This window comes from Gemmata obscuriglobus (genome assembly GCF_008065095.1).
GTDB lineage: Bacteria > Planctomycetota > Planctomycetia > Gemmatales > Gemmataceae > Gemmata > Gemmata obscuriglobus.
This window is the reverse complement of record NZ_CP042911.1, coordinates 8,740,700-8,853,997: the sequence shown is the minus strand read 5'-3', so window position 1 is coordinate 8,853,997 and position 113,298 is coordinate 8,740,700. Positions and strand designations below refer to the sequence as shown.

General features: G+C 68.2%; 102 protein-coding genes, 1 tRNA gene, 1 other RNA gene and 3 pseudogenes (1 of these 107 running past the window's edge). 56 read left to right on the top strand and 51 right to left on the bottom strand.

The features are described 5' to 3' along the window. The 6 genes from GobsT_RS36745 to GobsT_RS36720 form a co-directional block, all read left to right on the top strand. Positions 1 to 910: the end of a type I polyketide synthase gene (locus tag GobsT_RS36745; protein WP_010041911.1), read on the top strand. The gene continues 5,807 nt to the left of window position 1, outside the view; 910 of the gene's 6,717 nt are visible here — the last part of the coding sequence; the start codon falls outside the window, past its left edge; its stop codon occupies positions 908 to 910. A 107-nt stretch (positions 911 to 1,017) separates the two neighbouring features. Further along, entirely contained in the window at positions 1,018 to 7,869 is a 6,852-nt protein-coding gene (locus GobsT_RS36740) for a beta-ketoacyl synthase N-terminal-like domain-containing protein (protein WP_010041913.1), read from the top strand. A gap of 46 nt (positions 7,870 to 7,915) precedes the next feature. Continuing rightward, positions 7,916 to 9,073, top strand: coding sequence for a 3-oxoacyl-ACP synthase III (locus GobsT_RS36735; protein WP_010041915.1), 1,158 nt, complete (start codon positions 7,916 to 7,918; stop codon positions 9,071 to 9,073). Between the two features lie 286 nt (positions 9,074 to 9,359). Next, on the top strand, positions 9,360 to 10,325 hold the full coding sequence (locus tag GobsT_RS36730; protein WP_010041917.1) for an alpha/beta fold hydrolase: 966 nt from the start codon (positions 9,360 to 9,362) through the stop codon (positions 10,323 to 10,325). 13 nt (positions 10,326 to 10,338) lie between these two features. Further along, entirely contained in the window at positions 10,339 to 12,117 is a 1,779-nt protein-coding gene (locus GobsT_RS36725; RefSeq protein ID WP_109571377.1) for a fatty acid CoA ligase family protein, read from the top strand. Further along, positions 12,114 to 13,103 carry an NAD-dependent epimerase/dehydratase family protein gene (locus GobsT_RS36720; RefSeq protein ID WP_010051428.1) on the top strand — a complete coding sequence of 330 codons (990 nt, stop codon included), beginning with the start codon at positions 12,114 to 12,116 and terminating at the stop codon, positions 13,101 to 13,103. The genes GobsT_RS36725 and GobsT_RS36720 overlap by 4 nt, the downstream gene beginning before the upstream one ends. Positions 13,104 to 13,196: 93 nt before the next feature. Here GobsT_RS36720 and GobsT_RS36715 read toward each other — a convergent pair whose 3' ends face one another. The 3 genes from GobsT_RS36715 to GobsT_RS36705 all read right to left on the bottom strand — a co-directional run bounded on the left by GobsT_RS36715 (position 13,197) and on the right by GobsT_RS36705 (position 14,553). Next, on the bottom strand, positions 13,197 to 13,646 hold the full coding sequence (locus GobsT_RS36715) for a hypothetical protein (RefSeq protein ID WP_033200174.1): 450 nt from the start codon (positions 13,644 to 13,646) through the stop codon (positions 13,197 to 13,199). 5 nt (positions 13,647 to 13,651) lie between these two features. Beyond that, entirely contained in the window at positions 13,652 to 14,380 is a 729-nt protein-coding gene (locus tag GobsT_RS39185; protein WP_197905172.1) for a hypothetical protein, read from the bottom strand. Between the two features lie 100 nt (positions 14,381 to 14,480). Further along, positions 14,481 to 14,553, bottom strand: a tRNA-Glu gene (locus tag GobsT_RS36705). Positions 14,554 to 14,781: 228 nt separating this feature from the next. On the opposite strand from GobsT_RS36705, the gene GobsT_RS36700 reads away from it, so the two are divergent. Beyond that, positions 14,782 to 15,111 (top strand): thioredoxin family protein, encoded by a 330-nt coding sequence (locus tag GobsT_RS36700; protein WP_010051420.1) that lies wholly within the window; start codon positions 14,782 to 14,784, stop codon positions 15,109 to 15,111. 167 nt (positions 15,112 to 15,278) lie between these two features. Then, positions 15,279 to 16,538, top strand: coding sequence for a coiled-coil domain-containing protein (locus GobsT_RS36695; RefSeq protein ID WP_010041103.1), 1,260 nt, complete (start codon positions 15,279 to 15,281; stop codon positions 16,536 to 16,538). A gap of 287 nt (positions 16,539 to 16,825) precedes the next feature. Here GobsT_RS36695 and GobsT_RS36690 read toward each other — a convergent pair whose 3' ends face one another. Together GobsT_RS36690 and GobsT_RS36685 are read right to left on the bottom strand one after the other, a co-directional pair. Beyond that, entirely contained in the window at positions 16,826 to 17,191 is a 366-nt protein-coding gene (locus GobsT_RS36690; protein WP_010041105.1) for a hypothetical protein, read from the bottom strand. Beyond that, the gene (locus GobsT_RS36685; protein ID WP_010041107.1) at positions 17,188 to 17,811 is read right to left on the bottom strand and encodes a hypothetical protein; all 624 of its coding nucleotides are present in this window, start codon (positions 17,809 to 17,811) and stop codon (positions 17,188 to 17,190) included. Before GobsT_RS36685 ends, GobsT_RS36690 begins: the two co-directional genes overlap by 4 nt. Before the next feature lie 120 nt (positions 17,812 to 17,931). Here GobsT_RS36685 and GobsT_RS40765 point away from each other — a divergent pair, with 120 nt between their 5' ends. From GobsT_RS40765 to GobsT_RS36675, 3 genes are all read left to right on the top strand, one after another. Beyond that, positions 17,932 to 18,141, top strand: a complete 210-nt coding sequence (locus GobsT_RS40765) for an SDR family NAD(P)-dependent oxidoreductase (RefSeq protein WP_029600942.1) — start codon at positions 17,932 to 17,934, stop codon at positions 18,139 to 18,141. Beyond that, positions 18,120 to 18,815 (top strand): SDR family oxidoreductase, encoded by a 696-nt coding sequence (locus GobsT_RS41395; protein WP_071529288.1) that lies wholly within the window; start codon positions 18,120 to 18,122, stop codon positions 18,813 to 18,815. Before GobsT_RS40765 ends, GobsT_RS41395 begins: the two co-directional genes overlap by 22 nt. Positions 18,816 to 18,959: 144 nt before the next feature. Further along, positions 18,960 to 19,685: a hypothetical protein gene (locus tag GobsT_RS36675; RefSeq protein ID WP_148088002.1), complete on the top strand. Its 726-nt coding sequence runs from the start codon at positions 18,960 to 18,962 to the stop codon at positions 19,683 to 19,685. A gap of 192 nt (positions 19,686 to 19,877) precedes the next feature. Here GobsT_RS36675 and GobsT_RS36670 read toward each other — a convergent pair whose 3' ends face one another. After that, on the bottom strand, positions 19,878 to 21,056 hold the full coding sequence (locus GobsT_RS36670) for a prenyltransferase/squalene oxidase repeat-containing protein (RefSeq protein WP_010041112.1): 1,179 nt from the start codon (positions 21,054 to 21,056) through the stop codon (positions 19,878 to 19,880). 401 nt (positions 21,057 to 21,457) lie between these two features. After that, positions 21,458 to 22,093, bottom strand: a complete 636-nt coding sequence (locus GobsT_RS36665) for an RNA polymerase sigma factor (RefSeq protein WP_148088001.1) — start codon at positions 22,091 to 22,093, stop codon at positions 21,458 to 21,460. A gap of 418 nt (positions 22,094 to 22,511) precedes the next feature. On the opposite strand from GobsT_RS36665, the gene GobsT_RS36660 reads away from it, so the two are divergent. Next, complete coding sequence (locus tag GobsT_RS36660; RefSeq protein ID WP_010041118.1) at positions 22,512 to 23,087, top strand: TetR/AcrR family transcriptional regulator; 576 nt, start codon at positions 22,512 to 22,514, stop codon at positions 23,085 to 23,087. Between the two features lie 84 nt (positions 23,088 to 23,171). On the opposite strand, the gene GobsT_RS36655 is transcribed toward GobsT_RS36660, so the two are convergent. Together GobsT_RS36655 and panB are read right to left on the bottom strand one after the other, a co-directional pair. After that, positions 23,172 to 24,113 (bottom strand): WD40 repeat domain-containing protein, encoded by a 942-nt coding sequence (locus GobsT_RS36655; RefSeq protein WP_010041121.1) that lies wholly within the window; start codon positions 24,111 to 24,113, stop codon positions 23,172 to 23,174. 9 nt (positions 24,114 to 24,122) lie between these two features. Next, a complete protein-coding gene (panB, locus tag GobsT_RS36650; RefSeq protein WP_010041123.1) occupies positions 24,123 to 24,929 on the bottom strand; it encodes a 3-methyl-2-oxobutanoate hydroxymethyltransferase in 807 nt (268 codons plus the stop codon). Between the two features lie 257 nt (positions 24,930 to 25,186). On the opposite strand from panB, the gene GobsT_RS36645 reads away from it, so the two are divergent. The 4 genes from GobsT_RS36645 (at position 25,187) to pyrF (ending at position 30,446) form a co-directional block, all read left to right on the top strand. Further along, positions 25,187 to 26,191, top strand: a complete 1,005-nt coding sequence (locus GobsT_RS36645) for a 3'-5' exoribonuclease YhaM family protein (RefSeq protein WP_010041125.1) — start codon at positions 25,187 to 25,189, stop codon at positions 26,189 to 26,191. A gap of 79 nt (positions 26,192 to 26,270) precedes the next feature. After that, positions 26,271 to 28,598 (top strand): ribonuclease R family protein, encoded by a 2,328-nt coding sequence (locus GobsT_RS36640; RefSeq protein ID WP_148088000.1) that lies wholly within the window; start codon positions 26,271 to 26,273, stop codon positions 28,596 to 28,598. A 21-nt stretch (positions 28,599 to 28,619) separates the two neighbouring features. Beyond that, positions 28,620 to 29,417 (top strand): alpha/beta fold hydrolase, encoded by a 798-nt coding sequence (locus tag GobsT_RS36635; RefSeq protein ID WP_010041133.1) that lies wholly within the window; start codon positions 28,620 to 28,622, stop codon positions 29,415 to 29,417. 126 nt (positions 29,418 to 29,543) lie between these two features. Next, the gene (gene pyrF, locus GobsT_RS36630) at positions 29,544 to 30,446 is read left to right on the top strand and encodes an orotidine-5'-phosphate decarboxylase (RefSeq protein ID WP_010041143.1); all 903 of its coding nucleotides are present in this window, start codon (positions 29,544 to 29,546) and stop codon (positions 30,444 to 30,446) included. Between the two features lie 876 nt (positions 30,447 to 31,322). On the opposite strand, the gene GobsT_RS36625 is transcribed toward pyrF, so the two are convergent. Beyond that, positions 31,323 to 31,646, bottom strand: coding sequence for a hypothetical protein (locus tag GobsT_RS36625; RefSeq protein ID WP_010041149.1), 324 nt, complete (start codon positions 31,644 to 31,646; stop codon positions 31,323 to 31,325). Between the two features lie 566 nt (positions 31,647 to 32,212). Between GobsT_RS36625 and GobsT_RS36620 the strand changes: the two are divergent. After that, positions 32,213 to 32,455: pseudogene (locus tag GobsT_RS36620) on the top strand (ISAs1 family transposase); the annotation flags it as partial. Positions 32,456 to 32,475: 20 nt separating this feature from the next. On the opposite strand, the pseudogene GobsT_RS36615 reads toward GobsT_RS36620, so the two are convergent. Both GobsT_RS36615 and GobsT_RS36610 read right to left on the bottom strand, forming a co-directional pair. After that, a pseudogene (locus GobsT_RS36615) lies at positions 32,476 to 32,640 on the bottom strand (IS3 family transposase); the annotation flags it as partial. A 107-nt stretch (positions 32,641 to 32,747) separates the two neighbouring features. Further along, on the bottom strand, positions 32,748 to 33,494 hold the full coding sequence (locus tag GobsT_RS36610) for an IS1595 family transposase (protein WP_109571379.1): 747 nt from the start codon (positions 33,492 to 33,494) through the stop codon (positions 32,748 to 32,750). A gap of 337 nt (positions 33,495 to 33,831) precedes the next feature. Here GobsT_RS36610 and GobsT_RS36605 point away from each other — a divergent pair, with 337 nt between their 5' ends. Further along, positions 33,832 to 36,219 (top strand): carbon starvation CstA family protein, encoded by a 2,388-nt coding sequence (locus tag GobsT_RS36605; protein WP_010041159.1) that lies wholly within the window; start codon positions 33,832 to 33,834, stop codon positions 36,217 to 36,219. After that, the gene (locus GobsT_RS36600) at positions 36,216 to 36,620 is read left to right on the top strand and encodes a hypothetical protein (protein ID WP_010041162.1); all 405 of its coding nucleotides are present in this window, start codon (positions 36,216 to 36,218) and stop codon (positions 36,618 to 36,620) included. Before GobsT_RS36605 ends, GobsT_RS36600 begins: the two co-directional genes overlap by 4 nt. A 14-nt stretch (positions 36,621 to 36,634) precedes the next feature. Here the strand turns inward: GobsT_RS36600 and GobsT_RS36595 are convergent, their stop codons facing one another. Then, positions 36,635 to 36,901: a hypothetical protein gene (locus GobsT_RS36595; RefSeq protein ID WP_010041164.1), complete on the bottom strand. Its 267-nt coding sequence runs from the start codon at positions 36,899 to 36,901 to the stop codon at positions 36,635 to 36,637. Positions 36,902 to 37,148: 247 nt separating this feature from the next. Here GobsT_RS36595 and GobsT_RS36590 point away from each other — a divergent pair, with 247 nt between their 5' ends. From GobsT_RS36590 to GobsT_RS36540, 11 genes and pseudogenes are all read left to right on the top strand, one after another. Then, positions 37,149 to 37,880, top strand: a complete 732-nt coding sequence (locus GobsT_RS36590; RefSeq protein WP_010041166.1) for an RNA polymerase sigma factor — start codon at positions 37,149 to 37,151, stop codon at positions 37,878 to 37,880. A gap of 167 nt (positions 37,881 to 38,047) precedes the next feature. Then, on the top strand, positions 38,048 to 38,881 hold the full coding sequence (locus tag GobsT_RS36585) for an enoyl-CoA hydratase/isomerase family protein (RefSeq protein ID WP_010041167.1): 834 nt from the start codon (positions 38,048 to 38,050) through the stop codon (positions 38,879 to 38,881). A 1-nt stretch (position 38,882) separates the two neighbouring features. Next, positions 38,883 to 39,635 carry an endonuclease III gene (gene nth / locus GobsT_RS36580; protein ID WP_010041168.1) on the top strand — a complete coding sequence of 251 codons (753 nt, stop codon included), beginning with the start codon at positions 38,883 to 38,885 and terminating at the stop codon, positions 39,633 to 39,635. A 47-nt stretch (positions 39,636 to 39,682) separates the two neighbouring features. Continuing rightward, positions 39,683 to 40,921 carry a peptidase T gene (gene pepT, locus GobsT_RS36575; protein ID WP_010041170.1) on the top strand — a complete coding sequence of 413 codons (1,239 nt, stop codon included), beginning with the start codon at positions 39,683 to 39,685 and terminating at the stop codon, positions 40,919 to 40,921. 115 nt (positions 40,922 to 41,036) lie between these two features. Then, positions 41,037 to 42,194, top strand: coding sequence for a transposase (locus GobsT_RS36570; RefSeq protein ID WP_010033207.1), 1,158 nt, complete (start codon positions 41,037 to 41,039; stop codon positions 42,192 to 42,194). Positions 42,195 to 42,334: 140 nt separating this feature from the next. Then, positions 42,335 to 43,015 (top strand): annotated as a pseudogene (locus GobsT_RS41390) (IS66 family transposase zinc-finger binding domain-containing protein); the annotation flags it as partial. A gap of 302 nt (positions 43,016 to 43,317) precedes the next feature. Next, positions 43,318 to 44,205 carry an exosortase/archaeosortase family protein gene (locus GobsT_RS36560; RefSeq protein WP_010050624.1) on the top strand — a complete coding sequence of 296 codons (888 nt, stop codon included), beginning with the start codon at positions 43,318 to 43,320 and terminating at the stop codon, positions 44,203 to 44,205. Between the two features lie 132 nt (positions 44,206 to 44,337). Continuing rightward, a complete protein-coding gene (locus GobsT_RS36555; RefSeq protein ID WP_010050623.1) occupies positions 44,338 to 46,587 on the top strand; it encodes a tyrosine-protein kinase domain-containing protein in 2,250 nt (749 codons plus the stop codon). Between the two features lie 169 nt (positions 46,588 to 46,756). Then, positions 46,757 to 47,404, top strand: coding sequence for a hypothetical protein (locus GobsT_RS36550; RefSeq protein ID WP_010050314.1), 648 nt, complete (start codon positions 46,757 to 46,759; stop codon positions 47,402 to 47,404). 53 nt (positions 47,405 to 47,457) lie between these two features. Continuing rightward, positions 47,458 to 48,177, top strand: a complete 720-nt coding sequence (locus GobsT_RS36545) for a sugar transferase (protein ID WP_109571381.1) — start codon at positions 47,458 to 47,460, stop codon at positions 48,175 to 48,177. Between the two features lie 178 nt (positions 48,178 to 48,355). Beyond that, positions 48,356 to 49,393, top strand: coding sequence for a glycosyltransferase (locus GobsT_RS36540; RefSeq protein WP_010050317.1), 1,038 nt, complete (start codon positions 48,356 to 48,358; stop codon positions 49,391 to 49,393). Between the two features lie 3 nt (positions 49,394 to 49,396). Here the strand turns inward: GobsT_RS36540 and GobsT_RS36535 are convergent, their stop codons facing one another. From GobsT_RS36535 to rnpB, 7 genes are all read right to left on the bottom strand, one after another. Then, the gene (locus GobsT_RS36535) at positions 49,397 to 49,627 is read right to left on the bottom strand and encodes a transposase (RefSeq protein ID WP_010050319.1); all 231 of its coding nucleotides are present in this window, start codon (positions 49,625 to 49,627) and stop codon (positions 49,397 to 49,399) included. Between the two features lie 302 nt (positions 49,628 to 49,929). Beyond that, the gene (locus GobsT_RS36530) at positions 49,930 to 50,256 is read right to left on the bottom strand and encodes a transposase (RefSeq protein ID WP_162683627.1); all 327 of its coding nucleotides are present in this window, start codon (positions 50,254 to 50,256) and stop codon (positions 49,930 to 49,932) included. A 125-nt stretch (positions 50,257 to 50,381) separates the two neighbouring features. Beyond that, positions 50,382 to 51,104: an ISAs1 family transposase gene (locus GobsT_RS36525; RefSeq protein WP_261340075.1), complete on the bottom strand. Its 723-nt coding sequence runs from the start codon at positions 51,102 to 51,104 to the stop codon at positions 50,382 to 50,384. A gap of 166 nt (positions 51,105 to 51,270) precedes the next feature. Next, positions 51,271 to 51,945 carry a hypothetical protein gene (locus GobsT_RS36520; protein ID WP_010050328.1) on the bottom strand — a complete coding sequence of 225 codons (675 nt, stop codon included), beginning with the start codon at positions 51,943 to 51,945 and terminating at the stop codon, positions 51,271 to 51,273. A 221-nt stretch (positions 51,946 to 52,166) separates the two neighbouring features. Beyond that, positions 52,167 to 52,514 (bottom strand): hypothetical protein, encoded by a 348-nt coding sequence (locus GobsT_RS36515; RefSeq protein WP_010035930.1) that lies wholly within the window; start codon positions 52,512 to 52,514, stop codon positions 52,167 to 52,169. 137 nt (positions 52,515 to 52,651) lie between these two features. Next, positions 52,652 to 52,951, bottom strand: a complete 300-nt coding sequence (locus GobsT_RS36510; protein WP_071529246.1) for an ATP-dependent Clp protease adaptor ClpS — start codon at positions 52,949 to 52,951, stop codon at positions 52,652 to 52,654. A gap of 198 nt (positions 52,952 to 53,149) precedes the next feature. Next, an RNA gene (gene rnpB, locus GobsT_RS36505) (RNase P RNA component class A) lies at positions 53,150 to 53,640 on the bottom strand. 107 nt (positions 53,641 to 53,747) lie between these two features. Between rnpB and GobsT_RS36500 the strand changes: the two genes are divergently transcribed. Genes GobsT_RS36500 through GobsT_RS36490 form a run of 3 tightly spaced genes read left to right on the top strand, consistent with a single transcriptional unit; the run spans position 53,748 to position 55,767 of the window. Then, a complete protein-coding gene (locus GobsT_RS36500) occupies positions 53,748 to 54,686 on the top strand; it encodes a bifunctional riboflavin kinase/FAD synthetase (RefSeq protein WP_010035934.1) in 939 nt (312 codons plus the stop codon). Beyond that, positions 54,683 to 54,913, top strand: a complete 231-nt coding sequence (locus GobsT_RS36495) for a NifU family protein (protein ID WP_010035936.1) — start codon at positions 54,683 to 54,685, stop codon at positions 54,911 to 54,913. Before GobsT_RS36500 ends, GobsT_RS36495 begins: the two co-directional genes overlap by 4 nt. Positions 54,914 to 54,924: 11 nt before the next feature. Beyond that, positions 54,925 to 55,767 (top strand): sugar phosphate isomerase/epimerase family protein, encoded by an 843-nt coding sequence (locus tag GobsT_RS36490; RefSeq protein ID WP_010035939.1) that lies wholly within the window; start codon positions 54,925 to 54,927, stop codon positions 55,765 to 55,767. 30 nt (positions 55,768 to 55,797) lie between these two features. Here GobsT_RS36490 and GobsT_RS36485 read toward each other — a convergent pair whose 3' ends face one another. Further along, a complete protein-coding gene (locus GobsT_RS36485; protein ID WP_010035941.1) occupies positions 55,798 to 57,027 on the bottom strand; it encodes an outer membrane protein assembly factor BamB family protein in 1,230 nt (409 codons plus the stop codon). 203 nt (positions 57,028 to 57,230) lie between these two features. Here GobsT_RS36485 and GobsT_RS36480 point away from each other — a divergent pair, with 203 nt between their 5' ends. The 4 genes from GobsT_RS36480 to GobsT_RS36465 all read left to right on the top strand — a co-directional run bounded on the left by GobsT_RS36480 (position 57,231) and on the right by GobsT_RS36465 (position 61,608). After that, the gene (locus tag GobsT_RS36480; RefSeq protein WP_010035943.1) at positions 57,231 to 58,091 is read left to right on the top strand and encodes a TIGR03000 domain-containing protein; all 861 of its coding nucleotides are present in this window, start codon (positions 57,231 to 57,233) and stop codon (positions 58,089 to 58,091) included. A 134-nt stretch (positions 58,092 to 58,225) separates the two neighbouring features. Continuing rightward, positions 58,226 to 58,783, top strand: coding sequence for a hypothetical protein (locus tag GobsT_RS36475; RefSeq protein WP_010035945.1), 558 nt, complete (start codon positions 58,226 to 58,228; stop codon positions 58,781 to 58,783). 145 nt (positions 58,784 to 58,928) lie between these two features. Beyond that, complete coding sequence (locus GobsT_RS36470; protein ID WP_010035947.1) at positions 58,929 to 60,152, top strand: cofactor-independent phosphoglycerate mutase; 1,224 nt, start codon at positions 58,929 to 58,931, stop codon at positions 60,150 to 60,152. A 241-nt stretch (positions 60,153 to 60,393) separates the two neighbouring features. Next, a complete protein-coding gene (locus GobsT_RS36465; protein WP_010035950.1) occupies positions 60,394 to 61,608 on the top strand; it encodes a BBP7 family outer membrane beta-barrel protein in 1,215 nt (404 codons plus the stop codon). 419 nt (positions 61,609 to 62,027) lie between these two features. Here the strand turns inward: GobsT_RS36465 and GobsT_RS36460 are convergent, their stop codons facing one another. Continuing rightward, positions 62,028 to 64,175: a protein kinase domain-containing protein gene (locus tag GobsT_RS36460; RefSeq protein ID WP_157506577.1), complete on the bottom strand. Its 2,148-nt coding sequence runs from the start codon at positions 64,173 to 64,175 to the stop codon at positions 62,028 to 62,030. A 206-nt stretch (positions 64,176 to 64,381) separates the two neighbouring features. Between GobsT_RS36460 and GobsT_RS36455 the strand changes: the two genes are divergently transcribed. Continuing rightward, positions 64,382 to 65,296, top strand: coding sequence for a ThuA domain-containing protein (locus GobsT_RS36455; protein WP_010035952.1), 915 nt, complete (start codon positions 64,382 to 64,384; stop codon positions 65,294 to 65,296). Positions 65,297 to 65,303: 7 nt separating this feature from the next. On the opposite strand, the gene yidD is transcribed toward GobsT_RS36455, so the two are convergent. The 3 genes from yidD to GobsT_RS36440 are packed head-to-tail and all read right to left on the bottom strand — an operon-like array spanning position 65,304 to position 67,031. Next, on the bottom strand, positions 65,304 to 65,552 hold the full coding sequence (gene yidD, locus GobsT_RS36450) for a membrane protein insertion efficiency factor YidD (RefSeq protein WP_010035954.1): 249 nt from the start codon (positions 65,550 to 65,552) through the stop codon (positions 65,304 to 65,306). Further along, positions 65,549 to 66,040: a ribonuclease P protein component gene (rnpA, locus tag GobsT_RS36445; RefSeq protein ID WP_010035956.1), complete on the bottom strand. Its 492-nt coding sequence runs from the start codon at positions 66,038 to 66,040 to the stop codon at positions 65,549 to 65,551. Before rnpA ends, yidD begins: the two co-directional genes overlap by 4 nt. A 58-nt stretch (positions 66,041 to 66,098) precedes the next feature. After that, positions 66,099 to 67,031: a DnaJ C-terminal domain-containing protein gene (locus tag GobsT_RS36440; RefSeq protein ID WP_010035958.1), complete on the bottom strand. Its 933-nt coding sequence runs from the start codon at positions 67,029 to 67,031 to the stop codon at positions 66,099 to 66,101. A 249-nt stretch (positions 67,032 to 67,280) separates the two neighbouring features. Here GobsT_RS36440 and GobsT_RS36435 point away from each other — a divergent pair, with 249 nt between their 5' ends. Continuing rightward, positions 67,281 to 68,222, top strand: coding sequence for a DUF1559 domain-containing protein (locus GobsT_RS36435; protein WP_010035960.1), 942 nt, complete (start codon positions 67,281 to 67,283; stop codon positions 68,220 to 68,222). Between the two features lie 405 nt (positions 68,223 to 68,627). Continuing rightward, a complete protein-coding gene (locus GobsT_RS36430) occupies positions 68,628 to 69,512 on the top strand; it encodes a WD40 repeat domain-containing protein (protein ID WP_010035963.1) in 885 nt (294 codons plus the stop codon). 95 nt (positions 69,513 to 69,607) lie between these two features. Here the strand turns inward: GobsT_RS36430 and GobsT_RS36425 are convergent, their stop codons facing one another. From GobsT_RS36425 to GobsT_RS36410, 4 genes are all read right to left on the bottom strand, one after another. Continuing rightward, positions 69,608 to 70,879 carry a YkgJ family cysteine cluster protein gene (locus GobsT_RS36425; RefSeq protein ID WP_010035966.1) on the bottom strand — a complete coding sequence of 424 codons (1,272 nt, stop codon included), beginning with the start codon at positions 70,877 to 70,879 and terminating at the stop codon, positions 69,608 to 69,610. Between the two features lie 34 nt (positions 70,880 to 70,913). Continuing rightward, complete coding sequence (locus GobsT_RS36420) at positions 70,914 to 72,026, bottom strand: hypothetical protein (RefSeq protein ID WP_010035969.1); 1,113 nt, start codon at positions 72,024 to 72,026, stop codon at positions 70,914 to 70,916. A 147-nt stretch (positions 72,027 to 72,173) separates the two neighbouring features. After that, on the bottom strand, positions 72,174 to 73,145 hold the full coding sequence (locus GobsT_RS36415; protein ID WP_010035971.1) for an isoaspartyl peptidase/L-asparaginase: 972 nt from the start codon (positions 73,143 to 73,145) through the stop codon (positions 72,174 to 72,176). A 258-nt stretch (positions 73,146 to 73,403) separates the two neighbouring features. After that, a complete protein-coding gene (locus tag GobsT_RS36410) occupies positions 73,404 to 74,153 on the bottom strand; it encodes a DUF4058 family protein (RefSeq protein WP_010035972.1) in 750 nt (249 codons plus the stop codon). A 74-nt stretch (positions 74,154 to 74,227) separates the two neighbouring features. Here GobsT_RS36410 and GobsT_RS36405 point away from each other — a divergent pair, with 74 nt between their 5' ends. Both GobsT_RS36405 and GobsT_RS36400 read left to right on the top strand, forming a co-directional pair. Next, the gene (locus GobsT_RS36405) at positions 74,228 to 74,761 is read left to right on the top strand and encodes an NADH-quinone oxidoreductase subunit C (RefSeq protein WP_010035973.1); all 534 of its coding nucleotides are present in this window, start codon (positions 74,228 to 74,230) and stop codon (positions 74,759 to 74,761) included. Between the two features lie 167 nt (positions 74,762 to 74,928). After that, a complete protein-coding gene (locus GobsT_RS36400; protein WP_010035975.1) occupies positions 74,929 to 75,330 on the top strand; it encodes a response regulator in 402 nt (133 codons plus the stop codon). 67 nt (positions 75,331 to 75,397) lie between these two features. Here the strand turns inward: GobsT_RS36400 and GobsT_RS36395 are convergent, their stop codons facing one another. Further along, positions 75,398 to 76,732 (bottom strand): right-handed parallel beta-helix repeat-containing protein, encoded by a 1,335-nt coding sequence (locus GobsT_RS36395; protein ID WP_010035976.1) that lies wholly within the window; start codon positions 76,730 to 76,732, stop codon positions 75,398 to 75,400. 587 nt (positions 76,733 to 77,319) lie between these two features. Beyond that, a complete protein-coding gene (locus tag GobsT_RS36390) occupies positions 77,320 to 78,018 on the bottom strand; it encodes a GDSL-type esterase/lipase family protein (RefSeq protein ID WP_232068449.1) in 699 nt (232 codons plus the stop codon). A 60-nt stretch (positions 78,019 to 78,078) separates the two neighbouring features. Here GobsT_RS36390 and GobsT_RS36385 point away from each other — a divergent pair, with 60 nt between their 5' ends. From GobsT_RS36385 to GobsT_RS36375, 3 genes are all read left to right on the top strand, one after another. Beyond that, positions 78,079 to 78,918: an FkbM family methyltransferase gene (locus GobsT_RS36385; RefSeq protein ID WP_010035978.1), complete on the top strand. Its 840-nt coding sequence runs from the start codon at positions 78,079 to 78,081 to the stop codon at positions 78,916 to 78,918. Between the two features lie 24 nt (positions 78,919 to 78,942). Continuing rightward, on the top strand, positions 78,943 to 80,232 hold the full coding sequence (locus tag GobsT_RS36380; protein ID WP_010035979.1) for an NADH-quinone oxidoreductase subunit D: 1,290 nt from the start codon (positions 78,943 to 78,945) through the stop codon (positions 80,230 to 80,232). Between the two features lie 212 nt (positions 80,233 to 80,444). Beyond that, the gene (locus GobsT_RS36375) at positions 80,445 to 81,086 is read left to right on the top strand and encodes a hypothetical protein (protein ID WP_010035982.1); all 642 of its coding nucleotides are present in this window, start codon (positions 80,445 to 80,447) and stop codon (positions 81,084 to 81,086) included. An 87-nt stretch (positions 81,087 to 81,173) separates the two neighbouring features. On the opposite strand, the gene GobsT_RS36370 is transcribed toward GobsT_RS36375, so the two are convergent. From GobsT_RS36370 to GobsT_RS36360, 3 genes are all read right to left on the bottom strand, one after another. After that, a complete protein-coding gene (locus tag GobsT_RS36370; protein WP_010035984.1) occupies positions 81,174 to 82,490 on the bottom strand; it encodes a DUF1501 domain-containing protein in 1,317 nt (438 codons plus the stop codon). A 275-nt stretch (positions 82,491 to 82,765) separates the two neighbouring features. Further along, entirely contained in the window at positions 82,766 to 83,134 is a 369-nt protein-coding gene (locus GobsT_RS36365) for a DUF5684 domain-containing protein (protein WP_148087998.1), read from the bottom strand. An 819-nt stretch (positions 83,135 to 83,953) separates the two neighbouring features. Beyond that, positions 83,954 to 84,868, bottom strand: coding sequence for an alpha/beta hydrolase (locus tag GobsT_RS36360; RefSeq protein ID WP_010035989.1), 915 nt, complete (start codon positions 84,866 to 84,868; stop codon positions 83,954 to 83,956). 147 nt (positions 84,869 to 85,015) lie between these two features. Here GobsT_RS36360 and GobsT_RS36355 point away from each other — a divergent pair, with 147 nt between their 5' ends. From GobsT_RS36355 to arsB, 3 genes are all read left to right on the top strand, one after another. After that, positions 85,016 to 85,423, top strand: coding sequence for an ArsR/SmtB family transcription factor (locus GobsT_RS36355; RefSeq protein WP_063744565.1), 408 nt, complete (start codon positions 85,016 to 85,018; stop codon positions 85,421 to 85,423). A gap of 159 nt (positions 85,424 to 85,582) precedes the next feature. Continuing rightward, complete coding sequence (locus tag GobsT_RS36350) at positions 85,583 to 85,978, top strand: arsenate reductase ArsC (protein WP_010035992.1); 396 nt, start codon at positions 85,583 to 85,585, stop codon at positions 85,976 to 85,978. 74 nt (positions 85,979 to 86,052) lie between these two features. Next, positions 86,053 to 87,159: an ACR3 family arsenite efflux transporter gene (gene arsB / locus GobsT_RS36345; protein WP_010035994.1), complete on the top strand. Its 1,107-nt coding sequence runs from the start codon at positions 86,053 to 86,055 to the stop codon at positions 87,157 to 87,159. A gap of 157 nt (positions 87,160 to 87,316) precedes the next feature. On the opposite strand, the gene GobsT_RS36340 is transcribed toward arsB, so the two are convergent. After that, positions 87,317 to 88,534: a pyridoxal phosphate-dependent aminotransferase gene (locus GobsT_RS36340; RefSeq protein WP_010035996.1), complete on the bottom strand. Its 1,218-nt coding sequence runs from the start codon at positions 88,532 to 88,534 to the stop codon at positions 87,317 to 87,319. A 218-nt stretch (positions 88,535 to 88,752) separates the two neighbouring features. Further along, positions 88,753 to 90,117, bottom strand: a complete 1,365-nt coding sequence (locus GobsT_RS36335) for a sensor histidine kinase (RefSeq protein ID WP_109571384.1) — start codon at positions 90,115 to 90,117, stop codon at positions 88,753 to 88,755. 200 nt (positions 90,118 to 90,317) lie between these two features. Between GobsT_RS36335 and GobsT_RS36330 the strand changes: the two genes are divergently transcribed. Next, positions 90,318 to 94,223 (top strand): hypothetical protein, encoded by a 3,906-nt coding sequence (locus tag GobsT_RS36330; protein WP_010036000.1) that lies wholly within the window; start codon positions 90,318 to 90,320, stop codon positions 94,221 to 94,223. 691 nt (positions 94,224 to 94,914) lie between these two features. Here GobsT_RS36330 and GobsT_RS36325 read toward each other — a convergent pair. Beyond that, the gene (locus GobsT_RS36325) at positions 94,915 to 95,130 is read right to left on the bottom strand and encodes a hypothetical protein (protein WP_232068448.1); all 216 of its coding nucleotides are present in this window, start codon (positions 95,128 to 95,130) and stop codon (positions 94,915 to 94,917) included. A 565-nt stretch (positions 95,131 to 95,695) separates the two neighbouring features. On the opposite strand from GobsT_RS36325, the gene GobsT_RS36320 reads away from it, so the two are divergent. Then, positions 95,696 to 96,046 carry an HPF/RaiA family ribosome-associated protein gene (locus tag GobsT_RS36320; RefSeq protein ID WP_010036007.1) on the top strand — a complete coding sequence of 117 codons (351 nt, stop codon included), beginning with the start codon at positions 95,696 to 95,698 and terminating at the stop codon, positions 96,044 to 96,046. Positions 96,047 to 96,070: 24 nt separating this feature from the next. Further along, a complete protein-coding gene (locus tag GobsT_RS36315; protein WP_010036009.1) occupies positions 96,071 to 96,526 on the top strand; it encodes a hypothetical protein in 456 nt (151 codons plus the stop codon). A 200-nt stretch (positions 96,527 to 96,726) separates the two neighbouring features. Here GobsT_RS36315 and GobsT_RS36310 read toward each other — a convergent pair whose 3' ends face one another. Next, a complete protein-coding gene (locus GobsT_RS36310) occupies positions 96,727 to 97,599 on the bottom strand; it encodes an SDR family oxidoreductase (RefSeq protein WP_010036015.1) in 873 nt (290 codons plus the stop codon). A 320-nt stretch (positions 97,600 to 97,919) separates the two neighbouring features. Continuing rightward, positions 97,920 to 98,408, bottom strand: coding sequence for a coiled-coil domain-containing protein (locus tag GobsT_RS36305; RefSeq protein ID WP_010036016.1), 489 nt, complete (start codon positions 98,406 to 98,408; stop codon positions 97,920 to 97,922). A gap of 209 nt (positions 98,409 to 98,617) precedes the next feature. On the opposite strand from GobsT_RS36305, the gene GobsT_RS36300 reads away from it, so the two are divergent. Beyond that, positions 98,618 to 99,307: a Crp/Fnr family transcriptional regulator gene (locus GobsT_RS36300; protein ID WP_010036018.1), complete on the top strand. Its 690-nt coding sequence runs from the start codon at positions 98,618 to 98,620 to the stop codon at positions 99,305 to 99,307. Between the two features lie 336 nt (positions 99,308 to 99,643). Here the strand turns inward: GobsT_RS36300 and GobsT_RS36295 are convergent, their stop codons facing one another. The 5 genes from GobsT_RS36295 to GobsT_RS36275 form a co-directional block, all read right to left on the bottom strand. Further along, complete coding sequence (locus GobsT_RS36295; RefSeq protein WP_010036021.1) at positions 99,644 to 100,225, bottom strand: ferritin-like domain-containing protein; 582 nt, start codon at positions 100,223 to 100,225, stop codon at positions 99,644 to 99,646. Between the two features lie 79 nt (positions 100,226 to 100,304). Next, on the bottom strand, positions 100,305 to 100,907 hold the full coding sequence (locus GobsT_RS36290) for a cysteine hydrolase family protein (protein WP_010036023.1): 603 nt from the start codon (positions 100,905 to 100,907) through the stop codon (positions 100,305 to 100,307). 14 nt (positions 100,908 to 100,921) lie between these two features. Further along, entirely contained in the window at positions 100,922 to 101,428 is a 507-nt protein-coding gene (locus tag GobsT_RS36285) for a DUF2231 domain-containing protein (RefSeq protein ID WP_010036028.1), read from the bottom strand. A 103-nt stretch (positions 101,429 to 101,531) separates the two neighbouring features. Then, positions 101,532 to 102,029: a DUF4142 domain-containing protein gene (locus GobsT_RS36280; protein ID WP_010036030.1), complete on the bottom strand. Its 498-nt coding sequence runs from the start codon at positions 102,027 to 102,029 to the stop codon at positions 101,532 to 101,534. Positions 102,030 to 102,167: 138 nt separating this feature from the next. Further along, positions 102,168 to 102,563, bottom strand: a complete 396-nt coding sequence (locus GobsT_RS36275; protein ID WP_010036032.1) for a hypothetical protein — start codon at positions 102,561 to 102,563, stop codon at positions 102,168 to 102,170. 330 nt (positions 102,564 to 102,893) lie between these two features. Between GobsT_RS36275 and GobsT_RS36270 the strand changes: the two genes are divergently transcribed. Together GobsT_RS36270 and GobsT_RS36265 are read left to right on the top strand one after the other, a co-directional pair. Continuing rightward, on the top strand, positions 102,894 to 103,088 hold the full coding sequence (locus tag GobsT_RS36270) for a dehydrogenase (protein ID WP_010036033.1): 195 nt from the start codon (positions 102,894 to 102,896) through the stop codon (positions 103,086 to 103,088). Continuing rightward, positions 103,043 to 103,261: a hypothetical protein gene (locus GobsT_RS36265; protein WP_010036035.1), complete on the top strand. Its 219-nt coding sequence runs from the start codon at positions 103,043 to 103,045 to the stop codon at positions 103,259 to 103,261. Before GobsT_RS36270 ends, GobsT_RS36265 begins: the two co-directional genes overlap by 46 nt. Before the next feature lie 190 nt (positions 103,262 to 103,451). Here the strand turns inward: GobsT_RS36265 and GobsT_RS39180 are convergent, their stop codons facing one another. Next, positions 103,452 to 104,078: a hypothetical protein gene (locus tag GobsT_RS39180; protein ID WP_010036037.1), complete on the bottom strand. Its 627-nt coding sequence runs from the start codon at positions 104,076 to 104,078 to the stop codon at positions 103,452 to 103,454. Positions 104,079 to 104,204: 126 nt separating this feature from the next. Between GobsT_RS39180 and GobsT_RS36255 the strand changes: the two genes are divergently transcribed. Next, positions 104,205 to 105,923 carry an ATP-binding protein gene (locus GobsT_RS36255; RefSeq protein WP_010036038.1) on the top strand — a complete coding sequence of 573 codons (1,719 nt, stop codon included), beginning with the start codon at positions 104,205 to 104,207 and terminating at the stop codon, positions 105,921 to 105,923. A 431-nt stretch (positions 105,924 to 106,354) separates the two neighbouring features. Continuing rightward, positions 106,355 to 107,209, top strand: a complete 855-nt coding sequence (locus GobsT_RS36250) for a BON domain-containing protein (protein ID WP_010053245.1) — start codon at positions 106,355 to 106,357, stop codon at positions 107,207 to 107,209. 506 nt (positions 107,210 to 107,715) lie between these two features. Here the strand turns inward: GobsT_RS36250 and GobsT_RS36245 are convergent. The 6 genes from GobsT_RS36245 to GobsT_RS36220 form a co-directional block, all read right to left on the bottom strand. After that, the gene (locus GobsT_RS36245; protein ID WP_010051155.1) at positions 107,716 to 108,879 is read right to left on the bottom strand and encodes a heparan-alpha-glucosaminide N-acetyltransferase domain-containing protein; all 1,164 of its coding nucleotides are present in this window, start codon (positions 108,877 to 108,879) and stop codon (positions 107,716 to 107,718) included. Between the two features lie 6 nt (positions 108,880 to 108,885). Next, positions 108,886 to 109,323 carry a transthyretin-like family protein gene (locus GobsT_RS36240; protein ID WP_010051158.1) on the bottom strand — a complete coding sequence of 146 codons (438 nt, stop codon included), beginning with the start codon at positions 109,321 to 109,323 and terminating at the stop codon, positions 108,886 to 108,888. Positions 109,324 to 109,390: 67 nt separating this feature from the next. Continuing rightward, positions 109,391 to 110,362, bottom strand: coding sequence for a DUF1559 domain-containing protein (locus GobsT_RS36235; RefSeq protein WP_063744646.1), 972 nt, complete (start codon positions 110,360 to 110,362; stop codon positions 109,391 to 109,393). A 380-nt stretch (positions 110,363 to 110,742) separates the two neighbouring features. After that, entirely contained in the window at positions 110,743 to 111,246 is a 504-nt protein-coding gene (locus tag GobsT_RS36230; protein WP_010051163.1) for a GNAT family N-acetyltransferase, read from the bottom strand. A 270-nt stretch (positions 111,247 to 111,516) separates the two neighbouring features. Then, positions 111,517 to 111,696, bottom strand: a complete 180-nt coding sequence (locus GobsT_RS36225) for a type II toxin-antitoxin system HicB family antitoxin (RefSeq protein ID WP_010035457.1) — start codon at positions 111,694 to 111,696, stop codon at positions 111,517 to 111,519. A 36-nt stretch (positions 111,697 to 111,732) separates the two neighbouring features. After that, a complete protein-coding gene (locus GobsT_RS36220; protein WP_010035460.1) occupies positions 111,733 to 112,650 on the bottom strand; it encodes an aldo/keto reductase in 918 nt (305 codons plus the stop codon). Positions 112,651 to 113,298 lie beyond the last annotated feature (648 nt).

Below are 113,298 nucleotides of genomic sequence, written 5' to 3'. Positions count from 1 at the left end.
CCCGGCCTCCAACGCGCCGGTCATGTCCCCGCCGAACCCGCTGCCGTCGGCCGATATGACGGTGGCGTTCGAGCGCGGGGTGGACGTTGCCACCCACCCGGTGCTCAAATCGCACGTGCTCGACGGGCTCGCGGTGCTGCCGGTCGCCCTGCACCTGGAGTGGCTCGCGCACGCGGCGCTGCACGGCAACCCGGGGTTCCAGTTCCACGGGTTCAACGACCTGCGGGTGACCAGCGGGGTGAAGGTCGAGGTCGGCGCGCAGGTGCCGGTGCGGGCGCTGGCCGGTAAGGCGGTGAAGCAGGACAAGCTGCTCGTGGTGCCGGTCGAGCTGCGCGGGCGGAAGAAGGACGGCCGGGACGTGATCTACTCGCGGGCCGAGATCGTGCTGGCGTCGGCGCTGCCCAAGCCGGGCCTGGCGGACCGGCCGCCGGCCGTGGCCCCGGTCGGGTACGACGCGGCGCGGGCGTACCGCGAGCTGCTGTTCCACGGCCAGGACCTGAGGGGCATCGCGTCGCTCGTGGGGCGCGCCGACCGGGCGTTCGTCGGCACCGCGTACCCGGCCCCGCCGCCGGCCGACTGGTTCGAGTTCCCGCTCCGCTCCGGGTGGGTCGCCGAACCGCTGGTGCTGGACACCGCGTTCCAGCTGATGATCCTCTGGACGCAGGGCGCCCACGGGTCGGCGTCGCTGCCCAGTTTCGTGGGCCGGTATCGGCAGTTCCGCAAGGCGTTCCCGGGGGACCCGACCACGATCGTGATCCGCGTGACGCGGGACGACGCCCGGTTCGCCCGCGCCGACATCGACTTCCTCGCGCCGGACGGCCAGGTGGTGGCCCAGATGCAGGACTACGAGTGCATCATGGACGCGGCGCTCAACGCCTCGTTCCGCAAGAACCAGCTCGCGGCCAAATAGTGTTTGGTGCCTGGTGTTTGGTGTTTCATGCGCCGGCGAACCGGACACCGGTTCCGGTCGCCGTTCAACCCAAACACTGAACACGAAACACCAAACACCAGACACGAATGAACGACCGCATCGCTATCGTCTCTGTCGCGGGCCGGTTCCCGAGTGCCGGCGCGGACCTCGACCGGTACTGGGCCGACGTCGCGTCGGCGACCGATTGCTCGCGCGAGGTGCCCGCCGGGCGCTGGGCGCTGCCGCCCGATCGCTGCACCGACCCGCGGGTCGCGAACCCCGACACGGTGTACTCCGCCCGCGGGTACTACCTCGACCCGTTCGAGCCGGATCTGAGCGGCCTGGACATCGATCCCGGGCTGGTGCGCGAACTCGATCCGCTGTTTCACCTCGTGTTAGATGTCGGCGGCCGGGCGTGGCGCGGGGCCAAAACCGCGGGCCTGGACCGCGCCCGGGTGGGCGTCGTGCTGGGCAACATCTGTTTGCCCACGGACCGCGCCAACGACCTGTGCCGGGCGGTGCTCGGCGGAAGGCTCGGGCTACCGGCGGGCGCGCCGGTCCACCCGCTGAACAGGTACGTTGCCGGGCTACCCGCGGGCCTGCTCGCCAAGGGGCTCGGGCTCGGCGGCGGGAGCTTCACCCTGGACGCCGCGTGCGCGTCGTCTCTGTACGCGCTCAAGCTCGCGTGTGACGAACTGGTCGCCGGCCGGGCCGACGCCATGCTCGCGGGCGGGTGCTCGCGCCCCGACTGCCAGTACACGCAGATGGGGTTCGCGCAGCTCCGCGCGCTGGCGCCGAGCGGGCGGTGTTCGCCGTTCGACGCTCGGGCCGACGGCCTCGTGGTGGGCGAGGGGGCCGGGGTGTTCGTGCTGAAGCGCTTGGCCGACGCGCTCAAGCACGGCGACACGATTCACGGCGTCGTTGCGGGCGCGGGCGTGTCGAACGACATGCACGGGAACTTGCTCGCCCCGGCCAAAGAGGGCCAGCTTCGCGCGATGCGGTCGGCCTACGCGCACGCCGGCTGGAACCCGTGGGACGTGCAACTGATCGAGTGCCACGCGACCGGCACGCCGGTGGGCGATCAGATCGAGTTCGACAGCCTGCGGGAACTGTGGGGCGGTTCCGACTGGGCGCCCGGGCAGTGCGTGATCGGTTCGGTGAAGTCGACGGTGGGGCACCTGCTCACCGGGGCCGGCGCCGCGGCGCTGACCAAAGTGCTGCTCGCGATGAAGCACGAGCAGCTCCCACCGCAGGCGAACTTCGCGACCCCGGCGCCGGGGCTGAGCTACGACGGCGGGCCGTTCCGGGTGCTGCGTGCCGCCGAGCGCTGGGGGCGTTCGTCCGCCACCCAACCGCGCCGGGCGGCGGTGAGCGGGTTCGGGTTCGGCGGGGTGAACGCGCACCTGCTCGTCGAGGAGTGGACCGGTCTGCCGCCGCGCTCGGGCGCGAGCAAAACGCCGCGCCTCATCGCGGTCGGAACGCGCGAGGCGGCCGCCCGGTCGCGCGCCAGCGAACCCCGCGAGCCGGTCGCGGTGGTGGGGGCGGCGGCGCACGTGGGGCCGTGGGCCGACGCCCGGGCGCTGCAAGAGCAGTTGTTCAGCGGGGGGACGGCCGAGCCCGGTATCAAACTGAACGGCTGGGCGCTGGCGGACGAGCCGTGCCCGCCCGGGTTTTACATCGACGAGCTGGCGCTGCCCATCGACAAGTTCCGCGTGCCGCCCAAGGAACTGGAGGAGACGCTGCCGCAGCAGTTGCTGATGCTGCGCGTGGCCGCGGACGCGCTCGCCGACGCGGGGTACGCCCCCCGCGCCGACGGTGACCCCGCGACCGGCGTGTTCGTCGGGCTCGGGTTGGACCTGAACACCACCAACTTCCACCTGCGCTGGGCCGCGATCGGGAGCGGTGCCGGCCCCGACGAAGCGTCCCCGCCGCTGACGGCGAACCGGACGATGGGCGCGCTCGGGAGCATCGCCGCGAGCCGCGTCGCGCGGACGTTCCATTTCGGCGGGCCGAGCCACACGGTTTGCAGCGAAGAGGGCTCCGGGGCTCGGGCGCTGGAACTGGGGGTTCGTGCCCTCCAGGCCAGAGAGTTGGACCGCGTTCTGGTGGGCGGGGTGGACCTGGCCGGCGACCCGCGGCTGGTGCTCCCGGGCGAGGCGTCGCTCCCGGCCGACGGCGCGGTCGCGCTCGTGCTGAAACGCCTCGCCGACGCCGAGCGCGACGGCGACCGCGTGTACGCCGTTATTAAGGGAGTTGGGGTCGCATCGACCGAGGGGGACGCACAATCTCGCGCCGCGGCCGATGCCGGGCTGCCGCTCGGGTCGGCGGTCGTGTTCGGGGGGACGGCCGAGCGGGTCGGTGAGGCGGGTGCCGCGTCGGGGGCGGTGGCGGTTCTGGAGGCGTGCGTCGCGCTGTATCAAGAAGTGCTCCCGGGGGGCGTGGCCGGTTCTTTGATCGAGGCGCCCGGCGGCCGGGGCGCCCGCGGCCCCCAGGAGCCGACGTTCTGGTTACGGAACCGGGCCGACGGGCCGCGGCGCGCGTGCGTGCACTCGTCCGGCGCAGACGGGTCGCACTTCGCTTTCCTGCTGGAGGAGCCCGCGCAGCGGGTTCCGGCCGAACTCGCGCAGCCGCTCGGCGCGCGGGCGGAAGCGGCGTTCGTGGTCGAGGGCGACACGCCGGCCGAACTGCTCGCGGGCATTGAGGCCCTGTCGGCGTTCGCGCACGACCGGGCCGGGCGCAACGTTGAGGCCGTCGCCCGGGGGTGGTTCCGGGCGGCGCCGGGGGCCGGGCGGAAGCTGGCGGTCGGGTTCGCGGCGCGCTCAGGGGCGGAACTCGCCGAACAGATCTCGTTCGCCGCATCGTCGCTCCACGCGGACCCCGCCAGCCCCTTCCCGGCGACGGCCCGCCAGGCGCTCCGGGACCGCGTGTTCTACAGCCCGAAGCCGCTCGGGACGCGGGCGAAGGTCGCGCTCGTGTTCCCCGGGTCCGGGAACCAGTTCGACGGCATGGGCCGTGACCTCGCCGCCCAGTGGCCCGAAGTGGTGCGCCGACAGGACGCCGAGAACCAGCGCCTGCGGGACCAGTTCAGCCCGCAGTTCTTCTGGCACGGGCGCGCGGGCGACGCGCCGGCGCGAGACCTGATGTTCGGGCAGGTGACCGTCGGCTCGCTGGTGGCGGACGTTGTGGCCGCGCTCGGCGTCCGCTGCGACGCGATGATCGGGCTGAGCCTCGGCGAGTCGGCCGGCCTGTTCGGGGTGCGTCTGTGGCGCGAGCGCGACGAAATGTACCGGCGGATGCAGGTTTCGACCCTGTTCGCGTCGGACCTCGCCCCACCGTATGATTCCGCACGGGTGTACTGGGGCGTTCCGGCCGGTGAGCCGGTGGACTGGGTCAGCGGCGTGATTTCCGCCGGCGCCGACGACGTGACGGCGGCGCTGCGCCCGGGCCTGCTCGCGTACCTGTTGATCGTGAACACCCCGGGCGAGTGCGTGATCGGTGGGAAGCGGGCCGACGTGGAGAAACTCGCGGCGGCGGTCGGTAAGCCCGTGATGCTTCTGGAGGGCGTGACGCTCGCGCACTGCGAGGCCGGGAAGCCGGTGTTCGGGCCGTACCACGACCTGCACATGCTGCCGGTGACGCCGCCGGCCCACGCCCTGACCGTGTACAGCGGCGCCTGGGGCAAGAGCTACCGGCCCGGCGAACTGGCGTGCGCGGACTCGATCACGTCGGGGCTGGTCGGGCTGATCGACGTGCCGCGGGTGATCGAGGCGGCGTACCGCGACGGGGTGCGCGCGTTCGTCGAAGTGGGGCCGGGGGGCTCGTGCACCCGCATGATTTCGGCGATCCTGGGCGACCGCCGGCACCTGGCCCGGGCCGCCCACGCCGCGAAGCCGGACGCGGTGTCGCAGGTCGTTCGCCTCGTGGCGCACCTGGCGGCAGAGCGGTTGCCGGTCGATCTCGCCGCGCTGTACGGTACGGAAACGCGGTGCGTTGCGCACCGGGAGCCCGAACCGGCGCGGCGCAACGTGGTTGTGGTGCCGGTGGGGTTGCGCCCGGTGCCCCCGGCCGTGGTATTGACACCTCTCACGAAGCGGGAAGCCGCGCCGAGCGCGGTGCCGATCGAGACGGACGGGGAGGAGCGCGTCGCGCCGGTCGTGGCCGCTGGCACACCGGAGCCGACTCCACACGTTCCTCCCACCGAGGCGCTTCGTTCATCCCCCGAGCCTCACGTTCGCTTGCGGAGCCAACCTCTCGCTCCGGCGGCTCAGCCCGAAGAGGTGGCGAGCCCACACATCGTTCCGGTGCTCGCTCCGGAACTGGTGCCGTCTCTTGCCCCGGTCATTGAGTCGGTCGCAAACGTGCAGGTGCTCAACATGCAGGCGCAAGAGGCGTTCCTGCGTGTCAGCGGCAAGTTGATGGAGTCTGCCGCCGGGGTGCTGAGGTTCCAAACCTCGCTGCTCGATGCGTGGACGCGCGGAGGCGCGGGCGCGAGCGAACCGGTCTCGTCGCTCGTGTGGCTGACCCCTCCGGCGTCCCCGCTGGAGCCGCCCCGCGCGCTGACCTTCGAGCAGTGCTGCACCTACGCGGCCGGCAAGATCGCCGACGCGCTCGGGCCGCTGTTCGCCGAGGTCGATTCCTTCCCGACCCGCGTCCGGTTGCCGGACGGCCCGCTCCAACTCGTCGACAGCATCAGCCTCATTGAGGGCGAGCCGAAGTCGATGACGAGCGGGCGCGTGGTGACGCACCACACCGTCCGCGCGGACCGCTGGTACCTGCAATCGGGCCGCATCCCGACCGCGATCTGCGTCGAGGCGGGGCAGGCCGACCTGTTCCTCTCGGGGTACCTCGGCATCGACTTCGAGACCCGCGGGCTGGCCGTGTACCGGCTGCTCGACGCGGTCGTGTCGTTCCACCGCGGGCTGCCGCAGGTCGGCGAAACGGTGACCTACGACATCCACATCGACAAGTTCGTGAAGCAGGGCGATTCCTGGCTGTTCCACTTCTGGTTCGACGGAACGGTCAACGGCGAGCCCCTCATCACGATGCGCAACGGCGTAGCCGGGTTCTTCACCGCGGATGCGCTCGCGGCCGGTAAGGGGATCGTTCAGACCGCGCTCGACAAGAAGCGGTTCCCGGGCAAGAGGCCCGACGACTGGGCGGACCTCGTGCCCCAAACGGTGTGCGCGCTGACCGCGCAACAGGTGGACGCCCTGCGCGGGGGCGACCTCGTGGGGGCGTTCGGGCCGGCGTTCGCCCGGGCGCGGCTGACGCGACCGGCCACCATCCCCGGCGGGATGCTCCGGCTCGTGGACCGTGTGCCCCTGATCGAACCCGCGGGCGGGCGGTTCGGCACCGGCTTCGTGCGCGCCGAGTTCGACATTCACCCGGACGACTGGTTCCTGACGTGTCACTTCGTGGACGATCAAGTGATGCCGGGGACGCTCATGTACGAGTGCTGCCTGCACACGCTCCGCGTGCTGCTGATGCGCCTCGGCTGGGTGGGCGAGGCCGACGACGTGGTGTGCGAGCCGCTGCCGGGCGTCAACAGCCGGCTGAAGTGCCGCGGGCAGGTGCTCGCGACGACCAAGACCGTCACCTACGAGGTGACGGTGAAGGAACTGGGCTACCGGCCGGAGCCGTTCTGCGTCGCCGACGCGCTGATGTACGCGGACGGCAAGCCGATCGTCGAGATCACCAACATGACGCTGCGCATGTCGGGGCTCTCGCGCGAGAAGCTGAATGTGATCTGGGCCGGGATGGCAGAACCTACTCCCTTGAAGGGAGCGGGGCGTTCCGACGCGGTGCGAACCCCATCCGGTCCACGAACCGGTTCGGAAGTGTCTTCTCTCCCCCTCCCTGCAGGGAGGGGGCCGGGGGGTGGGTTGTCTGCCGCTCCGCTGTACGATTCCGCCAAAATCATGGCGTACTCGAACGGCAACCCGTCCGAAGCGTTCGGCGAGCCCTACAAGGTGTTCGACTCCGAGCGGGTGCTCGCTCGCCTGCCGGGGCCGCCGTACCAGTTCCTCGACTGCGTGACCGCCGTGTCCGGCGAGCCGTTCGTGCTGAAGGCCGGCGCGAGCTGCACCGCCCTCTACGCCGTGCCGCCGGACGAGTGGTACTTCGGCGAGAACCGCTGCGAGAACATGCCGTTCAGCGTCCTGTTGGAGATCGCCCTCCAGCCGTGCGGGTGGCTCGCCGCGTACTGCGGGTCGGCGCTCACCAGCAAGGACGACCTGAGCTTCCGCAACCTCGGCGGGAAGGGCACCCAGTTCCGCGCGGTGACGCCGGCCACCGGGACGCTCGCGACCACCGTGAAGATGACGGGCGTGTCGAACTCTGCGGGCATGATCATTCAGCACTACGACATGCTCGTCGAGGACGCTCAGGGGCCGATGTACAAGGGCACCACCTACTTCGGGTTCTTCACGAAGGGGGCACTGGCGAACCAGGTCGGCATCCGCGAAGCCCGGGTGCCGTGGCCCAACGAGCAGGAGCTGGTGCGAGCCAGGAGCGACGCGCTCCCGCACGAGCCGCCGTTCCCCGGGGCGATGCTGCGCATGGTGGACCGGGTCACCGCGTACGTCCCGGACGGCGGCGCGAAGGGGCTCGGGCTCCTGGTGGGGACCATCAAGGTCGATCCGGAGTTCTGGTTCTTCAAGGCGCACTTCTACCAGGACCCGGTGTGGCCCGGGTCGCTGGGGCTGGAGTCGTTCCTCCAGTTGCTGAAGTACGCGGCGTGGAAGCGGTGGGGGGCGCCGGCGAAGCCGTGGCACACGGTGGCCCGAAACGTGCCGCACACGTGGGTGTACCGCGGGCAGGTGCTGCCGAAGGACCACGAGGTCACGGTTGTGCTAGAAATCGTCGCCGCGGACGACGATAATCACCGGCTCACCGCCAACGGGTTCCTGACCGTGGACGGGCGGGTTATCTACCAGATGACCGATTTCACCCTAGAATAGCAGCCGGGACTCGCCCCGACGGCCGCGACACCTTGCCGACCCGCGCATGAAATACAACCGCGTTCACCTCGAAGCGATCGGGTACGAGCTGCCGCCGGTGGTGGTTTCCACCGCGGAACTCGAAGCGCGGCTCGCGCCGGTGTACAAATCGCTGAACATGTCACCGGGGCAGTTGGAACTGCTCACGGGCATCAGCGAGCGCCGGTGGTGGGAGCCCGGCTACCCGCTCTCGAAGGGCGCGGCCGCCGCGGGCCGTAAAGCGCTGGCCGCGGCGGACATCTCCGCGTCGGAAATCGACGTGCTGATCTACGCGGGCGTGTGCCGGGAGAACTTCGAGCCGGCCACCGCGTGCGCCGTGGCCCACGAGCTGAACATCAACCCGAACGCCGCGATCTTCGACCTGAGCAACGCGTGCCTGGGCGTGCTGAACGGCATCGTCGAGGTCGCGAACAAGATCGAACTCGGACAGGCGCAGGCGGGGCTCGTGGTTTCGGCGGAGACGGCGCGGGAGATCAACGAGAACGTGATCGACCGCATGGTGCGGACGAAGTCGGTCGAACTGTTCCGCGAGAGCATCGCGACGCTCACCGGCGGGTCCGGGGCGGTCGCGGTGCTGGTCGTCAGCGCGGAGCTGTCGCGCGAGAAGCGGCGGAAGCTGCTCGGCGGGGCGACCCAGAACGCGCCCCAGTACCACAACCTGTGCCGGTGGGGGCTCCAGTCGCTGCTCCCCTCGGCGGTCGGCACCGTGGAGCGGGTCCTGGGAGCGAACGCCGCGGGGCTGATGCAGAAGAGCGTCGACAACGCCACGGGGCTGGTGCAGAAGGGCGTCGACCTCGGGATGCGGCACGTGATGATTCCGTTCATGGAGACGCACGCCGGCGAGGTGCTGAAGTACGGCGTCGAACTCGGCCACCGCACCTGGCAGAAGTTCCTGACGAAACTGAGCTGGCGGCCGGACTTCCTTGATAAGGTGATTTGTCACCAAGTGGGCGCCGGGCACCGCGACGCGGTGCTGCGGGCGATCGGCGTTTCGCCGGAGAAGGACTTCAGCACGTTCGAGTACCTGGGCAACATTGGCACCGTCTCGCTGCCGATCACCGCGGCCATTGCGGAGGAACGGGAGTTCCTCCGGCCGGGCGACCGGGTCGGTTTCCTGGGCATCGGCAGCGGGCTGAACTGCCTGATGCTCGGGCTGGAGTGGTAGGCCGCCGGCGGTTGGCGAGCCGAGAGACCCGATACGGCACAACCAAAAGATTAGGGCACTCGACGGAGAATCGGCAGCCCAGTGCTGTTCGCAGCCGTTTTTGACAGGATCGACAGGACGAACAGGATCGCAGATACGAGATAAGCTCTGTTTTGCGTTCTCAAGCCTGTTCATCCTACCGATCTGTCAAAACTGCCTTGCGTCTGAACTGAGCTGAATTGTTCCCGACCTGCTCGTTGGTCCGGAAAACTCTTGCGGCCGTGTTCGCGCGGCCGAATCGAACTTCATGAGCAACACCTCGGACCCCGCTTCGCTCCAGCTCCGCACGAACGCCCTGCCGGATGACGACGGGCCGCCGTTTCCGAACCCGGCGATGCCGCTGTTCCCCTTCGTCTCGCGCGTGGCGACGCGGCGCGGGCTCCGGATGGCGTACCTCGACGAGGGCCGCGGCGACACGGTCGTGATGCTCCACGGGAACCCCACCTGGGGCTTCTACTACCGCAACCTCGTGCTGTCGCTGCGCGAGTCGTACCGCTGCGTCGTTCCGGACCACATCGGCTGCGGGCTCTCCGACAAACCGGGAACGGACCGGTACGACTACTCCCTGAAAAGCCGCATCGACGATCTGGAGTGGCTCCTTGAGGAACGCGGGCTGACGCGCGACCTCACGCTGGTGGTACACGACTGGGGCGGAATGATCGGGATGGGGTTCGCCGCTCGGCATCCAGAGCGCGTGAAGCGGATCGTGGCGATGAACACCGGGGGGTTCCCCCTGCCGGCGGGCAAGAAGCTGCCGCCGTCGCTGTGGCTCGGGCGGAACACCAAACTCGGCGCGTGGCTCATCACCCGGCGCAACTGGTTCTGCAAGTTCGCCGCGAAGTGGTGTGCCACGAAGCGCCCGCTCCCCGCGGACGTGAAGGCCGGCTACCTCGCGCCTTACGACACCCCGGCGCACCGGGTGGCGGTGCTCAAATTCGTGCAAACGATCCCGCTGGCGCCGTCCGATCCGGGTTACGACATCGTCAGCGGCGCCGCGGCCTCGCTGGAGAAGTTCCGCGACACCCCGACCTTGCTGCTGTGGGGAATGAAGGACTTCGTGTTCGACCGCCACTTCCTCGAAGAGTGGCAGCGGCACTTCCCGCACGCGGAAGTTCACACCTGGCCCGACTGCGGGCACTACCTGCTCGACGACGCGGGCGAACTGGCGATCACGCGGGTGTGGGAGTTCCTCCAGCGGCACCCGCTGACCTGAGCCGCGGCGCCACATGAACACCTCCCTCAACGTCGCCTCGCATTTGGTCCGGATGGCCGCGGAGCACCCAACGCAGGTGGCGGTTTACGCGCCCCGCGGCCGGGTGCGCCGCGACGGCCCGACCGAACACCGGGCGATCACCTTCCGCGAGCTGAACGCCGACTCCGACGCGATCGCCCACGGGCTCGCGTCGGCGGGCGTCGCCCGGGGCACGCGCACGGCCCTGATGGTGCCGCCGTCGCCGGACTTCTTCGCCCTAACCTTTGCTCTTTTCAAGGTCGGCGCCGTCCCGGTGCTGATCGACCCCGGAATGGGCGTCAGGAACCTCGGCAAGTGCCTTGCGGAGGCCGGGCCGGAAGCGTTCATCGGGGTCGCGAAGGCGCACGCGGCGCGGCGCGTGCTGGGGTGGGCGAAGGGCACCGTTCGCGCCACCGTGAACGTGTCCCGGTGGCGGTTCTTCTGCGACACCTCGCTCGCGCGGGTGCGCAAGGCCGGGCGCGGGAGCGGGCCGTACCCGGTGCCGGATTCGCAGGCGACGGAGCCGGCGGCGGTCCTGTTCACCAGCGGCAGCACCGGTGTGGCGAAGGGGGTGGTGTACGTCCACGGCATCTTCGACGCGCAAGTGAAACTGCTGAAGGCCACCTACGGCATCGCGCCGGGCGAGATCGACCTCTGTACGTTCCCGCTGTTCGCGTTGTTCGGCCCGGCGCTCGGGATGACGTGCGTGATCCCGGACATGGACGCGAGCCGCCCGGCCCGCCTCGACCCTCATAAGGCCGCGGCGCAAATCAAGCAGTTCGGCGTCACGAGCCTGTTCGGCTCGCCGGCCGTGATCCGCCGGTTGGGGGAATTAACGGTCCCAAGTCGGCGGGTCTCCGGTCCCAAGTCAGAAAACAGTGCGGCCCCCGACTCGGGACCGGAGACCCGCCGACTTGAGACGCTCAAAAGGGTTATCTCCGCTGGGGCTCCGGCGTCAGCAGCGTCACTCGAGCGGTTCGTTCGCCTTCTTCCCGACGGCGTCGAGGTGTTCACCCCTTACGGGGCAACCGAAGCGCTGCCGGTTGCGAACATCGGTAGCCGTGAGATCCTGGGCGAAACGCGGCACCTGACCGACCAAGGTAAGGGCGTGTGCGTCGGGCGGCCCGTGCCGGGGGTGGAGGTGCGGGTGATCCGCATCAGCGACCAGCCGGTCGCCGAGTGGGACGATTCGCTCCTCGTGCCGCAGGGGGAGGTGGGCGAGTTCGTGGTCCGCGGGCCGGTGGTGACGCAACTGTACTACAACCGCCCCGACGCGACCAAGTTGGCGAAGATTCGCGACCCGAAAACCGGCGAAGTTCTGCACCGCATGGGTGACGTCGGGTATTTTGACGCGCAAGGGCGGCTCTGGTTCTGTGGGCGCAAATCGCACCGGGTCGTGACGCCCCACGGCACACTGTTTACCGACATGGTTGAGCCGATCTTTAATACCGTCCCGGGGGTGCGCCGGACGGCTCTGGTGGGGGTGACTCGCCGCGGAATTACGTACCCCGTGCTCTGGGTCGAACTGGACCGTAGCAGCGAGCCGGGGAGCACCCTCTTTGACGCGGTCGGGGGACCGTCCGGTCCGGCGCTGGACGGGCTCATGTCTAGTATTGGACAGCGCTCTGCGGCAGCACGCCGCGTGGTCACGTACCTGCTGCACCCGGAGTTCCCGATGGACGTGCGGCACAACTCCAAGATCTTTCGCGAGAAGCTCGCGGTGCAGGCCGATAAGTTATTTGGTCCGAACTGGAGTCCCGGGGAACAAGCGTGAAGGCGGTCGTTACGGGCGGCGGCGGGTTTCTCGGCGGGGCGGTCGTGCGGCTGCTTCGGCAAAGGGGCGACTCCGTCCGCTCGTTCACCCGCTCGGCGTACCCGTGGCTCGACGAACTCGGCGTCGAACAGTCACTTGGCAACCTCTCGGACTTGGAGTCGGTCGAGCGTGCGGTGTCCGGCTGCGATGTGGTGTTCCACGTCGCGGCGAAGGCCGGCGTGTGGGGGCGCTACTCGGCCTACTACAGCACCAACGTTGTGGGCACGCAGAACGTGATCGCAGCGTGCAAGACGCATGGCGTCCGGCGCCTCGTATACACCTCGACGCCGAGCGTGGTTCACGCGGGCGGCGACAACGAGGGGGCGAACGAGTCGCTCCCGTACCCGAAGCACTTCGACGCCGCGTACCCCGAGACGAAGGCGAAAGCCGAGAAGGCCGTGTTGGCCGCGAACGGTTCGGACCTCGCGACGGTGTCGCTCCGGCCGCACCTGATTTTCGGGCCGGGGGACCCGCACCTGATCCCGCGCATCATCGACTCCGCTCGCGCCGGGAAACTGAAGCGGATCGGCAACCGACCGGCCAAGGTCGATGTGACGTACATCGACAACGCTGCGCAGTCGCAACTCGATGCCGCGGATCGGCTCGACATCGGCACCGCGCCAGCCGGGAAGGCGTACTTCATCTCAAACGGCGAACCGGTGGAGTTGTGGCCGTTCGTTGACCGCATTTTGGCCGAAGCCGGATTGCCGCCGGTCACAGCTCGCGTGTCGGCGTGGAAGGCGCGGCTGGCGGGGCGGGTGCTGGAGTCGGTGTACTGGTTGTTCCGGCTTCCAGGCGAACCGCCGATGACGCGGTTCGTGGCGAACCAGATGTCCACGTCGCACTGGTACGACATTAGTGCGGCCCGGCGGGACCTCGGTTATGAGCCCAAGGTGTCAGTTGAAGAGGGGCTGCGGCGACTCGGTGAACGGCTGCGATTGGCGTAAACTGCCGGATCGCCGTCCGCTGTTTTTTGATGACAGGGTGCGCGGATCGGTCCTGTCGCTTGCTGCCGTTCGCTCGCATTTCGGGGCGGCAGGTTACACTTCAGGAATCTCGATGTCGTCGAGCGGGTCGGTCGCGGGGGCGCCTTCGGCCGTCTTGTGATTGGCGTTCGTTTGGGCCAACCCGGCGACCTCGTTCCAGTCGACCGCGGCGAATATCTCTTCCAGGTGTCCCACAACCCCGATTAGGCTCGCTGCGGCCATTTCATAGTTGGTGTGCGGAGAAAACTCCCTGAAGTGCGTACTGAAGTGCAAGGCCGCGCGGCGCAACTTCGGCAACTTGCCCCGGAGCCGGCGGAGGAAGTCGGCGTGGTCGCCGCGCTGGAACGCCGGCTCGACGGCGCGGATGCTGTCGTACAGCGTCCGCGGAACGTCGAGCATGTCCTCGTTGTCCTGGATCTCGTCCGCGTGCTTCAGGAACGTGCGAACCATCCAGGCGTGGGCGAGGACCGTGTTCGACCGGCTGACGGCTTCGGCGGGGCTCATGAACGTCACTGGGGTTTGGCCTGCGCTGCGGCCGGTTTCGCGGGCGCAGCGGCCGCTTTCTTCGCCGCCTTCTCCAGTTCGGCCGCTTCCTTGGAGTAGAGCACCAGGAACGTTCCGATGGCGACCAGCACGATGCCCAGCGGCAAGTGCCAGGACGGCATGTCGAACCCGAAGTGCCACGGCGCGCCCGGCTTCGGGTGCCACACCAAACTGAGAACCGTGTTAATGAACGGAGCCAGCGAGAAGATGAGCGGCGCAATCAAGATGCGGTACTGGGCCGCGTACTTGGTCATGCCTTCTTTTGCGGCCTGGAGTTCCTGCCGCGAAGTCGCGTCGTCGGGGTTGGCTTCCAGCTTCGCGGACGCCGTATCGGCTCTGGTCTTGATTTCGATGTAGCCGGGTTCCGTTTGCGCCGCCTTCACCGCGCCGTTGCTGGCGAAAATGACGCAGATGGCTCCGACCGCGCCCATCACCCCGGCGATGCCACTGAAGATCAGCCCGTTCGTTTTCCATTCCGGCTTGGTGGCATCGCCGCCGAGGGACATCATCAGCACCGGGACCACCACCGCCATCACGAAGTACGCGATGCCGACGCACAGGATGGACGCGAGCCGCCCGCCCATCGTGCCCGGTTTGGTGGTCAGCTCGGTCCCGCCGTAGAAAATGATCGGGACGTAAGTGCCCCACGCCAGCCCGGCGAGAATCACATACCCCCACCACGGCATCTTATCCATCGTGTATCCAAAAACGGAACGCGGGACGCGGAATACGGAGTTCGGAGGAAGCTTGGGCTTCGCTCCGCGTTCCGAACTCCGCGCCCCGCGCTGGAAAAAGTGACCCTATGGGGATTCGAACCCCAGTTCCTGCCTTGAAAGGGCAGTGTCCTAGGCCACTAGACGATAGGGCCACTGTCGGCTGTGACGCCAAGGACACAACCGTTCTAGGGCGAAACGGGGGGGCGGGGCAAGGGCCGCGCGGCCCGATTGCCGAGAAACACCCAAAGCCCGTCTCGGCCGCCCCTACGATCACGTAACGTAAGAGCCCAACTGTTGGTGCGGTACAATAAGGCGAGTACAATGTGAGTCACCCCGCGGGGCGCGGACACTCCACATTTCTTTTTCAAGGGTCACTGACTATGGCCAGCCCAAACGTGATTGAACTGACCGAGGGTAACTGGAACGAGCACGTGACCAGCGGCACCCTGGTGGTTGCGGACTTCTGGGCGCCGTGGTGCGGCCCGTGCCGTCGGCTCTCGTCCACCATTGACGCGGTCGCCGACCAGTTCGCCGGCAAGGTCAAGGTCGGCAAGTTGAACGTGGACGAGAACCCGAGCTTGGCCGTCAAATACGACGTGATGACGATCCCGCGTATCCTGTTTTTTAAGGGCGGCGACACACCCGTTCACACCGAGAGCGGCGTGCTCTCGCAGGACGACCTCGCCAAGCTCATTGGGCAGTACGCGTAACGCGACGAGTTCGTGTAACGGTTCCGGGGCGGCGCCCCCTGGAACGCACCGCCAATGGTGCGTTCCAGGGGGCGCCGCCCCGGAACCGTTTGTAACGCTTAAGAACACATCTCGCTGTGCCGATAAATCCGGGTGTACAGGTTTTACTGCCGGTGCGGGGCGCGGATATGCCAGAAATCGACGACGACCTCGGTCAAGCTGGCTCGGATCGGGCGGAGGCGCGGCGGCTCCTTGCGGAGGCCCGAGCTGCGCACCGTACCGTCGAACGTGCTCGTGCCAAACTGGAGGCCGATCGCAAGGCGCTCGAGTCGCGGGTCTTGCGGTTCAACCAGGTGCAGTCGGATTTCAACGCCACGATGGTGACCGACCGCGACCGGCTGCGCGACTCGTGGGCCGAGTTCCACGCGCGTCAAAAGCGGCTGACGGATGAATGGGATGAGGTGAACCGCTTCCACGCCGAGCAGGCGTCGTTGCTCGACGTCCGGGCGGCCGCACTGACGGTTCGTGAGAAGGACGACGCCGACGCCCGAGCCCGGCTCCAGCGCGAACTGGTCGAACTGCGCGAAGAGGCCAGCGCGCTCGACGCCCGCGCCCGAAACGCGCGGCTGGTGGTGGAGGAACTGGAGCGCCAGCGCGAGCAGTTGCGGGCCGAGGTGCTGGCGCCCCCGCCCGAGCCGCCGCTGGATCTGAAGGTCGCGCTGGACCGCGCCACCGACCGCGACCTCGCCAAGTGGGCCAACGAACTGGCCAAGAAGGAGGACCGGTTGAACGTGGAGCGGGCCTCCGTGACCGCGCTGTTCGCGTCGGTGGCGCGTGACAAGTCCGGCATCAACGACCAGCGCCGAGTTCTGGCGGAACAGTTTTCTCAGCTCGCGGCCGCTCGCGCCGGGTGGCAGGCGGCCGAGCGCGCGACCGTGATCGAAATGGAGCAGCTCGCCCGCACCTTGCGTCACCGCGAGGCCGAACTCGACGCCCGCGAGCAGCGTCTGAACCGCGCCGACGCCCACCGCCGCGACGAGGGGTACGCCCTTTGGCAGCTCCGGTTGCGACTGGAGGCGTGGCAGTCGAAGCTGGTCGCGTTCGAGATGCGGTGGCACACCGAGCGCGAGCACCTTGAGGCCGAGTTCGCAAAGCGCGAAGAGGCGCTGGCCGTTCACGAGGCTCAGGCGCGCGTCAACGGCGGTGACCCGGATGTCGTGCCTTACGCGACGTGGGTGCCGGAAGCGAGCCTCCCGGCGATCCCGGCGGAACTCTCCGCGCTCCGCGACGAGGTGGAGCGTATGGCCGCCGTTCTGCTCGAAACGGACCTACCCGAGCGGCCGGAACCGAACGACGCCGAACTGCCGTGGGGCACCGAAGAGGTGCGCGGGTTCGTGGGCAGTACGATCGAGTCCGGTGTGACGCTGTTCGATGCCCGGGCGGCGTGACCTGCCGGGGCGGCGAGATGCGAGGCCTCGCTCCCATTGGCCGGACGTACGAACCGCTCTTATTTACGATCTGGCTCGTTGTGCCACAGGTTAGAATACCTGTGGTGCAATCCTTTCACATGGAATCGCACACCTTCAACTTGGAACTACTGGATTTCATTTCTCGCCGTACCGGGCCTGAATAACGCCGCGCGGGTGATTGTCGCGGCGCCGCGTTACGAGCGGCTGTAATACTGCGTCAGGCAACGCAGTCGGGTGTTGCCCGTGTCGCTCCCGCGTGCCCCAACTCACCCGGCGGTGTATGACCAACCGCACGCCGGGCAGGTGTCCGCGCCCGCCGGGATCGAGCCGCGGCAGGCCACGCACGTCGCTGGCTCTGAGGTGTCATCGGCTTCGGGCGGTGTGAGCGTTTCGGCCCCACCTTCGGACGGCCCCGCGGGTGCGTACAGCAAGCCGTACACGACGTGGAACACGGAAGCCACGATCCCGCTCCCGAGAACGATGACCTCGCCGTCGGTGAACGGGGCCGCGACCGCTCGGGGGACGATCAGGAACGCACCGACGACGCGCACGCTCCAGTCCCGGGCGAATAGGAGAAACACGCCCGCGACCGCAACGAACAGCAGCGCATGAACAAGTCCCGGTCCGATCACACCTGAGAGCCTTCCTGGTGTCGCGCCCCGTGCTCCCACGGGCGGCCGGCCGCCTGACCGAGCCACCCCCGGAGGACCTCGAACAGCCACGCCCGTTCGGATTCGGTCAGGCAGCCGCCGATCTCGACCCGCCGCCCGTCCGCATCAAAGTACAGCCGCTGGCGCCCGTTGACCCGATCGACGCCGAACCCGCGGACGGCGGCCTTGCTCACCGTCACCGCCGGCGCGGGCGTCACGGGCACGACCGTTCCGTCCGGCAGATCGGCGCAACTGCGGGCGGCGGCCGGGCCGGTCCCGGGGTGGTAGCGCAACGTGTCGGGCTCGAGCCGAACGCGTTCCGGTGTGGGCGGCAGGTACTCGTGCCGCATCCAGTACAGCCCGGCCGCGCAGTTCAGAACCGTGAACGCCGCCCAGAGGAACGGTTCCAACCCGCCATCGATCAAGCCGCGATAGAGTGAGAACGCGCACCACAAGGACCACGCGCACACCCACAGCATCAGGAACCACCGCGTCAGCCGCGTTCCGCCCGCCTTGTACGCGGGCCAACTCAGTGTCACGCCGCGCGGGTCGGCGGTTCGTGTGATCTCGCAACCGGTCGGCATTTCGGGGTGCTGTTCCACGGTCCGCCCTCCGCACCTTGTCGATTGTTGTGCCGCGCGGAAACTAGTGTCAACTCTCGTTCTGGTATTCGCCGCGGGGCGGGCGAAGTTAACACCATTCACACTTTCAGGAGGGCCGGCATGTCCGATTCACGAAAGGTCGCGCTCGTGACCGGCAGCGCGACCGGCGTCGGCCGGGCGTGCGCGGTGCGGTTCGCAAAGCTCGGGTACGCGGTCGTGGTCAACTACTCGCGGTCCGAGGCCGACGCCCGCGAGACGCTGGCGCTCGTGGAGGCCGTGGGCGCCCCGGCCCTGCTGCAAAGGCAAACGTGGCCGACGCGAGCGAGGTAAACGACCTGATCGCGGCGACGGCGGCGACGTTCGACCGGCTCGACGTGCTGGTGAACAACGCGGGCACGACGCACTTCGTTCCCCACACCGACCTCGACGCCCTCACCGATCACGTGTGGCAGGACATCTTCGGCGTTAATGTGATGGGGGCGTTCTATTGCGTCCGGGCCGCGCTCCCGCTGCTCAAGGCCCGCAAGGGGAATGTGGTGAGCGTGACGAGCGTGGCCGGGCTAACGGGGCAAGGTAGTTCGATCCCGTACTGCGCGAGCAAGGCGGCACTGAACTGCATGACACAATCGCTGGCGCCGTCGCGGCCGGCGCGCGGGAGCAGCACCTTGATCGCGACCGGGCGGTTGAGCGTGAGTTCGCGGGCGGCGAGGACGCGCCCCATGCCGCCGCGGGCGAGTTCGCGGGCGACCTCGTACCCGGGCACGGCGGGCACCTCTTCGCCCAGCATTTGCCGCCGCGCCGCGAGCGGATCGGTGAACCGGGCGACGGTCGCACTGGAATCGGGCGCGTGGGGCGAGTTCGGTCCCGACACGCGGGTCGCGGACAGATCGTCGGGCATCGTCGGGCCTCGGGAGGGTACCCCCAATGATAGCCCGTCGGGCGCGCCGGTCACGCGGCACTCTGTCGCTCGCCGGAGAAGACGAATTTTGCGCCTTTACCAGTGACTACAAAGTTATGGTACCGTTCGTACCGCTCGCGCGGGCCGAACGGTACCCTGTTCAACCCCTCGGTAGGTACGCCGACCCGAACCGAATCGCCGTGCTATCTTGCAACAGTAGCCAGGCCGCTATGATCCGTAGGCAATTGGAATGCGCGAGCCATCTGAAGGACCGGCCTTCCGCGAAAACCCGTGTGCCGTGGTTGCGCTCTACTGCGCCCCTTGCGCGGTAGCCGAAGGTTTTCTCGCGCTGGGATGGTACAGCGGCTGGGTTTCGCCAGCTTCGGTTGTGATCTCCTTGTGGCTGCTGACGCCCTGGCAACTGGGCGTCATCCTTTCAGTTCTGCCGAGCAGTAACTTCCCCGGCGACTACCCGCCTCTCTCTCCAGATCCGTCCGTGCGGTTCCGGCCGCCGGGCGTGCCGTTCGGGTTCGTCTTCCCGGTCGCGATGTTCTTCCTTGCCATCGCTAATGTTGCGCTCACGATGACGGCGGCCAGGGCGGGGGTGAAGTGGGGGCTCGACGGCGTCCTCGCCATGACCGTGGTCTGGCTCGGAGCGGCTACCGCCCTCGGGTTCGCGTTACGAACTCGCCCGGAGTTGGAGATGGACAAGGAGCGGCGGGAGATCACCTGGCGGCCAAATGCCGTCTGGTCCAAACCGGTAGTGCTGCCGTTCGCAGCAATTGTGGACATCCGAGTCGAGCTCAAATCCGGTCGGGGTTTCTACGCACCTGTGATCACGTGGCGGACGAACAAAGGCGCGGCCCGAACGACATGGCTGCCGATGGGAGCGGACCGCAAACGGGTTGAGGAGGTTGTTGCCCGGCTCCGAACCGGAACATACGGCACAACGGCTGCTCAATACCGTGTCGACTAGCTCTCACCGAATACAGAATTGAGACTCAACGACGGCCCTGCAACTCCGTCCCAAGTCGCTTCACAGCTCGTCGTCGAGTGAAACGGCGTCAGATCACACACTTACTCAGCAGACAATCATTTCACATGACCACACATTACGCCATGCTACAAGGCGGTGCATCATCGCCTTGCGGCCGTTAACCGCCACTCGTCACTTTTGGTAGATGGGGAGAAGGTCCTTTTCGAGTTGGAGCAGGCACAGGTTAATGCTCGTCACGTATACGGGGCCGACTTGTCCCTGTTCCCATGCGCCGCTCGACTTGTCCTGGTTGTTGAGGATTTGCGGGAAATACACGTCCTTGAACCGGCTCCAGGTGAGCCACTTGTCCTTCTCCTTCTGATCCGGAAACATCGCGCCGTACTTGGTGTCCCCCAAGGCGTACATGGCTTGACCGAAGTAGTACGTCTGGTACTCGTCGTGGGCCTGGCGGCCCTTTGCCAGGAACGTCTCCTCGTGGGCCTTGCAGTACTTCAGCCAGCGCTTCGGCAGCTCGCTCTTGTACTGCCCGGCGCTGAAACCGCAGCAGATCGCCGCCGCGGTGAGGGGCGGGCGCTCCTGCCCCCGGAGCGCGCCCTCGCCGAGGTAGTTGTAAATGATCCCGCCATCGGGCGTGGTACAGGCTTCGAGGTAGTTGACCGCTTTGTCGATGTTCTCTTTGGGCACGGGGATGCCGGCGTTGCGGGCGGCGCGGAGCCCTTGGAGCGCGGTGATGGTGACGGACCCCTCGTCGAAGTTGTTGCCCTCGGCGGCGCTCACGTACCCCCACCCGCCGATGTCCATCTCCTTCCCCTCGGCCTTGCGGTGCTTCTTGAGGGTCTGCGCTTTGCAGATGAACTCGACCGCTTTCTTGAGCAGCTTCTCCAGCTTCTCCCGCTGCTCCTTATCCTCCTCCTCGCCGTACACGCTCGCCAGGAACATGGTGCCGAACCCCTGGCCGTACATGTACCGGACCTGTTCGCTCGGGTTGCGCACGTCGCCGAGCATGCCGTTGGGCTGCTGCCGGGCCGGAGCCAGGAACCAGTCCACCGCCTTCTTTACCTGGTCCGAGTACTTGCCTTCCTTCAGCGTGCTCCCCTCCATCAGGAACGCCATCCCGGCCAGCGCCGTCATGCTGGTCGGGTACTGCCCACCCTGAGCCTCCCAGTGGCCGTCCTGCGCCTGGGTTTTCTTGAGGTACTCAAGCCCCTTCGCGACCGTGGCTTCAATTTCTTGCTGCTTCTTCTTGTTGTCATCCGGCGGCGCGGCCCCGGCGGGAGCGGGGGCGGGCACCGAGATGAGCCCGAGGGCCACACACGCCACGAGAGCGGCGAGTAACCGGCTGTGAGGCATAACAACTCTCCGCGATCGGCAAATCCGGACGGTTCGGTCCCGTGAGCGCTCCGGACACGGGAGAGACGAATGACTGGGACGCCTCTGACGCGCGTAAAAGAGAATTCAGGAGCGGAATGGAGGGCATGCGGCGCGCCGAGCATCGAAACGGGTAAGCGGTGCAGGTCTGGGGCTTCCGCACCGCGATATGCTGGCTACTTTGCGCCCGGGAATGGCCACGCCGTGCCCACAGGAGAAGAGCCCCGACCCGGGCTGCCACTGAACCTTGGATCTTGACTATCAGTTGCGCAAAAAGATCGGCCGCAGGTCGCTGAGGTGTCGCCCATTCACCTCAACTTCTGCGGCCGATCCGTTCAGTTATACCCGCCTCGAAGCGTGCCCTTACACGTCACGCACTCATTTCAATCGAACCCGGAACAGTTGCACCCCAGCGTTGAGAAGGACGGGACGTGAAGGGGGGTGCGGTCGATGTCCTCGGAGTCGATCGCGGACGGGGCGAGCGATGTCTCAGGTGGCCGGTTGGGCGGACGGGTTCGGTCGAGATCTTGGCCCCCGTCGGCTCGGGCCGTAGTGCTGCCCCACGATTCGGCTTCGAGTCGGAGGCGGCGCATCTCTTCGCGAAGCCGCATCTGCACCCGGCACTTCGTGACGTAGACGGCCCCGGGTGTCATCCCGAGTTCCCGCCCGACCGCCGCTCCGGCCCGGCCGTCCACTTCGGTTCGCCAAAACGCCTGCCAGTCGAGCGGCGAGAGTTCGCGTTTCACGCGGCCCATTGCCCGCATCGCAAGCTGGCGCTGGAACTCACGCTCCCAGTCCGCATTGAGGTCCGGTGTGAGGTCGCGTCCGAACGGGGCGGTCGCCCCGGCAGCGCCGCCCCGGCGTGGCCGATCGTCTTTGACCGAGCCAACATCGGCCATCGCGCTCCGGGTGGTGGTGATGAGTCGGGCGTGAATCGTGTCGGGGGCCGAGTGGTCCTCTATTCGTCCATCGTCCCGGGCGGCGCGCATCAGAACTTCGCGCACGAGGTCGGCGGCCACCGCGTCCCCGAACCCCTGCTTGCGAGCCAGTGTGTAGATAACAGGGCCGAAGAGTTGTGCGAACTCCCGCCCCGTGTCCCGAGCCGTTTCGTTTTGAGTGAGAGGCTTGCGTGTACCGCGAGGTCCAAAGCTGTTCATCATTGTCCCCTCTACCACGTAGACCCTACTCGGAGTTCGAATCGTGTTGCTCCCAGGCCGGCTCTAAAATTCCGTCCGGTCGGGTGGCACCCAATCCGTTCCCGCGACGCGGACATGGCAAGCGGCTCGAACGGTTACGGCCGCTGGGTGTTCTTTTCCAGCGGGACGGCACCGAGTTTCGGCGACCGCGGTTGTACCGACCTGTTCCGCTTGCTAAAACGGAGACTGGCTCCGTATCACAACAGTACCGGAGGCGTTCTCCGTTTTCAAGGGGCGTTCGATGGCAAAGACACCGGCCAAGCGAAAACCGCGGGCCGACGCCGAGCGGAACCGGGCGCGCATCCTTGAGGTGGCGAAAGGGGCGTTCACCAAATCGGGGGCCGAGGCGAGTCTGGACGAGATCGCGCGGGAAGCGGGGGTCGGCCCGGGAACGCTGTACCGCCACTTCCCGACGCGGGACGCGCTCCTCGAAGCCGTGTACCGCACGGAGGTGGAGAAGCTCGCCTCGGCCGGGCAGGAACTGGCTCTCAGGCTCTCACCGCCCGAAGCGCTGCGATCCTGGCTGCTCCTGTTCGTGGACTACATCGCGGCCAAAAAGATCATCGCCCCGGCCCTCTCGACGCTGGTCCAGTGCCACCCCAAGGTGGTCGAGGCGTCCCGCACCCAGATCCACGACGCGATACAGTCCCTGGTCCGGCGCGCGGTGGAGAGCGGGGACATTCGAACGGACCTGGACCCGATCGACCTGCTGAGTGCGATCGTGGGGGTGGCCCACGTGCCGGCCATCCCGGACTGGCAGCAATGTGCGCGGCGGCTCGTGGACATCCTCATCGCGGGATCGCGACCGGTGAAGTGAGCGGGCCGAAACGCCGCGTTATTGCGGACAAAGCTCAGTTCCGACGGCTGTGCGTGTAAACATCGTTCTCGAACGCGCACCAGGTCAGAGGTCCACGTCCCAGACCACGACCTTGCCGGTGTCGCTGCCCGCAGCGGCGAGCGTGCCGTCGGGCGAGAACGCGACCGAGCGCACTCGTCCGATGTCCCAGGTGAAGGTTCTCGTCAGGTCCCAGGAGGTGGTGTCGTAGAGCTTGACGGTTTTGTCGTTACTCGTGGCCGCGAGGTAACGGCCCGACGGGTGAAACGCGATACCGGTGAAGTGCTTCCGACTGGGGTTCGCGATCACCTCGGCCGCACCCGCGGCGCCGATAAGGTTGGCGTAGATGCGATCGCGTAGGCGAACCACCAGCGTGAGCCCGTCGGGTGAAAGGGCGGCCTGGTCCGGATAGTCGGGCACGGGGAGCAGATCGGTTTCGGTTAACACCGCACCGGTGTCGAGCGTCCGAACGACGACCCGCGGCGCCCACCGTTCGGCCATCAGTTCGTGCGTGCTCTCCAGTTGCACGAACCGGTCGCTACCGGGCGGGAACACGGGGGGCAGCAAAACGTCCGCCCGAGTGATGAGTTGCCACGTCGGCCGGTCAAGGTCGTCGGTCGGTCGGCACGTCAGCCGGGTGCCTTCGGCCCCACCAACGGTGCCGCCGAGCCGTTCGGACACGATCAGCCGCGCGCCGTCCGGTGAGACGCCGAACCCGAGTCGGTGCCACCGGTCGAGGGGCACGCGCCGAATGACCCGCGAGGCCAAATCGACGGCCAACAGCAGGTCGCTACCGGCGAACAAGGTGCGACCGTCCGGCGCGAACGCCAGCCGCTGGGACGCGACCCCGTCGCCCAGCGGCACCGCCTCGGCCCGTGCCCCGTCGGCGAAGCTGGTCCAGAGGGTCACACCCCAGCTCGGGGCGGCGGCCAGCGCGTCGCCGCCCGGGGCAAACGCCAGTTCGTCGAACCGCAACCGAAAACCGGCCGGGGCCTTCAACACGAGCATTAACGTGTCTCACCGGAACGTGTGCTCCGCGGCCGGGAACGCCCCCTCGCGGACCTCGCGGCAGTACTGCTCCGTCGCGGCCTTGATCGCCGCGCCCAGGTCGGCGTACCGCTTCGCGAATTTCGGCTTGAAGTCGGGGTACAGCCCCATCATGTCGTGGAACACCAGCACCTGACCGTCGCACCCGGCGCCGGCCCCGATCCCGACGGTGGGGATGCCGACCGTGCCCGTGATCTTCGCGCCCAGGTCCGCGGGCACGCCTTCCACGACCACCGAGAACGCGCCCGCCGCTTCGACCGCCAGTGCGTCCGCCAAGAGCTGCTCCGTGTCGCGCTGGACCTTGAACCCGCCCATCTGGTGGACCGATTGCGGTGTCAGCCCGACGTGTCCCATTACCGGGATGCCCGCGTCCACGCACGCGCGGATGGCGTCGCGCGCCCGCACGCCCCCCTCGAGCTTCACCGCGTGGGCGCCGGCCTCCTTCATCAGCCGGCCGGCGTTCCGGACCGCCTGGCGCGGGCTCACCTGGTACGTCATGAACGGGAGGTCCGCGACGACCAGCGCCCGCCGGGCGCCCCGCATCACGCACTTGGTGTGGTAGATCATCTCGTCGAGCGTGACCGGGAGCGAGGTCGGATGGCCCTGCACCACCATCCCCACCGAGTCGCCCACGAGGATACAGTCGACGCCGGCCTCGTCGCAGAGCCGGGCCGAGGTGTAGTCGTAGGCGGTCACGACCGCGAGCTTCGCGCCCCGGGCTTTCGCGGCGCGGAACTCGGGGGCCGTGATCGGCCGCGGAGAGGGAACAACGCTCATAAACGGTCTCCTGAAGAGCCTCTCCCCCGGCACCCTCTCGTTCCGCCGGCCCGCGGAAGCTCCGCTGACCGGGCCGGCGGGACGGGAAGGGGCCGGGAGCGGGGGATGAGGTTCTTCGTCTTCTTGCCCCCATTGTACGCGGCTGGATTTCCTGCGCCCCGGTGCGATCGCCGGTACAATTGCCCGTAGGCGCGCGCCGCGGGCGTTGCGACCGCGCCGACCGTTCTCACGTTTCATGCAAGAAAGTACGCACCCGCATGGCCCGCCGTTTCGTCGAACAGCTCCGCGACGGGGACAACCTCGAAGACGTGTACCTCGTGACGGACAAGCAGCTCCGCGCGAACCGGAACGGGAACCCGTACCTCCTTGTAGAACTGCGGGACCGCACCGGCGGCATCCAGGGCCGCATGTGGAACGCCGGCGACAGCATCGCGCGCGGGTTCGACCCCGGCGACTTCCTGTTCGCCACCGGCAAGGTGCAACTGTTCCAGGGCGCGCTGCAGGCCATCCTGACGGCAGTCGAGCGGGTGGAGCCGCAGAAGGTCGAGTTCGCCGACTTCCTGCCGCAGACCGAGCACAGCATCCCGAAGCTCACGGAGCGCTTGAAGGGCTACCTGCTCCGGCTCGGCAACCCGCACCTGCGGGCGCTCGCCGAGTGCTTCCTCATGGACGACGAGTTCATGCGGGCGTTCGCGACGTGCCCGGCCGGGGTGAAGCTGCACCACGCCTACGTGGGGGGGCTGCTGGAGCACACGGTCTCGATGATGGACATCGCGGACAAGGTGCTCGCGCTGTACCCCGGCACGGACCGCGACCTCGTGCTGATGGGCGTGCTGCTGCACGACGCGGGCAAGACCCGGGAGCTGACCTTCTCGCGCGCCTTCGGGTACTCCGACGAGGGGCAACTGGTCGGGCACATCCCGATCGCCGTGGCGATGCTCGCCGAGACCGCGGCCAAGGTGCCGGACCTGACCGGGGAGCCGTTCCCGCGGGAGCTGATGCTCCGGCTCCAGCACATGATCCTGAGCCACCACGGGGAGCTGAGCTACGGCAGCCCGAAGGTGCCGATGACCCCCGAGGCGATGCTGCTGCACCTGATCGACGCGATGGACACGCGCATGCACATGGTGCTGCGCGAGCTGAAGGACGACCGCAACAACCCGACCGCGTGGACGCCGTACAACCACAACCTGGGCCGCCGTGTTTACAAGGGCGGGGCCTTCGGCGACCTGTTCGGCGAGTCCGGCGGCGGGTACGACTGACCCCGGCGAGCCGGCCCCGCGGGCCGGGCTCGTTGCCGCTCTGACGCCCCGCCCGCGAGGGCAGGGGCGCCAAAAATCTATGGCTGAAATTCTCGCGAAAGTGCTCCACGCGGTGACCGCGAAGAGCTACGTCCCGCTCAAGGCGAAGCCGCTGTTCAAGCGGCTCAACCTGCCCGAGAGTGACTACCCCGAGTTCCGCAAGACGGTGCGCGAGCTGGTCCGCACCGGGCGGCTCGCGCTCGCCAAGAACAACACGCTGCGCGTCGCGGACGTTCACGGCACCGTCGCCGGCGTGTACCGCCGCTCCGCGGCGGGGCACGGGTTCGTCCGGCCGCACGCCGTCGACGGGGCGCCGCAGCCCGAGATCTACATCCGCGAGGACAAGGCCCTCGACGCCGCCACGGGCGACGAGGTGATGGCCCGGGTCACCCGCACGGCGACCCGGCTCAAGGACGCCGCCGGCGAGGTCGTGCGCGTGCTGGAGCGGGCCACCCGCACGTTCGTGGGCACCTACTTCGAGCGCGACCGGACCGCCCTCGTGCGCGTCGACGGCAACCTGTTCGCGCACAGCATCGCGGTCGGCGACCCGGGGGCGAAGGGGGCGAAGCCGCAGGACAAGGTCGTCATCGAGATGCTGCGGTTCCCGGCGCCCGACGCGCGTGGCGAGGGCGTCGTCGCGGAGGTGCTCGGGCCGAACGGCGCGCCCGGCGTCGATACGCTCTCGGTTATCCGCGCGTTCGGGCTGCCCGAAGCGTTCCCGGAAAGCGCGCTGGCCGAGGCCCGGGAGGTCGCGAGCCAGTTCTCGGAAGCGGACCTGCACGGCCGCACGGACTTCACGGACGAGCTGGTCGTGACCATCGACCCGCCCGACGCGAAGGACTACGACGACGCGGTCAGCGTCACCATCGACCCGAAGACGAAGCACTGGGTGCTGACGGTCCACATCGCGGACGTGGCGGCGTTCGTGAAGCCCGGCGGCGCGCTGGACGCCGAGGCGCGGAAGCGCGCCACCAGCGTGTACCTGCCGCAGAAGGTCATCCCGATGTTCCCGGAGCTGATCTCCAACGGGCTGGCGTCGCTGCAGGAGGGCAAGGTCCGGTACGTGAAGACCGTGCGGATGGAGTTCACCCCGGGGCTTCAAAAGGGGCACGTGGAGTTCTTCAACGGCGCGATCCGGAACCGCAAGCGGTTCACCTACGACGAGGTCCAGGCGCTGCTGGACGAACTGGCAAGCGGACCTACCCCCCCCGGCCCCCCCTCCCTGAAGGGAAGGGGGGAGACAGACCCTTCGCGCGCCGCCAACGTCACCGATGCGCCGGGCGCGCCACCTGCTGACTCCCCCCTTCCCTTCAGGGAGGGGGGGCCGGGGGGGGTAGGTCCGGCCCCCGATCTGCTCCCCATGATCCGCCGGATGCGCGACCTCGCGCTCCTCCTGCGCAAGAAGCGGTTCAAGCGCGGCGCGCTCGAACTCACCATGCCCGAGGCGGTGCTGGAGTACGACGCCGACGGGCGCGTGAGCGGCGCGCACTTCGCCGAACACAACCTGAGCCACCAGATCGTTGAGGAGTTCATGCTCGCGGCAAACGAGGCCGTCGCGGAACACTTCACCGCGCACGAGGTCTCGTTCCTGCGGCGGGTCCACCCGGCGCCCAACGAGGACAAGCTCGAAGCGTTCGCCCAGTTCGCCGCCATCCTCGGCCACCCGATCAAGCGCCCCCAGGACCGCTACGAACTCCAGCGCGTGCTGGACGCGACCGCCGACAAGCCCGAGCGCGCCGCGTTCCACTTCGCGCTACTGCGGAGCTTCAAACAGGCCACATACTCGCCCGTCCAGGACGAGCACTACGCGCTCGCCAGCCACCACTACTGCCACTTCACTTCGCCCATCCGCCGCTACCCGGACCTCCAGGTCCACCGGCTCCTCGACAAGTGGGTCCGGACCGGATCGGCCAGTGCGAACACGGAGGAACTGGCGGCGCTGGGCGAGCACTGCTCGAAGATGGAGCGGCGGGCCGAGACGGCGGAGCGCGAGCTGGTGAAGACCCGCATCCTGAGCTATCTGAGCGGCAGACTCGGCGAGCAGCTCGACGCGGTCATCACGGGCGTCGCGGACTACGGCTTCTTCGCGCAGGCGGAGCGGTTCCCGGCCGAAGGGCTGGTGCACATCTCATCGCTGGTGGACGATTACTACTGGTTCGACGAAAGCGCGCACTCGTTAGAGGGGCGGCGGACGCAACGGCGGTTCCGGTTGGGGGACCGCGTCCGGGTGGTCGTCGCCCGGGTCGATTTGCCGCGGCGGATGCTGGACCTGAGACTGGCCGACGCGCGGCCGAAAACGGAAGATGACGGGGGCGACGCTCTCCCCACTCCCGGCCGCCCCCCGCGCCCGCGGAAGCGCCGCAAGTAGGTCGCCCCGGAGTCCGTTCACATGCCTGTTTGCACGCTGCCCAGCGGCCCGACGATCGGTTACGACGACACCGGCGGCGGCAGCGCGCCGCCCCTCGTGCTGCTGCACGCGTTCCCGCTCGACCGGTCCATGTGGCAGCCGCAACTCGCCGCGCTCGCCGCGCACGCCCGGGTGATCGCCCCGGACTTCCCCGGGTTCGGCGAATCGTCGCCGGGCGCGTTCACGGTCGACAGCGCCGCCGACCTCGTGGCGGAGTTCCTCGGCGCGCTCGGGATCGGGAAGGCGGTGGTCGGCGGGCTGTCGATGGGCGGGTACGTGGCGCTCGCGTTCGCCCGCCGGCACGCGGACAAACTCGCCGGGCTGATCCTGGCCGACACCCGCGCCGGGGTGGACGACAGTAGCGCCCGGGAGAACCGCACCAAGTCCATCGAGCTGACCCGCGAGAAGGGCAGCGCGGCCCTGTTCGAGGGCATGGCGGCGAAGGTGCTGAGCGATTCGACGCGGGACAACAAGCCCGAGGTCGTTGAGCGGCTGAAGGGCGTTGCCGCGAAGCAGCCGGCGGAAAGCGTGATCGCCGCGCTCGTCGCGCTCCGCGACCGCCCCGACGCGAACCCCGGGCTGAAGGGCGTCACGGTTCCGACGCTGGTGCTGGTGGGCGAGCACGACGGGGTGACGCCGCCGCTGTCGTCGGCCAACCTGGCGGCCCAGATCCGCGGGAGCACCCTGATCCACATCCCGGGGGCCGGGCACCTGTCGAACGTGGAGAACCCGGACGCGTTCAACGCGGCGGTGCGCAACTTTTTGGCCGCGACGGCGTGAGTCGCGGCCCGATAAGCCGGATGCGTGCGCGACAGCACACGTCCGCGCGGCGGGAGTAGCGGTCTTCTTTCGGTCACACGCACACGCGCCTGCGCTCACGCTTCCGGCACGTAGTGGAGCAGAACTATGCCCTCGTTCTCTGACCGTCTCGCCGCCGCGGTTCGCGCTAAGGGGCCGCTGTGCGTGGGCATCGACCCGCGCTGGGAGGCGCTACCGCGGGCCATCCGCGAGCGCCACCGCGTCGTGCTCGGGGCGGACTACCAGAGCGCGGCGTGGGCGTTCGCCGAGTTCGGGCAGCGCGTGCTCGAACTGGTCGTGCCGTACTGCGGGATCGTGAAGCCGCAGGCCGCGTTCTTTGAGCTGTTCGGGCCGCCCGGTATGGTCGCTCTCCAAACCCTGCTCGCGCGGGCGCGGCGGATGAACCTGGTGACCATCCTCGACGCGAAGCGCGGGGACATCGCCTCCACCGCGACCGCCTACGCGGACGCCGCGTTCACGGGCTGCGCCATCGACGGCAGCACGCTGCCGGTGTGGGACGCCGACGCGCTGACGATCAACCCGTACCTCGGTCGCGACGCGGTGGAGCCGTTCCTCACCGCCGCGAAGAAGGGGGACCGCGGGGTGTTCGTGCTGGTGCGCACCAGCAACCCGGGCGCGGGGCTGTTCCAGGACCTCGTGTGCAACGGGAAGCCGGTGTACCGCCACGTCGCGGAGGAAGTGGCCCGCTGGAACGCCCCCACCCGCGGTGAGAGCGGGCTGGGCGATGTCGGGGCGGTTGTCGGCGCCACCCACCCACGGGAACTGGTCGAGTTGCGCGCGGCGATGCCCGACGTGTGGCTACTGGTGCCGGGGTATGGCGCGCAGGGCGGCACCGCGGCGGACGTTAAGGCCGCGTACCGCCCCGACGGGCTGGGCGCGATCGTGAACAGTTCGCGCGGGGTGACGTTCCCATTCCAGCCCGATGATCGCGACTGGGAGGCGCAGATCGTCGCCGCCGCTCAGAAGGCGCAAGCCGAGTTGCGGGCCTGATACGTGAATTCGCAATGGGTGTCGCTTTTGTTGACGAGCCACGACCGTATAACACTACTCCGTTACTTCGCCACAACCAATTACAGTAGAGCGGTTTGTGGTGATCTGCACCTACAGGTTTGTGCACCCGCAATGGGCTCAAATCTCAGCGATTCTGGCGAGTCCGTTCACGAGAACAGCAAACATCCCGGTGGGGCGGTGAGCATTCCATTTGCCTCAAGTCCAGATCCTACAAGATTTTAAGGCGATATTTTTTACATAAATCGTTGTAAAATAAGTAGTTATGGCGAGGTAACGGAGTAGTGCTAATCCGTCCACCCACACCCGTAACCGGCCCGTGTCCCACGCGGCGGTGGGCACCTCCGGGTTCCCCTCTCGAGCGGCCCCAGACCAACCCCGTACGAACCCACCTCTTGGGCCAGCAATACGGGCGACACTTCGGCCCCGTTCGGCGCGGCCCCGGCCCGTTGCGCCGCGTGCCGCACCACTTGCAACAGGTTGTAGACCGACACTGCTAAGCCGAACAGCGCCGTCTTCGGGTACGCCAGCGTCTCCACCTCGCCGCGCAAGCCCTCCGCCAGCTCTTGGGACGCGCTCTCGATGGTCCGCCGGGTGTGGCTGCCACTTGCACCGCCGACAGGGCGTCCTCCGCCACGTCCGTAAGGACCCCGATGGTGCCGTGCCCCTCGTGCGTCGGTCGGTCCAACTCCACTTCCACCAACCGGAACTCCCATGCGGTCTCTGCGTGTCGCACCCGCGTCTGGTACACGCGCCCGGTCCCGGTGTGCCCGCAGTCCTGGCGCTCCCCCAACCGGGTCAACCCGACCCCGCCGTGGTGGCGGACCACAACCCCGGCCCCGCTCCGCCGCATGCCGATCAGGAACGCCTCGGTGCAAAACCCGCTATCGGCGATGACCACATCACCGGCCCCACACCAGCCCCGGAACTGGGGGGCAGCGACCGCTCGTTGGCGTGGCCGTCCTCGTGCAACAGAACCTGAAGGAACACGCCGGTCGCTTGGTCCCGCAGGACCAGGGCTTGACCGGGCAAGGCCGCGGGCAACCCGGACAGGTCGGCGAGCCGGTTCTGGGTCGCGGCCAAGTGGTTCCCGTCGAGGGTCAGGAACCGGGTGGTTCCGGGGGCGTGTGGGTCGAGCAGCGGGGCGGCCCGCCCGGCGACGGCCTCGATGAGGGCGGCCACGGCGGTCGTTGGGTACTGCCGAATCGCTCGTAGATGCACTTGAGTGTAGCTATGGCGTGGAGGTGGGTGGCATCCCGGTAGGAGTGTCGGACGGACGTTTTGGATTCGAACACGACGGGCAGTAGGAGTTCGGCGAGGTGCGAAAAGGCGAGCTGGCGGGGGGGGGCGAGGGGGGTAAATGGGGTGCGGCGACGGTGTCGAGGAGCTCGGGCGACAGACAACTCTGAATCAACCCGTGGATCAGAACGGCCGCCGGCGCGCGCCACGAACCGCTGATAAATCGTGGCCGCATCCATGCGGAACTCTCGGAGAACGGAGAACGTACTCCGGGACTATAACGCTGTACCGTCAATAGTGAAAGCGGTAGGCTCTGGAGGCTAGGCCATTCACGGTCGATGAGGATATTATGAAATTTGCCACTCCAGAATTTTCAAGCGAATCGTGAGTGGCAATGCACTGTCACTCACGATTTGGCAACAACTGGCAATGGTCAGCCATCTGCCATAATGGCGGAAGGTATTTAAGATAAAAGACTTCAGCCAATAGCGGCCACCGTGAAAGGCCTGGCCCTGGAGGCGAGCTACGCGGGCCGCTCGACCGACCTCAATGAAGGAACGAGCCACGGGCGCGCGGAGATGCGGTTCTGTTTCGTCATGGACGACCTGGAGTTGATCCGGGACTGGGATGTATGCCCCCGGTTGCGGTCCGTCGTGGTGCTCGTCAGTAGTCGCACGGTCGCCGGTAAGACGAGCGATGAGGTGCGGTACTACATCCGCTCGCGAAAGGCGTCCGCTCGACGATGGAGTTCCCCACGAAAAGTAGACAGGTTTTAGCGGCCAGATTGATAATGCGTTCGCTCGTACTCGTCTGGGGCAGCGTGCCCCAGAGCCGAGCGCCTTCGGACCCGGTTGCAGAACGCCTCGATGTACTCGAAGATGCTGGCCTGGGCCTGGTCCCGCGTGGCGTCGTCCTCGTGGTGAACTAGCTCATGCCGGCTCATGTCTTACTTGGGATGTCGGCTGGTTTGGGCCGATCAGCGGTGGGGTGGGTGCCGAGCAGGATGCGGAGGAAGTCGTCGTTAACGAAATTGGGTCTGTGTAACTATTTGAGCATGGCGACATATTGCGACAAGAACCACTTGCTTACGCCGCGGAACGGGCGGAGGAAGTTGCGAAGCCCGGTCCACGTTCCTTCCATGGTGTTGGTGTGCACCTCACGAACCCCGTCCCCGTCGTCGTCCCGGGCCCACTCGCGGTTGGCCGGCGAGTGGCAAACGGTGGCGTGGGTTCGGCCCACCTTTGACAACCCACCGTACCCCTTCCACTCGTCCGTGTTCACCGTCGCGCCCGCGACCGTGGCCCCGGTCACGAACCCTTCGAGCGTCGCCCGATCCGTGTACCCAACGACCCGCCGGCGCACGGGTCCCGAGTCCCGGCCGACCGCACCGACCACCGGCGGGCGATCGTTGTCGAACGTACCGTGCCCGCGCCTCTTATTCGCCCGTGCCCGCGGCGGATCGGCCGGATCGGCGTGGCGGCGCCCTTTTTCCCCCGCATTCTGGAACATCTCATCGGCCTCCGTGACGGGGTCGGCCAACGCCGGTTGGGGCCACGCGTGCTCGGCCCACGCCTGAATCGGGTGGCGCCACGCCAGCAGCGAGGTTCGGCGGCACGTGAGCTCCCGAGCCCGTTGCGCGGTCGGGGTGCCCGGGACGATGCAACAACAGCACCGTCGACGACTGGCGCCGAGTGCCGTGCCGCTCGGTCCCGGTGAATGCGTTGAACACCCGCCCGCACTCGTCGCACCGGTGATCCGGGACCGCCTCGCGGCGCCGATACCGGTGCACACCGATGTGCTCCCGCGCGCCGCACTGGGGGCACCGCAACCCGTCCGGGTGCAGTCGCGCCCGCGGCTTCGCGTAGCACGCCGACTCGTCCATCAACTCGCCGAGCGGGAAGTCCATCGCATCGCCCCTGGCGCGAAAACCCGATGACCCCATCCTAATCGCGGACCGCCCGTCGCGACACCTCAACACCCCGTGCAAGACATGAGCCAAACTTTCAATAGCCCTGCCCGACGACTTCGCGGAACTCGGGCCGATTCGCGTGTAATTCTGATCGGCGTTGGCCCGCGGCGCGGCATGCTGGTAACCTAGTTCGCGTCTCTCTCCTCCGGACGCTGCCTCATGGATCTGTTCGCTCTCACGCTGTACTCGCGCGACCCCGTAAGCCAGCGGCTAATCCTGCACGCGATGCCGGTTATGATCGCCGTGCTGTGCTGCCTCGCCATCGCGTACCGCTATTACTCGGCGTTCCTCGCGGCGAAGGTGGCCGCGTTCGACGACACCCGCCCAACGCCCGCCGTGCGCCTCAACGACGGCCAGAACTACCACCCCACCAACCGCTGGGTGCTGTTCGGACACCACTTCGCCGCCATCTCGGGCGCGGGGCCGCTGATCGGGCCGGTGCTCGCCATTCAGTACGGGTTCGCGCCCGGGTTGGTGTGGCTCGTCATCGGCGTGTGCCTCGCGGGCGCGGTGCAGGACATGCTCGTGATGGCCGCCAGCGTCCGCCGCGACGGCAAATCCATCGCCGAGATCGCCCGGCACGAACTCGGCTATCCGGCGGCCGTCATCGCGTCGGTCGCGATCCTCTTTATCGTGGTGATCGCTCTCGCCGGCCTCGGCCTGGTCGTGGTGAAGGCGCTCGGCGGCGAGGAGGTGAAGTTGCCGAAGGGGACGCAAATTACGGTGCCCGTCGCCGAACGCGTCCGGGCCGAGCCGCAAGGGGGCGCGACCGTTCTGCACTTCCCGCCCGGGTGCTCCGTTCGGTACGAAGCGGCGGGGGCCGAAACCGCTCGCTCAGAACCGTTCGCCGTGCGCGTGCCCGGACCGATACCCGGGAACTGGCGTGCCGGGAAGGCGTCGGCGGACCCCACGGCGATAACCGAAACCGGCTCCCTTCACGTTTCGTACACGCACCCCACCGACTCGCTCACCTTTGTCACGCCCGCCGGCTGTGCGCAGGTGGTGGCCGGTTCGTCGTGGGGCACGTTTACCATCGCTTGCACCATCCCCATCGCGCTTCTGGTCGGGCTGTGGATGTACCGCATCCGGCCCGGGCGCGTGGTCGAGGCGTCGCTCATCGGGGGCGTGCTCACGCTCGCGGCGGTCGTGATCGGCGAGCCGGTGTCGCGGTCGGCGCTCGGGGCGTATTTCTCGCTCACGCGCGAGCAGACCATCGCCGCGCTCGGCACCTACGGGTTCGTCGCGGCCGTGTTGCCGGTGTGGCTGCTGCTCGGGCCGCGCGACTACCTGTCGAGCTTCCTGAAGATCGGCACCATCGGGCTGCTCGTTGTGAGTGTGTGCGTTGCGAACCCCGCCCTCCAGGCGCCGGCGCTGAACGAGGTGTTCATCAACGGCGGGCCGACCTTTCCCGGCCAGATCTTCCCGTTCGTGTTCATTTGCATCATGTGCGGATCGATCAGCGGGTTCCACGCGCTCGTCTCCAGCGGCACCACGCCGAAGATGGTGGAGAAGGAGTCTCACATCCGCACCATTGGCTACGGCTCCATGCTGATGGAGGGGCTGGTCGCCGTGACGGCACTCATCGCGGCGGCGGCGCTGCCGTCGGAGCTGTACTACGCTATCAACGTTCCGATCGACCACGAGGCCAAATGGAACGACGACCTCGACAGGGTGTACGATCGCTACGGCGTCAAGGTGCCGCCGGAGGCGGCCGACCCTGCGCACGCGACCAACGTCAGCTCGCCCCAGCACCTCGACTTGGGCCGGGTGGAAGAGAAGGTGGGCGGGGAGTCGCTCCGCGGGCGCACCGGCGGGGCGGTCACGCTGGCGGTCGGCATGTCGGTCATCTTCGAGCAGGCGTTCATGTGGCTCGGGGTGCAGGGCGAATCGCTGCTCAAGTACTGGTACCACTTCGCGATCATGTTCGAAGCGCTGTTCATCCTCACCACCATCGACGCGGGCACGCGCATCGCCCGGTTCCTGTTGCAGGAGAGCGTCGGGCGCGTTTATGCGCCGGTGGCGCGGCCGGACTGGCTCCCGGGCGCGGTGCTCGCCAGCGCGACCGTGACGCTGGGCTGGGTCGGGCTGGTGTGGACCGGCAGCATCACCACCATCTGGTCCATGTTCGGCATCGCGAACCAACTCCTCGCGGTGCTGGCCCTCGCGCTAGTCACCACGTGGCTCGTGAACAACGGGCGCGGCCGGTACGCGCTGGTCACGGCGCTGCCGATGCTGTTCGTGTGCAGCACGACGTTCACCGCCGGAACGCAGCTCGTGACGGGGCAGTTCGCGGGCATGATCTCCAGCGGGCGGGCGAAGGTTGAACAGGGGCAGCAGCAACTGGCCGGCGCCACCGGAGCCGCACACAAGGCGGCCGAGGACCTGATCGCCGCAGGGGAGAAGTCGATCTTCACCGGTTACATGAACGCCGGGCTCACCGTCTTCGTCATCACCTGCGTTCTCGCGCTGCTGCTCTGGTCGGCGGCGCGGTGGGCGAGCGTGTGGCTCGGCCCGCCCCGGCGCCCGAACGCGGATGGTACGGCATGACCCGGCACGCACGCGAAGCCGTCTCGCTCGCCCTCGCGGCGGCGCTCGGGGAACTGGCGCTCGTCGCCCTGATGACCGACTGGGCGCAGCCCGGGGCGAGCGCGCTCGTGCTCGGATTTCTGCTCGGGCCGCCGCTGTTCCTCGCGCTCGCGGCGTGGCGCCGCCGCGCCCACGCCGACCGCTCGCGGGTGCTGTTTTGGGTCGCCGTTGTGGTCGCGGTCGGCGGGTTGGGCGTGCTCGGCTTCGACCTGTACCGGTACGATTCCGACCCGCAGTTCCGCCGGACGCCGGGTATGAACCGCGTACTCGTGCCGGTCGTGCAGTGGGGCGTGCTCCTGGTGATCTGGGCCGGGATGACGTTCCAGGAAATGCGCGAGCGGCGCGCCGCGAGCCGGCGCTAGCGGTCGGCCCGTGCTCACTTCGCCGAGTGCAGTACGAGGTCGAACGTCGGGCGCGTGCTGCCGTCCTTGAACGTCGCCCCGGCCTTCGAGTAGGCAATGCGGTCGGGGTGCGTGGCGTCGCGCTCGAACTTCACCGACAGTTTCACGATACCGTACTCGGACAGCGGCTTCACCTCGCCGGCGTCGCACACGCCGTTGGCGTTGGCGTCGTGCCAGAGCGCGAGGGTGTCGAGTTCCGCACCCGAGATGACGCCATCGCGGTTGTCGTCGAGGGTGGCCATCGCATCGTGGCCGGTGCCCCAAAACAGCCAGAACGTTACGCTGCCAAACAATAACTGGCCGGCGGCCTACAGGCGACCCCAGGCGGTCCGAGACCGCGGCGCGCGATTCGGTTATGCCGGTCGCGCCGGCGCGGGGTAGAATAGGGGCGCGGAAGGACACGCGCCGACCGGTTGTGTAAGGTTCGCACACCGGCTAGGCTTATACTGTTGGATGCGCCGCTCGAAGGCTCCCTGAGGCACATCGGCCGTGGAAGACGACACCCCGTTCACCGCGGTGGACCGCGACCTGCTCAAGCGGTGCCTGAACCGTGACCCCGGGTCGTGGAACGACTTCGTGGACCGGTTCCTCAGTCTCATTTACCACACCATCGGGTACACCGCGCACCTCCGTAGCGCCCGTGTGGGGCCGGAAGACGTTGAGGACATCGCGGCCGAAGTGCTGCTCCAGATCGTCGCAAACAACTTCAAGGTGCTGCGCGAGTTCCGCAAGCAGTCCAGCCTCGCAACCTACCTCACGGTCATCACCCGCCGCACCTGCATTCACGAGCTAGTCCGCCGGCAGAAAGTGAAAGATGCGATCCGCCGGGGCGAGTCGCGCCTGCCGGAGCCGGAGCCGGACGACGCCCCCGTTGCTCAGAAAGGAATGGAAAGCCTGGAAGAAGTGGAGAAGCTGCTCAACCGGCTCTCCGGGCCGGAGCGCGAAATCGTCCGGCTCTACTACCTGGAAGGGCGGACGTACGAGGAGATCAGCACCGAGACCGACGTACCGGTCAACACCATTGGCGCGGTGCTGTCGCGGGCGCGGAAAAAGCTCCGGGCGTCGGTCGCCGCGTCCGGCACCGAACTCCCCGTGCTGGCCAACAGCTTGAGGCCGGCCGCAGCCCCCAAACCGCCGCTGAGCGCGGTCATCAAGCCAAGCAAACCGAGCAAGACCAAGCGGGAACCGCTCCCGGGCGACAAGACCGAAGTGCCCGAGTAACGCAAGGTGATTCGCAAAACCCTTGGGCGGCAAGTTGGCCGTCACTGGGGGGCCGACGCGTGCGAGCGCGGGTTGCTCAGTTGGGCCACTCTGCCAGGATGCTGCCCGCCAAGGGCAGCCGGTGAGTTCGGGTTGAATTCTCGCGGCCGAGCCGCCACCATTCTGGAATGCTGTTCGAGTCCGCACACCTTCGCGTTACCTGCGAGTACGGCACCGCCACGCTGTGGCTGGCGTTCCCCGGCGACCCGGTGAACGCCCTCGACGCGCCGCGGCTCGCGGAACTCGACTCCGCACTCGGGGCGGTCGAGCGCAGCCTCTTCGTTCACACACTCGTGGTGCGCTCCGCGAAGCCGTTCGGCTTCTGCGCGGGGCTGCACCCCGATGTCGCGCGCGTCACCGACCGGGCCACCTTCGCGGGGCGCGGGCAGCGCGTGCTCGCCCGAATCGGCGCGCTCCCGTTCGCGACGGTCGCGTTCATCGACGGGCCGTGTCTGGGCGCAGGCTTCGAACTGGCGCTCGCGTGTGACCACCGGCTGTGCGTGTCCGCGCCGCACACCTTGCTCGGGTTCCCGGGCCGGTTCGCGTGCTTCGGCGGGAGCAACCGCCTGCGGAAGCGGCTCGGGAAGCGGGCCGGCGCGTTCATCGAATCCGGCCGGACGGTGTCCGGTCGGGAAGCACGCGACCTGGGGCTCGTGGACCGTGCGTTTTGTACCCGTCGGGCCAAGATCGAGCTGCGCACCTTCCTCGACGAGCGGGAACGTCGCCCCTACGCCCCTGACCGCGTGCCGGACGAAACCGGGTTCGCGCACGAGCGCCGCGCCTTCGCGCAGGTCGCAGCCGAGAGCCTGAGCGCCCGGGCGCGCGCCCCGCAGGACGCGGACACGTTGCTCGCCCGCGGGTTCATCACGCCGCTCGAAGCCGAGCAGATGCGGGCGCGCGCCGCGGCCCCCACGCCCGCCCCGGCGGCCGAACCCGAACCCGCGCTCTGCAGGGCCGCGTGACATGGGCGAACCCGACCCGACCGCACCGAAACTCGCGCCCGCGCGCGACCGCGTCGGCCCCATCAACGAGCGCCTCGCCCCGCTATACCCCGAGTTCGAGGGCCTCAACTACGCCAACCCGTTTCAGCTCCTCGTCGCGGTCGTGCTGTCGGCCCAGTGTACCGACAAGCGGGTGAACACTATCACGCCGGCGCTCTTCGCGCGGTTCCCGACCGCCGCCGACATGGCGACCTGCGACATCCGGGAGTTGGAGCAACTCGTCAAGCCGTCCGGGTTCTACAAGAACAAGGCCAAGAACATCCGCGCCGCGTGCGTGGAGATGGTCGCCCGGTTCGGCGGCCAAGTGCCCACCGACCTCGACGACCTCGTGAGCTTGCCCGGCGTGGGCCGCAAGACCGCGAACGTGATCCGCGGGCACGCGTTCGAGACCCCCGGCGTGACGGTGGACACGCACGTCGGGCGGCTCTCGCGGCGCCTCGGGCTCACCCGCCACCAGAGCCCCGTAAAAGTGGAACTGGCGCTCGCGGAGATCGTGCCGCAGGCCGAGTGGCTGCACTTCAGCGGCCGGCTCATCATGCACGGGCGGAAGGTCTGCCTGGCGCGCAAGCCGCGGTGCGAGCAGTGCGCGGTCGCGGACCTGTGCCCCAAGGTCGGGGTGAAGGGGCTGGCTGCTTCCCGGCGCCGGAAGAAAAAAGCAAAACCGGATTCACCGCAGAGGGCACAGAGGGCGCAGAGAGAGCCGGAGAGTAAATAAGACCCTGTCGCCCTCTCGTGCCCTTTGGCCGCCGCGGTGGAACTCTCATGGCCCTCGCCACGCACACCCTTCTGGACCGGTTCCTGCGGTACGTCCGCATCGACACCAAGGCGGACGAGCGGTCCACGTCGTACCCGAGTTCGCCGGGGCAACTCGTGCTGGGCGCGATGCTCCGCGACGAACTCCTGGCCCTGGGGCTGAAAGACGCGGTGCAGGACGAACACGGCCTCGTGTTCGCGACCGTCCCCGGCAACGTGGCCGGCGCCCCCACGATCGCGTTCAACGCCCACGTGGACACGAACCCCGAGAACAGCGGGAAGGACGTGCAGCCGCAGGTCATCCGCGACTACCGCGGCGGCGACATCGTTCTGCCGAAGGACACCTCGAAGGTGATCCGGGTCGCGGAGAACCCGGAGCTGAACGGCCTGATCGGCAAGACCATCATCACCACCGACGGCACGACCCTGCTCGGCGCCGACGATAAGGCGGGGGTGGCGGTCATCATGGAAGCCGCGCGGCTGCTGACGGAGAACCCGCAGATCCCGCACGGCCCGGTGCGGATCGTGTTCACCTGCGACGAGGAGATCGGGTTCGGCGTCAAGCACCTCGAGCCGGCGCAGATCGGCGCGGCGGTGGCGTACACGCTCGACGGCGCGGGCAGCGGCGAGATCGAGGACGAGACGTTCTCCGCGGACGCCGCGACCGTCACCATTACGGGCGTGAACATCCACCCGTCGATCGCGAAGGGGCGGATGGTGAACGCGGTGCGCCTGGCGGCGATGTTCGTCGACCGCCTGCCGCAGCGGACGATGAGCCCCGAAACCACCGACGGCCGGCAGGGGTTCCTGCACCCGATCACGATCGAGGGCGGGGCCGGCGAGGTGAAAATCGGGTTCATCCTGCGAGACTTCGACACCGCGCAGCTCGCGGTCCAGGCCGACCTGCTGCGCGAGATCGCCCGTCAGGTCGAGCGCGAGCACCCGGCCGCGAAGGTGACCGTCGAGACGCGCAAGCAGTACCGCAACATGAAGGACGGGATCGCGCGGCTGCCGGCGGCGGTGACGCGCGCCGCGGAGGCGGTGCGGCGGGCCGGGATGGAGCCGAAGCACAAGATCATCCGCGGCGGCACGGACGGCTCGCAGCTCACCGAAAAGGGCCTGCCGACGCCGAACCTCTCGACCGGCGAACACAACCCCCACTCGCCGCTCGAGTGGACGTGCCTGGAGGAGATGGAGGCCGCCGTCCGCGTGGTGCTGGAGCTGTGCCAGGTGTGGGCCGAGAAGTGACCCGGGTGCGAGTGATACCAAATCCAGTAGTTTCAAGTTGGGCGATTTATGAGTAGCGGGCCGCATGGGTTTACCGGTCAATGGTGGTTACCACGCCTCCACTGTCGGAGCCCCCATGCGACCCAAACGTCAGTCTATCCGAGCCACCCCGGCCCACGCCACCCGGCACCTCCGTCCGGTCCTGACCGACTGGCTCGGCCGTGCGGTCCAACTGCCCAAGCGTCGCCGCACCTGTACACCCGAGGTGGTGTGGCGGGTGGTGCTGTTCGCCGCGGCGTTCGCCCGCTCGGTGGCCGCGGCCTGTGCCGCGATCGCCGACGCCCCGTCCGGGCAGGCCATCTGGGATTGCTTGTACCTCACGCTGCCCAAGCGGCGCCGCACCCTCGAGCGGCGGTTGCGGCCGGCCCTCCACGCCCCGCTCGGCAAGCGGAAGCGGGCGGCTCGGGTCGCGATCGACTACCACCGGATCGGGTACTTCGGGACGCCGAACCGGGACACCACCCGGTCCAAGGGGGCCGGCGGCACCCACACGTTCCACACGTACGCCACCGCGTGCCTCGTCGGGGGACCGGACCGGTACACGCTCGGGTTGACGGCCGTGGGCGAGAAGGAGCCGATGACCGCGGTGCTCACCCGGCTGTTGGATCAGGTGACGGCGGCACGGGTTACGGTCCGGGTCGCGCTGCTGGACAAGGCGTTCTTCTCGATCGCGGTGATGCGGTTGCTCCAGGCGCGGGGTGTGCCGTTCGTGATCCCGGCCGTGGTCCGGGGCCGCAAGCCCCGGCCCGGGGTGAAGGGGGTCGGGTTGCGGGCCGTGCGGCGGCGGGGCGCGGGTCGATATGCGTACACCCACGCGGATCGGGGCACCTCGGTGCGGGTGCACGTGGTGATCGCTCACAAGAGCTACCGGTACCGGCGGACCGGGGGCCGGCGGAGCAAGAAGTTACTGTACGCGGCGTGGCGGGTGAGCGGGAGCCCGGTGGCGATTCGGGACCTGTACCGGACCCGATTCGGGATCGAGAGCAGCTACCGCCAGTTGGGGCAGGTTCGGCCCCGGACCTCGACCACCGATGGGGTCGTGCGACTCCTGTGGGTGGCCGTCGGGCTGATCCTGCGTAACGCCTGGTTGTGGTCCCGCTCAGCCCGCGGCCTCGGGTGGACACTGGCGGCGGTATGCCTGATACTGTTGGCCGATGGGCTGGCACCTACAGATGGCGAAAATAAGTCCATTACTACTGCACGATCGGCCAACAAAACCAAGCCGCCAACTTGAAACTACTGAAATCCGGTTGAAGAGTAACGGCGTGTGGGTAAGCGTCACATTACTGCGTCCCGGGTAGTTAACGTTCCCGCAACGCTTCAGCCTGCTGAACTGGCCTTTCGCTTTCCTGCGGTTTGTCGAGAATCGCGGGCATGACGCGTGCGGCCCCGATTCTCGATGCCGCCTTCGTCGCCGCGTTCCGCTCCGGCACCCTGACCCCGGACCAGGCCGAAGCGGTTCTCCCGCGTGACCGGGCCGCCGCCATCTTCTTCCTCCAACTCAGCAGCACCCTCGGCCCACCCACACCGGCCAGCGGTGCCCACCAGCCGTCCGGTTCCATTCCGCCTTACGCCAAGCCGCCCGCACCACCGCGTCGCAAGAAACGCGGTGCCCAACCCGGGCACGCAGGTGCCGCCCGACCCCGTCCCGAACAGATCGACCGCCGAGAAGTGCACCAACTCCCCGCCTGCCCCACGTGCGGCGGCAACCTCACCCGCACCCGGCGTTCCCGCACCCGCATCGCCGAGGACATCCCCGCCGACCTGAAACCCGTCGTCACCGAGCATACGATCCACCGCGACTGGTGCCCGTGCTGCCGGAAGCAGGTCGACCCCCAGGTCCCCGACGCGTTACCCAGCCGGATCACCGACCTGGCGGTCAGCGACTGGGCGCACGCGCACGCCCGGCGGCTGGGGAAGCGACTGCACAAGTACGGTGAGAACCTGCTGACGTTCGTGGAATTCGAAGGCGTCCCGTCGAGCAACAACCACGCGGAACGGGAGGTGCGCCCGGCGGTTCTGATTGGGAAGGCCAGTTACGGCAACCCGAGCGAGCGTGGCGCGCGGACACGGTCGGTGTTGATGAGCGTGGTGCGGACATTGAAGAGGCGGGGGCTGGATCCGATGAGTACGGTCGTCGATGCCTTGCGAAGCTACGCGACGACCGGGACACTGCCACCCCTGCCGGAGAAAGCCAGTTCAGAAGGCGGAAGCGTTACACGGAACGGCCCTGCTCAAATCTCGAACGCAAAACTTGGGGTTGATTCCCCCTCCGCGCATCTGACACAATCCCCCAACTCTCGGATTCCGGGTCACGGACTCAGACCCGCAATCGCCCGGTTCGTACGGGGACACGGATGTCGTCTGTCAGCTTCGCACCGTCGAATTCCGCCGCGCCCGCCGCATCCCAATCGCGCCTCGCGCTGTGGCAGGGCGTTGCGCTCGTCGCCGCGCTCGGCTGGGCCTACCTGCCCATGCTCCGCGTGTTCGCCGACAAGTGGATCAACGACCCGCAGTACTCGCACGGGGTGCTGGTGCCGTTCTTCTCCGCGTTCCTGATCTGGCGCGGCGCGAAGGGCTCCGCCCTGGTCCTCCGGCCGCTCCCCGTGATCGGGTGCGGGCTGCTCGTCGCCATCCTCGTGCTGCGGGCCGCAGCCGGCGCCCTGCTGTTCCACCAGCTCGACGCGGCCTCGCTGCTGCTGGCCCTCGTGGGCGTCGCGCTCGCGGCGGGCGGGGTGCCGCTGCTCAAGCTCGTCGGCCCGGGCATCCTGTTCCTCGTGTTCATGATCCCGCTGCCCTACGAACTCGAGCGCAACGTCGGCGGGCCGCTGAAGACGGCCGCGACCGTCGCCAGCACGTTCCTGCTCCAGACGCTCGGCCAGCCGGCCATCCGCGACGGCAACCTGATCCTCATCGACGAGGTGCGGCTGGGCGTGGTGGACGCGTGCAGCGGGCTGAAGATGATGGTCACGTTCGCCGCCTTCTCGGTGGGCGCGGTGCTGATGATGACCCGCAGCCGGTTCGAGAAGTTCATGGTGGTGCTCGGCATCGCCCCGATCGCGGTGCTGACCAACGTGCTCCGCATCACCGCCACCGGGGTGAGCTTCGCCTTCATCTCCGACAAGGGTACGCGGGACTTCCTGCACGACGCGTACGGCTACCTCATGATGCCGCTGGGCCTGGCGCTGCTGGGCGCCGAGGTGTGGGCGCTCAAGCGGCTCGTGGTCGACGAAACGGCGGCCTGACCCCGCCCCTCCCGGCGGGAGGGGTTCGCGACGCGGCGCGGGCCGACGTCGGTTATTCTTCCCTTCCCTTTCGGGAAGGACCGGGGGAGGCGTTTTCGCCCCCGTCACTAAACCTGAACGGACTCAGGGCCAATGACCGGACCCACCTTCGCCACCCACGCGCCCGCCTCGCCGCCGAGGGCACCGCGCCCCGCTCCGAAGACGGGCGAGCGGCCGGACGACGCGGCCGGCGCGCGCATCCTGGTGTACCTGAAGCTGCACTGGCTGATGGTCCTGTTCTGCGGCACGCTGATCGGCGCCGCCGGGGCCGCCGTGGCCTGGGAGCTGCTCGCCAGCAAGTACGAGTCGTACGGGCTGTTCCGGGTGTCCGCGGTCCCGATCAACGTGGTGAACCACAACAGCAACAGCCAGCCCCGCGCCGACTTCGCCACCTACGTCAAAACCCTGACCACGCAGCTCAGGTCCGAGGACGTGCTGAACGCGGCGCTGCGCGACATCAAGGACCTGCCCACCATCAAAGCCCAGAAGGACCCGCTCAAGTTCCTCGAAGAGGAACTGGATATTCGGGGACCGGAGGGCGAGGTGATTCGCATCACGTTCAAGGGGCACGAGCCCGAGGACGCGCGAAAGATCATTAACGCGGTCCAGAAAGCGTTCGTGGAGCGCGTTCAGGCGCAGAACGCGCAACAGATCCAGAAGATCGCGGAGCAGTCCGGCGAGGCGCAGAAGCGGATGGAGCAAATCGTCCGCACCGACCGGCGACCCAAAAGCGGCGGCGCCGGCGTGGTGACGGCTGGCGGTGCGACCGCGCCGGCCCCGCTGCCGGCGCCCCCAGGCGCCCCGGGCACGCCGGCCGGCGGAGCAGCACCGACCCTGACCCAGACGGACCGCGCGATCTACACTCAGGAGCCCGGGCTCGCCACCAAAGATTACTGGATGCGGAAACAGCAAGTCGAGCAGCTCACCTTGAACCTGAACGCCCTGACGCGCAACCGAGATGTGCTCCAGTCGCAACTGAAGGCGATTCAGGATTCGCCCACCCAACCGCTCATTGCGGAGCGGGTCGAGAACGACGGGGACGTGAGCGCCGCGCGGCGGCTGATGGTCGAGGCACAAATCACCTGGATGAAGTACGCCGGGAACAGCGAGGACCCGAACGGCCCCGCGATCCAGGAGTTCCGGAAGACCTACGAGGCCTACAAGAGACGGTACGAGGCCCTCAAGGACGAAAAGATCAAGACGATCGAGGGGGTCCGCAAGCTCCAGGAAGCCAAGCCGCTCGCGGCGGAACTGCAGGCGGTGATTTTCAAGGTCCAGGAGCACCAGGAGAAGTGCGACGAGGCGAAGAAGGCGCTCGCCCTGCTCGAGAAGTACCTGGCCGAACTCCCGCCAGGGGAGCGGGGCGGCCTCACGCAGGCCCGCTTCGAGAAGGAGTACAACCCGGATGACAGCCGCCTCGCGGTGACCGACGGGATCTGGCGCGAGCTGATGCAGCAGTACCACCTCACGCAGCTCGAGCTCGAGGCGCCGGCCCGCATCTCGGTGCTCCAGCAGGCGTCCACGCCCACGCAGAAGGACACCAAGAAGCAGCTCCTGGGCACCGGGTTCGCGAGCGTCATCGGGTTCGTGCTGATGGGGCTCGGGGTGGTCGGGTACGAGACCGTGTCGCGCCGGGTCAGCTCGCTGGCGGACGTGCGGGCCGCGGTGCCTACGCCGGTGGTGGGCGTGATCCCGGGGCTGCCCACCGACGCGGCGGGCAAGGACCCGGTGCGCCGGGCCGCGGCGAACGAGGCCATCGACAAGCTCCGCGCCTACGTCTCGCAGACGTGGCTCAGCCGCGGCGCCACCGCCATCACGGTCACCAGCCCCATCGGCGACGAGGGCAAGGCGTTCACCGCGTTCGGGCTGGCGAGCAGCCTGGCCCAGGCCGGGTACAAGACCCTGCTGGTCGACTTCGACCTGCGCGAGCCGGCCATCCACCCCTATGCGGGCGTTCCGAACGCCGCCGGCGTGTGCGAGCTGCTACGGGCGGAGACGGACATGCGGTCGGTGGTGCAGTTCCTGCCGAGCGGGCTGCACCTGCTGCCGGCCGGGAAGTGGTCCGACGAGGCCCGCAAGGCCGCGACCGGCGAGAAGCTCGAGGCCCTGCTCGCCAAGCTGCGGGAGCCGTACGACTGCGTCGTGATCCACGGGCACGCGCTGCTCACCGTCGCGGAGTCGGTGGAGGTGGCCCGGCGGTGCGAGGCGGTGCTGGTGTGCGCCCGGTACCGCGAGACCGCCACCCCGCTGCTGAAGCGGGCCGCGGAGCGGGTCGCGACGATGGAGATCCCGTTCTCGGGCGTCGTGTATGTCGGCGCCACCGAGCAAGAGGCGCTGTGCTGAAAGCGCTTCCGCGCCCGCCCCGCGCTCCGAAGTTCGGAGCGCGGGGCGGGCGCGGAAGCGTGAGCGACGCGCGCACCCTACCCCGCCTCACGAGCGGGCCGCGCGTCGGGACTTCGCCCCTCTCCGGTTCGGGAGGGCCGGAGGGTGGGGTCCTTCGACGAGGAGCATCATGATGAAGCCGCTCACGTTCTGTTCGGTCCTCGCGCTGGTCGTGTGCGGGGCGTTCGTTCACGGCGCCGTCACGCAGCGCTGGAACATCGTCGCCTCGAACACCGCGCGCACCGACCGGCTCCACAACCTCGAGGTGAAGTTCGAGGACTTGCGGTCCGAGCCGGTGGACACCGAGATGCCGCTCAACGAGCGCAGCGTCGCCACCAGCCGGCGGTACTTCGGCGCGGGCGGGGCGGTCGCGGTGGTGAGCTTCATCAGCGGCATCCCGGGGTCGGTCGCGACCCACACGCCGGACGTGTGCTACCCGGGCAGCGGGTACAAGACGCTCCGCGCCCCCCGCAAGGAGACGTTCGAGGTGAACGGCGTGCCGGCCGCCGTGTACGTCGCGGACTTCGAGAAGAAGACGCAGACGAAGGTGGACCGCGTGCGGGTGCGGTGGGCCTGGACCACCGACGGCGCCTGGGTCGCCCCGGACAACCCCCGGTGGCAGTTCGCCAGCCAGCTCCGCGCCCCGACCATCTACAAGGTGTACATCGCGTCGAGCCTGCCCGAATCCGACGCCGACGGGGCCGAAGACGATCCGGTCGTGAAGGGGTTCGTGGCCGCGACGTGGGCGCAGTACGCCGCCGAGTGCGCCCGCCCGTGAGGCCGCCCGACCGTCCGCCCGACACCACGCGAGTTCGCACCCGAGGAACAAGGATGTCTCCCGTACGAACCAGCCCGAGGTCCGCGTTGCGAGCCCCTTTACCACAGCCCCCGCGTTCGCGCCGCGCCGGCCCCGCCCCGGCCCCGGGGCCGCTGTCGCGCGGCGAGCGGGCGAAGGCGGCGGCGGACGTCGCGCTCGCGGCGCTCATGCTGATCCCGGCCCTGCCCGCGGTGCTGGCGTGCGCGGCGCTGGTGAAGCTCACCTCGCGCGGGCCGGCCGTGTACACCCAGGCCCGGGTCGGGCGCGGCGGGGCCGTGTTCACGCTGTACAAGCTCCGCACCATGTACCACGACTGCGAGAAGCTGACCGGGCCGCGGTGGAGCACCCCGGGCGACTCCCGGATCACCCCCCTGGGCCGCGTGCTGCGCAAGCTCCACCTCGACGAGCTGCCGCAACTGCTCAACGTGCTGCGGGGCGAGATGAGCCTCGTGGGGCCGCGCCCGGAGCGCCCCGAGATCGTGAAGAAGCTCCGCGATGTGGTCGTCGGGTACGACCGCCGGCACGCGGTGCGCCCCGGGATCACCGGGTTCGCGCAGGTTCACCTGCCGCCGGACACCTGCGTCCGCAGCGTGCGGAACAAGCTCGTGTACGACCTGTTCTACATCCGCAATCGGTCCTGGCGGATGGAACTGTTCCTCCTGTTCGCCACCGGGCTGAAGACGCTCGGGCTGAAGCGCCTGTACCACCGCGCCCCGCGCGTGCCGACGGAGTAACGACCGATTCACCGCAGAGGGCGCAGAGATCGTTTCGGCCTCGTGCCCGCGTTTTCTCCGCGCCCTCCCGCGCCCTCTGCGGTGAAATGACTTCTTTGCCGGCCGTCGTACCGCTCACCGAAGACCTGAGCGGCTCCCGCGCCCGCCGCGGTGAAATGACATCTTTGCTGGAGCACCCATGCCGTCCGTTTCTGTCGTCGTCCCGGTGCGGAACGAGTCGCGGTCGATCGAGCACACGCTCCGGCTGCTGCTCACGCAGGACTTCCCCCGCGCCGACTTCGAGGTCATCGTCGCCGACGGCGTGTCGACCGACGACACGGTCCCCATCGTGCGCCGACTCCAGGGCGAGTTCCCCAACCTGAAGCTGGTGTTCAACGCCGACAAGCTGGCCTCGGCTGGTCGCAACACCGCGATCCGGCATGCCACCAAGGACGTGCTCGTGATCGTGGACGGGCACTGCCACGTGCCGGACCGCGACTACCTCCGAAACCTGTCCGACGCGTTCGAGACGAGTCAGGCGGACTGCCTGGGCCGGCCGCAGCCGCTGGACGTGCCGAACCCGACCCCGTTCCAGTCCGCGGTCAGCGCCGCGCGGAGCAGCCGGCTGGGCCACAACCCGGACTCCGACATCTACTCGAACGAGCCGAAGTTCGTCCCGCCGCAGAGCACCGCGGTCGCGTACTCGCGGACCGTGTTCCACGCCGTCGGGCTGTTCGATCAGGCGTTCGACGCCTGCGAGGACGTGGAGTTCAACGAGCGCGTCCACGCCGCCGGGCTGAGCTGCTACTTCACGCCGGCGGTGAAGATCGTGTACGAGCCGCGGGCGAGTTTCCGCGCCCTGTTCTACCAACTGGGCCGGTACGGCAGCGGCCGGGCGAAGCTGGCTTTCAAGCACCCGAAGTCGCTCTCGGTGCCCGCCCTGGTGCCGCCGCTGTGGGCCGTGTGGGTGATCGCCGGTGCGCTGCTGAGCCTCGCCGTACCTTACGCGGGCTGGGTGTGGTTCGGGAGCGTGGCTCTTTATTTGGGCGTGCTACTGGGCGCGGGCGCCGTACTCGGGCGGAGCGCGCCCCGCGCGGTCGCGCTCCGCATCCCGATGGTGTTCGTGGCGATCCACTTCGGGTTCGCGTGGGGGTTCTGGAAGGAAGCCGCGAAGCAGTTACGGCGGTCGCTCCAGCACTGGGCGGGGGCGCCCGCCTTCAAGCCGGCGAAGCACTAGACTTTACGCGGTCAGGAATGAGTCACTGTCGAGCGTCTGGAACTTCTGTGCCATGAGCGAGGCGAGAACCTCGCGGTGGTCCGTCGGGATGCGATCGAGGTACTCGTCGCTGGCCGCCCGGAAGGTCGCGAAGTCGGCGTAGCGCTTGCCCCGCAGGGCCTTCTTCTTGGTTAACCGCCACAGCCGCTCGATCACGTTCAGGTTGGGCGAGTGCGAGGGCCGGAACAGCAACACCTAACCGCTTGGCTCCCGACTCCACGCCGCACACCGCTGATACCGCGCGTTATCCAGAACCGATGTCGTCGGTCCGGTGGCCCGTGCCGCGCCCCGGCCCAGCAACTCGACCATCGTATCCGAAGACACGCGCGTCTCGTTGGTCACGCGGATCAGTTCCCGAGTCACACCGTTCCACGCCCCCAAGACGTTGTACTGGAGTTCCCCACGGAAAGTGGACAGCTTTTTGGCGGTGGGTTCGGTTATGCGTTCATTCGTACTCATCTGGGGCAACGTCGCCCAGCGTGGAGTGCCGCCTAGGGCTACTCAGAGATTGAAACTGGCTGATTAAGCGCCGCTAGTGCCCGTTCGGGTGTGGCAACGATGGTCCGAACGGCCGCTGCAATGGTACCGGTACCGAGGGTCCGTAGCAGGTACGCTGCGACGTTCCGCAGGCTCGCCAGCACCCGTGGTGCCGCGCCCCGCCGTACCCGGCACCGGTCCTCGCCCAGGGTCACGTCGCGGATGTGGTGCCGGCTCTCGATACCCCAGTGCGCCCGGGTATATCCGAGCAACGCATCCGGTGGCGCGGCCACCGGGTTCCGGCTGGTGATCCCGTACACCACCTCCACCGCCTCCTGCCCATTCATTCGGCGCCGCCGCTGGAGCCGGAGCACCTGCTGCACACCGGGCCACCGGGTCAGGTACTGGTTGAGCCACGTGGTGGGTGGTCACAATGGACCGTCGCTCCACCCGCCCGTGCCCCTTGCTCAGCTCACATGCGGTGCCCGCGTCCCGGTCCCACAGGTGCTGTAACCCGGGGGGGAAAATCGCCCCCCGCGGCGGTGGCGAACGCGGCTTCCAGGTCGGCCCGCAAGGTGCCTTGGTTGCTCTTGGCGTACAAGGTGTCGTCCCCACCCCGCTGTTGCACCGCGGCGCACACGTCCGGCTGGGTACAGATGGCGTCCCCGATGACCACCGTTCCGCCCAGCGGGGGCAACACGCCCAGCAGCCGCAGGGCCGCCTTGTGCTCGTTGGTCGTGGCCTCGACCGTCATCTGGGCCACCACCGCCGCGGCCCCCGGGGCATACGCGGCCAGCCGGTGCGCACCCGGTACCTCGCCGTCTCGGGACCCGCGCAACTGCCGGCCGTCCAACGCCAGGTGCTCCCACCCCTCGGGGTGCCGGCCCGCCCGCCAGTCCCCGATGATCCGGTCCAGGTGGTCCGGGTCCAGCTTCCGCAGCCGTCCGGCGATGGTGTTGGCACACGGCATGTTGCCGTTCTTGAACCCCAACGCATGCCCCAGCCGCTTCTGCCGCCGACCGAACTGGGAGATCGCCGCAGGCGTGGTGTGCCCGCCCATCGCCGCCACCAGGCACAGGGTCAGCAGCCCCACCAGCGGGTACTGGCGCCCGTGACGGCTTCGCGGATCCGGCAACTCGGCCAACCGCTCGACCAGTGACCCGGGACATGTACGCCTCCTCGTTTGGAGCCGCACACATACCCCCACACCACGCACGTTACCCAAACCCAATCCGTGCGCAGCCGTGACACCGCAGGCGAGCAAGTGTACAATTGCGAAACGGTGATCGCTCGGTGTTTGAGCCCCGAGCGATCCGTGAGTTCCGATCCATCACGTCAGGCGAAATCGCGCCCGCATCGCATCAGTTTTTCTTCTTCTCGTCCTTTTTCTTGTCCTTGTTCTTGTCGCCGCTACCGATGTCCTTCGGCGGGTTGGGGTCGCGCCCCAGGATGACCGCGTATTTGACACGCAAGTCGTCTTCGCCGGCCTTGGCCGCGGGCACGCTCTTGTCGCGGATCAGGTACACCTCGACGATTGTGCCCGGGGTCAGATCGGATCGATTCGCCGCGTACCCCGGGAAACCGCCCGGTGCCCGCAACTCGTCGATCTCCTTTTGGTTGTGCGGAATCTTCTTACCCTTCTCGTCCAATTTCACCGGGAGGGTTTTGCTCCGCACGAGCGACTCCGAGACGTATTCCAGTTCGTAATCGTGGTGCTGCTCTTTCAACTGCGTCTTCGACTGGTTCGGGCGGTTCATGTTCTGCGAGTACGGGTTGCGGAAGTTGCGGTTGTTCTGCGACAGCCCGGGCCGACCGTTACGGCTGTTGCCGGTCCGCGCCTGCGGCTCGAACCACGTGATCCGCAGCGTCACGCTCTTGTCGTCGGCTTTCACCACCTCGCCAACAACGTCGGCCACGAACACGTAACCGGACCAGTCCGACGGCTTGGGTTTTGAGTCTTCAGCGAGAACCGGGAGCGTGAACGCGCCCAAACCGAGGGCGAGCGTGGCGAACGCCCGCATCGCGACCGTGTGCATGTGCGTCTCCGGAACGGGCGAGCGGGAGCGCCCGGTACTGATGAAACGCCAGCGGCGTAAAAAGGTTCCGGAAACGCGCCGGCCCCGCTCACCGTGAGCGGGGCCGGCGCGTTTCCGGGAACCGTTTTGGAGTCTCACGGTTGTGGCATGTACTGAGGAATGCCTGTGCCACAAAGGCACCAACACCGGATCGTAAATCGGACGCGGTTTCAGAATACCGCTCAGCGCTGCATGTACTGGACGGTCGGCATCACCGGGGTGTTGTAGTTCTTGTACTGCGTGGACTTGAACTGGTTCGGCGCCGGCAGACCGTTGGTCTGGTACTTCGGCTCCGTGCGCTTGATGCTGAACAGGTTGTTGATCGTCTTGATCCAGCCGTTGCCTTCGACGGCGCCGGCGGTCGTTTGGCCGACGAGGTTGATAGTGCCGGCAGCGAGGTTCGCGGCGGCCTTGCTGGGCTGGACCACCAGCTTCTTCGTGTCGATCGGGCGGAATTCCACGTCCCCGGCGTGTGCGGGCGCACCGGCGACCAGCGCTACGGCTACCAGGCTGCAAACGAGCCACTTCATTGCACGTCCCCCATTTTTGGGCGCGCGCCGCGGTCCCGTGCGCAACACGCCCCCGGCAGCTATTCCCCAAGCGAAGGGCCGAGGAATAGCGTCTCGGGCGGCTGTGTCAACGAAATTCCGGCGGTCACACCGCGCCGCTAAGCGGGTTCGATGCTCGCGGGCAGGCCGCGGAGTGCGAACTGCTCGACGAACAGTTCGGCCCGTTCGAGGTGCGTGACGACGACGAGTGAGCGCCCGCAGTGGTGGGCCTCCCACATCCGGTACTCGGCCTCGGCCGAGCCGAACCGGGTGATGTCCATTACCGCGCGGGTGACGAGCACCAGGTCGGCGCCGTTAGCTCGGTGCAGGACGACCCTGAACCGGCGCGGGGGATAAAAGTTATGGCGAGCCAGATGGCTCGTGCGATCGTCCCGCCGAGATGGGGGGCGGATGGACATGGCGGCCTCGTTGCACGGGCCAGACGGCGCACAAGCGCGTCCCGTGAGAGGAGCGGGGGCCTGTGGGTTGCACTAACACATCGTACCCCGCCGAACAGCGCGAGGTCAATTCGGGAAGCCCCCGGATGCGAAACGGTCAGGAAGAGTCACGCGGGCGCGCCGACGGTAGCGGTTATGCGATGCGGTATCCCGGTTGAGTTCGTCGGCCGGCCTGTAAGCCGGGTTTTGTCCCCCGCCTTGCGGCGGGTGACGGTCATTTATCTAGCCCCGCCGTTGCCGGCGGGGTCGAGCGGTCTACCCGAGGATCGTAACGGGGCGGGCCGCCCCTGTCCTCTGCTTGACCTTGCTTCCGGTGGGGTTTGCCGAGCCGGCGGGTCACCCCGCCGCTGGTGCGCTCTTACATTAAGGGCCGAAGCCCCGCACCTTTTCACCCTTACCGCCCGATTTCGCAACCGGGCGGCGGTACACTTTCTGTTGCACTTTCCCGCCCGTTGGCGGTGCGAGTCGGGACGCCCGCACCGTTACCGAGGGTGGACGTTATCCACCACCGCGCCCTGTGAAGCCCGGACTTTCCTCCCCCCGCCCAGAGGGCAGAGATCAGAAACCGAAGACCGTGAGCGACGTGCGCCCCCGCTTCTCCGCCCTCGAATCTCTGACCGCTGGGCGGGCGGCGACCGTCCGGCCGACCGACGAACCCAGATGGCATGGTAGTCAAAACCGCGTGCCGAAAGAAGGGACACCCGCGCGGGCGAAAGGTTCTCGGCCCGTTCCGCGGCGCGCGGAATAAGATACCGGCATGGCGACGGCTCACCTCGACTGGTCCGAGTACCCGCCCCCGGAGTTCACCGGGGGGGCGGTTACCGTCGGCAACTTCGACGGCGTTCACCGCGGGCACCAGGCCCTCGTGGCCGCGGCGCGCGAGCAGGCGGACCGCGTGCGCGGCCCGGCGGTTGTGGTCACGTTCGGCACCCCGCCGCACCAGGTGCTGCACCCCGGATCGGAACGCCCGCCGCTCACCACGATCGCGCGCCGCGCGGAACTGCTTCACGCGGCCGGGGCCGACCACGTCGTCGTGCTGCGCACCGGGCCGGCGCTGCTGGCGCTCAGCCCCGAGGCGTTCTTCGAAGACGTGATCGCCCGCCAGCTCGGCGCCCGGGCGGTGGTCGAAGGGTACGACTTCCGGTTCGGCCGCGGGCGGGCCGGCACCAACGAGACGCTCCGGGCGCTGTGCGCGGGGGCGGGGCTCGCATTCGCCGAGCTGGCACAGGTCGCGTTTGCCGGCGAGCCGGTGTCGAGCAGCAGGGTGCGCGGCGCCCTCGTCGGGGGCGATGTGGCCCGCGCCGCTGAACTGCTCGCCCGCCCGTACCGCATCGCCGGGACGGTCGTGACCGGCGCACGGCGGGGCCGCACCATCGGGTTCCCGACCGCCAACCTCGGCGACGTGGCGACACTGCTCCCCGGGAACGGCGTGTACGCGGTCCGCGCGCTTGTGAACGGCGTTCCACACCCCGCCGCGGCCAACGTCGGGCCGAACCCGACCTTCGGCGAGGACGCCCGCAAGATCGAGGTCCACCTGATCGGCTTCGCCGGCGACCTGTACGGCCAGGAGCTGACGGTCGAGTTCGTGTCCCGGCTGCGGGAGACGCGGCCGTTCGGCGGCGCGGCCGAACTGGTCGAGCAGTTGAAACGCGACATCGAACACGCGACGCGTGTTCTCGGGGTGAGCCAGCCATGAGCCTCAAGGAACGTGTGGAACACGCGCTAAAGGTCGAGATCGCCCCGGCGCTCATGCTCGACGGCGCCGGGATCGAGGTGCTGGAGGTGACCGGCGGGGTCGCCTCGGTGCGCCTGTCCGGCGCGTGCGCCGGGTGCCCGGCGACCATCATGACCGTCATCACCTCGCTCGAAGACGAGCTGCGCAAGAAGGTGCCGGAGGTCGAAATTCTGGAAGCCGTTCCCTGAGCGGGGTCGCGATGTTTCTGGGCTACAACACGAACGGGTTCGCCCACCACCGGCTCGGCGACGCGCTGGACGTTCTGGCGGAACTCGGGTACGGCGGGGTCGCACTCACCCCGGACGTGAACCACCTGGACCCGCACGCCCTCGACCTGAGCGCCCGGACCGCCGAGTTCGGCGCGGGGCTCGCGCGCCACGGGCTGCGGTGCGCGATCGAGACCGGCGCGCGGTTCGTGCTGGACCCGCGCCGCAAGCACCAGCCGACCCTCATTTCGCCGACCGACGAGCTGCGCGAGCGGCGGCACTGGTTCCTGTGGCTCTGCGTCCGGCTCGCGGAAGAGTTGGGCGCCGGGTGCGTCAGCTTCTGGTCCGGCGCGCCCGACGACCGCGCCGCGCCTTCGGAGCTAATGACCCGCCTGGTTGAGCAGTGCAAGCGGCTCGCGGAGGAGGCCGGGCGGCGGGGCGTGCGGCTCGCGTTCGAGCCCGAACCCGGCATGTTCATCGACACGATGGACAAGTTTGCCGAACTGCACGGCCGCGTCAACCACCCCGCGTTCGGCCTCACCGTCGATGTCGGGCACCTCGTCTGCAACGGCGAGCTGCCGGTCAGCAAGTTCCTGGCGGACTGGAAACACGTCCTCTGGAACATCCACATCGAGGACATGCGACCGGGCGTACACGATCACATCATGTTCGGCGAGGGCGCGGTCGATTTCGCCGACGTGTTCGCGGGCCTCCGTGCGGCCGGCTACCGCGAGGGCGTGTACGTCGAGTTGAGCCGCCACAGCTACGACGCCGTGAGCACCGCACGCAAGGCGCGAGCGTTTCTGACGCCGTATCTGGGCGAGCGGGGGACGTGAGCCCCGCGTAGCGCTCGCCGACCGCCCGGCTCACTTCTTTCCGAAGCAGAACAGCGTGTTCACCCCGCGGATGTAGACTCGCCCGTCGGCCACGGCGGGCGTCGCGAACACGCCCTCCCCCAGCGACACTTTCACCGGCTCCTCGTACTCGTTCCCGGCCTTCACCGCCGCGACCTCGCCCTTCTCCGAGATCATCAAGATGGTGTCGCCCACGAGGACCGGGGAGGCGGTGACGTCGGCGCTGAACACCCGCTCGGCCCACAGCGCCTTGCCGGTTTTCGCCTCGGCACAGGTCGCGACGCCCTTGTCGCCGATCCAGAACAGCTTGTCGCCCTTCACCAGCACGCACGGGACGTAGGGCGTCTCCTTCCGCAGGTCCCACACCTTGGCCGGGGTCTTGCGCTCGGGGTCGATCGCGGCCATGTACCGCCCGCCGCCGCCGTCACCGGAGTACACGACCAGCAGCCCGCCCGCGTACACCGGGTGGCCGATCACGCGCAGCGGCATGTCCCCCTTCGGCCACGCGATCGGGTACTCCCAGTTCACCTTTCCGGTGGCCGGCTCGTAGGAGGTGACGGCCGTGGTGGTGCCGAGGACCAACTCCGCCGGCTTGCCGGCCCGCTCCAGGATGAACGGGGTGGTGTAGCAGGCGCGCACGTGCTTCCGGGTCTTGAACCACTTTTTCTGGCCCGTTTTCGCGTCGAACGCGACCAGTTCCGCGTGCTCGTCGTCGTCCACGTTCACGAACACGAGGCCGTCGTGGACCATCGGCGAGAACCCCGGGCCGTGCTGGCTGACGTACCCGCCGAGCGACGCCGACCACTGCTCCTTGCCGGCGAGGTCGTAGGCCGCCAGGCTCACCCCGCTGCCGTCCCACCAGGCGCAGTACAGTTGCGAGCCGTCGCACGCGGGCGTGCCGGACGCGAGCGAGTTCTTCGCGTGCGCCTTCGCCTTATCGCCGGGCACCTCCTTGCTCCACAACTGCTTCCCGGTCGCCGCGTCGAGCGCGGTCAGCACGCGGGCTTTGCCGTCCGCCGACGCCGACTGAACGTACACCTTCCCGCCCACCACGATGGGCGAGCTGACGCCCTTCCCGCCGCCCAGTTCGATCTTCCAGAGCGGCTTCTCCGGGTCGATCCCGGGCAGCGGGCCGGCGGCGGTGCCGGTCCCGTTGGGGCCGCGGAACCGGGGCCAGTCGGCGGCCGGGGCGAGCGCGAGCGCGGAGGCGAAAACGAGCAGAGCCAGCAGCGAGCGGGTCATTGGTGGTCTCGGCGGGTGGGGGGCGGTGGCGGCTGATTATCTCACGAAAGCGGGCGGCGGGTAGAAGGCAGCGGCCAAAAAACCGAATTCGTCCCGCGCGGCCCGCGGCGCCCAGGCACTTGCCCTAAACCCCTTGCGTGAGTAATTGGTTTCGGTGACACTATTTCCGCACTGCCCAAGAGCCCGCTGTTCCGAGGAGTCTCATGTTCACCCCCCGCACCGCCCGAGCGTTCGGGCTGGCCTTCGCCGTCTTCTTCACGTCCGCGAGCCTGGCGACGCTGTCCGTCGGGGCGCAGCCGGAGAAGAAAGACGCGGCGCAGAAGGTCAAGTCAAAGATCAAGATCACGCTGCCGCGTGAGGACGCGGAGCTGAAGATCGAAGACAAGCTGATGAAGGTGACCGGCGTCACCCGCGAGTTCGAGACCCCGGACCTGGAAGCCGGCAAGCTGTACGAGTACACCTTCACGACCACCTGGGCGCCGAACAACTACACCATCCTCACCCGCACCAAGTCCATCGAGTTCAAGGCCGGCGACGACGTGGTCGCGGACCTCACAAAGGCCGACCCCAAGGTCCCGGACGCCGCGAAGATCCGCTGGGTGCCCACCCCGGACGACATCGTCGACGAGATGATGAAGCTGGGCAAGATCGGCAAGGACGACGTGGTGTACGAGCCCGGCCCCGGGGACGGCCGGATGCTGATCGCGGCCGTGAAGAAGGGCGCGAAGAAGGGCGTCGGCATCGAGCTCGACCCGAAGAAGGCGGAAGAGGCCCGCGAGAACATCAAGAAGGCCGGGCTGGAGAAGCAGATCACCATCATTGAGGGCGACGCGCTGAAGGACCGCGACTACAGCGAGGCCACGGTGGTCCTGCTGTACATGGGCAACGAGTTCAACGACCTGCTCCGCCCGATCCTCGACAAGCAGCTCAAGGCGGGCTCGCGGATCGTCTCGCACCGGTTCGTGATCGGCGACTGGAAGCCCGACACCACCAAGACCATCACCGGCGCCGACGGCGACGAGTACCTGATCCACCTGTGGACCGTGAAGGAAAAGAAGAAGTAAGCCGCCCCTTTCGGGCGCCGCAAGCCAGAAGTCCGGGCGCCGCACCGTCGGCGCCCGGACTTCTGGCTTTAGACCGTTTGCCCCGGGCGGTATCATTGACTCGGGCCGTTTCCCTTTCCTCGGAGAAGTCTCGCATGATCCGTAACGTGCTGGCCGCGGCAGTTGTCGTGGTGCTGGGTGGCGCGGTCGTGGCCGCGGAACTCAAGTCGGGGCCGCAGGTCGGGGCGAAGGTGCCCGGCGCGTTCCACCCGTACAACGTGAACGGCGAGGACGCGGGCAAGACCGCGTGCCTGTACTGCAAGGCCGGCGACAGCCCGGCGGTGATGGTGTTCGCCCGCACCGGCGACGACGCCATGACCCACAAGCTCCTCAAAGCGCTCGACGCCGAAACGGTCAAGAACGCGAAGGCCGAAATGTACACCTTCGGCATCTTTCAGGGCGACAAGGCCGCGCTCGAGCCGCAGCTCAAAGACGCCGCGAAGAAGGCCGACCTGAAGGCCGTCACCCTGGCCATCGAGGACAAAGAGGACCCGATCCCGGCGAAGTACAACCTGAGCCCCGAAGCCGATGTGACCGTGATCCTGTACACGGACCGCGTGGTGAAGGCGAACTACAGCTTCGCGAAGGGCAAGCTCAGCGACAAGGACATCAGCGCCATCGTGCAAGACGTGTCCAAGATCGTCGGCAAGTAATCCCGCCTCTCGCGGCCCAGCCCCGAAATGCGGGGCCGCTCAAGAGCGCTCGATCGCCCGCTGTCGCAAGCGGCGGGCGCCACCCCGAACCCTAAACCGCGGCGGCCCGCTCGCCGCGGTTTAGGGTTCGGGTACAATCAGCGCCATGAAATACGTCATCGTGATCCCGGACGGTTGCGCCGACGAGCCCGTCGCCGAACTCGGCAACCTGACCCCCCTCCAGGCGGCGAAGCTGCCCAACATGGACCGCGTCGCCGCGGGCGGCGTGGTGGGCCTCTCGAACAACGTCCCGCCGTCGCTCACGCCGGCGTCGGACGTTGCGACGCTGTCCCTGTTCGGCTACGACCCGCTGAAGTACTACACCGGCCGCGCGCCGCTCGAAACGGCCGCGATGGGGATTCACCTCGGCCCGAACGACTGGGCCGTGCGGTGCAACCTCGTGTACACCCCCGACGGGCACATGCGGGACTTCACCGCGGGGCACATCTCGAGCGAGGACGGCGCGCCGCTGATTAAGGCGCTCCAGCACGAACTCGGGGGAACGGAGATCGCGGGCGGGACGATCGAGTTCCACCCCGGCGTGCAGTACCGCAACATCATGGTGTGGCGCTCGAACTCCGAGACCTCGCCCCTCAACGGCACGAAGGCGCAAGCGCCCCACGACATCCCGGACCGGCCCGTTGCGGACTACCTCCCGACCGGCCCCGGCGCGGAGATGCTGGTCTCCCTGATGGAAGCCAGCAAGCCCATTCTGGCCGCCCACCCGGTGAACGCCAGGCGGATCGCCGAGGGGAAGAAGCCCGCGACGCAGGCGTGGCTGTGGGGCCACGGGAAGGCGCCCCGGGTGAATCCCTTCGCCGAAGTGTACGGCGGCACGCGCGGGGCGATCATCTCCGCGGTGGACCTCGTCCGCGGGGTCGGGGTGCTGCTCGGGTGGCACCGGATCGACGTGCCCGGCGCCACCGGCTACCTCGACACCGACTACGCGGCCAAGGGCCGGTACGCGATCGAGGCCCTCGGCGCGTTCGATCTCGTCTGCGTTCACGTCGAGGCGCCCGACGAGGCGTCGCACGAGGGCAAAGCGCATGAGAAGGTCAAAGCCCTCGAACAGATCGACACGCACATCGTCGGCCCGCTGCTCGACGCGCTGCCGCGGTACGGCGACTTCCGCGTTCTCGTGGAGCCGGACCACCGCACCACGCTGAAGACCCGCGCTCACGCTTACGGCGCGGTCGCGTTCGCCGCGTGCGGGGCTGGCATTACCCCCGACGCCGCAACACAATACGACGAGCCGACCGCTGCGACGACCGGGCTGAGCTTTGACCCGGGTTGGAACCTGATGAAGTGGTGGCTCGGTCAGGATAAGTGAGCGGCGTGGGGCCGATAGCCGCACGAAGTCTCCCGATCCCAACCAAAAAGTATCAGTCGTCAGAACACCTCCTTCGATCCGAGCGGGTGCCCAAATGGGCGCCCGCTCCTCATTTTCGCCAAACTCACACAAGCCCGCAATTTGAGCATTACTACTCGACTGTGCAGACCGCGCCAACCGATTAATAACGCGCAGATGTCCGGCCCGCCGGGCGCGGGCCTTCAAACGGGAAGATTCCGCCATGCGCGTGAAACTCATAGCGACCGCCGTATTTCTCCTCACCGCCAGCGGCGTTCGTGCCGAGCCCCCGCGGCTGCTGAGTGCCGAGCCGGCGCCGGCGTGGACCGATACGGGCACAACGCCCGCTCCGGCCACGGTCAGCATTCCCACGGAAACGCGGCCGTTCCCGATGGTCGGCCCGCAGTTCTGGGCCAGCGGCGACTACGTCCTCGCGTGGTACACGCCGATCCGCACGCCGCCGCTCATTCAGGCGGTCCCGGCGGCGCTGGCGAACCAGTCCACGAGCAACGGGGCCGTGACGCTGTTCCCGGAGAACAACCGGATCAACTTCGGCGCGTTCAACGGCATCCGGGCGAGTGTCGGGGCCAACTTCGAAAAGTTCGGCGTGGAGGTCGGCGGGTTCGTACTTGAGCGGCAGGGGGAAAGCTCGTCGTTCTTCAACAACGGGAACCCGGTCGCGCTCGGCCAGGGGTACATCTCGGCCGGGTCCGGGCTGCCCACCACGCTGTTCGCGTCGCTGCCCGGCCAATACAGCGGCGGCGTGTCCGCCGCGGCCCAGAGCCGGCTGTGGGGGCTGGACGGGAACATCCGGCGGGCGTGGTACACGTTCCTGTTCGACACCACCGATGTCCTCGTCGGGTTCAAGTACCTCGACCTGCACGAGAGCCTGACCGTTTACTCGCCGTCGGTCTTCCCGAGCGGGGGCGTGATCTCGTCGAGCGATTCGGTTCGCACCAGCAACCGGTTCTACGGCGGGTACGTGGGCATCAACAGCCGGCTCGGGAACGAGCGCGGGTTCGGGCTCGACCTGACATCGAAGTCGGGGCTGGGCGGTGTGGCGCAGCGGGCCGAACTGGTTGGGTCGAACAGCTTCATCCCGGCGGGCGGCGCGGCCGACATCGAGCCCGCCGGGTTGTACGCCCGGGGCTTGAACGCTGGCACGTTCACCCGCAGCAAGGTGGCGTACACGCAGGACTTCGATCTGAAGCTCACCTACAACTTCAACCCGTGGTTCCAGGTGTCGTTCGGGTACTCGCTGATGTACATGAGCAGCGCGATCCGGCCGGGCGGGGCGATCGACGCGGTGGTGAACGACAGCAACGTGCGGTTCGTCGCTCAGCCTACCCCGAGCACGCTGGCGCGTCCGGCGTTCGCGTGGCGCACCGACGGGTTGACAGTCAACGCGCTCACCTTCGGCGCCCGGTTGCAGTACTGATCGCACACGTGGCTGTGTTGAAGGTGGCCCGCTCGCCCCGCGAGCGGTGCCAGATCCGCTGCGTAGCATCTTTCCATTCACGGTCCGGGTGGTGCTGCCTGTGCCACAAGAAACAGACAATACCAGCCGGATTGTGAATAAGAGTTGGGTGGCGGAATGAACCTCGCTCGGAGTACCTTTGCGGCCGCCGGGGCAAGAGCGGATCGCACCAATACGCGGTGGCTGAGTCCAGAAGATTTTGACAGGATCGACAGGATAAACAGGATTTCAAATCGATCGGCCTTCATCCGGTGAATCCTGTCGATCCTGTCAAAATCTGTGTTCGTAAACGCGAAGCCCGTGTGGGCCGGTACGAAGCCGCGACCATCCGTCCATTCCGCCACCGTTTCTAAGCAATTACGAGCGCACGCCTTCGGGCATCACGACCCAGCGCCGGGGGTGGGCGTTGTGCTGCCGCGGGCGGTGCCGGCACCGGCCAGCCCGCTCGCGGTGGTGCCGGTCGTGCTCGTTCCGCTCGTCGGCAGCCCCGCCCAGCGCCGCAGCAGTCGCGTCACCGGCGACCGCGATGACGTGTCCATCACCATCATCATTCCGGTCCACATGAGCGTCACCAGCCCCAGCACCGCGACGCCGGCGACCAGCCCCACGAACCCGAGCCGCCACTGCATCTCGCGCACCGGCTGAAGGACCTCGTCGCGTCTCTCCTGCACGAGTACCACCCAGCCGGTGTCCACCTTGTCGGGGCCGACGCGCACCCGGTTCGCGGACGCCAGCCATGTCCCCCGGTACTCCGGCCAGCCTTCGGAAACGGGATCGGTGAACTCCGAATCGGCGAAGGCCCGCGAATCGTCACCCGCGCCGAGCGCGTCGCCCCACTTCACGACCGCGTCCGCGTAGTACAGCGGCGGGTTGCTGTTCCCCTGCGTTGTCGCCCAGTAGGGGTGCCGGAGGATCAGCCCGCGGTGCCCGCTCCGGACGTCCGGCCGGGTGTCGATCAGCACCGCGAACCGGTCCGTGCGCTCGGGGGCGGCGTCCGCGAGGTCGAGCGTCATGCCGACCACGCCGATCGGCTTCGAATCCGGCCCGTCAGCGAACACCGGGACCGTGAACGCGACCGACCACACATCCTCGCCGCCTTCGACCTTACGCCGGTACGCGACCGACCGGTGCGGGCGGGCGATGATCCCGGGAACGGGGGTGCCCTCGGGACGCTCGCCCCGGCCGTGGAAGTAATCCCGGTAGCCGCGGTACTTGTGTCGGGCGGCGTCGGCCGGCGGCCATGCGGCGCGCTGGAACCCGTTGGCGTCGTCCGCGAACCAGATGGCCGCCTTGTCTCCGGGCGCGAACTGCCGGTCGCCTCGCTCCTTTCGCTCGCCCAAAAGGCGATCGAGGGTGCGGGCCGCTTCGGGGTCGTCTCGCAGCCGCTCGCCCTTCGCGAGCAACTCGCGCACCTGGGCGTTACGGGCCGCGGCGTCGAGCTGCACCCACCGCAACTGGATCTGCGCCGCGAGTTGCCGGGCTTCCGTCTGCGCGGCGAACTTGTTGGCTTCCAGCGCGCGGCTCTCGACCCCTTGCGCGGCCGTGTTCACCGTGGTGCGGAACAGGTACTGCCCGAGCAGCCCCATCAACAGAAACAGCAGCGCGAACGTCACGCCGGTGACCCACAGAAGCGGCCGGCGCACGCGCTGGATGTTCCACACATCAATGGCAGCGAGCACCGCTTGCGGGTTCGGAAACCGCTTGCTCGGGTTGGGTTCCAGGCAGCGGTCGATGATCGCGGCCAGACCCTTATCGACTCCGGGTACGGCGTAGTGGGCGGACGGCTTCGGGGCCGCGAGGATCAGCTTCCGGTACGCCGCGAGCTGCGAGTCGAGCGTGCCCGTGAGCGTGGCGGTTGCGGCCGGGTCGCCCCGGTGCGGCGGTTCGCCGACCAGCACCCGGTACACGAGCGCGCCGAGGGCGTACACGTCCCACCGGGCGTCCGGCACGGCGCTCAGGTCCGCTTGCTCCGGGGCCATGTAAAACAGCGTGCCGAGCGCGGCGGCGGTCTCGTTCGTCCGGCGCGCCTGTCCGAAGTCCGCGAGCTTGGGGCGGTGCTCGTGGTCGAGCAGCACGTTGGCGGGCTTCAGGTCGCAGTGCAGGATGCCCCGGTCGTGTGCATGAACCAGCCCGACGGCGATCTCGCGGAACAGAGCCGCCGCCTCGTGCGCGTGCGGCGTGTGGGTGCGGAGGTGGTCCTCGAGCGAGCCGTTCTCCAGGTACTCCATCACGTAGTACGGCGGGTCCGCTTCCCACCCGACCTCGAAAAGCTGCACCACGTAGCGGTCGGAGAACAGGTGCCGGAGCTTTTCGACCTCGCGGGCGAGCGCCGACCAGTCGAGCGAGCCCCGGCGGGTGAAGTACTTGATCGCGACCCGGCGGCCGCTGTTCCGGTTCAGCGCGGTCCACACCTCCCCGTAAGCCCCGTGGCCCAGGAATGCGAACTGCTCGTACCCCGGCACCTCCAGCGGGGGCCGCGCCCCGCGCAAGCTGAGTTCCCGCGCCGCCTGCTGGTCGGCGTCGGACATCACGGGGGTCAAGCCGGGTTCGCTCAAGGTGAGTACGCTCTGGCTCATGTCAGGAAAAGCGCCGGCGCCGCACAACTTGCGCCGCCTCGCAGAAAGATACGCCGTCACGCGAACGGGGAAAACGTCAGACCGCCGTTCCTGGGGGTAGAAACGGGACCGCCGGCGCGACACAATCTCTTCGCCTACCTACTCGGAGCAACACGCCGATGTCACTCTCCCGTCGCAAGTTCCTTACTGCCACCGCCGCCACGGCCCTCGTTAGCTCGGGGGGAATTAACCTTCCGTTTGCCAGCGGCGCCGAGAAAAAGAAGAAACTGGTCCTGATCGCGGGCACACCCAGCCACGGACCCGGCGATCACGAGTTCAACGCCGGCGTCCGGCTACTCAACAAGTGTCTACAGGGCGTTGAAGGTCTAGAAACGGTCGTGTTCCTCAACGGCTACCCGAAGGACGATTCCGCGCTCGACTCTGCCGACGCGATCCTCTGTTATGCAGATGGCGGCGGCAACCACCCCCTCGTTCGTGAGAAGCGCCTGGAGCGGATCGGGAAGCTCATGGCGAAGGGCGTGGGGCTGATGTGCGCGCACTATGGCGTCGAGGTGCCCAAAGACCTCGGCGGGCCGGAGTTTAAGGAATGGATCGGCGGGTACTACGAGAGCCTGTACTCGTGCAACCCGATGTGGGCGCCGGAGTTCAAGGAATTCCCCAAGCACCCGATCGCGAACGGGGTGAAGCCGTTCACCATCAAGGACGAGTGGTACTTCAACATGCGGTTCCGGGACGACATGAAGGGCGTCACCCCCATCCTGTTCGCCGCGCCCTCTGACGCGGTGCGTAACGGCCCCTACGTCTCCCCGCGCGGCCCGTACAAGCACATTCAGGAGGCCAAGGGCCGGGCCGAGGCGATGATGTGGGCGCTGGAGCGCAAGGACGGCGGCCGGGGCGTGGGGTTCACCGGCGGGCACTTCCACCGCAACTGGAAGGACGACAACTTCCGCAAGGTGGTGCTCAACGCGCTCCTGTGGATCTGCAAACTCGATGTACCCGCCGACGGCGTGAAGTCGGAGGTCACGGACGCCGAAATCGGCGCCAACTGGGACGAGAAGGGGAGGAAGAAATAACGCCGGCTCACGGCGGATCGTACCCGCCTTTGTTCCACGGGTTGCACCGGCAGATGCGCCACGCGCCCTTGGCGCACCCGTAGACCGGCCCGTGCTTCTTCACCGACAGAATGAAGTACTCGCTGCACCCCGGGTGGAACCGGCACATCGGGGGCAGCATCGGCCGAATCACCTTCTGGTATCCGCGGACGCAGAACACCATCAGCCCGCCCAGCACGAGAGCGGGGCCGTGCCACAGCCAGCGGAGTTGGCTCACGGCGCGCCCTCCGGAGCCGCCCCACTCACTTCAGGACGTGGGGGAGCGACGGCCGCAGCGGGCGAGCCCGTTGCGGGGGGAACGTCTCTCCCTTTCTTTTCAGGCCGGGGGCCGGGATGTGGGTTGCTTCTCGGCCCTTCGCTCAGCTTCCGGGCCGCGTACCGCGCCTGTTTCACGAGTGACGCCCGCAGCGCCCCCAGTTCGGGGTACGGCCCCGGGCGCGGGATGAGGATCAGATCGACCCCCTGGGGCAAGTCGTGCTGCGACAGCCGGAACGCCTCGCGGAACAGCCGCTTGTAGCGGTTCCGCATCACCGCGTTGCCAACCTTGCGCGACACCGAGCACCCCAGCCGCGGGTGCGCGAGGCCGTTCTCGCACGCGTACACCACCAGCAGCCCGTCCGCCGCCGACCGCTTGCGCGTGTAGCACCGCTCGAACTCCGCCGGGGTCTTCATGTGGTGCGTTTGCGGGTACTTGAACGACGGCACGACCGGCCCCTCTGCGAACCTTGTTTCCACCCGTCGGCGGGTCACCGAACAGGACGCGTCACACCCACGGGGCGTTCGCGCGCGGGCTCTGCGGGTTCAGTTGCGCGAACTCCGTGATCAGCTCGCGGCTCTTCTCGTCCACCGAACCGGATGGCACCTCGACCTTGAAGACGAGGTACTGATCCCCGCCCGCAACGCCCTTGCCGCGGAGCCGGAGCTTGCGCCCGCTCGACGTGCCGGGGGGCACGGTCACGGTCACCAGCGCGAGCTTACTGCCGTCGAGCGTCGGAACGTCGACCTTCGCCCCCAGCACCGCCTCCGCGATCGTGAGCGGCACGTCGAGGTACAAGTCGTTGCCCTCGCGCCGGAAGAACGGGTGCGGCGCGATCTTCACCCGCAGCAGCACCTCCTGCCCGCCGGTCGCGTCGGCCGGGACGCGCAGCCGTTTCCCCTCTTCGATGCCCGCGGGCACCTTCACGTCGATGTGCCGCCCGCCGAACTCCAGCCCGACGCTCCCGCCGTTGGCGGCCACGTCGAACGGGATCGTCACGTCGGACTCGATCGGCTCTGCGCGCGGGCGGCTGCGGGAACGGGTCTTGCGCCGCCCGCCGCCGAACAGGTCGCTCAGGTCCGGGCCGCCCGCACCGCCGCCGAACATGTCGAAGAGGCGCTGCGCGGCCTCGGGGTCCATCTGCCCCCCGCCGCCCGGAAACCCACCGCCCGGAAAGCCGCCGCCGGGGAACCCGCCGCCCGCGCCCGGGAAGCCGGACTGCGTGCCGGCGAACCCGAACTGGTCGTATTGCGCTTTCTTGTCCGGATCGCCCAGGATGTCGTGGGCGGTCTGAACCTCCTTGTAGTTCGCGTCGGCCTGCTTGTCGCCCGGGTTGCGGTCCGGGTGGTACTTCTTCGACAGCTTCCGGTGCGCCTTGTTGATCTCCTCCGGGGTGGCGGACTTGGAGACGCCGAGCACTTCGTAGGGGTCGCGGGGCATGGTCGTGTTCGGTTCCGGGGCCAAATAGGGTACGCGCGTTATTGTAGTGGCGCCGGCGGCGCCCTCGCGACGTTAGAGGCGCCGGCCCCGGCCGGCGATTCCGAGCGCCGGTTCGTCCGAAGGGAAAAACTGACGCCTGACCTGTTGACAAGAACGCTGGCACTGCGATACGCTCATCACTCGTTCACCTCTCCGCCCGTGGCACTCGCAGCCGCGGCCCTTTTACTAACGCCCCACTGGGAGAATCTCGTGTCGCTCCCGTTCCATTCCGGACGCGGTCACACCCCGCGTGGTTTCACACTGATCGAGCTGTTGGTGGTGATCGCGATCATCGCGATTCTGATCGGGCTGTTGCTGCCCGCCGTGCAGAAGGTGCGCGAGGCCGCCGCGCGCATGAAGTGTTCGAACAACGTGAAGCAGTTGATTCTTGGGATGCACAACTACGCGTCCGCGATCGGGAACTACCCGCCGGCCATCAAGAACGACGCCAAGGCCGCCGGCGACGTGTTCCCGGGGTGGGGGTGGGGTACGCTGGTCCTTCCGTACGTCGAACAGGACAACCTGTACCGCCAGCTCAACCCGGACGCGGTGCCGTTCGGCCCCCAGGTCGGCTACGGGTCGATCACCCCGACCCCGCTGACCCAGACCCGGCTGAGCGTGTTCCGGTGCCCGTCCGACCCGGCCCCGGACCAGAACCCGTTCCGGCTCGAAGAGGCCGACCGGCAGCTCGGCCTGTCGAACTACCGGGCGGTGTGTGGCACCGGCAGCAGCGGGTTCTTTTACGCCAACGAGGACCGCAACGGGATCATGTGGCAGAACAGCAAGGTGACGTTCACCGACGTGACCGACGGGACCAGCAACACGGTGGTGATCGGCGAGTGCTTCTTCGAGCAGGAGAAGACCAAGCGGAAGTGGGCGGCGATCTGGGCCGGGCACACGGGGTACTATTGCAGCCCGGACCCGGCCGTCGGGTGCGGGGTGCGGATCAGCGACAACATGTGGCACCTGGACGACACGTCGGCCCAGATCAACGGGACCGCGCCGCAGGCGTTCGGCAGCCGGCACCACGGCGGGGCCTATTTCGGGTTCGGGGACGGGTCGGTGCGGTTCTTCCGCAACAACGCCGAAGCGGCCACGATCAAATGGCTCGGGTGCCGCAACGACGGGAGGGTGATCAACTATGACTTCTAACCGCGCCCCGGTGCGGGCGGGCGCCCTCCTGCTGTACGGCGCACTGGCCTGCGGCTGTGGGGGGGAACAACCGCCCCCGCCGTCGCCACCACCCGCGCAGGGACAGCAAGCGGTACAACCACGGGTCCAGCCGAAAACGCCGAAGAACGTCCCACCCGGCGGCAACAAGATGGAGTGATCGCGGCCGCGACCGCAGGGCCGGCAACCTCCGCACCCGCTCCCGCCGACAAGTCGGCGGGAGCAGCGCGCTTTCTCCCGCCCTTCCCAACAACAATCGGGTCGCCGGTCCCCTGGATTCCAACCGAGACGTCCGGCCTCACATCTGCCGTCCTCCACAGGCAACACGAGCGGCCCCGTGGTAGCATGGAACCTGATGTGTGACGTCTCGAGTTCCGGGCGGGCTCTATGCGCGTGATCGAAACGGGGCTGGGCGCGGTACAGGCGACCGCGGTGTCTCCGGACGGGCGGCGCATGGCGGTGTCCGGGGAACGTGGGCTCGCCCTGTTCGATTGGGCAACTGGTGAGCAGATGTCGGACGTGCCGCGCAGCGCCGGTGCCGGACCGGTGGTGTTCGGTCCGACGGGTGCCTGGGCGGCCCACGTCGCTACCGGAGGGCAGTTACGTCTGTACGGCGTCGGCTCGTCGCCCGCGCACGGTTGGGGCGACCGATCGGACAAGTTCGCGGGCGGCGTCGCGGTGTCCCCGGACGGCCGGTTGCTGGCCGCGGCCACCGACGGCCGCCCCAACCGTGCGCGGCTCGTGCTGTGGTCCCTGCCCACGCTGAAGCCCGCGCCCGGGTTCGAATTCTGGCCCCCGCTCCACCGGCTCGCGTTCAGCCCGAACGGGCAGTTCCTGGCGGGCGTCTGGCGCCACGGGTTCGAGCTGCGGTTCGCGGTGTCCGGGGGCATCGACTACAGCTACCCCGCGGCCCGCGCGTTGCGGAGCGGAGGCAGCCCCAACTTCGTGTCGTTCGACCGCGCCAGCCGGACGTGTACGTTCGGCTGGGACGACCAGTTCCACGTGATCGACATCGCGACCGGCACGAGCAAGCGCGGCCCCACGGTCCACGCCACGTTCCGGGACGCGGCGTTCAGCCCGGGCGCGGACCTGTTCGCGACCGCCGGGGACGACGGCCGGTTGAAGTTCTGGTCGCCCGCGACCTGGACGGTGGTTCGTGAGTACGACTGGAACTGCGGTCCGCTGACGTGCCTCGCCTTCACCGCCGACGGCTCCGCCGGTGTGTGCGGCACCGCCGACGGCCGGCTCGTGCAGTTCGACGTTGACCAGTGAATCGAATGCGGAATGGAACACCAGAAGGGAGCCGCTTCTTTGCCTGCTGTTTTGTCTTCAACTCCGCATTCCGAACTCCGGGTTCCGCATTCGATTCAGCGGCCGTACCACGCGACCAATTTCGGCAGGTCGCCGCGGGCCGCGATCAACCGGAGCGCGAATTTTTGGCGGGCCGAACCGAGCAGCGGGTTGAACCCGAAGTTGTCGTCCACCATTCGCACCGCCTGTGTGACGGCCGCGCCCGGTTCCGTTCCGCCCGCGACCAGCACCCGGGCGAGCCACATCGCCGCCGGGAACGTTAGCGCGAGCGACTCGATCCCGTCCCACACCGAGAGGCCGAAGTTCGGCGCGCCGCAGAACTGGAGCGATTCCACCTTGAGGCGGTGCCAGCGGGTCAGGAGCGCGACCGCGTCCGCGCCGAGCGCACCCAGAGGGCGCTCGCCCGCTGCGAACGTGGCGCCGTCGGTGAGGACCGCGTGGACCTTCGGAACCCGCCCCCGCCCGGTCGCGAACCGCACCGCCGAAGCGAACCGCCGCACCGGGCCGCGCTGCGCCTCGCCCTTCTCGGCGCCGTGGTCCTTGCGTGCGAAGAGCGCCACCAACTGCCGGAACACGGTTCGGCCCACCCACCCCGGGCGTGACACCTCGCCCGGTTCCGCCGGCTCCTCCTCTTCGGCCGCCGTCCCGAGCACATGGAGCAGCTCGCTGAGCCGCCCACCGACCACCGCTTTTTTCGGGTCGCCCCCGCCGTCGAATTTGGCCTTCCGCAGCATCGACACGACGAACAGCACCTTGCGCCAGCGCCGCTCGAACGGGTCCGCCCCGTTCGCGAGCAGTTTCGAGAACGCGGTCGCGATCCGGCCCACGTCGCCCCAGCCCACCCACTGGTTCCCGTACAGCGGCGGGGGCGGCCCGTCGAGCGAGCCTTTGGCCGCGGTCGATTCGAAGAAGTCGGCGTACTGGCGGGCGTCGCCGGCCTGCGCGCTCAGCGGCCGGCCCTTGTTTTCGGCGGCCGAGGGGCAAGCGAGCCGCAGCCCGAAGTTCCAGTGGTCGCCGGCGGGCACGAGCAGGAACGGGTAGATGCGGCACGCGAGCGGCTTGGCGGCGGCGCCGAACTGCCCGTGGATGCGGCACAGCTTGTCGGCGCCCAGGAACACGCACCCGCCGTCGGCGCGGTGGTTGAGGTAGAACTCGCCGTTCCGCTTCACGAAGTACGGTACGCCCTGGAACTCGGGCAACCGCTCCCAGCCCTGCGCCTCGATCCGGCGCCCCTCCTCTGCGGTCACGGGCACGGCGTAGGAGCGGCAGCAGTCGCCGCACGAGTGGCAGTCCCAGTTCTGGAGCACGGGCAGCGCGCGAACTTGCATTGAGAGGCGGTTCCGTTCGGGTGTAACGGTCGAATCACCGCCGGCCCTTTTTCTGCGGGCCGGGGTCGGGGCCGGGGGCGCGTGCGAACGAGTCGAGGAAGAACGCCGACAGCTGCTCGCCGGGCGCCAGGTCCGGCCCTTCGACCGACAGGTAGTAGATGCGGCCCTGGACCGCGTAGACGCGCACGATGCGCACCGTCTCGCCGTCGGGCAGCCTCAGCTCCCACTCGCGACCGGGGTGGTTGTCGACCGTGCGCTTCGCCTCGTCGCGCACGATCCGGCCCTTCGTGCTGTCGGCCAGGTGGCGGCCGAAGCTCGCGAACCAGGCGTCGTCGGGGGCCAGCGCTTGCGGCTGCGGGGCTCTGCTCACCGCGAACACGTAATGGTAGGTCTTCGGGCCGTTGTTCGTGTACGTCTCCCGGTCGACGCCCCGCCCGAGCTTCCAGTCGATGCCCGCGACCGGGTCCACTCGGACCTCGCCCGGCGCGCCGGGCATCTTGACGTAGTACTCGCCGTTCGGTTCGGCCGTGATGGGGAACCACACCGCCGGCAGCGCGAACGTCGTTTGCAGCCGCGCCACCAGAGCCGGTTTCAGGAAGTACAGCCCGGCCGCGGACAGGTACGCGAGGCCCACCAGTATCAACACGCCCTTGAGCCGCGTGGTGCCGGTCCAGTCGATGGTGTACACGATGCCCAGGCACAGGGCCGCCGCCGCGAGCGAGAGCGACGCGGGCACCGCGATCGACACCGCCGCGTCGAACCCGGTGACCGTCGGCCCGAGCAGCCACAGGAGCGGGATGGCGAACGGCATCAGCGCGAACCCGACCATCACCGACAGCGGCAGCCCGACCGTCGCGTGCTTGGTGACGGGGTCGTGCTCGTGGTCCGGGGCCTGGCGCGCCTGCGGCGCGACCGGCGAGCCGTTGAGCCGCTCGCGGGGCGGCGCGATGGGGATCGCGGCGGCGGCCCGCGGCCGGTTCGCACGCACCGACCTCCGCGCCGGCGCGAGCGGTGGCGCGGAAACCGGCGCGTCCTCGGACGCAACAAACGGCAGATGGCACCGCGGGCACCCGACCATCTGGCCGAGCGCGCCGGAGTCCACCCGCGACGCACCACCGCACCCCGGGCACCGCACCACCAACGACATCCCCGTTCCCCTTCCCGCCGTCGGACGCGACGAATGAATTCTACCAGAGCGGCCGCGGCGTTGAGCCCGCGGCGCGCGGATTACCGATTTCGGCCCTCGCCCGGGGCGAAGGCCCCGGCCGGCCGCCGGTCCCAAAACGGGAACGCGCTACGCGGTCGGCCCGATCTCTTTGGCCGTGAGCAGTTCCACCTTATCGCCGCGAGCGACGGCGTACTTGAACGCCGCCTTTTCGGTGCAGGCCGCGCCGACGTTCCCCTTCGGGTCGAGGGCGAGGAACGCCACGCGCGCCGGGTGAACGCCGCGCCGGCCCGCGGCGGCGTTTGCCCGCTTGCAGGCCAGCTCGCACGCCTCCTGTGGCGTCTTGCCGGCGCGGAGCAGTTCGGCGATGAACAGGCTGCCGCCGATGCGGATGATCTCTTCGCCCACGCCCGTCGCGCCCGCGGCGCCGGCGAGGTCGTCGACGTACAGCCCGGCGCCGATGATCGGCGAGTCGCCCACCCGCCCCGGGAGCTTGTACCCCAGCCCGCTCGTCGTGCAGACCCCGCCGAGGTGCCCCTTCTTGTCCAGCGCCAGCACGGTCACGGTGTCGTGGTCGAACTCGGACCCCGGCGCGGGGGCGGGTTGGGAGCCCCATTGGAGGGTAATGTCGGAGGCGCCGTCGCGCCGCGCGGGCGCGTTGCCCGCGGGGGCGTCTTTTTTCTTATCGGGGTGCGCGTCGAGGAACTCTTTGATGCTCTCGGCGGTGTACGGCATCTCCAGCGGGAACCCCTGCTGGAGCGCGAACCACTTCGCGCCCTCGCCCACCAGCATGACGTGCGGGGTCTTCTCCATCACGCGCCGGGCCAGCGCCGCCGGGTGCCGGATGTGCTCGACGCACGCCACCGACCCGCACGCGAGGGTGCGGCCGTCCATCACGCAGGCGTCGAGCGTGAGCCGCCCGAGTCGGTCCGGGATGCTCCCGAACCCGACCGAGTTGCGGATGCTGGTGTCGTCCTCAACCGCCTGCGCCCCGGCGAGTGCCGCATCAAGGGCGGGTGCCCCCTTCGCCAGTTCCTTCATTGCGGCCTCGACGGCGGTCTTACCGAACGGCCAGGTCGCAATCGTGATCGGGTCAGCCATGAGCGGTTCCAGGTTCCGGTGTGCGGGTTCCGAGTCGGAGAGCGCTTCAGTGTGAGCGCCGGGGCACGCGGACGCAAGACGCCGCCGGCCGAAGTTGGAGCGGACCCGCTTTTCTGTTGCGTAACGAGCCGAACCCAGTCGTTTCAAGTTGGCAATAGGCGTGACGAGATCAATCGCCTGATCGGAACACGCCCAGGCGCCACCCGCCTGCGTCAGCGGGCGGGTGGCGCACAACCAACGACTCGAAACGGGACGGGCTTACGCGATCCGCAGCACCCGGCACGCGTCCTCGTAACTGCCTTCGAGGTCGAGCATGACGGAAAGGTTAGCATCGAGCCACAACGGCAGCGCCGGCAGCGGTTGACCGATAACCAGCGGATAGAACCAGACATCGAGCTGCGATTTTTTCTTGGGTCGCTTTCGCCCACGAAGCGTTACGGCGTACACCGATGGCGGTTCCGGTTTCAGTGCGGGGTCAGTCCTGTCGAGCAACTCCATCAGTTCCGCGTACAGGTTGAACTGCTTGACCGTGACCACATCCACGATCGACACGCACACGTCCTGCTGGAGCATGGCGGCGCACTTGGCGACGAACGCCTTACGACTCTCGGGCCGGTCCTTGTTGGCCGGGCTCACGATCTCGACCGCGGCAACCAACCGGCCGCCGCGGTCCTCGTCGTATATGCGAACCTCGTACTCTTCCTGGTCGGGCCATTCGGTTTCGACGGTGAGCGTTGGCGCCGGAGTGACGGTCGGCCGCGCCTGGACTGCCACCCCTCCCCCCGAGTCCTGGTACGCGCTTGAGTCGCTCGGTTCAGCGTCTCCTTCGTCCATCGCGCCGATGTCGACCTCGAACGAGTGACTGAGGTGGACGCTCGGGCCGGCGTAGAACCGCTCCGGCAGCAGCGGGAACAGGCGCTGCACGATCATCGCGGGCCATTGCCCGTGAAGGACGTCCCAGCGGCGTTTATCGGCGAGCGGCGGGCGGAAATGGTCGCGCAGCGGCATGGGTGTCCTCCACCGGCTATTCTAACCGCCCCCGCGGTCCGGTACGATGTCGGGAACCGCTCCGGAGCCGCCACATGACCGCCAGCGAAACCATCGCACTGCTGCAATCGCAGTTCGGCTCTGTGATCACCGGCGCGAAGGCCGACGCGCTCGATCCGTTCGTTACGGTCGAGCCCGCGGAACTGGTGAACGTGTGCGTGTTCCTGCGCGACGACCCGCGGTTGAAATTCGCGCTGCTCAACGACATCACCGGGGTCGATTACCTCGAACCGGACCCGAAGAAGGTGGCGAAAGCCGGGTTCGAGCCGCACGTCGAAGTGCTTTACCACCTGTCGAGCTTCGCGTTCCCGGGGCGCCGGTTCACGCTCAAACTGGTGCTGCCGCGCTGGAAGAGCGACCAACCCGGACAGCTGCCGGAAGTGCCGAGCGTGGCCGGCGTGTGGAAGACCGCCGACTGGCACGAGCGCGAGGTGTACGATCTCGTGGGGGTGTTCTTCACCGGGCACCCGAACCTCGTGCGCATCCTGCTCAACGACGACTGGGTGGGGCACCCGTTGCGCAAAGATTACGAGTTCCCGCTCGAGTACCACGGCATCCGGTGCCGCTGAGCAGGACGCCGTGCGACCGATCGAACGCAGAAAGGGGCAACAATCGGGCGGGGTGTACTCGGCGACCGTGAGGTGGTAGAATTTTCGGTGCTATTCGACTTAAGGAACGGTGCGTCGGGCGGTATTCTCGCTCACGCACGGCCCGTCACACTCACGCGGAGGTCGACATGACCGCCACGGACCTCGTCATGCGCCCGCTGGGCGGGGCGCGGGTTCTGGTCGCCGCCGGCGCTCCAGACGACTCGGCCAGTCTGACCGCCGTGTTACGGCTCAACGGGTTCGATGCCCGCGAGGCGCACTCCGCGGACGCGGTCATCAGCTCGGTGGCCGAAATCCGACCCTCCGTACTCGTGACCGACCTGGACCTGACGGACGGTGACGGGTGCGAGTTCGTGAGCCGGGTGCGGCGGTTACCGAAAGCGCCGGCGGTCGTCGTGGTGACGGGGCACACGGCCGGTAGCATTCGGCGCGCGGCCCTGGCGGCGGGTGCGGCGGCGTTCTTACTGAAGCCGGCCGACCCGATCGAACTTGCCCTGGTGGTCGAGCGGCTCAGCGGGGGCCGCGATTAAACATACAGCCACGGTCGTGTGTCGCTTTGGACTGAATCGGTACTGAGCCCAGGTCCTCGCCGTCCGCTCAAGGTTTCGGGTCGAGCGCCCCGACATTTGGCTTCTCGCCCCCTTTCGCAGGGGCACCCGCATCCGTTCCCGCCCCGACCAGTGGGCCGCCCGCTACCGGTCGCAGGAGGCTGATGTCGGGTAACCCGCCGTCCGCCCAGCGAGCACGGGTCAGTTCCGCCTCGTCCAGCCCTGCGAAGCTCTTGTCAGTCAGCTTCAAATCAAGCGTGAACGAGTTGCCGGCCAGTTCACACTTCGTCGCGTCCATCCGCACCACGCCACGCCGCGGCGGGTAAATCAGGTTGTTGACCAACTTGTGTCCGTACCCGTCCACGTCCGTCGTGTTGTCGGCCTTCCGGCCGAGCATGTTGAAGTCGGCGCCGTTGCGGGACGCGGTGTTGTTCACCCAGTCGCACCCGCCCGGGTGGTGGTTGGCGTAGAACCCGCTGTTCTTGTTTCCAACCGCCAGGCAGAACCGAACCACGTGCCGGGGAATCGGGTCCGGGAGCCGGGCCGCCGGGGCGCTCCCGTAGCCGCCGGCCTTGAACCCGTTCCCGTCCGCCAGTCGCTCCCCTTTGGCCGAGTACCCGTTGCGGAACGCCCAGCAGTGATCAAATACGACCGGCTCGTGAGCGCTGATGCAGTCGAACCCGTCGTCGCTGTTGAGCCAAGCGCGGCACCCGCGGAACACGTTCCCGGTGCCGCCCTTCGGCGGGTGGCACCCGAACCCGTCCACGTTCCCGCCCTTGCCGTCCTCCGAGGTGGCGTCGTGGTTGTTGTGAGCGTCGCAGTTGAGTACCAAATTGTCCGACCCGCGGGTGATGTAGAAGCCGATCGCTTGCCCGTCACGAACCGTGAGCCGCTCGTACACGTTGTGGCTACCGCCGTTCTCGAACCCGATGGACTGGGTGTGCCCTTTGGCAGTCACTTGCACCCCGGTCACTTCGAGCCCGCGGAGGTGAACCCACGACCCGCTGACGAAGAACGCGTCCACCCGCAACCCGGCCGGTTTGACCGCGGACAGGTCGAACACTGGGCGCTCGTCCTTGTACGCGAAGTAGCGGATCGGTTTGCCACGCTCGCCGCTCTTGCTCAACTCGGTGACATACGCCCAGATCCGGTGCTTCCGGGCGATATCGGATTCGGTCAGCTTGTAGGTGCCGCCGCGGACGAAGACGGTATCGCCCGGGCCGACCGCCGCCTGCGCGCGCTGGATGGTGGCGAACGGCCGTTCCAGGGTGCCGGTGGCGTCGTCGCTTCCAGTTGGGGAGACGTACACCTCGGCGGCGGTGCCGTAACTGCCGACGGTGACCAACAACGCCAGGGTGAAGCCGACCCGTTGGCAGGTGCTCATGTCCCCGTCTCCGTGGTGCCGTGACGAACGGCGGATAAATGCGAATTGTACCGGCGGAACCACGCCCGTCGCACGGCACACAGTGCTTCCGGCAGCGGCTGCCATCAGCCGTTCGAACGGAGCGACTACGGATTCGCTCGAACCCACCGGCCCGCGCGGCGGTCCGAAAACAATCACGCTGGGGCTCCACCCGCCTGCGGCCGTGGACGGTTCGACCGCAATTGGTCGAACCGCCCACGCCAGCAGGCCGGGGTTTCGAGGTCGGCGAACTTGAAACTATGGGCTTCTGTTGCGCTCGATCAGTCGGGCTGGGAAGCCCGAGCTGCTGGGATGGCGGTTGAATTGTGGCGGGTGGAGCGCTCTTCTCAACTCGCACCGGGCACTGTAACGGGGGGGCACAGTGCCGAGCGGGAGGGCGCTCGATGGGACTCCGAGTGGACACCCGCTACCGCTGGACTGGCAACTCGCTGGCGGTTCGCTGGGGGGCTGCCACCACGCGATATCGGGTGCCCCGGACCTACCGGCGTGCCCCGGCGAACCAACAAGGGCAAGGGCATCGGGGGCCGGAGGTGCATGCGGAAAATGTTTCAGCGCAGCGCTTTACTGACTGCGGCGGTCCACAACTCGTAGCCCTTGGGGGTCATGTGCAGCCCGTCCTTCACGAACAGTTCCGCAACCGGTTTGCCGTCGGAACCGAGCATCAGCGGAACGATGTCCACGAACACCAGTCCGGTCTCGCTCTCGCAGTAGGCGCGAACGAGGGCGTTAGCCTTCTTTTGTGCCTCGAAGAGCTTCCACCGTGCGAGGCTCGGCTTCACGGCGACGAACAGCACCCGGCACGACGGGTTGTCCTTGCGGACCGCCGCGACGAACGCCTTGAAGTCCGCCGCCACCTGTTCGGGTTTGATCCCGCGGCCGATGTCGTTGTCGCCGGCGTAGAACACGATCGTGCCGGGCTTGTACGGGGTCAGGATGCGGGGCGCGAAGTGGGTGCTGTCCGCGATCACCGAGCCGCCGAACCCGACGTTGATGTAACCGGCGCCCGGGAAGAACTTCTTCACGTCCCAGCCCACGATGCTGGAACTGCCCGCGAAGAACACGCTCCCGGGTTTGGGAGGGGCCGCGGTCAGCCGCTTCTCGTGCGCGAGAATGTTCTTCTCCCACTTGGCGAACGGGTCCACGGGGCGCGGCGGGGGCGCGACCGGGAGGTCGGCGGCGAGGGTCGAAGCGAGCACGAGCGCGAGCATCGGTTCGGGTTCCGGTACGGGAGGGAGTGGGTACAGCATATCGCACCGCGTCCGCTCACGCTACAATCGCCACCACCAACCGACCCCAGGCGGTGCCACATGGAACCGATCTCGCCCTCTGCTCCCGTTGCGCCGCCCCCGCCGCGGCGTTCGTTTCTGTTCGGCGGGTTGCTCGGCGGCGCGGCCGGGCTGGTCGGCGGTGCCGGTGGGCTCGCCGCCGCCAAGCCGTCCGGGTGGGCATGGAGCCCGAAGCCGGAGCCGCCGGCCGAGCCCGCGCCGGCGATGCCGAACGAGGCGAAGCTGTCTTACGCCCAGTTCGGCGAAGACATCGTTGCGGGCGGGCTGCTGGCGTCGGTGCGGGTCGAGAAGCCGACCTACCTGGACGTCGGCGCGTACGACCCGGTGGCGTCGAACAACACGTACCTGTTTTACACCCGCGGCGCACGCGGCGTGCTCGTGGAACCGAACGTGGCTTACACCGATCGTCTCAAAAGCGTGCGCCCCGGTGACACGGTGCTGGCGGCCGGCATCGGCGTCACAGACGCGACCGAGGCCGATTACTACGTGCTGACCGCGGACCAGTTGAACACGTTCGACAAGGCTCAGGTTGAGCACCTGGAGCGCACCACCGAGCACCGGCTGGTTCGGGTGGTCAAGACGCCGCTGCTGAACATCAACCGGGTGATCGCGGACCACTTCGGCGGGGCGGCACCGGATTTCCTCTCGGTGGACATTGAGGGGCTCGACCTCGCGGTGCTGAAAACGCTCGACTTCGGCCGGTTCCGCCCGAAGGTGATTTGCGTCGAAACGCTGGTCACCGGGACGCTGGCTCACCGGCCCGAGGTGAGCCAACTGTTCGCCGAGAAGGGCTACGAGCTGCGCGGGCTGACGTTCCCCAACGCGCTCTTCATGGACAAGCGGGTACTGAACAAGGTGTGATGCCGAGCCGAAAGGGCCTCTCCCGTGCCACCCGAAGACCAGACCGTCATCGAGTTCGACGTCCGCACCGACGAGATGCTCGTCAACATGGGGCCGCAGCACCCGAGCACGCACGGGGTGCTGCGCCTGGTGCTCCGCACCGACGGGGAGGTGATCACGGAGGTGACGCCGCACCTCGGGTACCTGCACCGGTGCGCCGAGAAGATCGGCGAGAACGTGACGCCGATCCAGTTCATCCCGTACACGGACCGGATGGACTACCTCGCCGCGATGAACATGAACCTCGGGTTCTCGCTCGCGGTCGAGAAGCTGTGCGGGCTCAAGGTGCCCGAGAAGGCGCAGGTCATCCGCGTTTTGATCGGGGAGCTGAACCGGATCGCCTCGCACCTCGTCGGGATGGGGGCTTACGGCCTCGATCTGGGCACGTTCAGCCCGTTCCTGTACGCCTTCCGCGAGCGGGAGCACATCCTGGACCTTTTCGAGGACGTGTGCGGCGCCCGGCTCACCTACAGCTACCTGACGATTGGCGGCGCGCACGACGACCTGCCGCCGGACTTCACCGCCCGGGTGCGCGCCTTCGTCAGCTACTTCAAACCCCGCATCCCGGAGTACCACGCGCTTCTGACCGACAACCACATTTTCGTGAAGCGCACCGCTGCTATCGGCGTGCTCACAAAGGAGATGGCTCTCGATTACGGCTGCACCGGGCCGATGCTCCGCGCGTCGCTCGACCGCACGAAGGGCGACCCGCCGTGGGACCTGCGCAAAACCGAGCCGTACTCCGGTTACGAGCAGTACACCTTTGACGTGCCGCTGCCGCCGTTCGACCGCGCGCCGCCGGGTGCGGTCGTTGGTGACTGCTGGCACCGGTTCTACATCCGGATGCTCGAGGTCGTGGAGGCGATCAAGATCGTGGAGCAAGCGGCAGCGCGGTACGACGCCCTCCACGCCGAGGGCGAGAAGACGAAGGCCGAGTTCGCGGTCCGTAAGCCGACGCTGTCCGCCGACGACGCGAAGGCCGACGACGCCACGCTCGCGGAGCTGATGCGCACCCGGTACGCGCACCGGGTGGAGCCGCCGCGGCACCTCAGCCCCGGCGAGTGCTACGTCGAAACCGAGTGCCCGCGCGGGCAGATGGGGTTCCATATTGTCGGTCGGCCGGCGAAGGAGAACGTGCCGCTCCGGGTGCGGGCGCGGTCGAGCTGTTTCGCGAACCTGAGCGTGGCGGGCGAACTGTGCAAGAGGTGCCTCGTCGCCGACGTGCCAGCAATCGTTGGGAGCATTGACGTGGTCATGGGCGAGATCGATCGATGAAGCTTATACCGCTGACGTTGGTTACTGCGCTACTGACCGCGGCACCGGCGTGCGCCGACATGGGGCCGTTCCTCCCCGCGACGAAGTACGCGGCGGGACGTTTTCCGCCGTCGTGCTTCACCCGCCGGACTGCGGTCGCCGTCCAATCCGAACGAGTCCGGCCCCCGTCTGATTGGGTAACGGTCCCGGCATGACTATCAGGAACACCTTCCATGAAGAAGTTGCTACCCACGCTCGTTGTCGTGCTTCTGCTCGCCAGCGCCGCCACCGCCGACGTGCCACCACCGCCCCCGCCGAAGGGCAAGAAGTACGTGTCCGTGACCAACGAGGTCGTGCTCGGTAAGGACGTGACCGGGTACGTGTTCGTTCAGCAAGTGAGCAGCGGCTTCGGGGCGCCACAGTTCACCCACGAGAAGTTGGAACTGACCGCCGGTCAGGCGAAAGCGATGGCGGCGGGCGGGCGGCGGGCGCTCGTCTCCCTGTTCGCCGTACCGCAAGACGCGGCCAAAGAGTTTAAAACCGACGCCGAACTGTTCGACGCGCTAAAGGCGAAAAAGGTCAAAGGGGCGCACCGGCTCGATTTCGCCAGCACGGCCACGGTATCGGATCAGATTAAAGGCAACTCGGTCAAGTGGACGCACACCGTCACCGCAATCGACGCCAAGACCGGTGTTAAGGAGAAGGTTGAGGGCGAGGGGTACGACGAGCCGAAGGCCAACCCAAAAAAAGAGGGATCGGCAGTTCCGCCCAAGGGCGTCGCGGCAGGGTTGGCAATCACCGCAGGCGTGCTGCTCGGCGGGCTCTGGCTGGCCGCTCGCACGCGCCGCCAGGGACGATCGTGCGCCGCCGCGTAACCGCGCCGAACCGGTCCGTTCCCCGGGGCCGGATGGTCCGGCCCCGTTGCAACGGGCTGCTTCAACGCGATCGCGTTTCGGAAGCCGTCACTCGAACAGTTCCTTCACGGTCTCGCCTTGATCCAGCACCTCAAGCGGCCGGCCGTCCGGGGTTGTGAGTTGCTTCCGCGGATCGATCCCCATCGTGTCCAGGATCGTGTACGCGACATCCGCCGGGGTCACCGGTCGCTGGGTCGTGTAGGCGCCCTGGCGGTCGGTCTTTCCGAGGACCAGGCCCGGCTTCACGCCGGCCCCGGCGAACAGCAGCGAGGCCGCCTGCCCCCAGTGGTCGCGGCCCGCGTCCTTGTTGATCTTGGGCGTTCGACCGAACTCGCCCATCACGACCAGCAGCGTGTTCTCGAACGTCCCGCGGGCGCTCATGTCCTCGACGAGTGCCGAAACGGCTTGATCGAACTCGGGGAGCTTTTTGTCCAACCCCTCGAAGATTTTCCCGTGATGGTCCCAGCCGCCGTAGTTCACGGTCACGAACCGCACCCCGCTCTCGACCAGGCGCCGGGCCAGCAGCATCGACTGGCCCGCGGTGCTGCGGCCGTACCGGTCGCGCAGCTTCTCGGGCTCGCGCTCGATCGCGAACGCGCTGCGGGCCTCGGTCGACAGCACCATCTCGCGCGCCCGGGCGTGGAACTCGTCGTAGGTCGCGATCTGGTCGTTCCCCTCCACCTTCTGCGCGAGCCCGTCGACGGCCTTCAAGAGTGTGTCGCGGCGTGCCGCTTTCTTGGCGTCCGCTTCGGAGGAAAGGTCCTGCACTTTGTAGTTCGTCTGGCTCGGGTCGCCGGCCTTGAACGACTCGTACCGCCCGCCCAGGAACGCGCTCTTGCCCAGTTCCCACGTGAACGACGGGTTCCGCGGCACCGCCACGTAAGGGGGCAGCGTCCCGCTGAAACCCGTCTCGTGCGCCACCACCGCGCCGACCGCGGGGTAGTCGCCGAACGGCGTGCCGAACCGTCCGGACAGCACCCAGTTGGTCGCGGTCTCGTGGTGGTCGTTGTTGTGGGCGCCCGAGCGGACCAGCGCGAGCCGGTTCATGACCTGCGCCATCCGGGGCAGCCGTTCGCTGATCCGCAGCCCCGGAACGGCGGTCGGGATGGTGGCGTACTTTCCGCGCACGTCGTCGGGGGCGTCCGGCTTCGGGTCGAAGCTGTCGTGGTGCGAAAGTCCGCCGCCGAGGAACACCAGTACCACCGACTTCGCCCGCGCGCCGGCCGCCGGAGACGTCGCCCGCGCTTCCGCCCGGAGGAGCGACGGGAGCGACAACCCGGCCAGCGCCCCGACCCGCAGGAAGTCGCGGCGGGAGGTGCCCGTACAGTTCGCGTGCGGTTGGCGGTTCAGCACGACATCGATCATCGGAACGGCTCCGGGCTGGTTCTGTGTCGAGAAGCGAGTAGCGGGTGAACGAGATACCTACTTAAGTCGGCGCACGGCGGGTCGGAATAGCGCGGCGGGGAGAACTTCTACCTTCCCGTAGTTTACCCTGATGTTGCGTCCCGCGGAACAGGCAACTTCGGCACACGCGGCGGAAAGCGGACGCGTTTGGCTACAAACGGCCCGGTCGGCATCTCGGACGTTTCCGCGCCTTGCTCTCGCAGTTATGACTTGCTGCCGGCCGCTCGAACCGACCCTTACCGCCGGTCGAGCGGGGTTGCTCCGGCTTCCTGATACCGGTCCGAGCCGAACCCAAGGAGCGGGTAGAAAATGAAACCAAGAAGTGTCAACCCGAGCCCGAACGTCTCACTCTTGCCGAACCGTTTCGCGACCTCAAGGTTCACGAGAATGGCTGCGATCACCTGGACCACGGGCACGAAGATGAGCACGTACCAGAGCAGGCTCAGCTTCGCGACGCCAACGATGAGGACATAGATGTTGTAGAACGGAACCAAGGCGGCCCATCCCGGCTGCCCGGCTTTGGGGAACACTCTCAGCCAGCCGATCAGTACGCCCGGGACGGTTACCGCCCCCCAGACCAACAAGTACCACGTCAGATCATCCACGCGGGCAATCCCCCGAACCGGCGAACCGAACGACTCGCTTTTGCACCCGCTCGCGCAGTGCGTGAGCCGCCAAAGTGTCAGCATTCGTCAGAAATATTGCCACCTTAACGGTTTAGATGACGAGACGGCAAATGTGGCCACAGCGGAGGGCCGCAACGTGCCCCACCGGACCTGTTCGCCAAGGAGGCGCATGACAGTACATTTATTACGGGCGAGTTCTTGCACCGGCCTGACGGTTACCCACCGCCTGGGCCGTCGTCGCTGTCGCTTCCGTCATTGTCGCTACCACGCCGACCGCGTTGCCCTCGGTAGCCGTCGTGATGTCCGTAGCGGCATTTCCAGATCGATCGCGCGGATGGAGCACATCCACGACACGTTTAAAGTTCACAATCTTAACTGGTTCACCCTCCGAACACAACCGCCCAGCCACCGGAGTTTACCCAGCGGGAGGGCGTCACATAAGACCGTGGCTTTTTTGTCGTCGTAACGGAAAGATGGTTGTGATTCCGACATCCCTTCCGGCGGGCGTGCCGATTTATTGGCGACCAAGGACGACTCGAACACCTTCGGGTCCGCCGAGTACGTGGTCCGCGGAATCGCCTTGAGGATCGGGGCTGCGGACCTGGAGAACGCACTTTGAGGCGCGCAAGGGGGAGAGAGCACGGCCCCTCCTCCTCGCGCGAGTCAACGCTACTCCAGTCGTATCAAATTGACGACAGCCGCAACGAGAATAATCACCCGGACGAACACACTCGGGTCCCACCCGCCTGCTAACACAGGGGCGCACAAACGGCAAAAATTGAAACACTGTAAGTAGCACTATTTGCTCAACAGGTGTTTGTCGAACCAGTCAGTGAACCCCTTCAGGTCGTTGGCGAACGCCGGGCCGCCGTGTCCGGCGCCCTTCCGCACGTCCAGCACGCACGGCACCTTGTTCTCGTTCAGCTTGGCGATGATGAGTTCGGCCTGCTGGATCGGCACGAGGGTGTCCGCGTCGCCGTGGACGATCAGCGCCGGGGCCGAGTTCTTGGTCACGTGGTACACCGGCGAGACCTGCTTCGCGATCGCCTTGCGCCGCTCCCGATCGGCGATCACAACGAGCTTGTTCGTCTCCTCATCGCGCTCCCAAAAGTCGAACGGCGGGCGAAAGTTCTTGAGTGTCCCCTCGCCGAGTGCGACGTTTCCTTCTTTGCCGTAGTTGAGGAAGTCGGTGGGCGGGAAGAAGCACGCGACCGCCGCCACCTTCGACGACTGCCGCTCGACGAAATCCTGTGCCTTCGGGTTCCCCTCCTTGGGCACGCACCCCTGCATCAGCGACAGGTGCCCGCCGGCGGACGCGCCCGCGATCCCCAACTTGTCCGGGTCCACGTTGTACTTCTTCGCGTTCGCCTTAATGAACCGCACCGCCCGGTGCATGTCGTCGAGCACTTCCGGGATCGTGAACTTCGGCTGGCTGCCGTGGATCACCGCGAACACCGTGTACCCGCGGTCGGTGAACACGCGGACGCCGGCGGCCGGCACCGTTTCCTTGCTCGAGAACCACCCCCCGCTCACGCACCAGATGACGCCCCGTCCGTTCGCCTTATCCTTCGGCGCGAACACGTCCATCGTCATCGCGAGGCCGTATTTGCGCCCGTAGATCACGTCCTCCGTGCGAACGGGGCCGTCCTGGCCGCGCGCAGTGGGTACAAGGGCGAGAGCCGCGAGCGCGGCGAGAAGGGAGCGGGAGAGCATTGATACACGCCTGGGGGTTACGAGCGGGTGAAACCGCTCCGATGATACACGGCGGTGGGATCAACAGGTAGCGCGTCAAAACCCGTAAGATGCCCTTGTCACCAATACACGATGTCGTGTATAAATGGGGTGTAAGGGGGACCACAATTGCAACAAAAACACCAGACCAAAACCGAGGTCACGGAGAATTGTTGTCCGCCACGTTCTGGCTTGAAGAGCCGGCCCCTTCTTTCATTCGTTCAGGGCGTGAAAGTGGCGGGGCTGTTCAAATTGCTTGGCAACGACACGCGCGTCCGTTTGCTTCATCACATCGTCCGCAGCGGCGAGGCCAACGTGACCGATCTGGCCAAAGCTCTCGGGATGAAGCCGCAGGCGGTCTCAAATCAACTCGTCAGGCTCTCCGACACAGGCATGATTGCCGCCCGTCGGGACGGTAACAACGTGTTCTACCGCGTGGTCAACGGGTGCGTCGCCCCTCTTTTGGATCTCGCCCTTTGCCTGATGGAAGAGGGTGGCGATTCGGCCGCTTCGGCGGCGTGTCGTGTCGAAGATTGAAGCGGTCGTGCGCGAAACGTACGGGGCGTCGCGGCGCGTGGGCTGAGCGGAGAGCACGCGGGCATCCGGGCGGTGCCGTGCGGCAGTCAAGGGGCCGTGAGCGGGTGTATGGACTGGTTGACGTGTGTAGGTGGGATAATTGTTTCCGCAGGGGGCGTCATGGCGGGGCAGAAGCGTGTGCTGTTCGTGTGTGTGGAGAACTCCAACCGCAGCCAGATGGCCGAGGCGTTTGCCCGCCTCCACGGCGGGGCCGGCGTGGAGGCGAGCAGCGCCGGCTCGCGGCCGTCGGGTCGGGTGAACCCCCGCGCGGTCGAGTTCATGAAGGAGGTCGGGTACGACCTCACGACCCACACCTCGAAGTCGCTCGCCGACTTCAACGGCCAGAACATCGACGTGGCCGTCACGATGGGCTGCGGCGACGAGTGCCCGCACGTCCGCGCCGGGCGGCGTGAGGAGTGGCAGATTCCCGACCCCAAGGAGATGCCGCCCGAGCGGTACCGCGAGGTTCGCGACCTCATCGAGCGCAAGGTGAAGGACCTACTCGCCTCGCTCTGACACACTGCCTAGCTGACGGAACCGGTCCCCAACTTTGAACTCTGGATCTTGTTTCGCACGCCTCCGGAGCACGCATGACGACTGCGGAAACGCCCCCCCTGCCGGCGCCTATCGCGGCCGGCCCGAAGCGGCTCGGCGCGTTCGAACGCTATCTGACCGTTTGGGTCGTGCTGTGCATGGCCGTCGGCGTGCTGCTGGGGCGCATCCTGCCGGCCGTGACCGACGGGCTGCGCGGATTAGAGTTCGGGTCCGGCAGCCAGATCAACGCGCCGATCGCGGTGCTGATCTGGCTGATGATCGTGCCCATGATGATGAAGATCGACTTTTCGTCTCTCGCCGGCGTCGCCCGCCGGCCGAAGGGGCTGGCCGTCACACTGTTCGTGAACTGGGCGGTGAAGCCGTTCAGCATGTTCGCGCTGGGGTGGCTGTTTTTCCAGGTGCTGTTCCTGCCGCTCATCGGCGAAGAGTTGGCGAAGCAGTACACCGCCGGTGTCATCATCTTGGCCGCCGCCCCTTGTACGGCGATGGTGTTCGTGTGGAGTTACCTGACCGACGGTGACCCGGCATACACGCTCGTGCAAGTGGCGGTGAACGACCTCGTCATGCTGGTGCTGTTCGCTCCCGTTATCGGGCTGCTGGTCGGCGTGTCCGGGTTGGCCGTGCCGTTTCAGGTGCTGCTGACCGCCGTGGCGGTGTTCATCGTGGTGCCACTCGCCGCCGGCGCGGTCGCTCGCGTCGCGCTCGTTCGGGCACGCGGTAAGGAGTGGTTCGAGGGTACACTGCTGCCCCGGTTTCAGCCGCTCGCGGTGACGGCCCTGCTCGGCACGCTGGTGCTCATCTTTGCGTTTCAGGCGAATAACATTCTCGCGCACCCGCTCCACGTCGCGTTGATCGCCGTTCCGATCCTGATTCAGGTGTACGGTAACGCGTCGCTCGCCTACGGGCTGATGTGGTTGTTCAAGGTGCCGCATAACATCGCCGCGCCTGGTGCGCTGATCGGGGCGAGTAACTTCTTCGAGCTGGCTGTCGCGACCGCCATCGCGTTGTACGGCCCGGGCTCGGGGGCGGCGCTGGCGACCGTGGTCGGGGTGCTGGTCGAGGTGCCGGTGATGCTGTCGGTGTGCGCCGCGTGCAACCGAACACGCGGCTGGTTCGCCTCAGCGGAACCGCACCGGCACTGATACCGAACTTGGTCCAGCGCGGTGTGAAGGTGACCGACGCGCGCCAGGTGCCGCGAATCCAAGGCTGCCGAACGCGTTTGCTACGTTGGCGTTTCGCCTAACCCTTAGGCCGATCGCGCGCCGCGCTCCGCGGACAACTCGCGCGACCGCGGTGGAGTTAATCGGTTAGCTTCTCGCGCAGCCCGAGCAACCGTTCGCCGGCCGCGTGCAGCGTCTCGTCGCGCTTGGCGAACATGAACCGGACCAACTTCCGGCCTAACTCCTTCGGGTCGTGGAAGCTGCTCCCGGGCACACCGGCCACGCCGACCGTTTCGATCATCCGCCGAACGAACGACACGTCGTCGAGGTCGCTCAGCGCGGAGAAATCGGCCATGACGTAGTACGCCCCGTCGGGCGGCAGCGCCCCGAACCCGGCCCGCTCCAGGTACGGCAGGAACAGGTCGCGGCGGTGCCGGTAGTGCTCCCGGAGCCCGTCGAAGTACGACTGCGGCAGCCCCAGCGCCGCGGCCCCGGCCACCTGGAGCGGGTGCGGTGCGCCGACCGTCAGGAAGTCGTGGGCCTTGCGAATCCCGGCCGTGATCGCCGCCGGCGCGACGCAGTACCCCAACCGCCACCCGGTTGCGCTGAACGTCTTCGACAGCCCGCTGATCGTGACCGTGCGCTCCGCCATGCCGGGCAGCGAGGCGATGCTGACGTGCGGCCGGTCGGTGAAGTTGATGTACTCGTAGATCTCGTCGGAAATCGCGACCGCGTCGAACTCCCGGCACAGGCCCGCGATCGTCTCGAGTTCCGCGCGGTTGAACACCTTGCCCGTGGGGTTGTTCGGGGTGTTGATGATGACGGCTTTGGTTCTCGGGGAGAACGCCGCCCGCAACTCGTCCGGATCGAAGCCCCACGTGTCCCGCGCGGCCGGTCGCCCGGAAGCCCGAGCGTCACCGCCGCTCCACGCCGGGGCGCGGAGCGGCACCCACTTCGGGGTGGCCCCGGTGAGCTTCGCGTCCGGCCCGTAGTTCTCGTAGAACGGCTGGAAGATCACCACCTCGTCGCCCGGGTCGACGAGGGCCAGCATGGTGGCCATCATACACTCGGTCGCGCCGCAGCACACCGTGACGTGCTCGTCGGGGTCCGCCCACGGGAGCCCGTTAAAGGCCCGCATCTTGGCCGCGATCGCCTGCCGGAGCGGCGCGATCCCCCACGTCACGGCGTACTGATTGAACCCGTCGCGGATGGCGCGGCACGCCGCCTCTTTGATTTCGTCCGGCGGGTCGAAGTCGGGCATCCCCTGGCCCAGGTTGATGGCCCCGTACCGCTGGGCGATCCGGCTCGTCTCGCGGATCACGGACTCGGAGAAGTGCTGAACGCGGCTCGCGAGCATGTGGACCTTCGTTGCGTGGTGGTGCGAGGCGCGACCGGGCGCCTCACTCAACTGGTATCGGCTCCCGTGCCGGTGGGAGCTGACAGAGTAAGCCGCGACCGCGGGCCGATAAGGCTTCCGGGCCACCGGCCGCACTGCGCGGGCCGTCCGGAAAGCCGGAGTCGGCCAGCGGTTCGGCGCCGCGACCGCCAGCCGTTTCCGCCCGCGCCGGAGCGGGGCTATCCCGGCAACTCGATCGTGAACACGGTGCGGTCGCCCGCCCGCGCCCACGCAACGCGCCCGCCGTGCGCGTCGGCGGACTGCTTCGCCACCGCCAGCCCCAGGCCGATGCCCTGCTCCTTGCCGGTCACGAACGGGTCGAACAGCTTCTCCGCAATCGCCGGGGGCGGCCCCGGTCCCGTGTCGCTCACCTCGACGCGCGCCGCGCCGGACGCGCGGGTCAGTCGGACGCGCACCGCCCCGCCGGGGCCGGCGGCCTCGACCGCGTTCCCGATGACGTTCCCGAACAGGTGCGCGAGCTGCGTCGGGTCGCCCGTCACGACCACCGGCTCGGCGGCCGGCTCCCACTCGATGGTCGTGCCCGCGTGCTGGCACTGGGGCTTCAGCAGGCTCACGGACTGGCCGATGAGTTCCCCGAGGTCGCACGCCTTGCGTTCCGCTTGGGGCGGCTTCCCGAGCGCGAGGAACTGGCGCAGGTTCGATTCGATGCGGGCCAGTTGCCGGAGGGCCACCCGGAGGGGCTCGGGGTCGGCGCCGGGGTTCTCCGCGAGGAACAGCTCCACCGCGAGCTTCGCGCCCGCCGCGGCGTTGCGGAGCTGGTGCGCGAGCCCCCCCGAGAACTGGCCCAGCACCTGGAGCCGCTCGGTGCGCTGGAACTCCTCCTGAAAGGCCGCCAGGCGCCGGGCCATCTCGTTGACGGCGGCGCCGAGGTCGCGCAGCTCGTCGTCGGGGCCGCTCAGAGGCACCGGGCGGAAGTCGCCCGCCGCGATGGGCCGGGTGCGGGCGCCGAGGGCGCGGACCCGGCGCACCAGGCGCGACCCGAACGCGAACGCGAGCACCACCGCGACCACCCCCGCGCCGCCCAGGAACACCAGCGGGCGGACGGCGTCGGCGACCGCGGAGCGGCGCAACGATTCGGGGAAAAAAATATAGAGGTCCCCGCGCCGGGGCTGGGGCTGCTCGCGCAGCGCGACCCGCAGGCACCGGTACTCCTCCCCCGCGACCACCACGGACGGCCCGAGCTGCGGGCCGTCCGCGGCGGTCGCGGGGACCGCCCGGGGGACGCCCGTCGGGGGCGGTTGCGGCTCGCCGAACGTGGAAACCGTTTCGCGCGGCAGCTCGCCGGCCGGGACGAACATGAAGTGCGCCCCGGAGAACCCGCGCATCTGCTCCAGCACGGGCCGGGTGAGGGGGAACGTGCTGCGGGGCTCGTCGAGGGTGCGGACGATGGCCCACTGCTGCTGCGCGAGCTGCCGCTCGGCGTGCCGGGCCGCGTGCGCCGCCGCCCACGCGGTCGCCGCCGCGTCCCCGACGAGGAGCAGCGCCAGGGGGAGCAGCAGCCGGTAGCGGAGCGACAGGCGCATCGGGGCACGGTTCCGGTTCCGGGCACCCGCTTCGGCCGGAGAACCGGACGAACCGCGCGGGTGCCCGTGCGGTGCGTAGAATGGACCACTCGGCGCCACATTGGCACGCTTCGGGGCTTTCGCGCCCCGCGATGTTGTTTTATGCTGGTAGAGTTCCGGGGCGCTGGCCCCGGCCCGACTGAGTAAGGAACGCACGGCGGATGGACGGCATCTTTCACGAACTGTCCCGCAGAACCGACCCGGCCAAACTGCTCGGCTACCTGAACTTCTCCGACGGGCGACCGGATCCGCGGTTCCAGAAGGGGTTCGCCGACGCCGGGGCCCGCCTCTTCGAGAGCGGGGACGCGGCGCCGTGGCGCACGCTCATGGCCTGGCTCACCCACGAACTCGGCGCCTTGGAGGCCGGCGGGTCGGCCGCGTTCCGCGACCCCGCCCAGGCCCGCGCCGCGCTCGACGCCGCGCTCGTGCGGCTGCCCGCGGCGTACCGCGCGCACCACGCCGACCAGCTCGCCCACCAGCCGGACGCGACCCTGTTCGGGCCGTTCTTCCTCGCCCGCTGCTGCGAGGCGGTGCTCAAACAGGGCGGCCCGTGGGACGAGCCCGACCGGGTCGTCGCCGGCGCGCTCAACGCGCTCAACGACTACGTCGGGTACCGCCCGATCGCGATCCTCGAGACCCGGCCGAACACCGAGTACTACCCCCACGAGAAGGTGCGCCCGGTGCCGCTGGCCCTGGCCGGCGCCGGGGTCGCCCCGGGCGCCTACGCCGACATCGTCCGGCCCGCGCTCAAGCTGCTGGAGGAGACCGACCCGGCGCTGCTCGAGGAGGCCAGCTTCGACCCGAAGCGGCTCGACGAGCTGGCGTTCGACCCGCGGGCGCACGACCACTTCCACCCGGTGAACAAGCGGCCCAACGTGCTGTTCGGCGAGTGGGACCCGCACACCATCGACGGCGCCGGGTACTTCCGCCGGTTCGTGCTGCGGCAGATGACCCTGGACACCCTGCTCACCTGGGTCACGCCGGGCGTCACCCCCGGCAGCACCGAAAAGGGCGAGCGCCTGTTCGAGGCGGCGGCGGTGCTCGCCGGCACCATCCTGATGGGTGCGGGGGTGAGCGGGGCGGGGCCGAACTTCCACGACTCCACCGTCACGCTCTCCCGGCTCGTCCCGCGCATCGCGCGGTACCGGGACGCGTTCTACCAGCGGCTCCTGAAGCAGCTCCCGGGGGCGCACGGCGAGCGGCTGCGGGCCGAGGCCGAGAAGCGCAAGCAGCCGTTCGCCGGCGTGCGGCAGTTCCTGAACCAGGCGATCTCGACGCAGCGGGCCGCGCACCTCCAGGACCGCCGGCTGGCGCAGTTCTACGCCGCGATGGGGTACCCGGCGGCGGCCCGCGAGCAGGCGCGCAAGATCGACGCCCCGGCCGTGCGGTTCGGCACCGAGATCCGCATCCGGCAGACGGAGGCGGGGTTCGCGGCCGACCGCAACCGCCCCGCCGCCGCCGCGCCGCTGCTCGCGGAGGTCGAGGACCTGCTGAAGCGCGGGATCGACTGCGGCGCCCTGATCGACCCGTGGAACGTGCTCGGCTACCAGGGGCTGTTCCCGATCTTCCCCGGGCGCGAGGACACGGTCCGCGATCCGCGGGCGGAGGAACTGATCAACATCGCCGGCCGCCAGCTCGAGCTGTACGCGCGGGCGAGCGCGGCGGCGGCGCTGGCCGACGACGGGGCCGCCCGCGAGCGGCTCGTGGCCCGCACCCGCGACTTCGCCGGGTGGTGGGACCGGTTCGCCACCGCGACCGTGAGCGACCTGCCCCGGATCGTGGGCGGCGAGCGGGCGGACGCGGCGGAGCACGTGGCGTCCGCGCTGGCCGAGTGGTCGCGGCGCAAGCCGAGCTCCAACGACGTCGGGTTCTGGCGGCAGCACCGCGAGGGGTTCACCAGCCCGGCGGCGTTCGCCCAGGTGCTCGAGCCGCTGCTCGAGCGGCGGGAGTGGCGGGCCGCGCTGGGGCTCCTCATGACTTGGCTGTCGGAGAGCGACACGGTCCCGCTGGACGAGCCCGGGGCGTCGTTCGAGGCGCTCGCCGAGCGGTGGGTCCGCGGGGTGCTGGCGTCCGCCCCGGCCGACCGCGGCCCCCTCCTCAAGCGGTTCTTCGAGCTGCTGGACGCGAACGCGGGCGAGGACTGGAGCGCCCCCCACGAGTGGCTCGAGGCGCGCCCGGAGCGGGACGACGGGGACGACGAAGACGACGACCCGTTCGGCTCGGCCTACGAGGGGATGGTCTACAAGGACTCGACCGACGACGGGGTCGACGGGTCGGTGGCGGGCGACCCGCCGGAGCCCGTCGGCGAGTTCAGCCTGGAGGCGCAGGCGGACGCGATTGAGACCCGGCTCGGGTTCCTGCACGCGGTCGCGAAGCTGTGGCGCCGGGCCGCCCGGCCCGACATCTGGCCGCCCGACGACCCGGCCCTCGGCGCCTGGCTCGCGGCCGCGCGGCGCGCCAACGACTCGCTCGCCCTGTTCCTCGACCGGCTCACCGGGGTCACGGTCCCGGACCCGTCCGGCGGGCACGAGGGGATGATCGAGTTCGACCGCCGCCGAGCGATCAAGGGGCACCTGCTCGACCTGGGCGTCGCGGCGTGCGTGGACGTGCGCCGGGCGGCCCTGGCGCTGAGCGCGGTGCGCCCCACCGGCCCCGAGCTGGCGAGCGGGGCGCAACCGCCCGCCGGCGCGCCGGAGCCGCCGCCCGCGTGGGAGGGGCTCCTGGTGCGCATCGAGCGCGCGATCGGGCGCGGGGACGCAGCCGGCGTGCGGGCGATGCTCCCGGGGTTCGCGGCGCACTTCCGGCGCGAGCCGCTGCTCTACTGCCCGCCGTCCGACGGGGGCCGCCCCCGCGAGGTGCTCGCGGCCCAGACGGCGCTGAGCGTGCTCGAGGACCTCGTCACGCGGCTGCCGCGGCTGGGCCTGCTGCGCGAGACGTTCCAGCTCACGAAGATCGCCCGCCAGATGGAGTGGAACAACCCGCCCGAGGGCCGGCGGGTCAGCAGCTTCGACCAACTGTTCCGCACCGCGCTGACGGGGGTGGTCGAGACGCTGCTCGCCACCGCCGCGACGTGGGACGCGGACGCGACCGGCGAGGAGGGGCCGCTCGCCGACGCGCTGTTCAAAATCGCCACCGAGTTCCAGAACCTGTGGCACCAGCACAGCCAGTCGCTGCGGCTCTCGGTGCTGGAGACCGTCGCGGACGACGACGACTGGGAGCCGGTGAAGGGGTTCGTGACCAAGTACGGCAGCGACCTGTTCACGGTGCCGTTCCTGGGGCTGTCGAACATGCGCGGGATTCTGGCGCGCGGCGTGTCGGCGTGGCTCGACCACGAGATTGAGAGCGGCGACCGCGGGGCGAAGCGCCCGAAGCTGGTGGCCGACTGGGACGCCAAGGCCCTCGACCGCGCACGCACCGCCCGCAGCGCCGAGGTGGTGCTCCAGGCGCTCATCGAGCACTACGACGAGTACCGGGACTACAACACCACGACGACGCAGTCCGACTACGGCGAGAACATCCACATCCTGCTGGACATGCTCCGCCTGAAGGTGCGGTACGACCGGTTCGCGTGGCGGATGAAGCCGCTCGCGCTGGCCCACGAGGCCCTGTGCCAGCGGGGCTACGAGGCGCTGGCGGGGCGGTGGCGCACGTTCATCGCGGAGAAGACGGTCGAACTCGCCGACGAACTGCTCAAGGAGCTGAACGAGCGCGAGGCGCGGTACGGGGTGAAGCTCCGCACCGTCCGGGACCGGCTCGAGGAGCGGTTCACCCGCCCGCTGGAGATCGACCGCGCGGCGGCGCAGGTGGCGGCGGCGGCCGAGGCCGCGCGCGGCGGCCAGGTCGAGGGCAACCCGGCGTTCGTCGGGCTGCGCACCGCCATCGAACCGCTCGAGGCGATCGTCAGCGGGGTGGGCCTGGACGTGCCGGTGTGGGTGCGGCGGCTCGAAGACGCGCTGCGCCAGACCCGCGACCGCACGGCCGAGCCGCTCCCCGGCCCGCCCACGGGGCTCACGTTCGAGGAACTCGAAAAGCAAATGGACGAGTGGGACAAAGGGCTGGGGGAATAGCCGGCACAGCCCGTCGCACTCAGGCTTCGGGTCGAAAGTCCGATCGCCGAAAGTGTAGAGTCGCAAATCCAGTGATGGTTCTGATTTGTGACTTTACAACTTGCTGACCTGACGACTTTTGACTCGAAGTCCTACAACCGCACATCGCGCGGCCGCTCGTCACGGCTGGTTCCGCACACGTAATGCCCCACTCGCGCCTGCGGGGCGAAAGCACACCAACAAGCACGGTGTCGCAACCGCACCAAAACGTAAGGCAATCTGTGACAGTGGTCAGCGGCGCCCGGCAGAGTCGGGCGCCTGACGCGCGGCTTGCGGGGGCGGTTTCGGGGCCGACCTCGGTGCCGCCGCTTTGGATGCAAGATATTCGGCCCGCCAAGCGAGCAGCGACGGACGGAAGATGTGGGCCGGGATCTTATCGGGAGTCGGTTTCATGCAGTCAGTGCAGGTCAGGTAGGAGTGGATCGAGGAGCAAAAAATCTATAGCACAATTTGCGCCCTCCGTTCGAGAAGACGCTAAATCTCTGCGCGAACGTTACCGCATCCACCGCCCGGCTGATAGTGCCGGTTTCTTCTCGCACAGACGTTCCCATCGACCAACTCAGCTCATGTGTCGAGTCAGAATCAGTGTTCGGGGGTAGGCGGACGTGAGGGGCCGAGGCGGTCCGGCGCGCGGTGCCGGACCGCTCCGCATTCAGGAGCCGTGGACGCGGTCGGAGCCGGAAACCTTGACGATCTTGTTGTAGACGCCGAGGAGCATGAACGGCGCCACCCACTGGCCCACGAACTGCGCGTCCTCCTTGCGGTTGAGAGCGTGCAGGGTGAGGGACCCGACGATGGACGCTCCGGCGGCCCACAGGAACCAGTCGGACGGCACTTGCGCGGTGTAGTTCTCGATGTTGCGGGCCACGCGACCCTCGGAGTGCCGTTCGGCCTCGTGTGTCTGTGTTCCGCGGGTCGGATTGTTGAGCGTTGTGGTTGCCACGATGATTCTCCTGAAATGTAACGGGGCGGGCGACGAACGCGGGGCCGTCCGTTGCAATCGCGGTGCCGTCACAACCGGCACCTTCGTTTCGTCCTGCGACATCGTGATTACTGCCCGACGTTTGCTCAATCTGGCGCGGACACATTTGTCATCGCTCGCACCGACGGTTGCAGTGCGAAGGGTGATCAAGTGTGTGGACGCGTACCGGGACGCAGGGTACGTGAACGGCTGCGCTCGGCCGCGGAACTGAAGCGGGTGGGCGGCGCTCAAGGGTACGCCGCTGGCGACCACACTGACGGAAGGGGCGGGCGGCTCTCGTGGCTGTCGCCGGAGGAGAGCCACGGGCACGAGTTCGCATGGTCACGTACCCGACGACCGCGGGGTGGCAGCAGGTCGAGGAGGAGTTCGGCGGCGGTTGAGGCCGGCACGCCGTCTGCTCCGGTTGATGGCGGTTCAGAGCAGAGTTGCCGACTCATTTCGGAGGCGAGCCGTGATCTTTCAAGTGCGCACCGACAACCACATCCGCAACAGCGCCGCGTTCGCCGAGTCCATCCGTACCGACGTGGAGACCGCCATCGGCGACCGCTTCGGCGACCGCCTGCGGCGGGTCGAGGTGTACCTGGAGGACGTGAACTCGGACAAGGGCGGCATCGACACCCGGTGCTCGGTCGAGGTGCATTTGGCCGGGCGCCCGGCGGTCGCGGCCCACGACGTTGCGGCGGACGTCGAGACGGCGGTGGACGGCGCGGTGGAGCGGGTGCTGCGGGTGATCGAGAAGCAACTCGGCCGGCAGGACGACCGGGCCGGACACACGTCCGCGGCGGGCGACCAGGGGATGTGATCGGGCACTAACCGGGAGGCGGCCGTGCAACTCGCGACTTACCTGAACGACCACCTGTCCGGGTCCACCGCCGCGCTCGAACTGCTCGAGCACCTGGAGAAGGCGCACGCGGACCTGGTCCCGTTCCTGAAGGCCCTCCGCCACGACATCGAGTTCGACCGCAAGGAGCTGGAATCGCTGATCGCCCGGCTGGGCGCGAGGCAAAGCGCATCCCGGCAGGCGGTCGCGTGGGTGGCGGAGAAGTTCGCCCGGCTGAAGATGACGGTGGACGACCTGTCGGGCGGCCGGCTCAAGCTGCTCGAATCCCTGGAAGCCGTGGCCATCGGGATCCACGGCAAGGGGGCGCTGTGGCGGGCGCTGAAGTTCGTTCCCGCCGCCAGCGGCCCGGACTACGACCTGCTCGCCCGGCGCGCGGACGAACAGCGGGAGCGACTCGAACCGGTGCGGCTGGACGCCGCCCGGCGGGCGTTCGAGGGGTGACTCAGAACGGGGATTTCCCGCGCGCGGTACACGAACGTCAGGGCCAGTTCGGCCGGTCCGGGGCCAGCCAGAACCGGCCGGCGCTCGCCCTTCGAGTGAAAGTGGTCCGAGCCCGTTGCCGCGCATAACCCCGCCCGCTCGGCCCGGCAAACTGCTCGTGCGAGCAGTGATAGCCGATCGTCGCCATGTCGTGCCCCGGGTCAGATGAGCGGCTTGCCGCCGGTCACCGCGACCGTGGCGCCGGCCATGTAGCTCGACTCGTCGGAAGCGAGCAGCACGAACACGGGGGCCAGCTCGGCCGGCTGTCCGGGCCGCCCCAGGGCCATGTCCTTGCCGAAGTTCTTCACCTTTTCGGGCGGCATGGTGGCCGGGATGAGTGGGGTCCAGATCGGCCCGGGGGCGACGCAGTTGACCCGGATGCCCTTCTTCCCGAGCATCTGGGCCAGTCCGCCGGTGAAGTTCTGGATCGCCGCCTTGGTCGCCGCGTAGGGCAGGAGCTGGGGGCTCGGGCTGTCCGCCTGGATGGACGACGTGTTGATCACGGTCGCCCCCGCGGACATGTACGGCAGGGCCTCCCGGCACAGCCAGAACATGGCGTACAGGTTGGTCTTCATGGTCCGGTCGAACTCGGCCGTCGAGATCTCGTCGATCGACTCGCGGGCCATCTGGTGGGCCGCGTTGTTGACCAGTACGTCGATCTTCCCGAACTCTTTGACCGCCCGCTCCACCAGCGCCTTGCAGTGGGCCTCGTTGGTGATGTCGCCGGCGACCGTGACGCACTTCCGGCCGGCCGCCTCCACGACGCGGGCGGTCTCCTTGGCGTCGGACTCCTCGCTCAAATACGAGACGAGCACGTCCGCGCCCTCGCGGGCGAAGGCGAGCGCCACGGCCCGCCCGATCCCGCTGTCTCCGCCGGTGATGAGTGCGGCTCGCCCTTTGAGCTTCCCGGAACCCTTGTAGGTCTTTTCGCCGTAGTCCGGCTTCGGGTCCATTTCGGACTCCAGGCCGGGCGGGTCTTGCTGCTGGGACGGTTGCGGGGCCTTCGGGCCGCGCTCGCGGGGGTCTTGGGGCATGGTCGGTATTCCGGTTGGAGGCTCGAACGTTCGGTCGTTCTGGGTTCAATGCGTCGCGCGCCGGTCGTGGCGACACGCGCCGCAGGTGACTACGGAGGTGGATCGCCGGCGGCCGAAGGACGCGGCTGGGGTTGCAAAGTGGGTGCCGGGCTGGAGGGGCGCCGCAGGTGGCGACGGCTTTGCCGGAAGTCCGGGCAGCGGGCCGGGCTGTCCGATCGGCCTAGAAATTCGAGGGGATCGAATGCGGGCGAGCAGGGCCGCGGGAGGAGGAAATGAGGGCGTTAAGTGCTTCGCGTGTGATGGGGCACACGCCCGGTTCGTTATTTGTCCTTCTTCGGTTCGACCCCCGGGATCTTCTTTGCGGCCTCGACGATCACGTCCATCTTCTTGTTGACCTCGTCCACCTTCTTGTTCGCGTCGGCCAGCCGCCCGTCCATGACCTCGATCCGCTTGCCGGTCGCGTCGAGCGTGCCGGACATGGACCGCACCGTTTTGTTCAGCTCGGTCGCGGTGGCATCGACGTGGGTGACGGTCGCGGTCGCGGTCTTCACATCGCCTTGCATGTCCTGAATGCGGGCATCGGTCTGGGCAAGTTGCTTCTCAATCCGAGCGACCTTCTGGTTGGTCTCGGTCAGCTTCGCGTCGAGTGCGTCGATCTTGGCGTTGCCGATCTCCACCTGGCGCACGCCCGCGGCGAGTTGGGCGTTGGCGAGGTCGAGGCGCGAGGTGACGGGGGAGAGCACGCCCTCCTTCACGCTCTGGCAGCCGACCGGCGCGAGCAAAAGCGCGGCGAGAATCAGACGGCGCATCACGGCCTCCGAGTGGGCGACGGTAGTTGATCGGAACACGCCGGACGCGGGCTGGAGCGATTCCGCAAGTGGGGCGGAACTTGAGGGCACGTTGAGGCACTTTCCCGACAACGGTGCGCGAAGAGTGGGGCTAGAATGCCACCCGCGTTGGCCGCCTCAATTGAGACGTTGAGGGCGTCCGCTCATCCGGTCCTGTAGTCGAGACGACCGTGCCGACCCCGTTGCCGGAGAACCGGCTCCTGTCCACATTACCGCCCGCTGATCTGGGCCGCCTGCTCCGCCACATGGCCGACGTGACGCTCGGCCCCAGGGACGTCGTGTACGAACCGGGCGGGCTTTTGGAGTACGTGTACTTTCCGCGGGCGGGGGTGATTTCGGCGGTGGTACTGATGGGCGACGGGAGGAGCGCGGAGGCGGCCGGAATCGGCCCCGAGGGCATGGCCGGGGTGTCGAGCGCGCTCGGCGCCGACCGCAGCCGCGAGCGGGTGTTCTGCCAGGTGGCCCCGTGCCGGTGTCGCCGGATGCCGGCCGCCGCGTTCGCCGCCGCGGTGCGCGAGAGCGGGACGGTGCGGGACGTGGTGTACCGGTACGTGCGGGCCGTCATGACCGTCGCCGCGCGACAGGCCGCGTGCAACTGCCTGCACTCGGCCGACGAGCGGTGCGCGCGGTGGCTGCTCCAGTGCCACGACCGGGCCGGGGCCGACGAGTTCCCGCTCACCCACGAGTTCCTGGCGCAGATGCTCGGCGTCCGCCGGGCGACCGTCACGGTGACGGCCGGAACCCTCCAGGCCGCCGGCCTCATTACCTACAAGAGCGGGATGGTCCGGATCTGCGATCGCGCGGGGTTAGAGGCCGCCGCGTGCGAGTGCTACGCCGCCATCCGCGACACGATCACATAAGCCCAAGCCGTCGAGAGGCGGCACGGTTCCTTCGCCTCGCCCCGCGATGCGCGCCCCGCGAGCCCCTCCTCCAGGAGCCTGCTTACCGACTGAACCCGGTCGGCTACAGGAATCAGTTGCTCTTCAATTCGATTCCGGCCCTTTCAAGTTCGTCAAGTGTGTGCGCCGCCCGCCGGCGTCAGCAGGTGGGTGGTACATCGGCGTGTTCCGATCTCCCGGCCGATTACAAAGCCCGTGCGAACTTGAAATCACCGGATTCGGTATCAGAGGGGCCGTGACTGAAAAAGTGAGCCCCGGCGGGCCGGGGCTTTGGGCAACGCGCTCATGCGTCAGCGGTCACTTCTTTCCGCCCGCCTTGGGCTTAGCCCTGCGGGGGCTCGGCGCGGGCTCCTCGGCTTCCTCGTCCTCTTCACCCTCTTCGCCTTCGGCGCTCTCGGCTTCGACGTTGATGACGGTCTCGGCCAGTTCGGTGAGCTTCTTGTCCGCCTCGCCTTCCTCGTCGAGCGTCTCCTGGAGCAGGGCCTCTGCGTCTCCGTACCCGAGCAGGTTGGCAAAGGTCCGCACGCACCCGTACCCGGCCATCTCGTAGTGCTCGACCCGCTGGGCCGCCGCGATCAGTGCCGCGTCGATGACGGACGGGTCACCGTCCTCCTGCATGACCTCCTTGCCCTCCTCGATCAGCCCCTCCATTGCCTTACACTTCTTCCCCTTCGGGCTAACGCCGAGCCCTTCAAAGATTTGTTCGAGCCGCTCGACCTGTTTCTGGGTGGCCGTCAGGTGCTCCGTGAACGCCGCCTTCAGCTCCCCGGACGAGGCCGCCTTGGCCATCCGCGGCAGCGCCTTGAGCAACTGGTTTTCGGCGTTATACAGGTCCTTGAGTTCTTCCACGTATAGGTCGTGCAGGGAGTCGAGTGCCATATCGGTGTTCCGGTGTGAGACGATGGAAACGGGCGGGGCGCCCCGGTGGGAACTAGCAATTGGTGAGCCGCGCGAACCGTCACCCGCTCACCAGCGCCCGGAAATCGATGTCGGCGGTACCGGGCGTGTCGCCCTTGAGGACCCGTCGCACCAGCGCGAGCGCCGCGTCCCGGTCCTCCGCCTTGTTCGACGCCACGCCGTCCGACGGGACCACGACCCGCAGGTCGCGCATGTACGCGTCGTTGGCCGTGAACAGCACGCAAATGTCGGCGGCGAACCCGCCGATCACGAGCGTTTCGGTTCCCAGGTATCCGAGCAGCGTGTCGAGCGTGGTGGAGAAGAACGCCGAGTGCTTCGGCTTGAGGACGAAGTAATCGTCCTCGCTCGGGTGGAGCAGCTCGACCAGTTCCCGCCCCTTGCAGTCCCACTTTCGGCACCGTTCGACGACCGCGCTCAGGTCCGACCGCCAGCGGCCGAAGTTGTCGTTGGCGTAGATCACCGGGACACCCGCCCCGTGTGCCCGCCCCTTCAGCTCCGCGAGCTTCTTCGCCGCCGGGGCCGCGTGCCGCAGCAGCTGGTCGGCCTCGGGAAAGTCGAGGGGGTTAATCACGTCCACGAGCAGGAGGGCGACCGGGCACTTGTCCGGCGCGCTGCCGTGCAGGCTTTCACTGGTTCCGGGCATGAAGCACTCCTCGTTTACGCTCGCGGACCGGCGGAACGCCCGGACAGTGAGTTCGGCGCGTTCGGGTGGGCGCCGGGATCGACGCCGACGCCCAACCGCTCGATCAGCTCGCCCCCGAGCCACGCCGTCACGCCGCCGAGCAGGAACCCGAGCAGCGACAGCAGCAGCGCCAGGTCCGGCGGGTTCGGGACGTCCGGGCGGCGGCAGTACCAGCTCGCCCCGAACAGCCCGAGCACCCCGACGCCGTTACCTAACCCGTGGACGAGGCCGATCCTCTTCGCCCGGGTGCCGGCCGGGATGGCGAACCAGTCGATCCACCCGGGCACGGCCGCAACCACCCCGCCGATCAAACCGGTCACGATCATCCAGTACGCCACCACCGCCCACTGGGGCTCGCGCCCGCCGAAGTAGAACACGCCGTCGAAGACGACCGCGCCGACGAACATGCCGAGTGGGACGACGATCAACATCGGGTGCATCGCGTGCCCGAGCACCTTCGCGCGGCTCTCGACCGTTGCCATTGGGGTCTCCTTGGTCGCCGCCGGAGCGACGTTTCGGCAAGCAGAACGGACGCAAAGCCGACGGCCGCCCCATCCGGGGCAGCCACCGCGCCCTCCGGCCTGCTCACTTCGAGTGCTTCTTGGCGTGCTCCTGGTGCTCCTTGATGACCGGCAGCGTCTTCTCGGCGAAGGCCTTCAGCCCGGGGTCCTTGACCCCTTTTGTCGCCCCGGAGAACAAGGCAACGGCCTCGTCGTGGGCGGCGACCTGAGCGGCCATGTAGGCCTTGTCGAAGTCCGCCCCCTTGGCCGCCTGGACCTGGTCGAGCAGCTTCTGGTGTTCGGCCGACATCTTGGTCGGCACCTCAATGCCGGCCTTCTTCGCGGCCCCCATCAGCTCCTTGTTCGCCTTCTCGTGGTCGGCGATCATGCGATCGGCGAACTTCTTCGCCTCGGGTGATGTCGCCGACGTCTTGGCCAGTTTGCTCGACTCGACCTCGAACAGGCCCCCGCTGGCCGCCTTGGTCACGAACTCGGCGTCGGTGATCGGCTTCGCGTCGTCGGCGAGCGCCGCGCCCCCTGCCAACATCGCCAGAACCGCCATCAGTCGGCTGGTGAAACGCATCGGTGATCCTCGTGTGGTTTGTCGCCCGTGTCGCCGGGCCGACGGGTTGTAGCACTTGCGGTGCCGGTGCCGGACCCGATAACAAAGCACCCGCCCCGTGGCCGGGGCGGGTGTCGCGGGGCGGACCCGTTGGTGACATCAGCGGCGGCCGCCGGACCGGCCCCGGCCCTCGCCCTCGTCGTCGGTCTCGTCTTCGCCGCCCTCGTCGTCGCTGTCGCGGTTCTGCTTCAGGCGCCCGTCGGTTTCGGGGTGCTTGACTTGGCCGCGCCCCGACACGCCGCCGGACCCGCCGCTTTCGCCGCCCGCCCCACCGCCCTGTTCCTCTAACTCCTCGCGGAGTTCGTGGATGCGGGCTTCGATCTCGTTCAGCACCCGGGCGGCCCGGCTGAGGACGCGCTTCTGGGCCGCCCCGCTTTGTCCGGACTGTGCCCCGCGGCCGCCCTTCGCCCCCTGGCCGTTGCTACTCGAGCGCCCGTTTTGCCCGCCGCGTTCGGTATCTTCGTCGTCCTGCGAGCGCTTGCTTGTCGTCGCCATTGCCGTCTCCAGGTGTGACATCCGTTTCTGTGAGGGACCGGTGTCCCCGGCCGAGACAGTGCAAGCCTCGCGCCGCACCCACGACGGGCGAGTTGTGGGCCTTTTTCGTTCTGTCACGCACCGGCGTGAGAAGCTCACTTCCGGAACCGCGCATGCCGCTGCTGTACGATACCGTACCACCCCGCGCCGAAAATTCTAAATAAAACACACTTGTCAATCTATTGAGGTTGATCGAGTCTTGGCGGTGAAAATCCTGACCGCGGTGCCGACACGATTGGTCCACGCGTTGCTGTCTGTGCAACCGTGGGCGAGACTTATGGAGTCGGTGGCATGAAAGTGGTCGGCTGGCACGCGTCGCACGAGTTGTACCCACCCGGCGAACTGATCATGCTCGTGCGCCGCGCCGAAGGGGCCGGGATGTGCTCGGACAACTTCCACCCGTGGACGCCGCACCAGGGCAAGAGCGGGTTTGCGTTTACTTGGTTCGGCGCCGCCCTTCAGAGCGCGACGCGGACATCCGGCTGACGCTGCGGGAAGGGACGTGGGAGCGGGTCCTCGACTCGACCGCCGAAGAGTGGGCCGGCCCCGGGTCGGTGACGCCGGGGGCGGTGGTCGCCCACAGCGAGGTGCGGCTGACGGTGGCACCGACCTCGATCGTCGCTTACGAGCTGCGCGTGGAGCCGCTCACACACCGGTAACGCAGCGACCCGCCGCGTGCGGCATGTCCCTGGGTGAGCGAGTGGGGGAGCGACACGAACGTTCCGCCGCGACCCGAGTCCAGCAGCGATAGACGGGCCGTCCGCGCTCCCAGGGAGCGGGCACCGGCCACATTTACCCGCTCGCTGATGCTGGCGGGTGAATGTGGTACTTCACTAGATAGCCCGGCCCTCACGCCTCGCTCGGCAAAGCCCCGAGCACCAGATCGACCACCCAGCACCCGCGCACGTGAGGGATAGTATCGCGGCAGTGGTTCAGGATGTCGTTGCTGTCGCACCCCGCGTCTTGAAGAGCGTCGGCGAGGATCGGCATGGCGGAGAAGTCGCGCGACGCGTACATCTGCGCCGCGAGCGCGGTGACGGTGCCGGTGCGCCAGCGCGGGGCGAACGCGGTCAGGGTCGGCGGGCCGGCGATGTCATCGCGGAGCGCCTGGAACGCGGCCCGGGCGACCTCCGGTTCTTCCGGCATGGCGCTCTCGACGAGCTGGCACACCCGATAATGTGAGGGGGCGGCCGCGCACTCCGCCGCGGCCGTGAGCGCGGCCCGGGTCTGGAGGGCGTACCGCGACCGGCGACCGCCCCACGCGTCGCACGCCGCCACCGCGGCCGCCCGCGCGTCGGCCAGCCCGCGCGGGGTCCGCTCCCCGTCGGCGAACTCCTCGGCGGCTTCGACCGCCTCGGGGCCGGCCTCCTCGCCCGCGAACCGGTCCCACACCAGCCGCACGCAGGCGCAGCAAAAGAGCCGCTCCTTCCGCGACACGGTCACCGACTCGCTGTCCCACGCCCACCGGCTCGTCATGGTTCGGCCCTCCGCACGCAGCATGACAGACCGTGGCCCGGTTGCCAAGTCCGCGGCCCGGCGGTTGCCTCTTGCGGCCCGCACGGTTACGGTATTAAAGCGTCGCTCTGATCCGGGGGAACGTGCGTGCCACGACTGATCGTCATCCGCGGCGTGGACGAGGGCAAGCAGTTCGAGCTGACGAGCCCGTCCGTCACCGTCGGCCGGCACTCCGCCAACGCGGTGCCGCTGCACGACACCCAGGTGTCGCGCCGGCACCTCGAGGTGCGGGCGGTCGCGCACGGGTACGAGCTGCGCGACCTCGGCAGCGGCAACGGCACGCTCCTGAACGGCCAGCCGGTGCAGGTCGCCCCGCTCCGCAGCGGCGACACCATTACCGTCGGCCAGTCGGTGCTCATGTTCACCGCCGGGCGCAACGAGTTCCCCGCCGCAGGCAGCGAGCTGACCGAGCGGGTCCGGCTCCAGGTGCGCCCCGAGCAGGACCTGAACTCCGCGATCCTGCGCACCGTGGCGGCGGACGCCGGCAGCCAGATCCTGGCGCGCCCGGCGGCGGCGACGGACTGGGTGCGCGCCCGGCTCGCCAGCCTGGCGGCGCTGTACGAGACCGCCGCGGTCATCAGCCACATCCTCGACGTGGACCAGCTCCTCGACGCCGTCATGAACCTCGTGTTCAAGTCGGTGGGGGCGGACCACGGGTGCTTCGTGCTCCGCGACGAGTCCGGCCGGCTGGTCCCCAAGGCCGTCCACTACCGCGAGGGGACGAACCGGCAGGAGGAGCTCGCGGTCAGCCGCACCGTTGTCGAGCACGTGATGCGCGAGGCGCAGGGCGTGCTCGTGTCGGACGTTCACTCCGACGACCGGTTCCGCGCGGTCGAGAGCCTGCACCGGCACAACATCCGCGAGGCGATCTGCGTCCCGATGAAGGGCCGGCGCGAGGTGGTGGGGGTGCTGTTCCTCGACACCCAGTCCTCCCTCAAGCAGGTGCTGAGCCGCGGGCCGGACGCGACCACGTTCACCGAGGACCACCTGCACCTCGCCAGCGCGATCGCGCACCAGGCCGCCATCGCGGTGGAAGAGAGCCGCTACCACCAGGCCCTCGTGAACGCGGAGCGGCTCGCCGCCGTGGGGCAGACCATCGCGGCCCTGTCGCACCACATCAAGAACATCATGCAGGGGGTGCGGTTCGGGGCCGACATGGTGCGCACCGCAATAAAGGAGTCCGACGCGGACCTGCTCGGGAAGGGGTGGAAGCTCGTCGAGCGGAACCAGAACCGCATCGACGACCTGATTCTGGACATGCTGAGCTACTCGAAGGAGCGCGAGCCGGTCGTCGAGCCGACGGACCTGAACCACCTGTGCGAGGACGTGCTCGGGCTGGTGCGGGGCCGCGCGACGGACCGCGGCGTCGCCATCGACTGGCACCCCGGGGCGGGCGTGTCGGCGGTGCCGTGCGACGCCGAGGGCGTTCACCGGGCCGTGCTGAACCTCGCGGGCAACGCGATCGACGCCCTGGAGGGCCGCCCCAACGCGAAGCTCTCCGTTCAAGCCCTGCTGGAGGCCGACGGGAGCTGGGCGAAGGTCATCGTCATGGACAACGGCCCGGGCATCCCGGCGGACAAGCTCGAGGACATCTTCAAGCCCTTCGTCAGCACGAAAGGGAGCCGCGGGACGGGGCTGGGGCTGCCGGTGAGCCGCAAGATCGTGCGCGAGCACGGCGGCGACATCCTCGTTCAGAGCGTCCCCGACAAGGGGAGCAAGTTCACCGTCCGGCTGCCGATGAAGTCCGCGTTCGCCAGCGACGCCACCGGCCTGCACCACATCCCCCTACCGCCGCCCGAGGAGTGAGCCCCGCCGGCCGTTCCCTGGGACCGCGGACGTCCCGTCCGCTGGTATGCACGCGGAGTGTGCGACACCAATATTCCGCCGAGCCATCGGATTCCCGGCGCGGCGGACGGGACGTCCGCGGTCCCAGGGAACAGCCCACCGACGGCCCGCCGAGCCATCGGATTCCCGGAGCGGCGGACGGGACGTCCGCGGTCCCAGGGAACAGCCCACCGGCCGAACAGCGGGCCGCACATCTTACCCACACCGACCCCCTTCGCCGACCGGACGACGTTCGCTGGATGCTACCGGTGGAACAATTCGCTCGTCTTCATCCGGTAAAAATTACACGGCGCAATTTCACCTCAACTGACCGTGACTGAGAATAGAGGTACGCCCGCGGCGCGGCGATTCGCGACAACCGTCGCGGACGCACCCGGCCGGTGAGGTTCACCATGTTTGCGCACCTGCTGACATCGAAAACCCTTCGCACGGTTGCCGCGCTCGCCTGCGCCGCAACGGCGGGACAACTGTTGGCCGCCGACCCGCTCCCGCCCGCTGCCCCGGTGGCCAGGCCGGTCTCCCTCGCCGAGCTGACGCTGGGCACCACGATCCAGATGGCGTTCGACGCAGACCCGGTGCTCCGCAACGTGCCGATCTTGGTGAGCGTCGTGGACCGGGGCGCGGTGATCGGCGGGGCGGTCGCCAGCGAGGAGATCATGAGGCGCGCCGAGGCGGTGGCCCGGGCGGTCCCCGGGGTCGAGTCGGTGAAGAACACGTGCTTCGTCGACGTGTCCCCCGACCCGCTGCTGCGGGCGCTCGCGAGCAAAATGAAACCGGGCAACGAGCCCACCGGGGTGGCGCTGCCGGGCGTCGTGGCCCCGCCGGCCGCCCCCGCCGGGTACGTCCCCAAGGCGCCGCCCCCGTCGTCCGCCGAGCTTGTGGCGGTCGCGCCGGGTAAGACGGTGGTCGTGCAGCACCCGAGCACGCTGAACGCCCCGGTGAACGTCCTCGGCGCCCCGGTGCTGCCGCGCCCGAGCGGCGCGCCGCCCCTGCCGCCCGGCGGCTTCACCGCCCCCGGCGCGCTGACCGGCATCGGCTCGAAGCCCGCCGACGTGCTGGCCGCGGTGGCCGCCATCCGCGCCGCCGACCCGCGGTTCGCACGGCTCACGGCCGAAATGAAGCCGGACGGCGCCGTGCTCGTGTCCGGATCGGTTTCTCACGCCGCGGACGTCTGGGATTTCGCGGGGGCTGTGCGGAAGGTGCCCGGCGTGACTCGCGTGACGCTCGATCCGAACACGGTGAAGTGATCGAACGCGGAAGTCGGAGCTGTCGCAAAAGGCACAAGAGGAGCGGTGGCTCGATCGTTATTCGAGGTAATCCGGGCTCGGTCCGGTAAGCGCTGGGCGGCGCGATCCAGTCAGGCCACCGAGATTCCAGGGCGCGTGCCCGGGATCACGGTGGCCTTCAGCGTACCCGCACTCGCGTTCCGGGTCATACTGAACCCGGTCGTTCCAAGTTCGCATCTCGGACCGGTGCGTTGGTTCGGAGTGTGGTCCGCTCACTCCGTGAGCGGTCGCTCGGCGCCTCGGATGCGCGTGGCGCACAACGACTCGGACCGGTGCGTTGGTTCGGAGTGTGGTCCGCTCACTCCGTGAGCGGTCGCTCGGCGCCTCGGATACGCGTGGCGCACAACGACGGAGCAGATGATACCGGGAGCAGATCGGATACGCGGAGCGACCGCTCACGGAGTGAGCGGACCACACTCCAGGCCAGAACCGCGATACGGCCCGAACTTGAAACGACCGGCCCCGGGTCAGAGCTTCAGGAACAGCCGGTGCTTTTCGAGGTGCCGCACGAACATGTAGCAGAGGCCGAGCGCGAGCCCGCACGCGGTGTAAACGTACCACAGCGGCGCGTCCCGCGGCACGAACGGCTTGGCGGCGTCGAACACGAGCCCGTGGATGATGTAGGCCGCCAGCGCGTTCGAGCCGAACGTGTCGAACACGCCCCACCGCAGCCCGCCGATGTCGCACGCCAGCACGAACAGCGCCAGCACGACCAGCGACACGCCCGCGCCGAACAGCGTGTAGGTCAGGCTCCCGGACCGCTGGCTCATCGTGAACAGGTCGTTGGTGGGCGGCTTCACGCCCACGTAAACGAGCGGCGGCGCGGCGGCCGACGCGGTCGCGTGGAACCGCCACTCGTCGAGGTCCGACGGCGCGAGGTGCAGGCACGACAGCCCGTAGGCCAGCGCGCCGACCGCGAGCCCCGCGACGAGCAGGAGGCCGCAGAGCCTCCCCCGGCTCGCGACGGCCTGGTACAGGTCGCACGCCAGGGTGCCGGCCAAGAGCGGGACGGCCCAGGTGAGGAATCCGAGCGGCCCGCCGTCCACGCCGTTGGGCGGGGTGTTCGCCCAGCGGTAGTTGAACCAGTACGAGAGCGCCAGGTGCAGGGCGCCCGAGAACACCGCGAACCCGAACCGCACCCGCGGCCGGGCCGCGATCACCGGGAGCACCCACAGCGACGTGACCGCGATGTGTCCCAGGGTCTGGAACAGGTCCTGTTTGGCCCAGCGGAGCAGGACCGCGTCGCGCTGGGCGAGGTCGTCCCACTTCTCCCACCGCGAGCCGACGCTGTACACCGCGAACGCGACCAGGAATAGCGCGAGGTTGCGCCGCACCGCGTGCCCGTAGGCGGCGCGCGGGCCGACCGCGTCCCGGCGGCGCGCGAAGGTGAGCCGGAACGCGAATCCCACCGCGAACAGGAACTGCGGCATGATCGTGTCGGCGTAGCTGCAGTACGTGTGGTGGTGCGCGAGCACCGGCACGTCCGCCTTGATGACGGCGAACGAGCCGACGAAGTTCACCAGCAGCATGCCCAGGACGGTGTACCCGCGGAACTGGTCCAGTGACGCGAGGCGCGGGGCTGATGCGGGCGCCCCCGCGGCGCCTTTAGGGTCGGGCGGTTCGGCTGACATGGGCGGTTATTTGACCTCCAAGTTCAAGACGTTTTTCTGGCCGGCGACCACGTCCCGCTTCAAGTCGGTCTTGACGGGGTCGGCATAGGTCTTCGAGAACCTCTCCTTCACCTCCTTCTTGGGAGGGGGCATGTTTTCGGCCTTGCGGCCGAGGAACTTGTCACTGTAGGTGTCGAGGTCCTTCAGGACGACCTTGTGCGATCCGGTCACCGCGCCGGGCGTCTTGCCGTCCTCGCTCTTGAGTGTGTAATGCCCTTGCTCGTCGGTTACGGCCGTCGATTTCGGCCCGTTGCCGTCCGGCCAGTACTCGACGCGCACGTTTTTGAGCGGCTTGCCGCCCTGTGTGACGGCGCCCTCGACCTCCGCGAACTGCGGCCCGCCGCCACAACCGCAGAGGAAGAGCAGCACCGCGGGAAAGGTCGGTCGGTGGAACTGGTGTGCCATGATCGGCCCTCGTGAAATGAAGGCGGGGCGGGCCGACGTGCCCGCCCCGCCGAAGTGTCCGAGCGGGTTAGAAGTCGTTGGGGATCACCTCTCCACTCGCGCGCGTGCCGAGGAACAGCAGCGTCTGCGGGGAGATGCTGTCGCGGATGAAGCGGACCGAGCCGTCGGCCAGCGTAAAGTTGGCCCCGCCGGTGTGGCCGCTGCCGAACGCGTTGATCCGGTCCTCGTAGAGGATCTGCTGTTCCGTGCCCGAGCGGCTCATGAAGTCCGCGGGGAGCTTGAAGTTGATCTTCACGTTGCACCCCAGAAACACGTCGCCCTGCGCGCCGAACCACATCCAGCCCCAGTCAGCGATTCGGTCGGGACTAAGCGTTTGGGTGTCGAACACCGGGTCGAAGTAGTGGCGCTCCCCGAACATGAGGGTGTTGCTCGTACCATCGGTGATACCCACCACGTTGTAGCGGCGGTTCTGATCGAAGACGCCGTCACGGTATTGGAGCATAGTCGGCCCGCCGCTCTCGCCCGGGCGGCGCGGATAGGACCGAGTGCCGGCGCAGCCGTAATAGCTGGTCAGCGAGTACTGCCCAGGCGTGCCGCCGGGGGGAGGTTGGTTCAGGTGTTCGCCGATCGGCTGCGACGGGCACTCCATCGCGACGAGCCGTTGATTCATGTACGGCGCGTTGGCGCTGAAGTCGTACAGATTCCAGCGCTTGTGGATCGCGTCTTGCTCCAAATACGGCAGCAGTTGCCACACGAGGTTGTGGCGCGGGTTCTGCCCGCTCGGCCCGAGGGCCGCGGTCGAGTCCGCGGGGTACTCGGGGTTCTGCACCCGATACATCCCGTAGGGGAACTTCTCGTAGGCCGAGTGATAGTTGTGGGCCGCCAGCCCGAGCTGCTTCAGCTTGTTACTGCAGGACATGCGTGCGGCGGCCTCGCGGACCTTTTGAACCGCTGGCAATAGTAACCCAATGAGAATCGCGATGATCGCGATCACCACCAGCAATTCAATAAGCGTAAACCCACGCCGGTGACGTGTCATACTGCCCTCTATCTTTACGTGACGTGAACTGACGAGCCGCGGCAGCGTGAAGGGAATGTAGTTGGCCGCGCGCCGAAAAAACAGTCGAAAATCGAAGGATGAAGATGACGTGAGAGACAATAGTGCGGGGCGAGAAGCTCGCTCCCGGGTACGGGATAATTCAAATCGGAATGTACAGTCTAATACACAGCCCGCCCGCACATGTCGTATTTACGAGCAAGTCGAGATAACAGACCGTAGGCTGTCGGATTTGTACATGTTCTGTATGTGTGGCTGTGGCTCACTTTCGATCGCGACACCTGCTGCCGATCCGTGTGTTAGATATTTCTCCAAATCAGGCGAGTGTCGCGAGCGCGATAACAAGCCTTATACGTTTTGCACTATCGCTCGGCGAGCATCAGTTGCGTGTACGTGACGTCCAGCCAGCGGTCGAACTTGCGGCCCACCTCGCGGTGCGTGCCGATCACCTCGAACCCCACCGACACCTGAAGGGCGAGGCTCGCGGTCTGGTCGCTGCTGGTGGCGCCGATGATGGTGTGCAGCCCGGCGGCGCGGCCCCGCGCGATGAGGTCGAGCAGCAGCGCCTTGCCGAGCCCGCGGCGGTGGTGCTCGTGGTGGATGTACACGGACGCCTCCGCGGACCACGCGTACCCGCACCGCGACTTCCACGGGGACAGCGCCCCCCACCCGATGACCGCCCCGTCGCGCTCCGCGACCGTCGCCGGGTACTTGGCCGAGCGGTCGCGGAACCACGCCGCCCGCTCCGCGGCGGTGTCGGGCTCGACCTGGTAGGTGCAGGTCGAGCGCTCGACGTAGTAGTTGTAAATGGCGCGGATCGCTTCCAGGTCCTCCGCGGTCGCCAGCCGGATAGTGAAGTCGGACATCGGTCGCTTACGAACCTCCGCTCAAATCGAGTTGCTTGCGAATCGCCGCCTGACGGATTCGGTTAGTGGTTCTTGCTTTTGTGGGACAGGCATTCCTGTCTGTGCGGCGCGGTGATCGAGCACAGACAGGAATGTCTGTGCCACGAAAGACAAAAGCCGCCGGCGCTGCGCGTTTTGACGAGCCGCGACCGCAAGGGAGCGGGCTACGTAGCCCGCTCCCTTGCGGTCGCGGCTCGTTCCCAAACGTTACACACATCCCCGGCCCCATGTTCAAACACCTTCCGGCGCCGCCTCGCGCTCATCGACCGTCAGCAGCTCGTAGGCGTCTTGAATGTTCGCGCGCAACTCGTCGAGCGTTTCGCCCTGACTGAGCACGCCCGGCACCTCAACCAGCCGACCGACGAGCCACTCGCCGTCTTTCCAGTATTCGAGCGTGAATTCGCGACGCATCGCGTTCCTCCGAAGGGGCACCGCTCATGATAGCCGCTATCCCGCGAACCCGTGCTGGCGGCGGTGGTAGGGGCCGTCGAACAGTTGCGTGGACTTCGACGGCTCGAACCGCCCGTCGCCCGCCACGGTCTTCACCCGCGCCAGCAGCGCGTCGCTCTCGTCCTTGGGCATCGAGCGGAAGCTGCGGGCGATCTCGACGTTCTGCATCAGCACCTTCATCGAGTCGATGCCGACCACCAGCGACGCGATGTCCTGCGACAGCGCGAACCGGATGCACTCGTCCGCCGTTGCGACCCCGCCGCCGGGGATCTGCCCGCCGGCCTCCAGGTTCCCGCCGCCGAGCGACTTCATCCCGATGGCGGCCACGTTCCGCTTCTTCAGCTCGGGGATCACGTCGTGGATGCTGCTGCGGTAGAAGTAGTCGCACACGTTCACGGGGAGCTGGCACGTGTCCCAGTCGTTGTGCGTCCCGAGCATCTTCAGGAGGATGTGCGGGGCCTTGTGCCCGGTGAAGCCGATGAACCGCACCTTGCCGGCCTTCTGGGCCTCCAGGGCGTGGGCCAGCGCGCCGCGCTCGACGATCCACTCCGGGTCGTTGTCGTAGTTGATCTCGTGAAACTGCCACAGGTCGATGACGTCGGTCTTGAGGCGCCGGAGGCTGTCGTCGAGGTGCTGGCGGGAGTGCTCGGCGTCGCGCCCGCAGTTCTTGGTCATGAGGAACACTTTTTGGCGCCGGCCGCCGGTGCTGAGTGCGTTCCCCATGATCTCTTCGGACCGCCCCTCGTGGTAGTCCCAGGCGTTGTCGAAGAACGTGACGCCCGCGTCGATGGCGGCGTGCATGATGCGCTCGGCCTCGGCGTCGCCGATGGCGGGCTGGCCGATGTGCCATCCGCCGAGACAGAGGGCGGACACGTTGACGCCGGTCTTGCCGAGCGGGCGGGTGGGGATCGACATGGAGAGCACCTCCGGGAGCGGTGAAGCGACTCCCGGCACCATACCGCGCCCGCCGCGCGGGGCAACGGCGGAGTTCGGTCGTCTCGCGTTCGAGCGCGCCGCATACCCCCGCTCGCTCTCCCCGAGCGGATGCGAAGCGGCCGGCGCCGCGACCTGATGCGCGAAGTACCGCCCGCGCCGCGAACGGTCCACATCCAAGATCCGGGCCCGTGCCATCTGTGTATTGAGGCGAGCGCGGGGCCAGACCGGACGGCACTCGGTCTCTGTCGGATCTGGCTGCGTCCGGCTCGCGCGGGCTGTAACGGGGGTTACAGCCCGACTGGTAGCCACCGAGTGGGCTACCGACTGGACATTCGCTACCGGGCGACTGGTCCGGAGCTGGCAGGTCGCTGGGGTGTCGCTACCACGGAACCGCACGCTCGCAGCACCGCGGTTTCGCAATAACGGCCGCCGAAAATGGTTCCAACGATGCACAGGAAAAACAAGATGATGCGTTCCGGCCAGATAAACTGGACCAACAAGCCGCCCGTTGGTGGTGCGAATGGCACGGTCGCGCCCCGCGCGACCCGCAAAACTCCTCCGGGTTACGGTTGGCGGCCGCGGCCCGAGCTGCTAAAAAGACTCTACCCTCGTGAACGCGACCGGTAC

Coding starts and splice junctions, on each gene's coding strand:
- GobsT_RS36640 (WP_148088000.1), top strand. CDS start 26,271: ATGGCTGAAATTCTCGCGAAAGTGCTCCACGCGGTGACCGCGAAGAGC.
- nth (WP_010041168.1), top strand. CDS start 38,883: ATGGGCGAACCCGACCCGACCGCACCGAAACTCGCGCCCGCGCGCGAC.
- GobsT_RS36395 (WP_010035976.1), bottom strand. CDS start 76,732: ATGAGCACCTGCCAACGGGTCGGCTTCACCCTGGCGTTGTTGGTCACC.
- GobsT_RS36585 (WP_010041167.1), top strand. CDS start 38,048: ATGCTGTTCGAGTCCGCACACCTTCGCGTTACCTGCGAGTACGGCACC.
- GobsT_RS36240 (WP_010051158.1), bottom strand. CDS start 109,323: ATGGCACACCAGTTCCACCGACCGACCTTTCCCGCGGTGCTGCTCTTC.
- GobsT_RS36335 (WP_109571384.1), bottom strand. CDS start 90,117: ATGCGCCTGTCGCTCCGCTACCGGCTGCTGCTCCCCCTGGCGCTGCTC.
- GobsT_RS36420 (WP_010035969.1), bottom strand. CDS start 72,026: ATGTCGTTGGTGGTGCGGTGCCCGGGGTGCGGTGGTGCGTCGCGGGTG.
- GobsT_RS36455 (WP_010035952.1), top strand. CDS start 64,382: ATGTCACTCTCCCGTCGCAAGTTCCTTACTGCCACCGCCGCCACGGCC.
- GobsT_RS36675 (WP_148088002.1), top strand. CDS start 18,960: ATGCGCGAGCCATCTGAAGGACCGGCCTTCCGCGAAAACCCGTGTGCC.
- GobsT_RS36735 (WP_010041915.1), top strand. CDS start 7,916: ATGAAATACAACCGCGTTCACCTCGAAGCGATCGGGTACGAGCTGCCG.
- GobsT_RS36595 (WP_010041164.1), bottom strand. CDS start 36,901: ATGGCCACCCTCGACGACAACCGCGATGGCGTCATCTCGGGTGCGGAA.
- panB (WP_010041123.1), bottom strand. CDS start 24,929: ATGAGCGTTGTTCCCTCTCCGCGGCCGATCACGGCCCCCGAGTTCCGC.
- GobsT_RS36225 (WP_010035457.1), bottom strand. CDS start 111,696: ATGCGTCGCGAATTCACGCTCGAATACTGGAAAGACGGCGAGTGGCTC.
- GobsT_RS36645 (WP_010041125.1), top strand. CDS start 25,187: ATGGCCCGCCGTTTCGTCGAACAGCTCCGCGACGGGGACAACCTCGAA.
- arsB (WP_010035994.1), top strand. CDS start 86,053: ATGACGACTGCGGAAACGCCCCCCCTGCCGGCGCCTATCGCGGCCGGC.
- GobsT_RS36545 (WP_109571381.1), top strand. CDS start 47,458: ATGTCTCCCGTACGAACCAGCCCGAGGTCCGCGTTGCGAGCCCCTTTA.
- GobsT_RS36475 (WP_010035945.1), top strand. CDS start 58,226: ATGATCCGTAACGTGCTGGCCGCGGCAGTTGTCGTGGTGCTGGGTGGC.
- GobsT_RS36520 (WP_010050328.1), bottom strand. CDS start 51,945: ATGCACACGGTCGCGATGCGGGCGTTCGCCACGCTCGCCCTCGGTTTG.
- GobsT_RS36600 (WP_010041162.1), top strand. CDS start 36,216: ATGACCCGGCACGCACGCGAAGCCGTCTCGCTCGCCCTCGCGGCGGCG.
- GobsT_RS39185 (WP_197905172.1), bottom strand. CDS start 14,380: ATGGATAAGATGCCGTGGTGGGGGTATGTGATTCTCGCCGGGCTGGCG.
- GobsT_RS36515 (WP_010035930.1), bottom strand. CDS start 52,514: ATGAAGTGGCTCGTTTGCAGCCTGGTAGCCGTAGCGCTGGTCGCCGGT.
- GobsT_RS36340 (WP_010035996.1), bottom strand. CDS start 88,534: ATGCTCGCGAGCCGCGTTCAGCACTTCTCCGAGTCCGTGATCCGCGAG.
- GobsT_RS36415 (WP_010035971.1), bottom strand. CDS start 73,145: ATGGCTGACCCGATCACGATTGCGACCTGGCCGTTCGGTAAGACCGCC.
- GobsT_RS36245 (WP_010051155.1), bottom strand. CDS start 108,879: ATGTCAGCCGAACCGCCCGACCCTAAAGGCGCCGCGGGGGCGCCCGCA.
- GobsT_RS36635 (WP_010041133.1), top strand. CDS start 28,620: ATGCCTGTTTGCACGCTGCCCAGCGGCCCGACGATCGGTTACGACGAC.
- GobsT_RS36305 (WP_010036016.1), bottom strand. CDS start 98,408: ATGCGCCGTCTGATTCTCGCCGCGCTTTTGCTCGCGCCGGTCGGCTGC.
- GobsT_RS36725 (WP_109571377.1), top strand. CDS start 10,339: ATGAACACCTCCCTCAACGTCGCCTCGCATTTGGTCCGGATGGCCGCG.
- GobsT_RS36550 (WP_010050314.1), top strand. CDS start 46,757: ATGATGAAGCCGCTCACGTTCTGTTCGGTCCTCGCGCTGGTCGTGTGC.
- GobsT_RS36220 (WP_010035460.1), bottom strand. CDS start 112,650: ATGTCGATCCCCACCCGCCCGCTCGGCAAGACCGGCGTCAACGTGTCC.
- GobsT_RS36290 (WP_010036023.1), bottom strand. CDS start 100,907: ATGCCCGGAACCAGTGAAAGCCTGCACGGCAGCGCGCCGGACAAGTGC.
- GobsT_RS36385 (WP_010035978.1), top strand. CDS start 78,079: ATGGAACCGATCTCGCCCTCTGCTCCCGTTGCGCCGCCCCCGCCGCGG.
- GobsT_RS36715 (WP_033200174.1), bottom strand. CDS start 13,646: ATGAGCCCCGCCGAAGCCGTCAGCCGGTCGAACACGGTCCTCGCCCAC.
- GobsT_RS36425 (WP_010035966.1), bottom strand. CDS start 70,879: ATGCAAGTTCGCGCGCTGCCCGTGCTCCAGAACTGGGACTGCCACTCG.
- GobsT_RS36660 (WP_010041118.1), top strand. CDS start 22,512: ATGGCAAAGACACCGGCCAAGCGAAAACCGCGGGCCGACGCCGAGCGG.
- GobsT_RS36605 (WP_010041159.1), top strand. CDS start 33,832: ATGGATCTGTTCGCTCTCACGCTGTACTCGCGCGACCCCGTAAGCCAG.
- GobsT_RS36405 (WP_010035973.1), top strand. CDS start 74,228: ATGACCGCCAGCGAAACCATCGCACTGCTGCAATCGCAGTTCGGCTCT.
- GobsT_RS36375 (WP_010035982.1), top strand. CDS start 80,445: ATGAAGAAGTTGCTACCCACGCTCGTTGTCGTGCTTCTGCTCGCCAGC.
- GobsT_RS36235 (WP_063744646.1), bottom strand. CDS start 110,362: ATGACACGTCACCGGCGTGGGTTTACGCTTATTGAATTGCTGGTGGTG.
- GobsT_RS36275 (WP_010036032.1), bottom strand. CDS start 102,563: ATGGCGACGACAAGCAAGCGCTCGCAGGACGACGAAGATACCGAACGC.
- GobsT_RS36400 (WP_010035975.1), top strand. CDS start 74,929: ATGACCGCCACGGACCTCGTCATGCGCCCGCTGGGCGGGGCGCGGGTT.
- GobsT_RS36310 (WP_010036015.1), bottom strand. CDS start 97,599: ATGCCCCAAGACCCCCGCGAGCGCGGCCCGAAGGCCCCGCAACCGTCC.
- GobsT_RS40765 (WP_029600942.1), top strand. CDS start 17,932: ATGTCCGATTCACGAAAGGTCGCGCTCGTGACCGGCAGCGCGACCGGC.
- GobsT_RS36350 (WP_010035992.1), top strand. CDS start 85,583: ATGGCGGGGCAGAAGCGTGTGCTGTTCGTGTGTGTGGAGAACTCCAAC.
- GobsT_RS36730 (WP_010041917.1), top strand. CDS start 9,360: ATGAGCAACACCTCGGACCCCGCTTCGCTCCAGCTCCGCACGAACGCC.
- GobsT_RS36740 (WP_010041913.1), top strand. CDS start 1,018: ATGAACGACCGCATCGCTATCGTCTCTGTCGCGGGCCGGTTCCCGAGT.
- GobsT_RS36570 (WP_010033207.1), top strand. CDS start 41,037: ATGCGACCCAAACGTCAGTCTATCCGAGCCACCCCGGCCCACGCCACC.
- GobsT_RS36330 (WP_010036000.1), top strand. CDS start 90,318: ATGGACGGCATCTTTCACGAACTGTCCCGCAGAACCGACCCGGCCAAA.
- GobsT_RS36485 (WP_010035941.1), bottom strand. CDS start 57,027: ATGACCCGCTCGCTGCTGGCTCTGCTCGTTTTCGCCTCCGCGCTCGCG.
- GobsT_RS36490 (WP_010035939.1), top strand. CDS start 54,925: ATGTTTCTGGGCTACAACACGAACGGGTTCGCCCACCACCGGCTCGGC.
- GobsT_RS36695 (WP_010041103.1), top strand. CDS start 15,279: ATGCCAGAAATCGACGACGACCTCGGTCAAGCTGGCTCGGATCGGGCG.
- GobsT_RS36440 (WP_010035958.1), bottom strand. CDS start 67,031: ATGCCCCGCGACCCCTACGAAGTGCTCGGCGTCTCCAAGTCCGCCACC.
- GobsT_RS39180 (WP_010036037.1), bottom strand. CDS start 104,078: ATGACGAGCCGGTGGGCGTGGGACAGCGAGTCGGTGACCGTGTCGCGG.
- pyrF (WP_010041143.1), top strand. CDS start 29,544: ATGCCCTCGTTCTCTGACCGTCTCGCCGCCGCGGTTCGCGCTAAGGGG.
- GobsT_RS36280 (WP_010036030.1), bottom strand. CDS start 102,029: ATGCGTTTCACCAGCCGACTGATGGCGGTTCTGGCGATGTTGGCAGGG.
- GobsT_RS36360 (WP_010035989.1), bottom strand. CDS start 84,868: ATGCTCTCCCGCTCCCTTCTCGCCGCGCTCGCGGCTCTCGCCCTTGTA.
- GobsT_RS36270 (WP_010036033.1), top strand. CDS start 102,894: ATGAAAGTGGTCGGCTGGCACGCGTCGCACGAGTTGTACCCACCCGGC.
- GobsT_RS36370 (WP_010035984.1), bottom strand. CDS start 82,490: ATGATCGATGTCGTGCTGAACCGCCAACCGCACGCGAACTGTACGGGC.
- GobsT_RS36510 (WP_071529246.1), bottom strand. CDS start 52,951: ATGTCCATCCGCCCCCCATCTCGGCGGGACGATCGCACGAGCCATCTG.
- GobsT_RS36410 (WP_010035972.1), bottom strand. CDS start 74,153: ATGCCGCTGCGCGACCATTTCCGCCCGCCGCTCGCCGATAAACGCCGC.
- GobsT_RS36480 (WP_010035943.1), top strand. CDS start 57,231: ATGTTCACCCCCCGCACCGCCCGAGCGTTCGGGCTGGCCTTCGCCGTC.
- GobsT_RS36460 (WP_157506577.1), bottom strand. CDS start 64,175: ATGTCCGACGCCGACCAGCAGGCGGCGCGGGAACTCAGCTTGCGCGGG.
- GobsT_RS36670 (WP_010041112.1), bottom strand. CDS start 21,056: ATGCCTCACAGCCGGTTACTCGCCGCTCTCGTGGCGTGTGTGGCCCTC.
- GobsT_RS36295 (WP_010036021.1), bottom strand. CDS start 100,225: ATGGCACTCGACTCCCTGCACGACCTATACGTGGAAGAACTCAAGGAC.
- GobsT_RS36555 (WP_010050623.1), top strand. CDS start 44,338: ATGACCGGACCCACCTTCGCCACCCACGCGCCCGCCTCGCCGCCGAGG.
- GobsT_RS36655 (WP_010041121.1), bottom strand. CDS start 24,113: ATGCTCGTGTTGAAGGCCCCGGCCGGTTTTCGGTTGCGGTTCGACGAA.
- GobsT_RS36390 (WP_232068449.1), bottom strand. CDS start 78,018: ATGCTGTACCCACTCCCTCCCGTACCGGAACCCGAACCGATGCTCGCG.
- GobsT_RS36495 (WP_010035936.1), top strand. CDS start 54,683: ATGAGCCTCAAGGAACGTGTGGAACACGCGCTAAAGGTCGAGATCGCC.
- GobsT_RS36250 (WP_010053245.1), top strand. CDS start 106,355: ATGTTTGCGCACCTGCTGACATCGAAAACCCTTCGCACGGTTGCCGCG.
- GobsT_RS36465 (WP_010035950.1), top strand. CDS start 60,394: ATGCGCGTGAAACTCATAGCGACCGCCGTATTTCTCCTCACCGCCAGC.
- GobsT_RS36700 (WP_010051420.1), top strand. CDS start 14,782: ATGGCCAGCCCAAACGTGATTGAACTGACCGAGGGTAACTGGAACGAG.
- GobsT_RS36430 (WP_010035963.1), top strand. CDS start 68,628: ATGCGCGTGATCGAAACGGGGCTGGGCGCGGTACAGGCGACCGCGGTG.
- GobsT_RS36285 (WP_010036028.1), bottom strand. CDS start 101,428: ATGGCAACGGTCGAGAGCCGCGCGAAGGTGCTCGGGCACGCGATGCAC.
- pepT (WP_010041170.1), top strand. CDS start 39,683: ATGGCCCTCGCCACGCACACCCTTCTGGACCGGTTCCTGCGGTACGTC.
- GobsT_RS36470 (WP_010035947.1), top strand. CDS start 58,929: ATGAAATACGTCATCGTGATCCCGGACGGTTGCGCCGACGAGCCCGTC.
- GobsT_RS36540 (WP_010050317.1), top strand. CDS start 48,356: ATGCCGTCCGTTTCTGTCGTCGTCCCGGTGCGGAACGAGTCGCGGTCG.
- GobsT_RS36500 (WP_010035934.1), top strand. CDS start 53,748: ATGGCGACGGCTCACCTCGACTGGTCCGAGTACCCGCCCCCGGAGTTC.
- GobsT_RS36230 (WP_010051163.1), bottom strand. CDS start 111,246: ATGTCCGACTTCACTATCCGGCTGGCGACCGCGGAGGACCTGGAAGCG.
- GobsT_RS36530 (WP_162683627.1), bottom strand. CDS start 50,256: ATGAATGGGCAGGAGGCGGTGGAGGTGGTGTACGGGATCACCAGCCGG.
- GobsT_RS36560 (WP_010050624.1), top strand. CDS start 43,318: ATGTCGTCTGTCAGCTTCGCACCGTCGAATTCCGCCGCGCCCGCCGCA.